The 115,343-nt window shown below is 38.5% G+C and carries 101 protein-coding genes, 2 tRNA genes and 1 riboswitch (2 of these 104 cut by a window edge); of the genes, 67 read left to right on the forward strand and 36 right to left on the reverse strand.

The window, feature by feature from the left end:
• The 9 genes from alr to HC176_RS00310 form a co-directional block, all read left to right on the forward strand.
• Positions 1-437, forward strand: the 3' end of a protein-coding gene (gene alr, locus HC176_RS00270) for an alanine racemase (protein WP_167916178.1). The gene continues 670 nt to the left of window position 1, outside the view; only the last 437 of its 1,107 coding nucleotides appear in the window; its start codon lies off the left edge, out of view; the stop codon is at positions 435-437.
• 63 nt (positions 438-500) lie between these two features.
• Entirely contained in the window at positions 501-902 is a 402-nt protein-coding gene (mscL, locus tag HC176_RS00275; RefSeq protein WP_167916179.1) for a large-conductance mechanosensitive channel protein MscL, read from the forward strand.
• 136 nt (positions 903-1,038) lie between these two features.
• On the forward strand, positions 1,039-2,028 hold the full coding sequence (locus HC176_RS00280) for an aspartate-semialdehyde dehydrogenase (RefSeq protein WP_167916180.1): 990 nt from the start codon (positions 1,039-1,041) through the stop codon (positions 2,026-2,028).
• Positions 2,029-2,105: 77 nt separating this feature from the next.
• A complete protein-coding gene (locus HC176_RS00285; protein ID WP_167916181.1) occupies positions 2,106-4,229 on the forward strand; it encodes a prolyl oligopeptidase family serine peptidase in 2,124 nt (707 codons plus the stop codon).
• Between the two features lie 52 nt (positions 4,230-4,281).
• Positions 4,282-4,677 (forward strand): hypothetical protein, encoded by a 396-nt coding sequence (locus tag HC176_RS00290; protein ID WP_167916182.1) that lies wholly within the window; start codon positions 4,282-4,284, stop codon positions 4,675-4,677.
• Between the two features lie 155 nt (positions 4,678-4,832).
• A complete protein-coding gene (locus tag HC176_RS00295; RefSeq protein ID WP_167916183.1) occupies positions 4,833-5,915 on the forward strand; it encodes an efflux RND transporter periplasmic adaptor subunit in 1,083 nt (360 codons plus the stop codon).
• A gap of 24 nt (positions 5,916-5,939) precedes the next feature.
• A complete protein-coding gene (locus HC176_RS00300; RefSeq protein WP_167916184.1) occupies positions 5,940-9,188 on the forward strand; it encodes an efflux RND transporter permease subunit in 3,249 nt (1,082 codons plus the stop codon).
• Complete coding sequence (locus HC176_RS00305) at positions 9,181-10,629, forward strand: TolC family protein (protein WP_167916185.1); 1,449 nt, start codon at positions 9,181-9,183, stop codon at positions 10,627-10,629. The genes HC176_RS00300 and HC176_RS00305 overlap by 8 nt, the downstream gene beginning before the upstream one ends.
• A gap of 71 nt (positions 10,630-10,700) precedes the next feature.
• The gene (locus tag HC176_RS00310; RefSeq protein WP_167916186.1) at positions 10,701-11,612 is read left to right on the forward strand and encodes an ABC transporter ATP-binding protein; all 912 of its coding nucleotides are present in this window, start codon (positions 10,701-10,703) and stop codon (positions 11,610-11,612) included.
• Between the two features lie 3 nt (positions 11,613-11,615).
• On the opposite strand, the gene HC176_RS00315 is transcribed toward HC176_RS00310, so the two are convergent.
• From HC176_RS00315 to pdxA, 8 genes are all read right to left on the reverse strand, one after another.
• Entirely contained in the window at positions 11,616-12,077 is a 462-nt protein-coding gene (locus HC176_RS00315; protein ID WP_167916187.1) for a GreA/GreB family elongation factor, read from the reverse strand.
• Positions 12,077-12,766, reverse strand: coding sequence for a monofunctional biosynthetic peptidoglycan transglycosylase (gene mtgA / locus HC176_RS00320; protein ID WP_167916188.1), 690 nt, complete (start codon positions 12,764-12,766; stop codon positions 12,077-12,079). The genes HC176_RS00315 and mtgA overlap by 1 nt, the downstream gene beginning before the upstream one ends.
• 210 nt (positions 12,767-12,976) lie before the next feature.
• Complete coding sequence (gene accC / locus HC176_RS00325; RefSeq protein WP_167916189.1) at positions 12,977-14,329, reverse strand: acetyl-CoA carboxylase biotin carboxylase subunit; 1,353 nt, start codon at positions 14,327-14,329, stop codon at positions 12,977-12,979.
• Between the two features lie 87 nt (positions 14,330-14,416).
• A complete protein-coding gene (gene accB, locus HC176_RS00330; protein WP_167916190.1) occupies positions 14,417-14,905 on the reverse strand; it encodes an acetyl-CoA carboxylase biotin carboxyl carrier protein in 489 nt (162 codons plus the stop codon).
• 38 nt (positions 14,906-14,943) lie between these two features.
• Positions 14,944-15,936: a beta-ketoacyl-ACP synthase III gene (locus HC176_RS00335; protein ID WP_167916191.1), complete on the reverse strand. Its 993-nt coding sequence runs from the start codon at positions 15,934-15,936 to the stop codon at positions 14,944-14,946.
• Positions 15,937-16,120: 184 nt separating this feature from the next.
• Positions 16,121-16,324 (reverse strand): 50S ribosomal protein L32, encoded by a 204-nt coding sequence (gene rpmF / locus HC176_RS00340; RefSeq protein ID WP_103050696.1) that lies wholly within the window; start codon positions 16,322-16,324, stop codon positions 16,121-16,123.
• Positions 16,325-16,332: 8 nt separating this feature from the next.
• Positions 16,333-16,872 (reverse strand): YceD family protein, encoded by a 540-nt coding sequence (locus tag HC176_RS00345; RefSeq protein WP_167916192.1) that lies wholly within the window; start codon positions 16,870-16,872, stop codon positions 16,333-16,335.
• Between the two features lie 127 nt (positions 16,873-16,999).
• Entirely contained in the window at positions 17,000-18,052 is a 1,053-nt protein-coding gene (gene pdxA, locus HC176_RS00350) for a 4-hydroxythreonine-4-phosphate dehydrogenase PdxA (RefSeq protein ID WP_167916193.1), read from the reverse strand.
• A 77-nt stretch (positions 18,053-18,129) separates the two neighbouring features.
• Between pdxA and HC176_RS00355 the strand changes: the two genes are divergently transcribed.
• Positions 18,130-18,726, forward strand: a complete 597-nt coding sequence (locus HC176_RS00355) for a riboflavin synthase (RefSeq protein WP_167916194.1) — start codon at positions 18,130-18,132, stop codon at positions 18,724-18,726.
• On the opposite strand, the gene HC176_RS00360 is transcribed toward HC176_RS00355, so the two are convergent.
• A complete protein-coding gene (locus HC176_RS00360; RefSeq protein ID WP_167916195.1) occupies positions 18,723-18,932 on the reverse strand; it encodes a PID-CTERM protein-sorting domain-containing protein in 210 nt (69 codons plus the stop codon). The genes HC176_RS00355 and HC176_RS00360 overlap by 4 nt on opposite strands.
• A gap of 282 nt (positions 18,933-19,214) precedes the next feature.
• On the opposite strand from HC176_RS00360, the gene dcm reads away from it, so the two are divergent.
• The 6 genes from dcm to HC176_RS00390 all read left to right on the forward strand — a co-directional run bounded on the left by dcm (position 19,215) and on the right by HC176_RS00390 (position 25,046).
• On the forward strand, positions 19,215-20,444 hold the full coding sequence (dcm, locus tag HC176_RS00365) for a DNA (cytosine-5-)-methyltransferase (protein ID WP_167916196.1): 1,230 nt from the start codon (positions 19,215-19,217) through the stop codon (positions 20,442-20,444).
• Positions 20,444-21,067, forward strand: a complete 624-nt coding sequence (locus HC176_RS00370; protein WP_167916197.1) for a hypothetical protein — start codon at positions 20,444-20,446, stop codon at positions 21,065-21,067. The genes dcm and HC176_RS00370 overlap by 1 nt, the downstream gene beginning before the upstream one ends.
• Before the next feature lie 96 nt (positions 21,068-21,163).
• Positions 21,164-22,054, forward strand: a complete 891-nt coding sequence (locus HC176_RS00375) for a carbohydrate kinase family protein (RefSeq protein WP_167916198.1) — start codon at positions 21,164-21,166, stop codon at positions 22,052-22,054.
• Between the two features lie 45 nt (positions 22,055-22,099).
• A complete protein-coding gene (locus HC176_RS00380; protein WP_167916199.1) occupies positions 22,100-23,740 on the forward strand; it encodes a tetratricopeptide repeat protein in 1,641 nt (546 codons plus the stop codon).
• Positions 23,741-23,742: 2 nt separating this feature from the next.
• Positions 23,743-24,408, forward strand: coding sequence for a response regulator (locus tag HC176_RS00385; RefSeq protein ID WP_167916200.1), 666 nt, complete (start codon positions 23,743-23,745; stop codon positions 24,406-24,408).
• A gap of 290 nt (positions 24,409-24,698) precedes the next feature.
• The gene (locus tag HC176_RS00390; protein ID WP_167916201.1) at positions 24,699-25,046 is read left to right on the forward strand and encodes a hypothetical protein; all 348 of its coding nucleotides are present in this window, start codon (positions 24,699-24,701) and stop codon (positions 25,044-25,046) included.
• Between the two features lie 44 nt (positions 25,047-25,090).
• On the opposite strand, the gene HC176_RS00395 is transcribed toward HC176_RS00390, so the two are convergent.
• From HC176_RS00395 to mce, 4 genes are all read right to left on the reverse strand, one after another.
• The gene (locus HC176_RS00395) at positions 25,091-25,819 is read right to left on the reverse strand and encodes a hypothetical protein (protein ID WP_167916202.1); all 729 of its coding nucleotides are present in this window, start codon (positions 25,817-25,819) and stop codon (positions 25,091-25,093) included.
• Positions 25,816-29,640 carry an Eco57I restriction-modification methylase domain-containing protein gene (locus HC176_RS00400; protein WP_167916203.1) on the reverse strand — a complete coding sequence of 1,275 codons (3,825 nt, stop codon included), beginning with the start codon at positions 29,638-29,640 and terminating at the stop codon, positions 25,816-25,818. Before HC176_RS00400 ends, HC176_RS00395 begins: the two co-directional genes overlap by 4 nt.
• 179 nt (positions 29,641-29,819) lie before the next feature.
• A tRNA-Ile gene (locus tag HC176_RS00405) sits at positions 29,820-29,893 on the reverse strand.
• A 150-nt stretch (positions 29,894-30,043) separates the two neighbouring features.
• Entirely contained in the window at positions 30,044-30,445 is a 402-nt protein-coding gene (gene mce / locus HC176_RS00410; RefSeq protein ID WP_167916204.1) for a methylmalonyl-CoA epimerase, read from the reverse strand.
• A gap of 153 nt (positions 30,446-30,598) precedes the next feature.
• On the opposite strand from mce, the gene rbfA reads away from it, so the two are divergent.
• Together rbfA and HC176_RS00420 are read left to right on the forward strand one after the other, a co-directional pair.
• Positions 30,599-30,994, forward strand: a complete 396-nt coding sequence (gene rbfA / locus HC176_RS00415) for a 30S ribosome-binding factor RbfA (RefSeq protein WP_167916205.1) — start codon at positions 30,599-30,601, stop codon at positions 30,992-30,994.
• Position 30,995: 1 nt separating this feature from the next.
• Positions 30,996-32,201 (forward strand): ABC transporter permease, encoded by a 1,206-nt coding sequence (locus HC176_RS00420; RefSeq protein WP_167916206.1) that lies wholly within the window; start codon positions 30,996-30,998, stop codon positions 32,199-32,201.
• A 34-nt stretch (positions 32,202-32,235) separates the two neighbouring features.
• On the opposite strand, the gene HC176_RS00425 is transcribed toward HC176_RS00420, so the two are convergent.
• Positions 32,236-32,520, reverse strand: a complete 285-nt coding sequence (locus HC176_RS00425) for an Rdx family protein (RefSeq protein WP_167916207.1) — start codon at positions 32,518-32,520, stop codon at positions 32,236-32,238.
• 48 nt (positions 32,521-32,568) lie between these two features.
• Positions 32,569-33,564: a tRNA dihydrouridine synthase DusB gene (gene dusB, locus HC176_RS00430; protein ID WP_167916208.1), complete on the reverse strand. Its 996-nt coding sequence runs from the start codon at positions 33,562-33,564 to the stop codon at positions 32,569-32,571.
• A gap of 94 nt (positions 33,565-33,658) precedes the next feature.
• On the opposite strand from dusB, the gene HC176_RS00435 reads away from it, so the two are divergent.
• Positions 33,659-34,210: a hypothetical protein gene (locus HC176_RS00435; protein ID WP_167916209.1), complete on the forward strand. Its 552-nt coding sequence runs from the start codon at positions 33,659-33,661 to the stop codon at positions 34,208-34,210.
• Between the two features lie 379 nt (positions 34,211-34,589).
• Here the strand turns inward: HC176_RS00435 and HC176_RS20260 are convergent, their stop codons facing one another.
• On the reverse strand, positions 34,590-34,724 hold the full coding sequence (locus HC176_RS20260) for a hypothetical protein (RefSeq protein WP_280818663.1): 135 nt from the start codon (positions 34,722-34,724) through the stop codon (positions 34,590-34,592).
• Between the two features lie 458 nt (positions 34,725-35,182).
• Here HC176_RS20260 and lepA point away from each other — a divergent pair, with 458 nt between their 5' ends.
• The 10 genes from lepA to HC176_RS00485 all read left to right on the forward strand — a co-directional run bounded on the left by lepA (position 35,183) and on the right by HC176_RS00485 (position 51,385).
• Positions 35,183-36,979, forward strand: coding sequence for a translation elongation factor 4 (lepA, locus tag HC176_RS00440; RefSeq protein WP_167916210.1), 1,797 nt, complete (start codon positions 35,183-35,185; stop codon positions 36,977-36,979).
• A gap of 155 nt (positions 36,980-37,134) precedes the next feature.
• Entirely contained in the window at positions 37,135-37,941 is an 807-nt protein-coding gene (locus HC176_RS00445; protein WP_167916211.1) for a hypothetical protein, read from the forward strand.
• Positions 37,942-38,523: 582 nt separating this feature from the next.
• On the forward strand, positions 38,524-39,726 hold the full coding sequence (glgA, locus tag HC176_RS00450) for a glycogen synthase (RefSeq protein WP_167916212.1): 1,203 nt from the start codon (positions 38,524-38,526) through the stop codon (positions 39,724-39,726).
• A 32-nt stretch (positions 39,727-39,758) separates the two neighbouring features.
• Positions 39,759-41,024, forward strand: coding sequence for a glucose-1-phosphate adenylyltransferase (locus HC176_RS00455; protein WP_167916213.1), 1,266 nt, complete (start codon positions 39,759-39,761; stop codon positions 41,022-41,024).
• 41 nt (positions 41,025-41,065) lie between these two features.
• Entirely contained in the window at positions 41,066-43,003 is a 1,938-nt protein-coding gene (locus tag HC176_RS00460; protein WP_167916214.1) for an alpha-1,4-glucan--maltose-1-phosphate maltosyltransferase, read from the forward strand.
• A 1-nt stretch (position 43,004) separates the two neighbouring features.
• Positions 43,005-44,633: a trehalose synthase gene (locus HC176_RS00465; RefSeq protein WP_167916215.1), complete on the forward strand. Its 1,629-nt coding sequence runs from the start codon at positions 43,005-43,007 to the stop codon at positions 44,631-44,633.
• Between the two features lie 5 nt (positions 44,634-44,638).
• Positions 44,639-46,549, forward strand: coding sequence for a 1,4-alpha-glucan branching protein GlgB (gene glgB, locus HC176_RS00470; protein WP_167916216.1), 1,911 nt, complete (start codon positions 44,639-44,641; stop codon positions 46,547-46,549).
• 284 nt (positions 46,550-46,833) lie between these two features.
• Positions 46,834-49,236 (forward strand): glycoside hydrolase family 31 protein, encoded by a 2,403-nt coding sequence (locus HC176_RS00475; protein WP_167916217.1) that lies wholly within the window; start codon positions 46,834-46,836, stop codon positions 49,234-49,236.
• A gap of 187 nt (positions 49,237-49,423) precedes the next feature.
• Positions 49,424-50,578, forward strand: a complete 1,155-nt coding sequence (locus HC176_RS00480) for a DUF3800 domain-containing protein (protein ID WP_167916218.1) — start codon at positions 49,424-49,426, stop codon at positions 50,576-50,578.
• Positions 50,579-50,707: 129 nt separating this feature from the next.
• Positions 50,708-51,385 (forward strand): hypothetical protein, encoded by a 678-nt coding sequence (locus HC176_RS00485; protein WP_167916219.1) that lies wholly within the window; start codon positions 50,708-50,710, stop codon positions 51,383-51,385.
• Between the two features lie 110 nt (positions 51,386-51,495).
• On the opposite strand, the gene HC176_RS00490 is transcribed toward HC176_RS00485, so the two are convergent.
• From HC176_RS00490 to HC176_RS00510, 5 genes are all read right to left on the reverse strand, one after another.
• On the reverse strand, positions 51,496-53,364 hold the full coding sequence (locus HC176_RS00490; RefSeq protein ID WP_167916220.1) for a cation:proton antiporter: 1,869 nt from the start codon (positions 53,362-53,364) through the stop codon (positions 51,496-51,498).
• A gap of 112 nt (positions 53,365-53,476) precedes the next feature.
• On the reverse strand, positions 53,477-54,724 hold the full coding sequence (locus HC176_RS00495; protein ID WP_167916221.1) for a PepSY-associated TM helix domain-containing protein: 1,248 nt from the start codon (positions 54,722-54,724) through the stop codon (positions 53,477-53,479).
• A gap of 72 nt (positions 54,725-54,796) precedes the next feature.
• Positions 54,797-57,136, reverse strand: coding sequence for a TonB-dependent receptor (locus HC176_RS00500; RefSeq protein ID WP_167916222.1), 2,340 nt, complete (start codon positions 57,134-57,136; stop codon positions 54,797-54,799).
• Positions 57,137-57,313: 177 nt separating this feature from the next.
• Positions 57,314-57,646, reverse strand: a complete 333-nt coding sequence (locus HC176_RS00505; RefSeq protein ID WP_167916133.1) for a hypothetical protein — start codon at positions 57,644-57,646, stop codon at positions 57,314-57,316.
• A 146-nt stretch (positions 57,647-57,792) separates the two neighbouring features.
• Complete coding sequence (locus tag HC176_RS00510) at positions 57,793-59,562, reverse strand: SLC13 family permease (RefSeq protein ID WP_167916223.1); 1,770 nt, start codon at positions 59,560-59,562, stop codon at positions 57,793-57,795.
• Positions 59,563-59,715: 153 nt separating this feature from the next.
• Here HC176_RS00510 and HC176_RS00515 point away from each other — a divergent pair, with 153 nt between their 5' ends.
• From HC176_RS00515 to HC176_RS00525, 3 genes are all read left to right on the forward strand, one after another.
• Positions 59,716-60,579 carry an MBL fold metallo-hydrolase gene (locus tag HC176_RS00515; RefSeq protein WP_167916224.1) on the forward strand — a complete coding sequence of 288 codons (864 nt, stop codon included), beginning with the start codon at positions 59,716-59,718 and terminating at the stop codon, positions 60,577-60,579.
• A gap of 27 nt (positions 60,580-60,606) precedes the next feature.
• On the forward strand, positions 60,607-62,214 hold the full coding sequence (locus HC176_RS00520) for a S8 family peptidase (protein ID WP_167916225.1): 1,608 nt from the start codon (positions 60,607-60,609) through the stop codon (positions 62,212-62,214).
• Between the two features lie 71 nt (positions 62,215-62,285).
• Complete coding sequence (locus tag HC176_RS00525) at positions 62,286-64,142, forward strand: M1 family metallopeptidase (protein WP_167916226.1); 1,857 nt, start codon at positions 62,286-62,288, stop codon at positions 64,140-64,142.
• Positions 64,143-64,497: 355 nt separating this feature from the next.
• Here HC176_RS00525 and HC176_RS00530 read toward each other — a convergent pair whose 3' ends face one another.
• Together HC176_RS00530 and HC176_RS00535 are read right to left on the reverse strand one after the other, a co-directional pair.
• On the reverse strand, positions 64,498-64,791 hold the full coding sequence (locus HC176_RS00530; RefSeq protein ID WP_167916227.1) for a GIY-YIG nuclease family protein: 294 nt from the start codon (positions 64,789-64,791) through the stop codon (positions 64,498-64,500).
• Positions 64,792-65,049: 258 nt separating this feature from the next.
• Positions 65,050-65,343 (reverse strand): GIY-YIG nuclease family protein, encoded by a 294-nt coding sequence (locus tag HC176_RS00535; protein WP_167916228.1) that lies wholly within the window; start codon positions 65,341-65,343, stop codon positions 65,050-65,052.
• A 246-nt stretch (positions 65,344-65,589) separates the two neighbouring features.
• A riboswitch (TPP riboswitch) is annotated at positions 65,590-65,684 on the forward strand.
• Positions 65,685-65,785: 101 nt separating this feature from the next.
• On the opposite strand from HC176_RS00535, the gene thiS reads away from it, so the two are divergent.
• The 19 genes from thiS to HC176_RS00630 all read left to right on the forward strand — a co-directional run bounded on the left by thiS (position 65,786) and on the right by HC176_RS00630 (position 83,508).
• The gene (gene thiS, locus HC176_RS00540; RefSeq protein WP_167916229.1) at positions 65,786-65,989 is read left to right on the forward strand and encodes a sulfur carrier protein ThiS; all 204 of its coding nucleotides are present in this window, start codon (positions 65,786-65,788) and stop codon (positions 65,987-65,989) included.
• A gap of 57 nt (positions 65,990-66,046) precedes the next feature.
• On the forward strand, positions 66,047-67,906 hold the full coding sequence (thiC, locus tag HC176_RS00545) for a phosphomethylpyrimidine synthase ThiC (RefSeq protein ID WP_167916230.1): 1,860 nt from the start codon (positions 66,047-66,049) through the stop codon (positions 67,904-67,906).
• A gap of 168 nt (positions 67,907-68,074) precedes the next feature.
• Positions 68,075-68,656 (forward strand): thiamine phosphate synthase, encoded by a 582-nt coding sequence (locus HC176_RS00550; protein WP_167916231.1) that lies wholly within the window; start codon positions 68,075-68,077, stop codon positions 68,654-68,656.
• Positions 68,657-68,755: 99 nt separating this feature from the next.
• Entirely contained in the window at positions 68,756-69,523 is a 768-nt protein-coding gene (locus tag HC176_RS00555) for a hydroxymethylpyrimidine/phosphomethylpyrimidine kinase (RefSeq protein ID WP_167916232.1), read from the forward strand.
• Between the two features lie 4 nt (positions 69,524-69,527).
• Positions 69,528-70,169: a thiamine phosphate synthase gene (gene thiE, locus HC176_RS00560; protein WP_167916233.1), complete on the forward strand. Its 642-nt coding sequence runs from the start codon at positions 69,528-69,530 to the stop codon at positions 70,167-70,169.
• A gap of 1 nt (position 70,170) precedes the next feature.
• Complete coding sequence (locus HC176_RS00565; protein ID WP_167916234.1) at positions 70,171-70,941, forward strand: thiazole synthase; 771 nt, start codon at positions 70,171-70,173, stop codon at positions 70,939-70,941.
• Between the two features lie 121 nt (positions 70,942-71,062).
• Positions 71,063-72,175: a 2-iminoacetate synthase ThiH gene (gene thiH / locus HC176_RS00570; RefSeq protein ID WP_167916235.1), complete on the forward strand. Its 1,113-nt coding sequence runs from the start codon at positions 71,063-71,065 to the stop codon at positions 72,173-72,175.
• A gap of 135 nt (positions 72,176-72,310) precedes the next feature.
• Entirely contained in the window at positions 72,311-72,811 is a 501-nt protein-coding gene (locus tag HC176_RS00575) for a hypothetical protein (RefSeq protein WP_167916236.1), read from the forward strand.
• Positions 72,808-73,590 carry a COG1470 family protein gene (locus HC176_RS00580; protein WP_167916237.1) on the forward strand — a complete coding sequence of 261 codons (783 nt, stop codon included), beginning with the start codon at positions 72,808-72,810 and terminating at the stop codon, positions 73,588-73,590. The genes HC176_RS00575 and HC176_RS00580 overlap by 4 nt, the downstream gene beginning before the upstream one ends.
• Positions 73,591-73,593: 3 nt before the next feature.
• Positions 73,594-74,256: a hypothetical protein gene (locus HC176_RS00585; RefSeq protein ID WP_167916238.1), complete on the forward strand. Its 663-nt coding sequence runs from the start codon at positions 73,594-73,596 to the stop codon at positions 74,254-74,256.
• Between the two features lie 3 nt (positions 74,257-74,259).
• Positions 74,260-74,898: a COG1470 family protein gene (locus HC176_RS00590; RefSeq protein ID WP_167916239.1), complete on the forward strand. Its 639-nt coding sequence runs from the start codon at positions 74,260-74,262 to the stop codon at positions 74,896-74,898.
• The gene (locus tag HC176_RS00595; protein ID WP_167916240.1) at positions 74,879-75,607 is read left to right on the forward strand and encodes a COG1470 family protein; all 729 of its coding nucleotides are present in this window, start codon (positions 74,879-74,881) and stop codon (positions 75,605-75,607) included. The genes HC176_RS00590 and HC176_RS00595 overlap by 20 nt, the downstream gene beginning before the upstream one ends.
• A gap of 29 nt (positions 75,608-75,636) precedes the next feature.
• On the forward strand, positions 75,637-76,665 hold the full coding sequence (locus HC176_RS00600) for a polyprenyl synthetase family protein (protein WP_209309621.1): 1,029 nt from the start codon (positions 75,637-75,639) through the stop codon (positions 76,663-76,665).
• Positions 76,666-76,667: 2 nt separating this feature from the next.
• Positions 76,668-78,119: a geranylgeranyl reductase family protein gene (locus HC176_RS00605; RefSeq protein ID WP_167916241.1), complete on the forward strand. Its 1,452-nt coding sequence runs from the start codon at positions 76,668-76,670 to the stop codon at positions 78,117-78,119.
• A 76-nt stretch (positions 78,120-78,195) separates the two neighbouring features.
• Complete coding sequence (gene rnpA / locus HC176_RS00610) at positions 78,196-78,579, forward strand: ribonuclease P protein component (protein WP_167916242.1); 384 nt, start codon at positions 78,196-78,198, stop codon at positions 78,577-78,579.
• A gap of 10 nt (positions 78,580-78,589) precedes the next feature.
• Entirely contained in the window at positions 78,590-79,405 is an 816-nt protein-coding gene (locus tag HC176_RS00615; protein WP_167916243.1) for a DUF4349 domain-containing protein, read from the forward strand.
• Positions 79,406-79,500: 95 nt separating this feature from the next.
• A complete protein-coding gene (locus tag HC176_RS00620) occupies positions 79,501-81,141 on the forward strand; it encodes a S41 family peptidase (protein WP_167916244.1) in 1,641 nt (546 codons plus the stop codon).
• 96 nt (positions 81,142-81,237) lie between these two features.
• Positions 81,238-82,098 (forward strand): OmpA family protein, encoded by an 861-nt coding sequence (locus tag HC176_RS00625; protein WP_167916245.1) that lies wholly within the window; start codon positions 81,238-81,240, stop codon positions 82,096-82,098.
• Positions 82,099-82,140: 42 nt separating this feature from the next.
• The gene (locus tag HC176_RS00630) at positions 82,141-83,508 is read left to right on the forward strand and encodes a T9SS type B sorting domain-containing protein (protein WP_167916246.1); all 1,368 of its coding nucleotides are present in this window, start codon (positions 82,141-82,143) and stop codon (positions 83,506-83,508) included.
• 11 nt (positions 83,509-83,519) lie between these two features.
• Here HC176_RS00630 and HC176_RS00635 read toward each other — a convergent pair whose 3' ends face one another.
• The 3 genes from HC176_RS00635 to rpiB all read right to left on the reverse strand — a co-directional run bounded on the left by HC176_RS00635 (position 83,520) and on the right by rpiB (position 85,468).
• On the reverse strand, positions 83,520-83,966 hold the full coding sequence (locus HC176_RS00635) for a GNAT family N-acetyltransferase (RefSeq protein WP_167916247.1): 447 nt from the start codon (positions 83,964-83,966) through the stop codon (positions 83,520-83,522).
• A 149-nt stretch (positions 83,967-84,115) separates the two neighbouring features.
• Positions 84,116-85,033 carry a cation diffusion facilitator family transporter gene (locus tag HC176_RS00640; RefSeq protein WP_167916248.1) on the reverse strand — a complete coding sequence of 306 codons (918 nt, stop codon included), beginning with the start codon at positions 85,031-85,033 and terminating at the stop codon, positions 84,116-84,118.
• A complete protein-coding gene (gene rpiB, locus HC176_RS00645) occupies positions 85,034-85,468 on the reverse strand; it encodes a ribose 5-phosphate isomerase B (protein ID WP_167916249.1) in 435 nt (144 codons plus the stop codon). It lies immediately after the preceding gene.
• Between the two features lie 810 nt (positions 85,469-86,278).
• Between rpiB and HC176_RS00650 the strand changes: the two genes are divergently transcribed.
• Positions 86,279-88,534, forward strand: a complete 2,256-nt coding sequence (locus HC176_RS00650; RefSeq protein WP_167916250.1) for a ribonuclease R family protein — start codon at positions 86,279-86,281, stop codon at positions 88,532-88,534.
• A 203-nt stretch (positions 88,535-88,737) separates the two neighbouring features.
• Here the strand turns inward: HC176_RS00650 and HC176_RS00655 are convergent, their stop codons facing one another.
• The 4 genes from HC176_RS00655 to folB all read right to left on the reverse strand — a co-directional run bounded on the left by HC176_RS00655 (position 88,738) and on the right by folB (position 91,325).
• Positions 88,738-89,640: a sugar phosphate isomerase/epimerase family protein gene (locus tag HC176_RS00655; protein ID WP_167916251.1), complete on the reverse strand. Its 903-nt coding sequence runs from the start codon at positions 89,638-89,640 to the stop codon at positions 88,738-88,740.
• A gap of 44 nt (positions 89,641-89,684) precedes the next feature.
• Complete coding sequence (yiaK, locus tag HC176_RS00660; protein ID WP_167916252.1) at positions 89,685-90,683, reverse strand: 3-dehydro-L-gulonate 2-dehydrogenase; 999 nt, start codon at positions 90,681-90,683, stop codon at positions 89,685-89,687.
• A gap of 155 nt (positions 90,684-90,838) precedes the next feature.
• Positions 90,839-90,909, reverse strand: a tRNA-Cys gene (locus HC176_RS00665).
• Between the two features lie 53 nt (positions 90,910-90,962).
• Positions 90,963-91,325: a dihydroneopterin aldolase gene (folB, locus tag HC176_RS00670; protein ID WP_167916253.1), complete on the reverse strand. Its 363-nt coding sequence runs from the start codon at positions 91,323-91,325 to the stop codon at positions 90,963-90,965.
• Positions 91,326-91,424: 99 nt separating this feature from the next.
• On the opposite strand from folB, the gene HC176_RS00675 reads away from it, so the two are divergent.
• A complete protein-coding gene (locus HC176_RS00675; protein ID WP_167916254.1) occupies positions 91,425-93,425 on the forward strand; it encodes a glutamine--tRNA ligase/YqeY domain fusion protein in 2,001 nt (666 codons plus the stop codon).
• Here HC176_RS00675 and HC176_RS00680 read toward each other — a convergent pair.
• Genes HC176_RS00680 through HC176_RS00690 form a run of 3 tightly spaced genes read right to left on the reverse strand, consistent with a single transcriptional unit; the run spans position 93,422 to position 95,171 of the window.
• Positions 93,422-93,979, reverse strand: coding sequence for a hypothetical protein (locus HC176_RS00680; RefSeq protein ID WP_167916255.1), 558 nt, complete (start codon positions 93,977-93,979; stop codon positions 93,422-93,424). The genes HC176_RS00675 and HC176_RS00680 overlap by 4 nt on opposite strands.
• A complete protein-coding gene (locus tag HC176_RS00685; protein ID WP_167916256.1) occupies positions 93,969-94,571 on the reverse strand; it encodes an RNA polymerase sigma factor in 603 nt (200 codons plus the stop codon). The genes HC176_RS00680 and HC176_RS00685 overlap by 11 nt, the downstream gene beginning before the upstream one ends.
• Positions 94,572-94,583: 12 nt before the next feature.
• Positions 94,584-95,171: a hypothetical protein gene (locus tag HC176_RS00690; protein ID WP_167916257.1), complete on the reverse strand. Its 588-nt coding sequence runs from the start codon at positions 95,169-95,171 to the stop codon at positions 94,584-94,586.
• Positions 95,172-95,355: 184 nt separating this feature from the next.
• Here HC176_RS00690 and HC176_RS00695 point away from each other — a divergent pair, with 184 nt between their 5' ends.
• From HC176_RS00695 to HC176_RS00720, 6 genes are all read left to right on the forward strand, one after another.
• Positions 95,356-95,838: a DUF1761 domain-containing protein gene (locus tag HC176_RS00695; RefSeq protein WP_167916258.1), complete on the forward strand. Its 483-nt coding sequence runs from the start codon at positions 95,356-95,358 to the stop codon at positions 95,836-95,838.
• Between the two features lie 64 nt (positions 95,839-95,902).
• Positions 95,903-97,060 carry a GNAT family N-acetyltransferase gene (locus tag HC176_RS00700; protein ID WP_342448654.1) on the forward strand — a complete coding sequence of 386 codons (1,158 nt, stop codon included), beginning with the start codon at positions 95,903-95,905 and terminating at the stop codon, positions 97,058-97,060.
• Between the two features lie 225 nt (positions 97,061-97,285).
• Positions 97,286-98,965 carry an ATP-binding protein gene (locus HC176_RS00705; protein ID WP_167916259.1) on the forward strand — a complete coding sequence of 560 codons (1,680 nt, stop codon included), beginning with the start codon at positions 97,286-97,288 and terminating at the stop codon, positions 98,963-98,965.
• The gene (locus HC176_RS00710; protein WP_167916260.1) at positions 98,937-99,569 is read left to right on the forward strand and encodes a response regulator; all 633 of its coding nucleotides are present in this window, start codon (positions 98,937-98,939) and stop codon (positions 99,567-99,569) included. Before HC176_RS00705 ends, HC176_RS00710 begins: the two co-directional genes overlap by 29 nt.
• Before the next feature lie 120 nt (positions 99,570-99,689).
• Positions 99,690-100,037: a hypothetical protein gene (locus HC176_RS00715; protein WP_167916261.1), complete on the forward strand. Its 348-nt coding sequence runs from the start codon at positions 99,690-99,692 to the stop codon at positions 100,035-100,037.
• Positions 100,038-100,125: 88 nt separating this feature from the next.
• On the forward strand, positions 100,126-100,329 hold the full coding sequence (locus HC176_RS00720; protein WP_167916262.1) for a hypothetical protein: 204 nt from the start codon (positions 100,126-100,128) through the stop codon (positions 100,327-100,329).
• Between the two features lie 61 nt (positions 100,330-100,390).
• Here the strand turns inward: HC176_RS00720 and HC176_RS00725 are convergent, their stop codons facing one another.
• Positions 100,391-101,317 (reverse strand): SPFH domain-containing protein, encoded by a 927-nt coding sequence (locus HC176_RS00725; protein ID WP_167916263.1) that lies wholly within the window; start codon positions 101,315-101,317, stop codon positions 100,391-100,393.
• Positions 101,318-101,390: 73 nt separating this feature from the next.
• Between HC176_RS00725 and HC176_RS00730 the strand changes: the two genes are divergently transcribed.
• Positions 101,391-102,074 (forward strand): outer membrane beta-barrel protein, encoded by a 684-nt coding sequence (locus tag HC176_RS00730; RefSeq protein ID WP_167916264.1) that lies wholly within the window; start codon positions 101,391-101,393, stop codon positions 102,072-102,074.
• A gap of 81 nt (positions 102,075-102,155) precedes the next feature.
• Here HC176_RS00730 and HC176_RS00735 read toward each other — a convergent pair whose 3' ends face one another.
• Positions 102,156-103,028 (reverse strand): AraC family transcriptional regulator, encoded by an 873-nt coding sequence (locus tag HC176_RS00735; protein WP_167916265.1) that lies wholly within the window; start codon positions 103,026-103,028, stop codon positions 102,156-102,158.
• 92 nt (positions 103,029-103,120) lie between these two features.
• On the opposite strand from HC176_RS00735, the gene HC176_RS00740 reads away from it, so the two are divergent.
• Entirely contained in the window at positions 103,121-103,465 is a 345-nt protein-coding gene (locus HC176_RS00740) for a DUF983 domain-containing protein (protein ID WP_167916266.1), read from the forward strand.
• A gap of 298 nt (positions 103,466-103,763) precedes the next feature.
• On the opposite strand, the gene gltX is transcribed toward HC176_RS00740, so the two are convergent.
• Entirely contained in the window at positions 103,764-105,332 is a 1,569-nt protein-coding gene (gene gltX / locus HC176_RS00745; protein WP_167916267.1) for a glutamate--tRNA ligase, read from the reverse strand.
• A 454-nt stretch (positions 105,333-105,786) separates the two neighbouring features.
• Between gltX and HC176_RS00750 the strand changes: the two genes are divergently transcribed.
• From HC176_RS00750 to HC176_RS00775, 6 genes are all read left to right on the forward strand, one after another.
• Positions 105,787-109,209: a coiled-coil domain-containing protein gene (locus HC176_RS00750; protein ID WP_167916268.1), complete on the forward strand. Its 3,423-nt coding sequence runs from the start codon at positions 105,787-105,789 to the stop codon at positions 109,207-109,209.
• On the forward strand, positions 109,202-109,618 hold the full coding sequence (gene ybeY / locus HC176_RS00755; protein WP_167916269.1) for an rRNA maturation RNase YbeY: 417 nt from the start codon (positions 109,202-109,204) through the stop codon (positions 109,616-109,618). Before HC176_RS00750 ends, ybeY begins: the two co-directional genes overlap by 8 nt.
• 73 nt (positions 109,619-109,691) lie before the next feature.
• Complete coding sequence (mnmG, locus tag HC176_RS00760; RefSeq protein WP_167916270.1) at positions 109,692-111,563, forward strand: tRNA uridine-5-carboxymethylaminomethyl(34) synthesis enzyme MnmG; 1,872 nt, start codon at positions 109,692-109,694, stop codon at positions 111,561-111,563.
• 310 nt (positions 111,564-111,873) lie between these two features.
• The gene (locus HC176_RS00765; protein ID WP_167916271.1) at positions 111,874-112,734 is read left to right on the forward strand and encodes a methyltransferase domain-containing protein; all 861 of its coding nucleotides are present in this window, start codon (positions 111,874-111,876) and stop codon (positions 112,732-112,734) included.
• Positions 112,735-112,985: 251 nt separating this feature from the next.
• Entirely contained in the window at positions 112,986-113,507 is a 522-nt protein-coding gene (locus HC176_RS00770) for an OmpH/Skp family outer membrane protein (RefSeq protein WP_167916272.1), read from the forward strand.
• Between the two features lie 156 nt (positions 113,508-113,663).
• Positions 113,664-115,343, forward strand: partial view of a TonB-dependent receptor gene (locus HC176_RS00775; RefSeq protein WP_167916273.1) — the 5' portion only. 693 nt of this gene lie beyond the right edge of the window; the window shows 1,680 of its 2,373 coding nt (coding positions 1-1,680); its start codon is at positions 113,664-113,666; its stop codon lies off the right edge, out of view.

The raw sequence follows: 115,343 nt of genomic DNA on the forward strand, positions 1-115,343 counted from the left end.
GTATTGGCTTGTACGGTTTTGGAAATTCCGAAAAGGAAAATCAATTCTTAAAACCCATTGGCACATTAAAAACTGTTATTTCGCAAATACACCAAATTGAAAAAGGCGAAAGTGTGGGTTACAACAGAGGTTTTATAAGCAATAAATTAACCAAAACAGCTACACTGCCTATTGGCCACGCCGATGGCATTGGCAGGCAATACGGAAAAGGCAAAGGCTACGTAACCATCAACAACCAAAAAGCGTACATAGTTGGTAACGTTTGTATGGATATGATTATGGTGGATGTTTCAAACATTGATTGCCAAGAGGGCGATGAGGTTGTTGTATTCAATGGAGAAACCACCGCCGAAAATTTGGCCGACACGGCAAACACGATTTCCTATGAGCTTATAACTTCTATTTCGCAACGTATCAAGCGCGTTTTCATTTCATAAAAAATTATTAAATGTTAATTTTTTTTAGTTAATTTGAGTAACACTAATTGAAAATTTTACATTATGCTTAAAGAGTTTAAGGAATTTGCAATGAAGGGCAACCTTGTAGACATTGCAGTAGGTTTTGTAATGGGTGCCGCTTTTAAAGAAGTGGTTTCTTCATTTACCGGAGGTATTGTTTCACCGCTTATTGGCTTGGTATTCCAGTCCGATTTCAAAGATTTAAAATATGTGCTAAAAGAAGGTACACTAAATGATGCCGGAGAAACCGTTGGTGAAGTTGCTGTGTTGTGGGGATCGTTCCTAACCAACGTTATCGATTTTATTATTGTAGCATTCGTGATGTTCATGCTTGTAAAAGGCGTTAACAAAATGAAGAAGAAAGAAGAGCCAGCTCCTGAAGCTCCAAAAGGCCCAACTCAAGAAGAGTTACTAGGTGAAATTAGAGATTTGTTAAAAAAATAACAATCTGTTAATAATACAACAACCTGTTATTTGTTGTTAAAAAGCCCTCGTTTTTTAAAAATGAGGGCTTTTTTTAGATTTTAAAATGGAATTAATACTTAGTTTTGTCTCCACAAATTTTTAAAAAAGTATAAAAATGAAAGTAGCTGTTGTTGGTGCCACTGGTATGGTTGGCGAAGTGATGCTAAAAGTTCTTGCAGAACGTAATTTTCCTGTTACCGAATTAATTCCCGTAGCGTCTGAGCGCTCTGTTGGAAAAACAATAACCTACAAAAACAATGATTATAAAGTAGTTGGATTGGAAACTGCCGTTTCCATGCGACCAGATATCGCTTTGTTTTCTGCGGGCGGAGGCACTTCGTTAGAGTGGGCTCCTAAATTTGCTGAAGCTGGCACAACTGTGGTTGACAATTCTTCAGCTTGGAGAATGGATCCGACAAAAAAATTGGTAGTTCCTGAAATCAATGCCAGCGAATTAACCAAAGACGATAAAATTATAGCCAACCCAAACTGTTCTACTATTCAGTTGGTTATGGCTTTAAATCCGTTACATAAAAAATATAAAATGAAGCGTGTGGTAGTTTCTACTTACCAATCGGTTTCTGGTACTGGTGTAAAAGCCGTTCGCCAATTAGAAAATGAAATTGCAGGAGTAGAAGGCGAAATGGCTTATCCTTATCCAATAGGACGAAATGCTTTGCCACACTGCGATGTGTTTGAAGAAAACGGATACACCAAAGAAGAAATGAAATTGGCCCGCGAGCCACAAAAAATTATGAACGACCGCTCGTTCTCTGTTTCGGCCACAGCCGTGCGCATCCCAACTTCTGGTGGGCACTCAGAATCGGTAAACGTAGAGTTTGAAAATGATTTTGATTTGGCCGATGTTCGTAAATTATTGAGCGAAACTCCTGGCGTTGTAGTACAGGATGATACTGCCAATAACTCATACCCTATGCCCATTTTCGCGCACGACAAAGATGAAGTTTTTGTTGGAAGAATTCGTCGCGACGAATCACAAGCTAACACATTAAACATGTGGATTGTTGCCGACAACCTTCGCAAAGGTGCCGCAACAAACACGGTTCAAATTGCTGAATATTTAATCGAAAACAAGTTAGTGTAAATCAATCTTTTAAAAGATTGTTAAAAGCCTCCTTTTGTAAAGGGGGCTTTTTTAATTTAGCAAAAACACTTACTTTAATGAGAAAACTACTTTTTTCGTGCCTATGCCTCGTTCTAATCGCTTCCTGCAAAAACCAATTAAAAACCCAAACTAGCATAACAGTGAACTACCCAGAAACCAAAACCGAAGACACCACCGACCATTATTTTGGCGTGCCCATAAAAGACCCTTACCGCTGGCTGGAAGATGACATGAGCACCGAAACCGCACAATGGGTTAAAGCGCAAAACAACACTACTTTTGGTTACCTTAACCAAATAACCTTTAAAGACGATATTAAAAAACGGCTGTCGTCCTTATGGAATTATGAAAAAATAGGCGCCCCCTTCAAAGAAGGTGCGTACACCTATTTTTATAAAAACAACGGACTACAAAACCAAAATGTACTTTACAGAAAAGACGAAAATAACACCGAAGAAGTTTTTATCGACCCCAATACCTTCTCTGATGATGGTACCATATCTTTAGACGATGTAAGCTTCTCTAAAGATGGTGAACTCATGGCCTACTCTATTTCTGAAGGCGGAAGCGACTGGCGAAAAATTATCGTACTAAATACCGAAACCAAAGCCATTATTGAAGACACATTAGTTGATATCAAGTTCAGCCAAATTTCATGGTATAAAAACGAAGGGTTTTACTATTCCAGTTACGACAAACCCAAAGGCAGCCAACTCTCTGCCAAAACCGACCAACACAAAGTTTATTTCCACAAAATAGGCACACCCCAGGCGCAAGACCAATTAATTTATGGGGGCTCTCCCGAACAAAAGCATCGATATATTTACGCCAACGTTACCATCGACGATAAATATCTGGTAATCACACCGCGGATTTCCACCTCTGGAAACAAACTGCTTATAAAAAACTTATCTAACGAAAACAATCCTTTAATCCCCGTTTTAACCGACACCAACAGCAGCACAACCGTTATAAGCAGCCAAAACGACGACATTTTCCTGCTTACTAATTTAAACGCACCCAATAAAAAGGTTGTAAAATTAAGCCTCGACAACCCAGCGCCAGAGCACTGGGAAGACGTTATTCCCGAAACCGAAAACGTCCTATCCATATCCACCTCCGGTAAATATCTCATCGCCGAATATATGGTTGATGCCATATCGCAGGTAAAACAGTATGATTACAACGGAAACCTAATCCGGTCTATAGACCTTCCAGGCATTGGAAATGCCAATAATTTCGGAAGCAAAAAAGAAGACACCTTCGATTATTTTTCATTTACAAACTACTATACACCATCCAGTATCTACAAATTAAACCTTGAAACTGGTGAAACAACGCTGTACTGGAAGCCTTCTATTGCATTTAACCCTGAAGATTACGAAAGTAAACAAGTGTTTTACACCTCAAAAGATGGCACTAAAGTTCCGATGATTATCACCCATAAAAAAGGCATAACTCTAAATGGAACCAACCCAACCATCCTTTACGGGTACGGTGGCTTCAACGTGAGCTTAAACCCAGCCTTTAGTGTGGGCATGGCCGTTTGGATGGAGCAGGGCGGCATATATGCAGTACCCAATTTACGGGGCGGTGGCGAATACGGCAGAAAATGGCACGATGCCGGCACTAAAATGCAAAAACAAAATGTGTTTGACGATTTTATCGCTGCCGCGGAATACCTGATTGAAAACAACTATACGTCCTCTAAATATTTGGCATTACGAGGTGGCTCTAATGGCGGACTGCTGGTTGGTGCCGTTATGACCCAACGTCCAGATTTAGCACAAGTGGCACTGCCTGCCGTGGGCGTATTAGATATGTTACGTTACCACACCTTTACCGCCGGAGCAGGATGGGCCTATGATTACGGCACAGCCGAAGACAGCAAAGCCATGTTTGAATACTTAAAAGGCTACTCACCGCTGCACAACGTTAAAAGCGGCACTGAGTATCCAGCAACCTTAATTACCACCGCAGACCATGACGACCGTGTCGTGCCCGCACACAGCTTTAAGTTTGCTGCCGAACTTCAGAGCAAACAATCTGGAGACAACCCTGTTTTGATACGGATTGAAACCGATGCTGGACATGGCGCCGGAACTCCCGTAAGCAAAATAATTGAACAATACGCCGATATGTTTGCTTTTACATGGTTTAATATGTCCTTAACCGTTTAAACTTCAATATTTTTTGTTTAAGTAAACGCATTGCTATAATTTTGCGCGCTGTATGGGCAAAATCTTAATTAAATACCTCTATTTATTAAACCTCCTTTTAATAGTAGGTGTCTCTGGTCTATACGCAGATTCAGTAAATGATTTATCCTTTGGTGAAGCCTATCATGCCGAAAACAGCCATGATGTAAAACACCCTTGTTTTCATACCAACCATCACGGCAGTAGCCATGGCATAGATTTAACATTTACCGAAGTAGAGGATACTGAAAACGAAGAATCTTCCACAAAAAACAAAGTCTTTATTGATAGGTTAGCACCTGCTCGTTACAATGCAGCGCTTTTTAGCAATCTATCTTTTCAACTACAAAAAGATTTACGGCGCCACGACATCTATTACGGTAAGTCGGCCACAAAGCTCCATGTTAGGATTCAGGTGTTTCGAATTTGATAACCACTTCCCTTTAAGCCTTTTACGGCTTTTGAAAAACCACAATAGTTTTTCATACTTATTTTAATCCATTGATTTAGCCCGACGTGCGTTTTTGGGGCGGCGTCCTGCTATAAATTCACTTCCCCAAGAATTTTTTTATAAAAAACGAACAGATGAAAAAATCATTCATTTTCATGAGCGTCATTGTGTTTATACTTTTCACAAGCTGTCATTCAGAAAAAGCAGAAAAAAAAGAACATATTGAATTTTTAGTTACCAACCCCATAAAAAAGGACACTTCAACCACCAAAGACTACGTGAGTCAAATACACTCCATCAGACATATAGAAATCAGAGCCTTGGAAAAAGGTTACTTAAACCACATATCGGTAGACGAAGGGCAGCAGGTAAAAAAAGGGCAGCCTATGTTCCAGATTATGCCCAATGTTTATGAAGCCGAACTGGAACGTGCCAAATCCGAAGCAATGGCAGCTGAAATAGAATTTAAAAACACACAATTATTGGCCGAAGGCAATGTGGTATCTGAAAACGAACTCGCACTAGCAAAAGCCAATTATGCCAAAGCAAAAGCCGAAGTAACCCTAGCCGAAACCCATTTGGGCTTTACCAGAATAAAAGCCCCATTCGATGGTATTATGGACCACCTTCACGTTAGGGAGGGCAGCCTTTTAGACGAAGGCGAATTGCTCACAACACTATCAGACAACAGCAAAATGTGGGTGTATTTTAACGTACCCGAAGCCGAATATTTAGACTACATAATCAGTGCAAACAAAGACACAAAAAAAGAAGTAGAACTATTGATGGCCAACAACAAACCGTTTAACCAAAAAGGCATCGTTGAAACCATTGAAGCCGAGTTCAACCACGAAACCGGCAACATTGCCTTTAGAGCCACTTTTCCTAACCCCAATGGTATTTTAAGGCATGGTGAAACTGGAAGTGTATTAATGAAAGTACCCTACAAAAACGCCATCATCATTCCGCAAAAGGCCACTTTCCAAATATTAGACAAAACCTATGTGTACGTCATCAGCAAAGCAGGAAAAGTAAGCCAACGCGAAATTACCGTGGGTGCCGAACTGCCCCATTTATTTATTGTAAATGATGGGCTTAGCGAAAACGACACCATTTTGCTGGAAGGCATTAGAGTGGTACGCAACAACGAAACTATTCACACCAAGTTTTTAGAACCCAACAAAGTATTGTCTGAGTTAGACCTCTATGCTGAATAATTAAGAATTTAATCTACAAAAGACATGTTTAAACAATTTATAAAACGCCCCGTATTGGCCATTGTCATTTCGGTCATCATCCTTTTTATAGGAGGGCTTTCCATAAAACAACTGCCCATTTCGCAGTTCCCCCAAATAGCACCTACCACTGTAAATATTTTTATCGCTTATCCCGGCTCCAGTTCCGAAGTATTGGTAAATTCTACCTTAATACCGTTGGAAACTGCCATAAATGGCGTACAGGGCATGCGTTACATCGCTTCTGATGCCACCAGTGCCGGCGAGGCCACCGTACGAGTTATTTTTGAACCGGGCACCGACCCCAACCAAGCGGTTGTAAGGGTAAAAACCCGTGTGGACCAAGTGATGCCCCTGTTACCCGAATTGGTGCAGCGTGAAGGGGTAATCATCACGCCCATACAGCCCAGTATGCTGATGTACGTTAATTTGTCGAGTACCGATAAGAATAACGACGAAAAGTTTCTTTACAACTACGCCTACACTAAAATAATTCCCGAAATTCAACGTATAGACGGTATTGCCAGTGCGAAAATATTAGGAAGCCGGAAGTACGCCATGCGGGTTTGGCTAAAACCAGACCGTATGCGTGCTTATAATATTTCGGCCGAAGAAGTTCTGGAAGCCATGGAAGAGCAAAGTATTTTGGCCCGCCCCGGACGTTTGGGGAGAAGTTCTGGAATAACATCGCAATCTTTGGAATATGTATTGACATACCAAAACCGATACAACGAACCCGACCAATATAAAGACATCATTATCCGCGCCAATAAAGAAGGCGAAATTATTAAGTTAGAGGATATTGCCGATGTAAAACTGGGTAGTGAATTTTTCGACATCTACTCGAATTTAGACGGAAAGCCTTCGGCATCCATCGTTTTAAAGCAAACTTTTGGCAGTAATGGTAGCGATGTGATTAAATCCGTTAAGGAAAAATTGGCCGAACTGGAACAGGAACTGCCGCCTAACGTCGATTTTCAAATAAGCTACGATGTATCCAACTTTCTCGATGCTTCGATAGAACAAGTAATACACACTTTAAGAGATGCCTTTATTCTTGTGGCCATTGTGGTATTTTTGTTTTTGGGCGACTGGCGCTCAACCTTAATACCTATTATCGCCGTGCCCGTATCATTAGTAGGTGCTTTTTTTGTGATGCAAATTTTTGGGCTATCCATAAATTTAATCACCCTTTTTGCTTTGGTATTGGCCATCGGTATTGTGGTAGATGATGCCATTGTAGTGGTTGAGGCCGTACATGTAAAAATGGAAGAAGAACACTTAACCCCCTACAAAGCCTCGTATGCTGTGGTGGGCGAAATTGGTGGTGCCATTATCGCCATTACATTGGTTATGGTTTCGGTATTTATACCCATTTCGTTCATGACAGGCCCCGTTGGCGTGTTTTACAGACAGTTTTCCATAACTATGGCTGGGGCTATTGTCATTTCGGCATTGGTCGCCTTGACCCTCACCCCAGTGCTTTGTGCCATGATTTTGAAGCACAACAACGGCAAAAAACGAAAAACCCCAATTGATAAATTCATTGACTGGTTTAACGGCGGATTTGAAAAATTAACCGGAAAGTATGTTAAGATTTTGAATAAAATTGTTGCCAGAAGAGTTTTAACCTTTGGACTGTTAATTGCATTTTGTGCCGGTATTTTTATTACCAACAAAGTACTGCCATCAGGGTTTATTCCCAATGAAGATCAAGGCATGATTTACGCCATCATACAAACACCTCCAGGAGCTACTTTAGAGCGCACCAATGAAGTTGCCAGAAAGCTGCAAGCCATCTGTGAGGAAACTGAAGGCGTGGAGTCTGTTTCTTCTTTGGCCGGTTACGAAATCATGACCGAAGGCCGGGGCTCAAACGCAGGGACCTGCCTCATTAACCTAAAACCATGGTCTGAACGCCATCATTCGGTTCACGAGATTATGGAAGAATTGGAAGAGGAAACCAAAGACCTCGGCGCTATAATTGAATACTTCGAGCCACCAGCCGTTCCTGGGTTTGGTTCTTCCGGCGGATTCGCATTGCGTTTATTGGACAAAACCAATTCAACGGACTACCACAAGTTTGAAAAAATCAATTCCGATTTTATGGATGCCTTGTCGCAGCGCAAGGAACTGTCTGGTTTGTTCACGTTTTTCTCAGCGCAATACCCACAATACGAGCTAAAAATCAATAACAAAATAGCCATGCAAAAAGGCGTTACCATTGCCAAGGCTATGGAAAACCTAAACATCTTAATAGGCAGCACCTACGAACAAGGGTTTATCCGCTTCGGAAGGTTTTTTAAGGTTTATACACAAGCGGCGCCTTCCTATAGACGAATCCCAACTGATTTGGAAAAATTGTTTGTAAAGAACGAAGAGGGCGAAATGGTGCCTTATTCGGCATTTATGTCCATCGAAAAGAAACTTGGCCCAAATGAAATTACACGATACAATTTATATAATTCTGCTGCCATTAGAGGGTTGCCCGCTGCGGGTTTCACCAGTGGCGATGCCATACAAGCCATTAAAGAAGTGGCAGCGCAAAAATTGCCCAGAGGTTACGATATAGCTTGGGAAGGCCTTTCTTTTGACGAAGCCAGAAGAGGCAACGAATCACTGTACATTTTTATTGTGGTACTCGTTTTTGTGTATTTTGTTTTGGCTGCCCAATACGAAAGTTTCATTTTGCCCCTTACCGTTATTTTATCTTTACCTGTGGGGGTTTTCGGCTCATTCCTCTTTTTAAAAATGATGGGGCTGGCCAACGATGTTTATGCCCAAATAGGGGTAATCATGTTGGTTGGGCTATTAGGTAAAAACGCCGTATTGATTGTTGAATATGCGGTACAGAAACACCAGCAAGGCGCTACAGTTTTAGAAGCAGCCATTGAAGGCGCCAAAGCCAGATTCAGGCCTGTTTTAATGACTTCATTTGCCTTTATCGCTGGGTTGATTCCCCTCGTTATAGCCACTGGTGCCGGTGCCATTGGAAACAGGACCATTGGCGGGTCTGCGATGGGCGGTATGCTTATCGGTACTCTATTCGGGGTGTTGTTAATCCCAGGGCTGTATTTTGTTTTTGCTAAACTTTCGGAAGGCAGAAGTTTGATTAAGGACGAATCTACCGAAACCCTTTCAGAAGAATTCATTAGAAATAGCGAAGCCGAAAACCAAACAAAAATCAATACAGCAAGCATTGGCAAGCTTACCAAACTATTGAAAAAACTCACTAAAAAAAGAAACAATGAATAGATCTAAAAAATCATTTAAACGCCTTACCTCTTTTTGGAGCGGCACACTCATCATACTTTTTATGTATGCCTGTGTGCCCACCAAAACCGTAAGAGAAGCGAACCTCGCTGTACCAGAGACGTTCCAAAATCTAATAACGGACACATCCAACACGGCCAACGTTAATTGGAAGGATTTTTTTTCGGATCCTAATTTGCAAACGTTAATAGATACGGCTTTGTCCAACAACCAAGAGTTGAATATTATGCTGCAAAGCATCGATATGGCCAAAAACGAAATACAGGCCAAAAAAGGTGAATACTTGCCTTTTGTTGGTATTTCAGCAGGTGCCGACACAGAAAAAGTAGGCGAGTACACTCGAAACGGTACAGTTGAAAAAAATCTGGATATCGAGGAAGGTAAAGCATTCCCAGAACCCCTATCTAATTTTTCAGCAGGTTTAACGGCTTCATGGGAACTCGATATTTGGAAAAAAATGCGCAATGAAAAAAAGGCCGTCGTTTTGGAATATTTAGCTTCCGTTGAAGGCAAAAATTTTATGGTTACCCAATTGGTTTCAGAAATTGCTAGTGCATATTATGAGCTTATGGCTTTGGACAACCAGTTGGACATCATCAAACAAAACCTATCCATTCAACAAAACGCCCTTAAAATGGTGAAACTTCAAAAAGAAGCAGCCAGAGCCACCCAATTGGCCGTAAGACGATTTGAGGCCGAAGTTTTAAAAAACCAAAGCAACAAATACAACATCGAACAACGTATTGTCGAAACCGAAAATGCCATCAATTTTTTGGCGGGTAGGTTTCCGCAGCACGTAAAACGAAGTTCACAGGGCTTTACGGCGCTTTCAATAAAATCTCTTGAAACGGGCATTCCGTCGCAATTGTTGCAAAACCGCCCCGATATTAAGAAAGCAGAATTAGAGCTCTCGGCTGCGAAACTTAGTGTAAAAGCTGCGAAAGCTAATTTTTTCCCGTCCATTGGCATTAAGGCAGGTGTTGGGCTAGAGGCATTTCAAACCAAATTTTTGACACATACGCCAGAGTCTTTGGCTTACTCGTTGGCAGGCGATTTGATGGCGCCTTTAATTAATAGAAACGCCATAAAAGCGGAATATAAAAATGCGACCGACAAGCAATTGCAGGCTGTTTTTGAATACGAAAAGGCTATTTTAAAGGCTTACATTGAAGTAGCCAACCAAATGTCGAATGTTGAAAAACTCAACCAAAGTTATAAATTGAAGGAAGACCAAGTTGAAGCTTTAACCGAGTCTATTGAGCTATCAATAAAGCTATTCAAATCGGCCCGCGCCGAATACACCGAAGTGTTATTGACACAACGTGAGGCGCTGGATTCCAAAATTGAAATTATCGAAACCAAAAGAGACCAACTGCTGGCCAACCTAAAACTATACCAAGCTTTAGGTGGCGGCTGGAACTAAAATATACCAGACATTCTTTTTAAAAACCGTTCAATTTAATTTGGGCGGTTTTTTATGCTATTTTTGCAACCATGCTCAACGTAAAAAACCTCACGTTTTCATACAATAAAAAGCCTGTTTTAAAAAACATTTCTTTTAAAGCAGAAGCTGGCGAAAACTTGGCTATTATTGGCGAAAGCGGTGCCGGAAAAAGCACGTTGTTAAAAGTTTTATACGGTGAATATGATTTGCACGAGGGTCAAATTTTTTGGAAAAACAAACAGATTCTTGGCCCGAAATTCAATTTAGTGGTGGGATACGATTTTATGAAATACGTTGCCCAAGAATTTGATTTGATGCCCGTTACATCGGTTGAGGAAAATATAGCCAAACATCTGTCTCGCTTTTTTCCGGAAGAAACTCAAAAACGCGTTGACGAATTAATACAAGTAGTAGAGCTTGAAGCATTTGCCAAAACCAAAGTGAAACAGCTAAGTGGCGGACAAAAACAACGGGTGGCATTGGCCAGGGCTCTTGCCAAGCAACCTGAAATTTTATTGCTCGACGAACCTTTTAGTCATATCGATAATTTTAAAAAGCAAAGTTTAAGACGCAGTGTTTTTAAATACTTAAAGGAAAAAAACATCACCTGCATCGTGGCCACGCATGACAAAGAAGACGTACTCGGTTTTGCCGATAATATGATGGTTTTGAATAACCATAATATTGAAGCCTATAACACACCACAATATTTGTACAGCAATCCACAAACCCCACTTGTAGCTTCTTTTTTCGGAGAATTCAATACAATTGACGGACAAATAGTCTATTCGCAGCAACTTAAAGTAGTTGAAAAATCCAATCTAAAAGCTACCGTTATCCGAAGTTATTTTAAAGGAGTTTATTATTTGGTTGAAGCCGAATTAAATGGTGACATTGTTCTTTTTGAGCATGCTGACCAACTCAAAAAGGGCCAATCCATTTTTCTTAAAGTTGAAACATAAGTTTTATAAAACTCTCTTGATTTTAAAACGATTGCCTCTAAAAACCACCTCATCGCCAACCGATTTCTGCATGAGCAACTGCCCTATGGGCGTATGGGCAGAAATGGCATAGAATTTTTCGTTTTCAAAAATTAACTCGCCGGCACTAATAGCAATAAAATAGTTAGCTTGCGAAGAATAAACCACACTGCCCAAACCAATTGTTTCATTCGTGTTTTCAATATTTATTTTTGAAAGGAGGCGTTGTGTTTTTTCAATTTCAGCAAGTTGATTCCCGGCCTTTTCGCGCTCCAATTGCAACATGGCACGCCCCGTTTCATGTTTGTCGCCCGCCGTGCTTTTGGTTTCGGACTGTAAGGCTTCCTGAAGCTCCTTAATGTTTTTCCTAACCGATTTTAGTTTATGGTCAACAAAACTTTCGCATTGCCTATAAAGTTCTTGTTTTATTGTTTTTAGGCTACTCATTATTCAACAGGGAAATTTAATGCTCCAAAATAGTTCATTTGCTGCAAAATCCAACGCTTTCTTTTCTCAATATAAGCGGAGGTTGGGTTGGCTTTATATCGTAGCGGACTGGGTAAAACAGCCGCAATAGCAGCTGCTTCATTTTTGGTTAAACTTTTGGCCGCCTTACCAAACCAATACTTTGAAGCTGCTTCTGCACCGTAAACTCCTGGCCCCATTTCAATGCTGTTTAAATACACTTCCAAAATGCGCTCTTTGGTCCAAATTAACTCTATTAAAAATGTAAAATAAGCTTCTAATGTTTTGCGCGTCCAACTACGTTGCGGCCATAAAAACACATTTTTGGCTGTTTGCTGGCTTATGGTACTCCCACCTTTTAGTCGCTTGCCTTTTAAATTATCCTGATACGCTTTTTCAATGGCTTTTACATCAAATCCGTGGTGCTTTAAAAAATTTTGGTCTTCGCTACAAATCACCGCCAATTGTAAATGCTTAGAAATATTGTCCAAAGGTTCCCAATCATGTTTCCAAGCAATCTCTTTGTTTTCTTGGTTTTGTTCCACAGCTCTAATGACCATTAATGGTGTTGCGTGCACGGGCAGCCATTTATAAGCCACTACCCAAAGTGAAGAAATAACAATGAACCAAAAGATGGCTTTTAATACGAAACGGAATAGTCTTTTAATCATTTTTAATCTGCAAGTCTCGCTCTTTTAAAACCAACAAACAGCCAAATCGTTTAGAAACATGATACTTATTTGCTCCCTGCATAATTCTGCTGAAACAATACAAGACATCGATATTACCAGTGCAACTGCTAATTTTAAATAAACATAAGCTAATTTGAGAAATCAATCCATAAAAAAACTCCGAAGTAAAATTCGGAGTTTTTTTAATATTTATTCTTCAACGGGTTTTTCCATTACAAAGTCTTCCATAAACTTAGTGGTATAGTTCCCCGCAATATAATCGGGGTGATCCATAAGTTGTCTGTGGAAAGGAATGGTTGTTTTAATCCCTTCAATAACAAACTCATCTAGAGCACGCTTCATTTTACTAATGGCTTCCTCGCGGGTTTGCGCCGTAGTAATCAGCTTGGCGATCATAGAATCGTAATTTGGCGGAATGGCATACCCGGCATACACGTGGGTATCCAATCGAACCCCATGCCCACCCGGCGCATGCAAAGTGGTAATTACACCTGGCGAAGGCCTAAATCCGTTATAAGGATCTTCGGCATTAATTCGACACTCTATAGAATGTAATTTTGGCAAATAGTTCTTTCCAGAAATTGGAACACCTGCAGCTACCAAAATTTGCTCACGGATTAAATCGAAATCGATAACCTGCTCGGTAATGGGGTGCTCTACCTGAATACGGGTATTCATTTCCATGAAATAGAAATTACGGTGCTTATCTACCAAAAACTCGATAGTTCCTGCACCTTCGTACCCAATATATTCTGCTGCTTTTACAGCCGCCTCACCCATTTTTTTACGGAGTGCATCAGTCATAAATGGTGATGGCACTTCTTCGGTTAATTTTTGGTGACGACGCTGAACAGAACAATCGCGTTCTGATAAATGGCATGCTTTTCCTTTAGAATCGCCCACCACTTGGATTTCAATATGTCTAGGCTCTTCGATGAGCTTTTCCATATACATATCGTCGTTACCAAAAGCCGCTTTACTTTCCTGTCTGGCCGAATCCCAAGCTGCTCTTAAATCTTCTGGCTTAAAAACACCTCTCATTCCTTTTCCTCCACCTCCGGCAGACGCTTTTAGCATTACGGGGTAACCTACTTCTTCAGCTAGTTTCTCGCATTCCTCAAAGCTTTCAATAACACCTTCACTTCCCGGAACACAAGGTACACCTGCAGCCTTCATAGTGGCTTTGGCATTAGCTTTATCGCCCATTCTATCAATCATCTCTGGGCTGGCACCGATAAACTTAATACCGTGTTCTTCACAGATTTTTGAGAATTTGGCGTTCTCTGATAGGAAACCGTACCCAGGGTGAATGGCATCGGCGTTAGTAATTTCGGCAGCCGAAATGATATTCGACATTTTTAAATACGACTCGCTACTGGGAGCCGGGCCAATACAAACGGCTTCATCGGCAAACTTTACGTGCAAACTCTCGGCATCTGCTTTAGAATACACTGCTACCGTTTTAATGCCCATTTCTTTACAGGTTCTAATAACACGAAGTGCTATTTCCCCTCTATTGGCAATCAATATTTTTTTAAACATAACTTTTGAATTAAAAATTTCAAATTCCAATCACTAAATTCCAAATATTGGGATTTTGAGATTAGCTTATTGGAATTTTTAAAGGGGTTATGATGGATCTACTAAAAATAAAGGTTGATCAAATTCTACCGGAGAAGAATCGTCAACCAAAATCTTAACTATTTTTCCTGAAACTTCAGATTCAATTTCGTTGAACAGTTTCATCGCCTCAATAATACATAGTACATCGCCTTCAGCAATGGTTTGTCCTACTTCCACAAACAAAGGTTTGTCTGGCGCTGGTTTTCTATAGAACGTACCTATTATTGGTGATTTTATAGTGATATATTTTGAATCGTCTGCTGCTTTTGGAGCTGCTGGCTCTGCTTTTGCAGGTGCCGCTGCTTCGGCTGCAGGTGCTGCCACTACCTGCTGTGGTATTTGGGCTGGCACCGGAGCGTACTGCACCGATGGATTTTTATCTGAATCCGACCCTGTTCTGATGGTGATTTTTACATCGTCCATCTCTAATTTAACCTCGCTTGCACCAGATTTGGCCACAAATTTGATCAGGTTTTGAATTTCTTTTATATCCATAGTTTACTAATTTTTAAGTTAGTGGTTAGTGTGTGTTTTTAATTATAGGCCCATTTTAGGTAAATGGCACCCCAGTTAAATCCGCCTCCAAACGCGGCAAATATAATATTATCTCCTTTTTTAAGCTGTGATTCGTAATCGTTTAAAAGAAGTGGCAACGTAGCCGAAGTCGTGTTACCGTACTTATGGATATTAACCATCACCTTTTCCTCCTCTAAATCAATGCGTTGTGCTGTAGCGTCGATAATGCGCTTGTTAGCTTGATGAGCCGCTAGCCAATCAACATCATTCTTAGTTAAATTATTACGCTCTAAAATTTTCACGGTAGCATCGGCCATGTTAAACACAGCATTTTTAAATACGGTACGCCCCTCTTGAAAAGCGTATTGTCCGCCTTTAGCCATAGCTTCTTCGGTAATTGGGAACGACGAGCCGCCATAGGTAGCCTGTAAAAATTCCCTTCCTGTACCATCGCTTCGTAAATACTCGTCTTGAAGTCCTAAGTTTTCCTCATTGGGCTCGAATAGAACAGCCCCAGCACCATCTCCAAAAATAATACAAGTGGCACGGTCTTTATAGTTGATGATTGACGACATTTTATCTGCACCAATCAACAATACATTTTTATAACGTCCCGACTCAATATAGCTTGCTGCTACCGACATGCCGTATAAAAAACTTGAGCATGCTGCATCCATATCGAACGAAAAAGCATTGGTTGCTCCAATTTCTGTTGCTGTAAACGACGCCGTTGAAGCTGCTTTCATATCGGGTGTGGCCGTGGCCACTATAACCAATTCGATGTCTTTTGGGTCGATGCCTTTTTTGTTAATAAGGTCTTGTGCTGCCTTTATGGCTAGGTAAGAAGTGCCTTTGCCGTCTTCTTTTAAAATTCTGCGCTCCTTGATTCCTGTTCTGGTAGTAATCCATTCGTCATTAGTTTCAACCATACCTTCCAGCATTTGGTTGGTTAAAACGTATTCTGGCACATACGCACCTACAGCTGTAATTGCTGCTGAGATTTTACTCATACCTTTTAAGTTATTTCGATTAAGAAATCGTTATAATTTGGGAAAAAACGTTCAAAATTTTATGAATACTGCTAAATTTAGACGTAATTTTATGCAAATTACGTGTTTTTGTGTTTTAGAAAAAGTATTTCATAAAAAAAAACGCCCAACATTGAGCGTTTTATTATATGCGTGCATAGCTGTTTTATGCCAAGTTCTCTACTTCTTCTGAGTTGTCAATTAAAACTTGACCTCTGTAGTATAATTTTCCTTCATGCCAGTGCGCTCTATGGTATAAGTGAGCCTCACCAGTTGTTGGGCATGTTGCAATCTGTGGCGCAGTTGCTTTGTAATGTGTTCTTCTTTTATCTCTTCTTGTTTTAGAGATTTTTCTTTTAGGATGTGCCATTTTATATATTATTTATCCGTTAATAAATCTTTTAATGTATTCCACCGAGGATCAATATCCTCATCGTTGTCTTTCTTTTCGTTAAGCTTTGGGCTTAATTCTTCCAATCTTTTAAGTATATCTGAATCTAGCGTGCCATCCTCAATGCCAGGATGTGTTCGTTTTAGGGGCACGGCCAAAACAATCATCTCGTAAATGTATTGCTGAATATTGATTTCGAAAGTACCGTGCGGAACAATCAAAATATCGGTATATTCATCATTATACTCATCGCCAAACTTCACCACTAGGGTAAATTCATTTTCGATGGGCTGATTGTAGGGTTCGTTGGTAAGGTCGCAATTAACGTTTACCCACCCCGAAATTTTAAAATGCAGTTCCAGCAAAGTGGTCTTTTTTTCCAAGACCAAATCGACGGTAACGTTTACATCGTTAAAATCATCATACTCAAAATGTTCAAAGAACGCTTGCTCAATTTTAAAATCAAAATGATGCTTTCCTAGTTTCAGTCCAACAAATGGAATGGTAAACTCTTTTAATGGCTTCATTATCAACATCTATTTTGAGCCTGCAAATATATAAATTTTTATTTACGCAACATGACTTATAAACATTTTTTTGTTTATATCTTTAATGCAGCGGTTTTTAAAGGCTATCTGGTAAAAAATGAACGGTTTAACGTCGTTCTTTTTTTGTGGATTTCTTTAATGGGTTGGCCGTAAGGGCTTCGTAACTGGTTCGGTTTCTAAAAATTTGTATGGCGCTAAAAACAGCTTCTTTAAACGAATTTTCATCAGCTTTGCCTTTTCCGGCTATTTCGAAGGCCGTACCATGATCTGGCGATGTTCTTACTCTGCTCAACCCAGCGGTAAAATTAACGCCTTGCCCAAACGAAAGGGTTTTAAAAGGCACCAAACCTTGGTCGTGGTAAGAAGCAATTATAGCGTCGAAGTTTTTATAATTGTTAGAACCGAAAAAACTATCGGCGGCATATGGGCCGAATACCAGTTTACCACTTTCTTTTATCTTTTGCAGGGTTGGCCTTAACACCTCGTCGTCCTCACTGCCAATCACACCATTATCGCCCGTATGTGGGTTAATGCCCAATACGGCAATTTTGGGTTTTTGAATTTTAAAATCTTTTTTTAGCGAACTGTAAACCGTCTCGATTTTCTGCTCGATTAAATCAGGTGTTATGTGGCTGGCAATATCTTTAACGGGGACATGGTCGGTTAACAAACCTACACGCAAATCTTCCGTAATCATAAACATAAGACTTTCGCCTCCCAACTGCTGCGCCAAATAATCGGTATGCCCAGGGAATTTGAACTTTTCCGATTGAATATTGTGTTTGTTAATTGGTGCCGTTACCAAAACATCAATTTCGTCATTCTTCAGCGCTTTGGTTGCGGCTTCCAACGATTTTATAGCGTATTCGCCAATTTTAACGTCTTCTTTTCCAAATTCAATGTTAACCGGTTCTTTCCAGCAATTGAACACATTAACCTTACCATGGACAATTTGATTGAGGTTATTAATGCTTTGGAAATTAATTTCTGAATTAAAATGTGATTTAAAAAATGACATCACTTTTATGGAAGCAAACACCACGGGTGTACAAAATTCCAACATCCGTGGGTCTTCAAAGGTTTTCAACACAATTTCACCCCCTATACCATTTAAATCACCTATTGATATCCCAACCGTTATATTTTCTGCCTGCTTCATTTAAAATGACAACTTTTGTTCGTAATTTTGAATTTCTTTTAGAATGGGCAAATTTAAATAAATAAAAAGACAATAATATGTTTACTGGAATTATTGAAGATATAGGTAGTGTTTCGAACTTAAAAACTGAATTGGACAACCTTCATATTTCCATAAAAAGCCACATTACTCCAGAATTAAAAATAGACCAAAGCGTGGCCCATAATGGAGTTTGCCTTACCGTAGTGGCCATTAACGACGACGAATATACCGTAACGGCCATAAAAGAGACTTTGGAAAAAACGAATCTAAGCACCCTACAAATTAACGATCAGGTGAATTTAGAGCGCGCCATGAAATTGGGCGACCGATTAGACGGACACATTGTTCAGGGCCACGTAGACCAAACTGCTGTTTGTACCGGCATTAAAGAAGAAAACGGCAGTTGGGTATTCACCTTTAACTACGATTCGGCATTAAACAACATCACTATTGAAAAGGGGTCCATTACTGTTAACGGCACCAGCCTTACCGTGGTAAATTCAAAAAAGGATAGCTTTAGTGTGGCTATAATACCTTACACCTACCAACATACCAATTTCAACACTTTTAAAGAAGGTACTGTAGTGAATTTAGAATTTGATGTATTAGGGAAATACGTAGCGCGACTTACAGAACTGAATAAATTGGGTTAATTGCCACTTTTGTTGAACAGCATTTTTTTTACGCCGTAGAAAAGCGCAAAGACAACACCATACAACACACCTCCATCAATCGGCAAACCCGGAGGTGGCGGTGCCCCTGGCGGTGGTGGCATAGAAGGACCACCTTGAGCCACACAAACAACACTTATTAATACAAATAAGATTGAGGCAAATATTCTTTTATTTTGTATTGTCATCTAGGTAACAAATGTATAAAAAAAAGGCTGTTGGAAAAATTTTTTTAATTTTCATTCGCAAAAAACATCTTTGAAATGCATATAAATTTCGATGAAATACATCTTTTGTTTTACAAACAACAAAATCTTTGCTTTAGCTTTTTAACAAATATATGCATAAAATATTGTAAACCTAATGCAAAAATACCGTTGATAAGAATTTAATAAAAGTTTAATTTACTGATGGACTGAAGCAGTCCCATTAACTAATTTTGTAAACCGATACGTTTTTCTTTCCAAAGCATGAAGCACAACAAATTAAAAGTAGCCGAACTATTTGCCGGTGTAGGCGGATTTAGACTGGGGCTTGAAGCCAACAATTATAAAGTAGTTTGGAGCAACCAATGGGAACCCAGCACAAAAACCCAACACGCCTCTATGGTTTACGAAGCCCGTTTTGGAAATGAAAACCACAGCAACGCAGATATTGCCACAGTACCCACAACTGAAATTCCCGACCACGATGTGTTGGTTGGCGGTTTCCCGTGCCAAGATTATTCGGTGGCCACCACACTACAAAATTCTAAAGGACTGAAAGGCAAAAAAGGGGTGCTTTGGTGGTCCATCCACCGCATTTTAGAAGAAAAGAATAACAAACCCAAATACCTTTTTCTGGAGAATGTTGATCGGCTTTTAAAATCACCTTCCACTCAGCGTGGACGTGATTTTGCCGTCATGCTACAAAGCCTCAATCAACTGGGATATGCTGTAGAATGGCGGGTAATCAACGCCGCCGATTACGGCATGCCACAACGCCGCCGCCGCATATTTTTTATTGGCTACCATAAGAGCTCGGCAGTTTATAAACGCATTGAAAATTCTGAAAAAGAAAACTGGCTAACTGAACAAGGCACCATTGCTCAAGCCTTTCCTGTTGAAAAAATTAGTGCTTTAGAAAATTTTGATTTGACTGGCAATTTGGTTGAAATCACCAACAACTTCAACAAAAAAGGAAAAATTTCACCATTTTTAAACACAGGATTGCTAATTAACGGCAAAGTTTACACTGCAAAAACCCAGGCCAACTATCAAGGCAACAAAACGGTTTTGGGCGATGTTTTACAAAATGGCGAAGTGACACCTGAGTTTTTTATTGACGAGGCCGACCAACCGAAATGGGAATACCTAAAAGGCTCAAAAAAAGAAAAACGGAAAACCAAAGCAGGTTTTGAATACAATTATAGCGAAGGCGCCATGATTTACCCCGATGCGCTCGATAATGCTTCGCGAACCATTATTACTGGCGAAGGCGGCAAATCGCCCTCACGTTTTAAACATGTGGTGAAAACCAAAAAAGGCTTGCGGCGATTAACCCCCGTAGAACTGGAACGCCTCAACATGTTTCCAGACAACCACACCAAATTGAAAGGCATCAGCGATATCAAACGTGCCTTTTTTATGGGCAATGCCCTTGTGGTAGGTGTCGTTGAAAAAATTGGCGCAGCCCTTTACAACCAAATACACCAAAAATAGTGTCGACTTTTAAACACGATTTAAAGCAAGAACGAATACTAAATGAATATTTAGACAGCATTTACCATTCCAAAAAACTCAATTTTAGTCGAGTTAATGAGTTAGAACAGCAGCACCGTGGCGTCGATGTTATTTTTAGCCACCACTCAACCGATTATTTTATTGACGAAAAAGCACAACTCCATTATTTGAACAAAGATTTACCCACCTTTACCTTCGAGCTTTCGTATTTAAACAAGTACCAAAAAATTAAGGAAGGCTGGCTATTCGATAAGTCTAAAAAAACCCATTTCTACTTTTTGGTCACTGCCATTCTTCTAAAGAAAAGCAAACCAAAACTAACAACGCCAAACGACGTTTTGTCTTTAAAAATCACATCGGTGAACCGAGAAAAGCTCATTGACCACCTAAACCAAATAGGCTTATCGCGACAGCAACTAGACGAATACGATTTCGATATAAGAAACACCCTTTCCTTTGGAAAAAACATTATTCCAGAATTGAACGAAAAACGCGCCGGGCTCATTTACTACACCCAACACCTTAAAGAACGCCCAATCAATCTGCAGCTGCGCCTTCAATATTTAATCGACAAGAATGTTGCGAAGGTTTTTCATCATTGAATTTACACCACTAAAAAGGCTTTTATTCAAACACATTTTCAAACTTTCATTTGCGAATTACCGATTTTTTTAGAACTTTAATGAAAAAGTAGAGCGATGCGTAAAATGGTATGTTTTGGAGAAATTTTGTGGGATGTATTCCCCAATCAAAAAAAAATAGGGGGCGCACCACTGAATGTAGCCAGCAGATTAGCTTCCTTTGGAAATGATGTATCGATGGTCAGTGCCATTGGCGCCGATGTTTGGGGCGAAAAACTACTGCAATATTTAAACGAAAACCATATAAATACCGACCACGTTCAGGTACTGTATAAATACAAAACTGGAAAGGTAAAAGTGAAATTGAACCAAAAAGAAGCAGCTTCGTACAGTATAAAACACCCCAGGGCTTGGGATAAAATCCTTTTAACCGACGAAGCCCAAAAAGCGGTAAAAGATGCCGATGCTTTTGTTTTTGGCAGTTTGGCCGCACGCGACGACACCTCGCGCAACACCCTATTCAACCTCATTGAGTCAGCACAGTACAAAATATGCGACCTCAATTTAAGGCCGCCGCATTACAATAAAGACGTACTCGTGTATTTAATGGACAAGGCTGATTTTATAAAATTTAACGACGACGAACTTTATGAAATAAGCGAAATGATGGGCTCTAAATACAAATCGTTGGAACAGAACCTGCATTTTATGGCCGAACAAACCGAAACCAAACACATTTGCGTTACAAAAGGCGAACATGGTGCCGTACTGCTTTACAACGACAAACTCTATTACAATAGTGGCTACTTAATTGACGTTGTGGATACCGTTGGCGCGGGCGATTCGTTTTTGGCCTCGTTAATCAGCCAGCTTTTAAATAATACCGAACCCCAAAAGGCTATTGATTTTGCCTGTGCGGTTGGCGCTTTAGTTGCGGGCAGCGAGGGGGCAAACCCTAAAATTTCGGACGAAACGATAAGCACGTTTATGCATCCAGGGCTTCATTAATTTTTCTAAAAACCTTTTTTTTATCATTGAATGAAAACGATTTACGTGTCATTCCTCTTTTTTATGGCTTCCAATTTGGTGGTTTGCGCTAAAACTTTTTCTCCGCAGAAAAAAACCGATAGCACAGCATATTACAGCCATTTAGCCAACAACCCCAAAAACAGCAGTAGCTTAGTGCAGTCTTATGTTTATTTTAATAAGCAGTACGAAAGCAACCTGACTGCGGGCGACACCATTCCGGCCGTAAACAACCTTAGGCAACTAGCTATTATTCAATTTGGGCTTGGCGATTATTTTGGAAGTGAAACCAATGCCGTAAAAGCTTTAAAGCTACTCGAAAACCTAAAAGAAAACAAGATTACATCAGAATGCAAAGTGGGCATTTACAATCAATTAGGACGCATTCATTATACGTTACTAAACTACAACGAAGCTTTAAAACATTTTCAAAAAGCACTAAAACATGCTTCCAACGAAAACCAAATCAACATTATTAGAAACAACATCGGGTTAATTTATATCGATGAATCTAACTTTGAAAAAGCCGAAAACGAATTTCAGGACATTTACACCAATAGCCTAACTCTTAACAATGCCAAACAAACAGCACGGGCATTAGATAATTTAGGGCTAACCAAACTTAAACTCGGTAAACAGGAAGCCTTAGATATTTTAAAGGATGCGCTACAAATCAGGCTTAAAATAGCCGACCAAAAAGGACTTTACTCCAGCTATAAAAACCTATCGATTTACTATAAGAAGCACCAAGACAAACCCACCACGCAACATTATGCGCAAAAAGCCTACAATACCGCAAAAAAACTAAACAGCGCCTCGTTTCTTGAAGACGCACTTTCCCACTGGATGTCGCTAAGCCCCAACCCCATGATTTTGCAATATCAAAAATTAAAAGACAGCATCGACACCTCAAGGCAAATGGCCGAAAATAAGTATGCCTTAATAAAATTCAACTACGCCAAGCAAGAGCAAATAGCCCAAGAAAACAAAATAAAACAGGAAAAGGAAAGAGCCGACAAAATCATGTACCAAGGCATTGGTGGCTTAATATTAATTTCATCCGTATTCGCTTTTTTAATCATTAAGGTGAGGCATAAAAAAGACAAAATTAAAACCGTTTACCATACCGAATCGCGCATTTCAAAAAAGGTACACGACGAGTTGGCCAACGATGTTTACCAAATAATGAGTAAGCTTCAAAATAACACTAATATTCAAGACGATATTTTAGACGATTTGGACTTGGTTTATTCCAAAACCAGAGATATTTCAAAAGAAAATAGCTCTATCGACCTTAATGACGATTACCAAACCCAACTGAAAGAACTCTTTGCTAGCTACAGTACCCATTCGGTAAATGTGATTACCCGAGGCATGAACACTATTAATTGGCACAGTTTCGACAATATTAAAAAAATTACACTATACCGGGTGCTGCAAGAACTTTTGGTCAACATGAAAAAGCACAGCCAATGCAACAACGCTATTATATCCTTTAAAAAAATTAACAACAAAACCCATATTAATTATGCCGACAATGGCAAAGTTTGCGTATTTAAAAAAGGATCTGGCATGCGAAATATGGAAAACCGTATAAAATCTATTAACGGAACCATTAGTTTTGAATCTGAACCCAATAAAGGATTCAAAGCCAAAATATCTGTTTAATTATGTTTAAAAGAGCACTGGTGGTTGACGACCACGATGTAGTTAACGAAGGCGTTCTAAAAGTCCTTCAATCCAATAACATCCATGATGTTGTGAAAGCGCAATACTGCGACGAAGCATACTTAAAAATAAAAAAAGCCACTCTTGATAACGCCCCATTCGACCTGTTGATTTCTGATTTGTCTTTTAAGGAAGATTATAAAGAAAGTAAAATTAAATCGGGTGAAGAACTGGTAGAAGCCCTAAAACCAGACTACCCCAACTTACCCATTATAATATATTCTATGGAAGAGCGGCTGCAAAAAGTGCGCAGCTTGGTAAACACATATGGTATTAGCGCATACGTTTGCAAAGGCCGAAAAGGCGCTGCGGAATTATCTGAAGCCATTCTACACATAAGCAAAAACCAAACCTACCTCTCGCCACAGGTTGAAAACGCCCTAAACAGCAACAACAATTTAGAAATTGACGATTACGACATCGAGCTTATTAAAAACCTCTCCTTGGGGCTTTCGCAAAGCGAAATCAGCTCACTTCTTAAATCACAAAATGTGTCGCCTTCCAGTTTAAGTTCCATAGAAAAACGCATCAACAAACTAAAAGACATTTTTAAAGCCAACAACGCCATTCATTTAGTAGCCATTACAAAAGACCTCGGACTCATTTAAAGATAATAATTTCTTTACGGTAATCCGTAAGTTAAATACCTCAAAAAATATTAATATTGCATTGCTATTAATAATTCTCAATCATAGAAAAATGATTGAATTTTCACGCCCCTTAATCGGGGCGTGTTTTTTTGCTACCTACCAAAAACACGCGCATAACCAACTTTTTATCAACCTAGTACGGGAAGCCGTAACAAAAAACAACAAACTGTTGTTACATTTGGATCAACCAGCACAAAACCAAAAGCACTTTGTGCATATAGCCCCGTATCTCCAAAAACTTTAAACATATGGTTTGCCTCCAAAACTTAAACCTAAAAAATCGTGTAACAAAAGGTTGCTCCAAATGGCTTAACTATTTCATACGACAAACCACCACCAAACAGCTTTCTAAACAAGAAAGCACCTTGACACCAAGAAAAAAACAGCCCTCCAAACTAAGTACCAAAAAGCTCTATAAACATTTGGTACACACCTACAACCCTAATCGATTTGTGGATTCTGAAAATTATGATATTGCGGTTGTTATTTTCCAAGACATTGTAAAGCATAAAAACAACCATAAAAAACTCGTTGAAATACAACAATTAGGAATAGCGAAACTGGGAGAAAACGTTTCTAAAACAAAAACTAGTTAAGCTAAAGGCTTTGCTTAAAGCCACTTTTAATAAAAACCCAAATACTACAAGCCATAACCCTCGGTTACTTCTTCAACAACAAAACGTTGAGCAAACGGTGTTTTGTTCTCATGTTTGTAAGAGGGCTCTAGCAAACTAAAAGTAGACACGAATTTATACTTGCCCCAAGACATGAATATTTCAACATCGGGGTCGCCCAATATACCTCTGCCACTGCTGATTGTAAATTTCTCAACCATTAAAAAAATATCATGCTTTATCGTTTTTTCTTCTAGGATATGCTCAAACTGCTGCCCAGTAACGATTTTGCCCTGCTCAATTAATTTTGAAACTTTATGTGTGGCACTTCTTATCATGCCAATTAAAACGTCTTTTTCTTTTTTGGTAAGGCCTAAATTGTTGGGTGCAATTTTTTTTAAGAGGGTTTCGCGATTTAAACCTAAAACCTCTGCCCATTTTTCTAAACTGAATTGTGGCGAGGCTTTGTGTTTTATGTGCTGTTTTAAATATGTGATTATAACGGCACTATATTCTGGATGACAAAATACAGGGTGAAAATCCCAAATGGCACTGTATTTTTTTTGTAAGGCGTCAAGGGTTTCTTCTAGTGTATTGGTAACTGTCTTTTGTTGTTCTTTTTTTAGCACATCGATATTGGGGTATTTCATTTCTTCAACACGATAAAAAAAGCCACCTTGCCCATTAAAGGATTCGCATACTTCAAATACGCCGCCTTCTGTACCAATTTCTAATATTACCCGGTGTTTTTTCATGTTGTGGCTTCTTCAACAATGGCAATTTCTTCGTCGGTTAAGCCGTATAGCTCGTAAACCATTTGGTCTATTTCGCTTTCGGTTTTGTTTATTTTATTCTGTAATTCTTGGGCTTCCTCTTTTTTCATTTTGAAATAGTCCATCCATTGGCTTTCCTCGCTTAGGGTCAATTCTATTTTTAGCTTTTTAAGTTCTTTTAGAAAGGGAGCAAACTCTAATTCATGCCAATTTTCAAGTTTACGGCTTAATTTATCGAAGCCATATTTTACAAAAAGAAATTCGGGGATGCTGTAAAGATGCTGTTCGAATTCTGATTTCAGCTCGATTATTTGGCTTACTTTTTCGGCAAGCGGATGATTGTGCCACACGTTGGGCACGGGAATTTGACCAAAATATTTCCAGATGAGTTGATAGCCGTTTTGAATTTGTGTACAATACTTCGTAATGAGCCACCAGCCCATTTTAGAGTTTAAAATACCCAACAAGCTTTTATTATCGGTTGGAATTATCCACATGGAATTGTTACAGTACAAGCCCTTTTCGTCATATACAAAACAAGGTTTTACCTGAAATGTTTGATACATGATTTTTGGTTTTTGGAAATCGGTGTAATAATCGCATGCTCTAAGTTCCCACCAAAAATCCCCCTTATCTGTCCTTTTCTTTCCTTTTTCTTCAAACGGAAGCAACCAATTTGCAATTGATTTATAGCTTTTTTGAAACCATTCCCATGCCTCAACCTCGGTTTTATCTCCAATTTGCTTTTTTGTTGTTCCCTTTTCAAATAAGATTAAATGGTTTTTTGCATAAGGTTTAGCGTACCTTGTGACATCTCTTCCTTGTAAAAAAGGATAAATTACTTCTTCAGCTTTAGGGTCTTCTTTTATCAGCCTGTCTTTGTCTTCCCTTGAAATTAAAAAAGCTTTGGTTAAACCTGTTTTAATGCCGTAATTGGCATTTCCACCTACAAACTCATTCAACGAAGTAAATTCTCCGTTTAAACGTTCTAAAAGAGCACTGTCGTTTTGTGATGAAATAACCCATGTAGAATCGTTGAATTTCTTTGTGCTGAAAGTTTCTGAACTTAGCTGCACATTGGTTTCGAAATTTGAAGCATTTGCCGATTTTAACACAGCGACATTAAACTGCTCTTTGGGCTTATTATTTATTGCTGTAAAAATAATAGGGTAAGTTGTAGCTCCTTGAAATATTTGAATATCGCCAAAATCAATTAATTCGTGCAATTGTTTGGTTAAAAAATAGGCTCTTAATTTTTTTCCATAGCCTGCTTGAAGCCATTTGTTTGGCATGATATAAGAAATAATGCCGTTTTGCTTTAAAATATTAAAGCCCTTTTCAACAAAAAGCACGTATAAATCACCTCTTTTGTCAAATGTTTGATAATTCAGTTTTTCTAATTGTTGCGAGGCTTCTTTTATGGTTTCTAATTTTACGTACGGCGGATTTCCAATAACCACATCAAAACCACCAGCATATTCTGGGGCAAATACAGCATCGTAGCTTTGGTTTAGTATAGGGTTATTGACCTGCAACTGAAGTTTTTTGCTAATAGGCAACCCGTGCTTTTCCCTATTGTTTTGTATGTAGGCTATGGTGTTTTGTAGTTGGGCATCATCTTTAATATTAACCGTGCCAAACTTCTGTGTCCATAATGAGTTTTGTTTTTTACCTCTAATGGGCAAGGGAGCATGCTCCCTTGTTACAACCTTGCTGGAAGGAACATGCTCCCTTGTTGCAACCTTGTTGGAAGGGGCATGCTCTTTTGTTGCATCCAGAGCCTCTGGCTTAGCTGTGGTAACGCCTCTAGCTATATTTACGGTTCTAGCCGTTTTACCTTTTATCTCTTGCATTATCTTAGGCACTTCTGCTTCTTCACAAACCAGTAATAAGTGTATGTGGTCGCCACAAACATTATACGCCATAATGTTTAGCTTTTTGGCCTCTGCTATGGCTATGATTTCATTGGTTATAGTTAGTTCTTCTTCTGGCGTTAACTTGGTATAGTTGGGCAAAGGGTTTGTACCACCATCTCTTTTTTCCCTAACCTTATAATCAATCATGCGTTGCGAGGTTCTGCTGTCGTGCAGCGCCGTGGTAATATGGTAAGCTTTTTTATCTTTTTCCTTGAAAATACCTGGAAATTCCTTTTGCCAACTAAAGGCTTTATCGCCCACCATTTCGGGATCGTCAATTAAACTGTTTCCGCATTTAATGTTGTGGTTAAGGCTTGTTAGTTTTCTGCCTTTTTGGGCTGTACGTAGCCACAAAGATAGTTTTGCTATTTCAACACTTTCTTCATTGATATCTACCCCAAATAAATTGTTTTCTAAAATGGCATTTTCAACCTCGCTTAATACCATAGCATCGCCAAACAGCTTGGCTTGCAGTTCGTCAATATATTGGTGTTCTGCAATTAAAAACTCTAATGCCTGGTTTAAAAACGCACCAGAACCGCAAGCTGGGTCGCAAATGGTAATTTTTAAAAGCCAATTACGGTAATCTTCCAGTTTTTTGTTTAGCTTTTTAATAGTGGCTTTTTGTCTGCCCTTGCGTTCTTTTTCGTATTCAGCTTCTTGAATATTAAGTTCGGCTTTCTTTTCCTCGCAAAGTTTGCCAACGGTGTTATCTACAATGTATTTGGTTATGTATTTGGGCGTGTAAAACACTCCGTCTTTTTTACGCTTGGTTTTGCTCTGCTCTGTGGTTGTGCCTTGTATTTCGGCTTGTATTTCGTCTATATCGTTTAACGAATGCTCAAAAATATGCCCTAGTATGTTAACGCTTACTTCGGTTTCAAAATCGTAATTGCTTAGGTTAAGGGTGTGCTTATAAAGTAAATCGTCGTCAACTGAAATATTATCTAAAATCTCGTCGGGTGCAAAAAGTCCGCCATTGTATGCGAAGATGTCGTGTTTTTGTCCCTTATGCCCCGTATTCATATAGCCGAAGTATTTTTGAAAACGGTTGTATAGAGGAAAGTATTCGTCGTATTTATCTTTTAAATCTGTCCATTGCTGTAAAATAGAGCGAATGGAATTAGGGGGCAGTAACAATCTATCTTCCGCAAAGAAGATAAACAAAAAGCGGTCTAAGAGTTTTTGTGTTTTCTTGAATAGGGTTAGTTTGTCGTATTCGGGGTTTTCTGCCTGTATGCTGTTGAAAATTTCGTTTCTGAACGAAGCGTAATCTTTATACAGCTTTTTGGTAACGTTTTCTTCTTGGGTTAATGATTCATTTTTTATCTGCTTTGGAATATCTTTTAAAACATATTCGGCGGACAAGCATAAATACAGAATATCGAAACGCTCTTTTGATAATTGGAACAAATTGAACTCTTCAAAATCTACGGCATTATCAATGTAAAAACGAAGCTTCTCGAAGTTTGATGTTATTACATAATTACAACCTGGTTGATTGTTTTTATATCCAAAGGCTTGTGTTTCTACCTTGCTTAAATCTGTGGTGTTCGTTCCTTTTAGTTCTATTACCGCGAGTGCTTTGGCCAAGGGAGCATGCTCCCTTGATAAAATTGCACCGTCTGTTTTCTTAGAGCCTTTTATGTTTTTTAGCTCGGTGGTTAAATTAAAATCGGGCGTCGGGTTCTTGGTGTAGCCTAAAACATTTACAAATAGGTCAATTAAAAACTCCCCTTGGTATTGCTCTTCTTTAGAATTGCGAATGTTTTCCTGTATGGTAGGGTTATGAAAATGTGCGATAAATTGTTGGTAAGCGTCGTTTACTTTTTCAGCATCTAAGCCTTTTAGATATTTGTTTAAAACAGAATTTTGGAATAACCCCATAGCGCAATTAAAAATGTATTTAAGATATATCTTACGCTAAAAATACTATTAAAAAAGAATCTAGCAATAGGAATTTAGGTTTTAAGCTAAAACCGCCAAAAATTTTAAATGTAGTCGTCCCTAGAACTAAAAAAGCCTCGTAAACACATGATTTACAAGGCTTTATGATTATAAAAAAGTGGTCCCACCTGGGCTCGAACCAGGGACTTTCTGATTATGAGTCAGATACTCTAACCAACTGAGTTATAGGACCCATTAGTCTTCACTAATATCACTCTTTTAAAAGAGAGTGCAATATTACTACATATTTTAATACTCTACAAGAAATTTTACGCGATAATCAATATTTAAAACCTATTGCCTTGATTTGAAGTTTCCCATGTTATTTTAAGTTTTATGGTTGCTACTTTATATCTTGGCACAATTCTATCAACACGCCATTTGTTGTTTTTGGGTGCAAGAACGCCACCAGTTTATTATCAGCTCCCCGTTTTGAGGTATCGTTTAGCACCACAAAACCTTCTTTTTTTAACCGGGCAATTTCAGCTTCAATATCATCAACACTAAAGGCTATATGGTGAATGCCTTCACCTTTTTTCTCAATAAATTTAGCAATAGGGCTATCTTTTGTCGTGGCTTCCAAAAGCTCAATTTTATTGTCGCCCACTTTAAAGAACGAGGTTTTTACACCCTCACTTTCAACAGCTTCAATTTTATAGTGCGCTTCACCAAACAGTTTTGAAAACAAACTATTGGACTCTTTTAAACTTTTTACCGCAATACCAATATGTTCAATTTTGTTCATTTAACTTGGCCTTTTGTCACTCTCCTAAAAGCGAATATTTTTCGGTTTACCTAAATCAGCATCAAAATACGAAAATAGCACGCTAAAAGTAACATAATCTTTAAATATCCGTTATTTTTGTACCTTAAACGAAAGGTTCTAAAATTTTTCACTGTGGAAGAAAGTCAAAGACAAAAAAAAATAGGTTCGGTTTTACAACAAGATTTGGTGGAAGTACTGCAAGGTGCAGCCACTCAAGGCGGCATGCGCGGGATTATTATATCGGTTTCGAAAGTAAAAGTTACCGCCGATCTTTCCATTGCCAAAGTGTATTTGAGCATTTTCCCCAATAATAAAGGCAAAGAACTTTTGGAAGGCATTCGCTCGAACACCCCTTTAATTAGGCACGAGCTGGCACAGCGCACCAAAAACCAACTGCGCCGCATGCCCCATTTGGAGTTTTTTATTGATGATTCTTTGGAATACATTGAAAACATAGAAAAGTCTTTAAAAAGGGAAGACGACCCTATAAAAAACCCCGATGCTTTAGACAAAAGAAAAAAGTCGTAATTTGAATTTCCCGCTCTATATAGCCAAACGTTACCTGCGTAGCAAAAGCAGCAACAATGCTATTAATTTTATAACCTACATCGCGCTTATTGGTGTTATTTTGGGGGCGGCCTCGTTATTTATTGTCCTTTCAGGTTTTGCTGGATTAAAGGATTTTACGCTTCAGTTTTCTACCATTGTCGATCCCGATTTAAAGGCAGAACCTTCGGTAGGGAAATCGTTTGCTTTAACCCCAGAGGAACTGAAGCAACTCAACCAATTGGATGATGTTGCGCAATTCTCTAAAATTATTGAAGAGCGTGTTTTTATTACTTCCGACAACAAGAACACATTAGCCGTTTTAAAAGGGGTAGACGAGCATTACCAAAATGTAGTACAAATAGATTCGGTGATCGATTACGGTAGTTGGCTGGAACAAAAAACTAACCAACTTGTGGTGGGCTGGGGTATTTCCAACAGCCTTTCGTTAGGGGTGTTAGATTTTACAAAACCCATAAACGTTTATGTGCCCAAGCCCGGAAAAGGCGCCATAACTTCAACCAAAAATGCATTTAATAGTGTTAGGGCCATTAATATTGGCGTGTTTTTTATTAACGAAACGCTGAACGACAGCTATATTTATGCACCGGTTGATTTGGCAAAAAACCTACTGAATTATAACGAGAACCAATTCACGGCTATTGAATTCAAACTAAAAAATGGTGTTGATGAAGCTGTTGCCAAAGCCAATATCCAATCCATTTTGGGCGACAAAGTGGTTTTAAAAAACCGCGCCCAGTTGAACGATGCCATTTACAAAATGCTGAATACCGAAAACTTGGCGGTCTATCTTATTTTTACCTTGGTGTTGATTATTGCGTTTTTTAACGTGGTAGGCTCTTTGATTATGATGATGCTAGACAAAAAACAAAGCCTTAACACCATTTTTAACATGGGCACTACGGTTAAAGACATTAGAAAAATATTTTTTTACCAAGGCAGTCTCATGAGTATTGTGGGCGGAGCTATCGGACTGGTTCTAGCGCTTATTGTAACGCTACTTCAAAAAACATTTGGCTGGGTAATGATAACCCCTACGCTACCTTATCCCGTTACCATAAAGCTTGAAAACTTCATTATTGTTTTTATAACCATTTCGGTATTGGGTGTGTTGGCCTCTAAAATTGCATCGGCACGTATTTCAAAGGCTTTGGTAAAGCGTGTTTAGATTTCTGTTATTCGGTCACGACTGACAAAAACCTTTATTTTTGTTTTTTTCTATCAATATGCCCCAAATCCTTAGTTGGATTTATTACATCCCTAACCTTTATTTTTAAAGTGGTAATTTCCGGAAAGCCGTTCATGGCTTTTCGCGACCAAATTTTTTCATCGTTGGCATAAATCTCAAAAACACCACCTGTACCCGGCACAAGCGTTAATTCATCTATATCTTCACTAAATGTTGTTAGCAGTTCTTGAGCCATCCAAGTTGACCGCAGTAACCACTTGCATTGCGTACAGTATATAATTTTAACTTGATTTTTCATCGTTATTGTATTCTGACGATATTGAAATTGGCAAAGTCAACGAGTAGTTTATTCCGCAAACTGATAGTCGGCAAACTTCTCCTCAACTTCATCGAAGGCAGCGAAAACATCTTCGGCATGGTCGCTGGTTACCATTTTCATTCGGTATTCCTTAAAATGCGGAATCCCTTTAAAGTAGTTGGTGTAATGGCGACGGGTTTCAAAAACGCCCAAAGTTTCGCCCTTCCAATCAATGGACATTTGCAAATGGCGACGGGCCGCCTCCACACGCTCTTTCAACGAAATAGGCTCTAAATGCTCACCCGTTTCAAAAAAGTGTTTTACTTGCTTAAAAAACCACGGATTGCCAATACTGGCACGACCTATCATACAACCGTCCAAGCCGTATTCATCGCGCATTTCCACAGCGCGTTCGGGCGTATCTACATCACCGTTTCCAAACACCGGAATGTGCATTCGCGGATTGTTCTTCACTTGGGCAATAGGTTTCCAATCTGCATTTCCTTTATACATTTGGGCTCTGGTACGACCATGTATGGCAATGGCTTTACAACCCACATCCTGTAAGCGCTCGGCCACCTCAACAATGCGAATGGAATCGTGGTCCCAACCCAAACGGGTTTTTACGGTAATGGGGATATTGGTACGTTTTACCATCTCGGCCGTAAGTTGCTCCATCAAGCAAACATCTTTTAAAATACCTGCTCCGGCACCTTTGCTCACCACCTTTTTTACTGGGCAACCAAAATTAATATCAATAATGTCGGGCTTCGATTCGGCAACAATATCGATGGTCTGCAACATGCTGTCTAAATTCGCACCGAAAATTTGGATGCCCACAGGGCGCTCCTTTTCATAAATATCCAACTTCATAATACTTTTGGCAGCATTACGAATCAACCCTTCGCTCGACACAAATTCGGTGTAAACCACATCGGCGCCCTGCTCTTTACAAAGGGCACGGAATGGCGGGTCGCTAACATCTTCCATGGGCGCTAATAGCAATGGAAAATCAGGAAGTTCTATATTGTCTATCTTTACCAAACCTTTCAATTTTGGCGCAAAAATACAGTTATTTATTGGTTCTTTAAAAAGCTTTTCATTTGAAAACCTTATATTTAAGCCCAAAACTTAACCTATGAAAGCCAAAATTTTACTTTTCTGCTCTGCTTTTTTATTCCTTTTTAACTGCGACGAGGTTGTCGACAAATTAGATGACCTAACCAAGTTTGAGATGGATTACCAAACCACTTATTCGATTCCACCTGTACCAGGCGCAGCAATAGGCCTGCCTCTAAACTTGCCTCAACAGGAAATTGAAACCAATAGCGAAAGTACGTTTAGCAATAATAAGACCAATAAAAATTCGGTGGAAAGCATCAAACTGAAAAGCATAACGCTTAACATTTCTTCGCCCGAAGATGCCAACTTTAATTTTTTGAAGGAAATTCATATTTACATAAATTCGGATAACATTGAAGAAACCGAAATAGCCAACCTTATCGATATTAAAAACCTAAACGCAAGCACGCTTGAACTTGATGTTTTAGACAAAGAATTGGAAGCCTATCTTAAAGAAGACCAGTTTACACTTCGTGTTAACGCTACTGCCGACGAAGCCACATCGCAACAAATTGATGTTTTGATTGATTCGGTATTTGATGTGGATGCGAAAATTTTGGGACTCTGACTATTTTCAGCCGTATAACAAGCTTCCTTAACCACAGGAATACCGCTTGCCGTAATGCCCTCTAAAGTTATTTTTGCTTTAGTGTCTATTTTGGTGTTTTTAAAGTTTACCTGTACCGTTCCGGTGGTGTCGGGGTGCACATACGGATTCCAATAAATGGTGTTTCTTACAGCGGCTTTGCTTTCTGCTTGGAAATCGTCATTATCGGCATTCAACTCGTAAAACACACGTTTGCTATAAAAAACCTTCTGAATTGTCCTTTATGCTGTGGTACACCTTTTTTCGGCGGTATTGATGGCGCCTTCCTTGGTATAAATAGCAATGACTCCGTTGGCACCTTCCGAACCGAAAATAGGAGCACTTGGCCCTTTAATGGCATCTATTTTGGGGATTTCAGAAATCGTATTTGCTCCTGTTTTTTTAAGCCTTTTCCATTTAAATCTTCTTGTTCATTGGTTTGCTGCTTAAAAATATCAATAATTTCAATGTCTTTTTTCAAAAATAAAATCACCATGGCCAAGCTCTTTCTGGATGTAAGTTTTATGCCTTGTCAAAATTTTTAATTCAAAAGAAATCAACTCCACATAAAGCACCTTGCTATGACTAAAAAGCCAATGTTTAAAGGTATTTACCGCATAAGCCTTGCACCATAAATCTTTACCCAAAATATAATAATCCCTATCGGTGCGCACGTATATTTTTTCTATATCGGGAATGTTTTTTTTCTGTTGGGCATTTAAAACAATGGTGATTGAAATAACGAAAAAAAAGCAAAAAAGGAGGCCCTTTTTAATTTTAGCAGTGCATTGGTCCATTTATTTTCTGAAATTGAAAAATTAAATATACATAAAAGTAAGTTTATTTTGTCAAGGAAAAATTTTATTCCCATATTGTCCGCAGATGAAATAATTTGCAGATATTCCACATTAAAACAGCTATATTTGCAAATTGAATCTTGGTACAGATTGCTTTATGAAGAACATCAGGAATTTTTGCATTATTGCACATATTGATCACGGGAAGAGTACGCTTGCAGACCGTTTGTTGGATCATACCGGTTCGGTAACCGCTAGGGAAAAACAGGACCAGTTGCTAGACAATATGGATTTAGAGCGCGAACGTGGCATCACCATAAAATCGCACGCCATTCAAATGGACTATATTTTTGAAGGCGAAACCTACGTACTTAACCTTATTGACACACCGGGTCACGTAGACTTTAGCTACGAAGTATCCCGTTCTATCGCCGCTTGCGAAGGCGCATTGCTTATTGTTGATGCCGCACAGAGCATACAGGCGCAAACCATTTCCAATTTATATTTGGCTTTGGAAAACGATTTGGAAATTATTCCTGTGTTGAACAAAGTGGATTTGCCAAGTGCCAACCCCGAAGAGGTAACCGACGATATTGTAGACCTTTTAGGCTGCGACCCAGAGGAAGTTATCCATGCCAGCGGAAAAACCGGTTTTGGTGTCGATAATATCCTAAAAGCCATCATCGAGCGCATACCGGCACCAAAAGGCAACCCCGACGCGCCATTGCGAGCTTTGATATTCGATTCGGTTTACAACACATTTAGGGGAATTGAAACCTATTTTAGGGTATTTGATGGTGAAATAAAAAAAGGGCAGCACATTAAATTTGTGGCTACCAAAAAAGATTATTACGCCGATGAGGTAGGCACCTTAAAACTTACCCAGGTTGCCAAACAAAGCATAAAATCTGGCGATGTGGGCTACCTAATTACTGGTATTAAAACCGCAAAGGAAGTAAAAGTAGGTGATACCATTACCGATTTTGCCAACCCTACAAAAGATGTCGTTTCTGGTTTCGAAGATGTTAAACCTATGGTATTTGCCGGTATTTACCCGGTTGACACCGAAGATTTTGAAGAGCTTCGTGCCTCGATGGAAAAATTGCAGCTTAACGATGCCTCCTTGGTATTCCAGCCCGAAAGCTCTGCCGCTTTAGGCTTTGGGTTTCGTTGTGGTTTTTTAGGCATGCTGCACATGGAAATTATCCAAGAACGCTTAGAGCGCGAGTTCGATATGACGGTGATTACCACCGTTCCCAACGTGTCGTACCACGCCTTTACCAATAAAGAACCCGATGAGGTTATTATTGTAAATAACCCATCAGACCTTCCAGACCCTTCCACCCTAAACCGTGTGGAAGAGCCTTACATTAAAGCCACCATTATCACCAAGGCCGATTTTATTGGTAACGTGATGTCGCTTTGTATTGAAAAACGTGGTATCATTACCAACCAAACTTATTTGACCACCGAAAGGGTTGAACTGACTTTTGAAATGCCTTTGGCCGAAATTGTTTTCGATTTTTACGACAGACTAAAAACAGTTTCAAAAGGATATGCCTCGTTCGATTACCACCCTATCGGCTTAAAACCTTCAAAATTGGTAAGATTGGACATTCTTTTGAACGCCCAACCCGTTGATGCACTTTCCGCATTGATACACGCCGATAACGCCCAAACCGTTGGCCGAAAGATGTGCGAAAAACTTAAGGAGCTTATTCCTAGGCAGCAGTTCGATATTCCTATCCAAGCAGCTGTTGGCGCCAAAATTATTTCGCGCGAAACGATAAAAGCCCTTCGTAAAGACGTTACCGCAAAATGTTATGGGGGTGATATTTCACGTAAGCGTAAACTACTCGAAAAACAGAAAAAAGGTAAAAAACGTATGCGCCAAGTAGGAAATGTAGAAATTCCGCAGCAAGCGTTTATGGCTGTTTTAAAATTAAACGACTAAGCCAAAAAAGCTTTTTAAAACACACAAGTCACTGAAAGCCAAACAAAAAATTTTGTTTGGCTTTTATTTTTATTGTACTTTAATACACCGTTAGGCTTCAAATTTTCATGATATCGATGCTACTTTTTAAAAAGTAACCAATCCATCTTTATATTATGAAAACAAAATTACTTCAACTCGCTTGCTCCACTTTTCTGCTTCTTTTAACCTCAAACATTTATGCCCAATTATTAGACCCAGATTACGCCAGCAACTACGTGCAAACCGCTTTAGAGAGCGATTATGCCCATCAGCAACCTGTAAGTCATAACAACGATTTAGGCGAAATCCCCGAAGCACTGGACCCCTTTAACTTCATCGAGGCCAACAATCCAAAAACCCTTGAAGAAATGGCCACTTTAGAAACGCACGACCCGGCAACGGCTATGGCATTTGTACAAACTATGCTGGCCTTTGGCGCGGGTTTTGGTTTCAATTCAGACCAAACGCTATGGTGCCTCCACGCCTCATATTTTATGCAACTAGCCATGTTTAGCAAATCGGCCCTCTATGGCTCTTTAGGCTTTGTTTATAGCGGAATTAGCACCGATTTTTACACAGCCAATTTTATCGATTTCCAGTTAAAGCTTCTCATGTTTACCGCCTTGGCCCAAAATAATTTAGTGCATTTTATGTACGGTGCCATGCTTGGCTATGGCCTGGGTGCAGACAAGTTTAAATCTGGTGGTGGCACAACCGATATTACCAGGTTAACAGCCGCCCTAGTTTTGGGACTAAACATATATTTAACCACCAGATGGATGCTCATGATCCAAACCAATGCATTGGCCTACCAAAGCCAAACCAACAAACCTGAATCTGGCGGTGAGTTTAAAGACGATTTCACTTGGGGGGCGTTTAATAAAAACAATGCCATAATCATTTCATTAATCTATAAATTTAATCGGGTAAACCGACAGTAAGCATCAATCAAATTCTTTTCAGTCTGGTAGAATAATGAGAAGCAAAAACAAGGTTCTTAATTCAATGTAAAATAAGAGCCTTGTTTTAAAATCATAAAATTCCACCTCAAATTTTATAAATAATACATTGAAAAAATAATCGAATTTTCAACTAGTTTTTAAAATCCGTGAATGATTAAAACCAAAACCGCTTTTTATTTCTATTTTTTTGTTGATAATCCTTCTTTAACGCGTTTTTTCTTTAATTTCTTTAAAAAAGAAAATCCTATTTAATTGTTAATAATTATTTTGTATGTTTATAACATAAGAACTAAAACTAACTACCAAACACACAAAAAGCCCCGAATTATCTAATGCTTGAGTGGTACTACTTTTTAGTGAAATATCATTTCAATACATTAATTGTTATTAACAATTTTATGATTTAATCGGTCTGTTTCAACCTTATACCAAAAAACGGATAAAGGCGATTATTTATCATTTTTTTTAACTTTTGATAACATTAAAAAAGTTTCTGGGTAGTTAATTTTCAGTTTTTTTGATAACCTATTAATCAAATACATACGATAATATTTATATTACATGAAAGCACTTTTTTACACAAGAGAATTCCCTCCGTACGTTTATGGAGGGGCTGGAGTACACGTTGAATATTTGGCGGGCGAGCTCGCTAAACTCATGGAAGTTGATGTGAGATGCTTTGGCGATCAGGATGAAAAATCAGATAATTTAAGTGTAAAAGGCTTTCCTTTTGAAGATGGTGTTTTTGAAAACTCAGACGATAAGCTAAAGTCCGTTTTTAAAACGCTAAGCACTGGGCTGCATATGAATGCCGACGCCGTAGATGCCGATGTGGTACACTGCCACACTTGGTACGCACATTTTGCCGGTATTGTTTCTAAACTGTGCTACGGCACACCCTTAGTAATTACTACACACTCCCTTGAGCCTTTACGCCCATGGAAACGCGAGCAGTTGGGCAGAGGTTACGATGCCTCGTCGTGGGTTGAAAAAACAGCTATTGAAATGGCCGATGCGCTAATCGCCGTTTCTGAGGAAACCAAAGAAGATGTGATTAAGCATTTTAATGTTGACGAAAGCAAAGTGCATGTTATTTATAACGGCATTAACCTTCAGCAGTACCAAACCACTTCTGAAACCGCAACACTTGATGAGTACGGCGTGGACAAAACCAAACCCTACGTGCTTTTTGTGGGCAGGATTACCCGCCAAAAAGGCATTATTCATTTGGTGAACGCCATAAAATATATTGACCCCGATACGCAAATCGTTTTATGTGCCGGTGCACCCGACACCAAGGAAATTGGCAAGGAAATGGAAGATGCCGTAAACGAAGTGAAAAAAACACGCCAAAATGTGATTTGGATAGACAAAATGGTTACCAAAGAGGAAATCATTCAGCTGTACTCGCACGCCGATGTATTTTGCTGTCCGTCCATTTACGAACCTTTTGGCATTATAAATATTGAAGCTATGGCCTGCGAAACCGCCGTAGTAGCCAGTGCCGTTGGAGGCATAAAAGAAGTGGTGGTTGATGGCGAAACCGGTTTTTTAATTCCTTTGGAACAACAAACAGAGGCCCCATTCGAACCTATTGATCCCGATAAATTTTCTAGAGATCTTGCCAATGGCATCAATAAAGTGATTAAAGACAAAGACCTACGAGAGAGCATGGCTAAAAAAGGCAGAAAACGAGTTGAAGAATATTTTGACTGGGTAGCCATAGCCAAACAAGTACAAAGCCTATACCAATCGTTGATATAATAAATTAAACTAGCACTAAAAACCAAAAAGATATGATTAACAATAAAGTTTTAGCCATTGTTTTAGGAGGTGGCCAAGGATCTAGACTTTACCCATTAACAGATAAACGATCAAAACCAGCAGTACCCATTGCTGGAAAGTATAGGTTAGTAGATATTCCTATCTCTAATTGCATCAATGCCGACATCAAGCGTATTTTCGTTTTAACCCAATTCAATTCTGCTTCATTAAACAAACACATTAAAAACACCTACCACTTTAGCTTTTTTAGCAGTGCTTTTGTAGATGTACTCGCAGCCGAACAAACGCCCAACAATAAAACATGGTTTCAAGGTACGGCCGATGCGGTTAGGCAGAGCATGCACCACTTTTTAAACCACGATTTTGAATACGCGCTAATTCTTTCTGGCGACCAACTCTATCAAATGGATTACGACAAAATGATTGAGACCCACGAAGAGAGCGGTGCCGAAATCTCCATTGCTACCATTCCCGTAAACGAAAAGGATGCACCAGGTTTTGGTATCCTAAAAGCCAACGAAGAAGACATAATCACCTCTTTCATTGAAAAACCAGATGCGAGCTTATTACCAGAATGGACATCAGACGTAAGCGACGAAATGAAGGCTCAAGGCCGAAATTATCTAGCCTCCATGGGTATTTATGTTTTCAACAGAGGTTTATTGGAGAAATTGATGGACAATCCAGACACTAACGATTTTGGCAAGGAAATTATTCCGCAGTCCATTGAAAAACATAAAACATTAAGCTACCAATACGAAGGCTATTGGACCGATATTGGAACCGTAGACTCCTTCTTTGAAGCCAACTTAGGCTTGACTGACGACATCCCAAAATTCGATTTATACGATAGGACCAAGCGTATTTACACGCACGCCCGTATGTTGCCCACCACCAAAGTGGCCGGCACCTCTTTAGACCGTGCAGTAATCGCAGAAGGCTGCATAATAAGCGCTGCCAAAATTGAAAAATCGGTTATCGGTATCCGTTCAAGAATAGGAAAAGAATCTACCGTAATCAACACCTACATGATGGGTAGCGATTATTACGAAACCTTAGAAGACATAGAAAGTGAAAAAATTGAAATCCTAATGGGCATTGGCGAACGCTGTTTTATTAAAAATTGCATTCTCGATAAAAATTGCCGCATTGGCGATGATGTGAGAATTAATGGTGGCCCCCATTTAAAAGATGCGGAAACAGACACCTACTGCATTAAAGATGGTATTGTAGTGGTTAAGAACGGCGCAACCATCCCCAAAGGATTCATTATTTAAAAATATAATTTACTAAACCCCTTTCAATAACTAACCAAAAAATGCAAAACCAAAAAAGAGTAATCATTGATTATGTATCGCCAAGCGTTAACTGTGGTGAATTTTACATAAAACGTGTCGTTAACGAAATTGTTAATGTAGAAGCTCATATTATGGCCGATGGCCACGATGTTTTGGGTGCTTCAGTCTTATACAAGCACGAAGATGATAAAACTTGGAAAGAAGAGCGCATGCTACTTCGTTCTAACAACGAATGGCAAGCTGCTTTTTCTGTTGAAAAACAAGGCTATTACACTTATAAATTACAAGCCTGGGTAGATTATGCCCTAAATTGGCGCTATGGCCTTATTAGAAAAATAAATGATGGGCAACATGTGGTTTCAGAGTTACTGGAAGGTGCCGAACTTATTGAACCGTTATTAAAAACTGTTAATGCCGAAGACAAAAGCTATCTTGAGCATTTACTACACCTCTTTAAAAATGAAAGCCATTACGGCGAAGCCATAACCGAAGCTGCAAAAGACCGGTTATACAACATATTTTTTGCCAACCCTTCAAAAATATTGGCCAACGCCTCAAAAGACTATCAAATTTTTGTTGACAGAAAGCGCGCAAGATTCAGTACATGGTACGAGTTTTTCCCGCGTTCGGCATCACAGCAAGAAGGCGTACATGGTACCTTTAACGATTGCATCCCGTTAATGCCAAGGGTAAAGAGCATGGGGTTCAATGTGGTTTACCTACCACCCATTCACCCAATTGGGGAAGTAAACCGCAAAGGAAAAAACAACACCACCGAGGCTAAACCAGATGATGTAGGCTCGTGCTGGGGCATTGGCTCGCAACATGGCGGCCATAAAGACATCCATCCGCAATTGGGCAGTTTAGACGATTTTAAAGCATTGATCCAAGCGGCAAAAGACAACGACTTAGAAATTGCCATGGATTACGCCCTACAAGCCGCGCCAGACCACCCTTGGGTAAAAGACCACCCCGATTGGTTTAAATGGCGACCCGACGGCACCGTGCAATACGCAGAAAATCCGCCGAAAAAATATCAGGACATCCTTCCTATTTACTGGGAAAGTAAAGATTATAAAAACCTTTGGAACGAGTGTTTGGATATTTTAATGTATTGGATTGATTGTGGTATTAAGATTTTTAGAGTGGACAATCCGCACACCAAACCATTTTATTTCTGGAATTGGATCATTTCAAAAGTAAAGGAAAAGCACCCCGATGTGATCTTTCTGGCCGAAGCCTTTACGGCTCCTAAAGTGATGCAGCAATTGGCAAAACAAGGCTTCACACAGTCGTACACGTATTTTACATGGCGCGAAAGCAAGTACGACCTCATCCAATACGTTGAAGAGTTGACCACAACCGAGCTAAAAGAATACATGCAGCCCAACTTTTGGCCCAATACGCCCGATATTAACCCTTACCATTTACAGGGCGCCAACGAATCCATGCACATTATACGTTATGCCTTGGCGGCAACGCTTAGCTCGTCCATAGGTATTTACGGACCTGTTTTCGAGTACATGATTTCAGAACCGTTACTTGGCAAGGAAGAGTATTTAAACTCTGAAAAATTCCAGTTCACGCATTACGATTGGAACATAAAAAACAAACTCACCACCTTAATTGCGAAAATAAATTATATCAGGAATCTTAACGAGGCATTGCAACAAACCAATAATATTAAGTTCTGCCATATCCAAAACGATAATTTAATCGCTTTTTACAAGTGGAACCACGATAAAACCAATGAAATATTTGTGGTAATCAGTCTCGATTCGCACCACTCCCAGCAAGGCACCGTACAAGTGCCCCTGCATGATATTGGTGTGAACCACGGACACAACATTGAAATGCATGACTTGATAACCGATAGTCGCTACAATTGGAACCACGAGTGGTGCTATGTAGAGTTGCACCCCACCATGCCGCTTCATATTTTTAAGATAAACAAATAGTATGTCTAACAGTGTTTCAAAATCTTCGGTACAACCTGTTTTCGTGAGCGCCAAGCCATGGGAAGCACTGTTGGACCATACCGATTTTGTAAAAACATTTTTGCTAGATGTATTGCAAAACTATATTGTAGAGCAACGCTGGTACGGCGGAAAGTCAAGCCAGATGAAATACATCGAACTGGCCGAATATTTCAAGATACAGCAAGATGGCGAAATCTATTTCGGACTTATTTTGGAAGTCAATTTCGTTGAGGCCTTTTATCAGCATTACTTTTTGCCCATTGCCTTTGTAACCGACGAAAATTTCGCCAAGGAAAATCGTATTCTACCTATTGAAATCAACAACCAAACGGGGTATATTATTGATGCCACGCACTTGGAAGCCTTTAGGAAATTGGTTTTTGAGCGCATTGCCACCGCCGAGCCTAAAGACACTACAAAAGTACAGTACCATAAAAGCCATTTGTTTAAAAATTTGACTTACGAATCGTCTCGATTCATGGGCTTGGAACAAAGCAATACCTCGTTGGTATATAATGAAAAATACGTTTTAAAATTTTTCAGGCGCATTTTCGCCGATAAAAATCCCGACTACGAAATGAGTCGGTTTTTATCGGAAAAAAAGGAATTTAAAAACACTCCGGCGTATTTGGGCAGCATCAATTTGGTCGATTCCAATTCGGCAAACATCACCATTGGGTTGATGCAAAAAATGATTCCGAATGAAGGCGATGCCTGGGAATATATGCTGAAAGAACTGCACAAAATCTTTTCAAACATCGAGTACAAAAACATCCATATTGATGCCCTACCAAACACCGAATTGTACCAACGTCTAAAAATCAAGGACATTCCGGCCGAGATTATCGATTGGGCAGGGCTAAACATTTTTACCCAAGTACGCACCTTGGCCAAACGCACCGCCGAAATGCACATCGCATTGGGCTCAGAGTTTGAAGAAACCGCTTTTACGCCAACCCATTACAACAACGATTACACGGTATGGCTCAAAAACAAAATGCTTTATCAATTTCAAAACCGTTTAAACACCATTGAAAACAACCTCCATAAATTGGAAGATATCGCTTTAGATTTGGCCAATGAGTTTTTAGACAAAAAAAACCTCATCAGGAAGCGTTTTCTCAATTTCGATTGGACCAAATTAAAAGGCGAGCGCATCCGCATACACGGTGATTATCACTTGGGGCAAATCTTGGTAAAAAACAACGATTTCTACATTCTCGATTTTGAAGGCGAGCCCGAAAGCACCATTCGCGACCGCACGGTAAAACAACCGCCTCTTAAGGATGTAGCAGGGTTGTTCCGTTCGTTCCATTATGCTATTTATGCCAACGTTTTCAATAATAAAGAGCAGTACAAGGCCTCTTTAGAGCAGCTCTTTAAAGCCTCCGAAATACTGTATCGTTACATAACGGGACTGTTTTTGGGCACTTACGTTACGGAAACACAAAACGCCAACCTCAATTTAGGCTACAACCAAGAGCGCATTTTCATCTTAAAATATTGTCTGCTTGAAAAGGCAATTTACGAGTTGGGTTACGAGCTCAACTCGCGCCCACAGTGGGCAGCAATCCCTTTAAAGGGTATTTCTAATATTATAAATCATTAAAATATATGGCACAAGTAAAAGTTCACAGTTTATTTACAGAATTCGACATCAATCTTTTTAAGGCCGGCAAACACTACAGGCTTTACGAAAAATTTGGTTCGCACCTCGTTACCGTTGATGGCATTGAAGGCGTTTATTTTGCCGTATGGGCACCCAGCGCCAAGCAGGTTTCTGTAGTTGGTGACTTTAATTTTTGGATGGAAGGCGAACACCAACTTAACGTAAGGTGGGACTCCAGTGGTATTTGGGAAGGTTTTATTCCGTTAATAGGAAAAGGAACCAAATACAAATACAAAATACAAAGCCATAACAACGATATAAAAACCGAAAAGGCGGATCCTTATGCGAGAAGGTGCGAGCATCCACCCAGTACCGCATCCATTGTTTGGGACGACGGCTACAAGTGGAAAGACAGCACTTGGATGAAAAAACGAAAAAAACACAATGCTTTAGATGCCCCATACTCGGTTTACGAAGTGCACTTGGGCTCGTGGAAAAAGCATGTTGAAGAAGATCGTTTTTTATCGTACTACGAACTGGCCGATGAGTTGGTAGATTACGTAAAGGAAATGAACTTTACCCACGTAGAGCTCATGCCCATTATGGAATATCCTTACGACCCGTCTTGGGGCTATCAAATTACGGGGTATTTTGCCCCCACATCGCGCTTTGGCTATCCTGAAGAATTTAAATATTTAATCGATAAATTACACCAAAACGATATTGGGATTATTTTAGACTGGGTGCCATCGCATTTCCCGGAAGATGCGCATGGATTGGGCTTCTTTGACGGCTCGCACCTTTACGAACACCCCGACAGGCGCAAAGGTTACCACCAAGATTGGAAAAGTTTGATTTTTAATTACGAACGCAACGAAGTACGCTCGTTCTTAATCAGTAACGCCATTTTTTGGATGGACCAGTTTCATGCCGATGGCCTGCGTGTTGATGCCGTAGCCTCGATGTTGTTTTTAGACTATTCTCGCGAAGATGGCGAATGGGAACCCAACATTTACGGAGGTCGCGAAAACTTGGCCGTTATCAGTTTCCTAAAAGAATTGAATGAAGAAATTTACGCCTCCTTCCCCGATGTACAAACCATCGCAGAAGAATCGACGGCATTCCCTATGGTATCGCGACCCACTTTTGTTGGCGGCCTCGGTTTCGGAATGAAATGGATGATGGGCTGGATGCACGACACTTTGGAGTATTTTGCCAAAGACCCCGTGTACCGAAAATACCATCACAACGAAATTACGTTTAGCTTAGCCTATGCTTTTACCGAAAACTTTATGCTACCCCTTTCGCATGACGAAGTAGTATATGGAAAAAACTCTATTTTAGGACGTATGCCTGGCGATGAGTGGCAGCGTTTCGCTAACCTCCGTTTGCTGTATGGCTATATGTTTACCCATCCCGGAACGAAACTTTTATTCATGGGTGGCGAATTTGGACAGTACAACGAATGGGATTTCCAGGAGAGTTTAGACTGGAATCTATTGGATTTTAAACCCCACCAAGACACCAAAAATTATTACAAGGCACTCAACAAATTCTATAAAACGACACCCGCATTGTTCGAAAAGCCCTTTACAGGCGAGGGCTTTGAATGGATAAGCTATGACGACCACGAAAACTGTGTTATCTCATACATCCGTAAAGGCTACAAAGCCGAAAACAATGTAATAGTAGTGTGCAACTTAACGCCAACGGTAAGGGAAAAATACCGCATTGGTGTTCCTGTGAAAGGAAAACTGAAAGAAGTGTTTAACAGTGACTTAGAGGAATTTGGCGGTAGTGGCATTTCTAATGGGAAAGCAATCTGCATTAAAAAAACAGCCTGGAACGGCAAAGACTATTCTGCCGAGATAACATTGCCCCCACTGGCAATTACCGTTTTTGAGTTCAAATCCTAAAAAACTAAAGCTTTTGTCCTTGATCATTAAAACTTCTAAGGGCAAAAGCTTCTTCACCGGGCTTCGTATCAAATATTTATACAGTAAAACGCTCTTTTTTGTAATAAATGATTGGTCGCGACAATACGTAAATTCACTCAACCCAACACCCATTGTACATTCGACAAGTATATGACTGAATATTTGAGCATTACACAAATTTCTTATCAATTTTTTAATAAAATTAACTGCTGAATAATTTTTAAAATTAGTACTTTCGAACATTATTATACACGCATAATATTATGATTTTAAACACCGAATTAGAATATAAAGGAAACCTGTTTCCTTCCAAAATAATAAAATACGAAAAGAACCTTAACGTACTGTCTTTCACCACAGAAAACGGCGTAAAACTTGAAGTTACCGTGCGCCGCGACAGTATTCTTCGTTTTAGGTTTACCACTACTGGTATTTTTGACAATGATTTTTCGTATGCTATTACAAAATATGCCAGCCGTGGTTACAACCACTTGGAAGTTACTGAAGATGACGATAATTACATCATTACCACTTCAAAACTCATCTGCCATATTTCTAAATTAGACTTGCGTACAGCCATCTACGATGCCAAAGACAAAAGTTTAATTTGCGAAGACGAGCTGGGCTTCCACTGGGAAGAAAGCTACGAGTTTGGTGGCGATGTGGTAAAAATGTCGAAAACCGCACAGCCCGGAGAAAGCTATTACGGATTGGGCGACAAACCTGTAGACAATAACTTAAAGGGCAAGCGTTTTGAGAATTGGGTAACCGACTCGTATGCTTATGGCCGCGATACCGACCCCATTTATAAAACCATACCGTTTTACACGGCATTGCACAATAAAAAATCGTACGGTATCTTTTTCGATAATACCTTCCGTTCGTATTTCGATTTTTGCAGCGAACGTCGAAACATCACCAGTTTCTGGGCCCACGGTGGCGAAATGAACTATTATTTCATCTACGGCCCCGACATGTCGGAAGTCGTGGCCAATTACACCGATTTAACCGGAAAACCTCACGAAATGCCGGCGCTTTGGGCTTTGGGCTACCACCAATGTAAATGGAGTTATTATCCAGAATCGAACGTAAAGGAAATCACCGCCAAATTCAGGGAGCTTAAAATTCCTTGCGATGCCATTTATTTGGATATCGATTATATGGAAGGCTTTAGGTGTTTTACGTGGAGCAAAGAATATTTCCCAGACCCGAAACGTATGGTCAAGGAATTGGCCGATGATGGCTTTAAAACCATCGTGATTATCGACCCAGGCATTAAAATCGATATGGATTATTCGGTATTCAAGGAAGGACTTGAAAACGACTATTTCTGTAAACGTGCCGATGGCCCATATATGAAAGGAAAAGTATGGCCGGGCGAATGTTATTTCCCCGATTTCACAAAACCTGAAGTACGCGAATGGTGGTCTGATCTTTTCAAGGAATTGGTTGAAGATATAGGCGTTAAAGGCGTTTGGAACGATATGAACGAACCCGCCGTTATGGATGTACCGGGAAAAACCTTCCCTGACGATGTACGCCACGATTACGATGGCAACCCGTGTAGCCACCGTAAAGCACACAACATTTACGGTATGCAAATGGCACGCGCTACTTACCAAGGTTTAAAAAAATTCTCTTATCCAAAACGACCTTTTGTAATCACTAGGGCAGCCTATTCGGGTACACAACGCTATACCTCGAGTTGGACCGGCGATAACGTGGCCACTTGGGACCACTTAAACATTGCCAATTTACAGGCACAGCGTATGGCCATGTCTGGATTTTCGTTTGTAGGATCGGATATTGGCGGATTTGCCGAGCAACCCAATGGCGAACTGTACGCGCGATGGATTCAATTGGGTATTTTCCACCCGTTCTGCAGAACGCACTCCTCGGGCGACCATGGCGACCAAGAACCTTGGGCTTTCGGAAAAACCATAACCGATGTGGTGCGTAAGTTTATCGAGCTGCGTTACCAACTGCTACCGTACTTGTACACGGCGTTTTGGCGCTATGCCGATGAGGGTATTCCAATTTTAAAATCGTTGGTACTTTACGACCAAGAAGATTCGCAAACCCACTACCGAAACGATGAGTTTATTTTCGGTGAAAAGATATTAGCATGTCCCGTTAACGGACCCAACCAAAAAGGAAGACGCATGTACATTCCGCGAGGCCAATGGTACAATTTCTGGACCGATGAAGTGGTGAAAGGCGGACAAGAAATTTGGGTAGATGCCGATTTAGACAGCATGCCTATTTTTGTAAGCGAAGGTGCCATTATCCCTAAATACCCCATACAGCAGTATGTGGGCGAAAAAACCATCGACGAGCTTATTTTAGATGTGTATTACAAAGAAGGCAAGGAAGAATCGATGGTGTACGAAGATGCCGGTGATGGTTACGACTACATAAAAGGGCGTTACAGCTTAAGAAACTTTAAGCTGCACGGTAAAAAGGACGAACTGATTATTCAGCAACACAAGTCTGGAAAATATGTAACCACTTATAAAACCTTTAAATTGAACTTGCACGGCCTGCCGTTCAAAATATCTAAAATAGAGGTTGACAATGTGGAGATTCCGTTTGATCAACTTAAAATAGATGGCGAGAATTCGCTAACCTTAATTAAGGAATTTACAGAATTGCATATTATGGCTTAAACCCCGTTGCAAACACATAGTAAAAAAACCTGCTTTTTAGCAGGTTTTTTTATGCCTAAAAGTAAAAGCGTCACTCTGTTTGTAAGAAATATTTTTAATATTGGTTTGTTGTGTCTATATTTATCTCTTTAATTTGAGTTGGACAAACGTTATTGGGTTTTTCCAGATCGTTGGAATTAATTAAAAATTGAAGACAAAAGCATTTATATATTTTGATGAGTTTGGAAACTCACACCTCGATACAGAATCGAAAAAGGGAACTTTTTCACATTTTATATATACAGCTTTTGTAATAGACGGCAAGGATTTAGGAAAAGCGAAGGAAATTAGAGAAGAACTCTCCAAAAAACATAAACAAGGTTCTCCACTAAAATCAAGTAAACTGAATATTGACAGTCGACTCTCAATTATATCAAAACTTAAAGAAGTTCCCTATGGCATTTTTAGCCTTGTAATTGACAAACGTAAAATCGAGAACAAAAATTTAGAGGATAAAACCGTGTTTTATAAGTTTTTTCAGCGTCTGTTTTTAACTCAGTTCGTTGAAAAATACGAAAGTTTCGAAATTTATTTTGACAAACTTGGCAGCCAAAAATTCCAAAATAGCCTTAAAAATTACATTTCGAATAGAGTTTTTTCACCTACTCTCTTTAATCCAGATAGAAAGTATGTAATTGCTGATGACAAATTTGAAGAACCGTTAATTCAACTTGCTGACTTATTCTCGGGTTCGGTTGGAAAAATTTATTGCACAAGCCATAAGGATAAAAATGCTGATAAAATTTTTGAAGCCATAAATGAACGTTTATTTGTCGATTTTTTTCCAAATTCTACGTCTCAATATTTAGGTAAGTACAACAAAGAGCTGGATATCTCAGATAAAAAGGTAGCAAAATTATGTCTCGATATAGTACAAAAACAATTAAATCAAAATAACATCTCCATTGAGGAATCAGAACTTCTCAGACATCTCCTATTGGTATTTAAAACAGACCCCTATAGACTTGCGGAAACACATGATTTGGTCGACATAATTAAACGAGTACATCCAAAAGCAACCGTGGAATACATAAGAGAAATAATTTCTTCACTTAGGTACAAAGGAGTGATAATAGTTAGTATTGAAGGCAAATATGGTTACAAAATACCAAATAAAAAAAATGATTTAATTGGTTATTACAATAGATACCTAAAAAGTATTATTCCTATGCTTAAAAAAATGAAAATCGCTAATGATACTATTAGAAAAGAGCATTTTGATATTGATATTTTCAATGAACATGAAAATCTTCACCTGATTCAAAAATTTATCAATATTCTAGAATACGAAAAAATAGAATAGACAAATGCCAACATAACCTATAAGCAATAGCGCCCTACCGGACGCTTCTGCTCATAGCCCAACCGCTAGGCAAAACTCACTACAAATATAACGCTCAAAATCAACCCTAAAATATACCATAGTTTGACAATGAAAAAACTTACCGAAACAATTACTGATTACGCTAAAGAATTTATTAATTCTGAAAATGATTGGTACAGCTGGAGAGAAATTAACGAAAAAAAACTGCCCACAGGAATTGAATTACCTATTGGTAACCAATACTTTAAAAATTTAATTTTAAAACAAGAACTAAATAACAAATGGCAAAATTCTGATAGCGACGAAGAAAAAAACGAATTAATTAAATATTATATCACTACTTGGGGAGGAATTCACACTAATAGCCAAGATTCTATGAATGAATATTATAACTTATCGGCAAATGAATTAATCCAAAAAGGGAAAAAAGGAATTGCATCTTGGTCTAAAGCCATTGTAATTCATAACCCAAATAAATACGCCATATTTGACGCTAGAGTTGCAATTTCATTAAACTGCATTCAAAAATTATACAATATTGATGATAAAATTTTATTTCCTGTTTTGTCGAGCAGAAATAAAGTAGTTGCCAAGGGAAACAAACTCATCAAAGAAACTGCAAAAAACGAAAAATGGGAAAAAGCAAACGAAGATATTTTCTATAACCAATATTTAAGTATTCTTGAGAAGGTTGCGCAAGAATATAATACTAATATTTCTACTGTTGAAATGTTATTATTTGCTAAAGCTGAGGAATTAGTAGAATTAACATTTAGTTTAAACTAAAAAACTTTGCCCAAAAACAATAACCGTCGCAAAACCCCAAAATCTATCAAAACAGAATAAAAAAAACGCCCTCAAAAAGGGCGTTCATTATTTTTAAAAGTTTATCAAAATCAATCTTCCTTCGCTACCGGTGTTTCGGCTGTGGGTACTTTTTCAACATCAAAAGGTTTTCCTAAATACACCAATTGGTAGCCTTCTTCAATAGTTTTTACATCCAGATTAAAGGAAGAGATAATGTGCAATTCGCCCTTTTTGTCTTTGATAAATAGCGGGATGATATCTTCATCGTTATTAGAAATCTTTATCAGTTCCTCGTAATGTGCCTTGTCTTCCAAATCAATTTCTTGGATAGACGGATGCTTCCGCGCCAGTTGAATCAATCGGCTAAAATCGTCTTTATGCGAAAATAGGCCACCTTCGGGGTTGTTGGTATCGTCCTGCATTTCTTCGGTGGTTACCAGCCTAAACGAGCCGTTTTCACCAAACTGTTCGCTGAACTTGTTTATGGCATACTTGTTAATATCGGGGTTGGCAGTAAGTGCCATTAAATAGCCCATATCGTTCAGTTCGATGTTATCCATTAACGTATCGGAATAAATATCGGTGGTAATGGCTTCCAAACTGAGCTCTTTGGCTTTTTCAATATTCTTTTCGTTACTATCGATAAGCACCACGTGCCTGCCGTTCATTTCTAAATAGTGCCCTAATAATCGTGACACTTTTGATGCCCCAACAATTAAAATACCTTCGGACTTTTTAAGGAACACACCCACCAATTTGGCAAACAATCGGGCCGTGGTGGCGTTTAACAATACCGTGCCCAGCACCACCATAAATACCATGGGCGTAATGTACTCGGCACCTTCAACACCTTGCCTAATCAGTTTACTACCAAACAGCGAGGCAATACCTGCAGCCACAATACCTCTTGGCCCTACCCAGCTTATAAATAGCTTTTCTTTAATTTTTAGTTTAGAACCTTGGGAACACACAAACACGGCCAACGGACGAAGTATAAAAACGATGGCCGCAAACAATGCAGCGGTTTTCCAGGTGTAAAGCAAGGTTAAATCTTCATAGTTGATGTTGGCCGCCAATAAAATAAACAATATTGAAATGAGCAGAACGCTCAACGATTCCTTGAAATACAATAATTCTTTGATGTTGTCCAGTTTACTATTACCCAAAACCATACCCATCACCACAACGGCTAAAAGCCCCGATTCGTGAGCAAAAATTTCAGATTCTACAAACACTAAAAGCACTGTGGATAGTGACACCACGTTGAGCAAATAATGTGGAATAAGTTTTTTGTTTATGGCAAACGCTAAGGCATGAGCAAAGGTAAACCCGAAGGTGGTACCAAAAAGAATGATCTTCCCGAACTCGATAAGGGCGGTTTTGGTGAAACCGCTATCGCCTTCCACGCTAATAAACTCGAATACCAATACGGCTACCAAAGCACCAATGGGGTCGATTAAAATACCTTCCCATTTTAATACGGCCGAAATATCTTTTTTAAGCGGAATGTTTCTTAAAATAGGCGTAATTACCGTGGGGCCGGTTACTATTATCAATCCTGCAAAAAGAAAGGCCAAATCCCAACTGAGTCCGAAAATTTGATTGGCCAAAATACCGCCACCAAAAAAGGTAATGGCCGCACCAATGGTAATCAATTTGGTAATTACGGGGCCTACGGTTTTTATTTCGGAACGCTTTAAAGTAAGGCCGCCCTCAAAAAGAATCACACTAATGGCCAACGACACAAAATAGTAGAGTCCGTCGCCCGGAAACAATCCATTTTTTCCATTCCAAACCGGTTCAATCCATTTATTGCCGTCTTCACTTAAAAACTCGGCTGCAATGGGCCCTACCAACAAGCCGATTAATATTAGAGGTAAAATAGCGGGAATTTTAAATTTCCAGGCCACCCACTGTGCCAATATTCCCAATATAATGATTCCAGCTAATTCTAACATACACGAAAATACATCTATTAAAAGTGACTAATTTAAGTAAAAACAGATGATTTTAAAGGTTTCTAGTCATTTTTCAAAATGTTTGTTTTTAGAAACACTGGATTTAAGTCATCTATGCCATTTGTTGCTTCACTTTAAATTTCTTTTTGAGCTGTTCCACAATAAAAATCAGTAAAGCACTGGCCCCAAATAACGGAAATAAAATGCCCAATAAACAAACAAGAGCCACCAAACCATAACCAACCTTGAATTTTGAGGGCACTTTTGGCGTACCCCAATTTCCTTCTGGTTTTCGTTTTAAATAAGACACTAACGCCGCTATGCAAACAAACGCTAACAGTACCGCTACGGTTAGCATAAGCACAAAGTTCCAAGTGCCAAATTGCCCTTGATGAAAGGCCATAAACCACATGCGGCCACGCATAAGTATCCCCACGTCTTCCCATTTGTGATGCATAATTTGTTTTCCTGAATATTGGTCTATGTACAAGCGCTGCTGTTGGTCTAAATCAAAAGTTTCGTTATAAATAATATATACACCTTGTGGCCCCTGTGGCAGCCCAATATGCAACTCGCCTTTTAAGTCTTTTGTTTTGGCTAAAGCAACGGCTTCATCTAAAGAAAAAATACTATTTGAAACGGTTGAATTAACCCCACGACCATTCCATGTTCTAGGAAAACCGGTATTGGTCAGGTCTTGAATGGCTTTAAAGTTACCACCAAAAACATCGGTCCAAGGTAATCCGCCAGCAAGCGTCATTAACAACAGTACCGAAATCCAAAAGCCTAAAACGGTGTGCAAATCTCTGAAAAGGGTTCGTTTTCCCTGTTTAAACCGAATGCTAAAAAAGCCTTTTAGTCCCGCTTTTTTGCTTGGCCAAAACACGTAAATACCGGTGATGATTAAAACGACCATCCAACAGGCAATAAGTTCGACAATTTTAGTGCCGAATTTCCCTAAAAGGAGTTCGCCATGCAGCTTTCTCACTGTATGCATATCGGAGTCTTTCGGACTGATTTTACCTGTTACTCCCCCTTTGTACGGATTAACGTAAACGCTCTGTTTATGGCTAAACCTCCCCGAAACAAACTCGGTAGCTTGGTTGGGTGATGAAGGCACAACCATAGCGGTGGGCTGCTTTTTAAATTCGGCTTTGGCCAACCCCAACTGTTCTTGAAAAGAAACCGCTTCGCCTTCAACCTTTACTTCTTTTATGTGCTTTTGCTTGGGGGCATCATAATTATCCTTAAACAAATAAACCCCTCCGGTAATGGCCAACAAAATCACAAAAGGCAAGGACACCAATCCGGCAATAAAATGCCATTTCCAGAACCATTGGTTTAATTTTCTGTTTTTCATATTCAAAATCATTTAAAAAAAGGACTGTCTAAAAATCAATAAACAGTATTAATAGGCAGCCCTTTAATAACATTAAAAATTGTACTTAACCCCTAAGTGGAACGCTCTCGGGTTCCCAATAGAGTAGCTATTCTGTCTAGAATAAATATTGTAACTCGCTCTTGGGGAATACAGCTCATCAAAAAGGTTTAAAGCGTGCAGCCAAACTTCAAACTGCTTAAATTGGTACGACACCAATGCGTTGAATATGTTATGGCCTTTGTAAGTTCCAGTGCTGAAAGTACCGTCGTTATTATCAATTTGATTTTCAAAACTGGTATTGTACTTCCCTACCAGCTCGTGGGTAAGGCTCAAGGCCAAATTATTTAGTGATCTGGGTTTGTACATTATTTTTGAAGTCCCCATAATATTGGGGGCGGTTTCCCTATCGGTATCTGAATAATCCTCTCCGCCTTCAAAAAACTCAACATATCGGTGTTTTGAAAAACTGCCGTTATGGCTGATGGTTAACGTTTCAAAAGGAAAATACTTCACACCGTATTCAATACCGTAAGATCTGGTTTTTCCGGCATTGGCACTGAAAAATTCATCGTTTGCATCCCTCAGGGTTACCAAAGTATTTTTGCCTTCCAGTAGATACAAGGCCATATCGACCGTTAAGATTTGTGGTACACTAAAATAGGTGCCTATTTCAAAATTGTTGTAGTTGCTGGGTTTTAAATCGAAAACCTCATCGCCCACGCCCACAAAACTGTTTCTGTACAAGGTAGAAGTTTGTGGCGGTGTAAACCCGTTGGAATAGTTGGCATAAAGCCCAACTTGTTTTGAAAAATTATAATTGGCTCCCAATTTTGGTGAAATGTTGTTATAGTGATTTTTTGAATCTTTTGGGCCTGCCACACCATCCAGTAAATTGTTGTACGCATAGTTGAAACCATCATACCTCAAGGCTGCGGTAAGTTTTAAATCTGCTGTGGGATTGATTTCATATTGAAAATATCCGGCGTAGTTAAAAATATCGCCATCATAATTTAAAATATAATCTCCCGCATTTAACGTAAAGTCGGTGTTTTGTCCGGTTTCGGTGTTTACAATAACATCGATGGATTCGGCTTGGTAGCGCTGCGGAGAATAATCGGCAGAAGCTCCAAAAATCAACGAAGAATTAGCAAAATTAAAATCCGTTTTATGCTGAATTAAGCCTACATAACTGTAAAACGTATTGCTGTTTAACTCGCCGCTTCCAAAACCCGTTAACTGACCTTGGTTTCTAAATTGCCTAACACGGTACGAAGGGTTTTGATCCATACCATTCTTTCTAAAAATAGCATTGAAAACCGTTTTGTTGTTATCGTTCCATCGTTTATCGAGGGTACTTCTTAAACGAAACGCAAAGGCTTCGCGCTCGGTAAAAGTTTGGTCGCTTTCGTAATTTCCGTTGGAATAATCGGCCTCGCTTAAAGAGCCCGTCATGTCCGAACGGTAATCAATAATATCAAAAACATTAACCCAATCAACCGATGGCGACAAATGGTTAACGTTTTTAAATGTCAGTGCGAATTTTTCGTAATCGCTATGCTCAATGGGGCCGTTTTTACGCTGTACATAGTGCGTGCCGATATAAAAGCCCACCTTATCGTTGGGGTAAGTTGATGCTTCGGCTTCATAACGGGTTAACCCCATATCGTTGGTTTGAAAACCCAAATGTCCCGAAAAGTCACGCGTTGGATTTTTGGTGATAAAGTTAAAACTGCCGCCAATGGCCTCACTTCCGTAAATACTAGATGCCGGCCCTTTTAAAATTTCAACCCTACTGAAAGATACGTCGTTCATTTCCAAAAGGGCATTGTGGTTAAATACTGCCGTGGGACGTATGGGCAAACCGTCTTCAACAAATAAAAACAGTGCTTTTGTAGAAATGGGCGAGCGTACTGCCATCATGTGTTGCTCATTGCTAACCGCTCTGGAAGTGGACATAAAAACCCCAGGTACATTGTTTACCAATTGATCAATACCAAAGGCTTTGGTTTCGGCAATGGCTTTAGCATTAACTACCGAAATTGAGGCCGGTACTTCCTTTCTTTGCTGGACTTCCCTACTTGCCGATATTACGATTTCGGACAACACCTCATCACTTTCCTTTAATTTGATGATGTTGTTTTGGGCAGAAAGCAATATTTCTGAATTGGCAAAGCCCATAAACTTTACAATAACGGCACTCGTGTTTTTTAATGTTATTGAAAAATGCCCTTCAACATTTGAAATTACTGCGTTATTGGGGTTTAATTTAGATTGAATGGTGGCTCCCGCCAATGGTTGATTATTTTGGTCAACAACTTTTCCTGAAAATTGTTGTTGCGCAAAACCACATATACTTGCCATGCACATAACAAGCATTACTATTTTGTTCATTTTTTCTTTTTTTATGTGTAGTGTAACAAGCTAAAGCATAAGGTGAATTTAAGGTTGAAATAACAACCCAAGCAACCTTAAAAAAACGTTTAGCTTTATTCCTTTTAGGTATACCAAATCCTACCTCATTTTGCTTGATTCAAAAAATAAGATTTGTAATACAAATTGAAAAATGGGTTACACGCGGGGAGGTGGGTCGATATGATCTCGAAACAAAGAGAAAAACGTATTGGAATAGTTCCAGTTTTCCGTAACTAAATCTAAAGCTGGATTAAAAATATTAGCAGTACCATAATCCTGAAAATATACAGGTACAAAAGCCTCAAAAATGGAATTTACGTATGGCGTTTCATCATTATCAGAAACATTGCCCATTAGTTGTGTTGCTAAATGGCACTTACCATTACATTTCAGTTCTGGTTCTTCTTTATTGATACAGTAAGTTTCTATGATATAGTCTAAGTTCAACTCAAAATACGCGACATAGCCAATGTTATACAAAGGCCGCATAACTAAAGAAAAGAGTAAAATGTATGAAAAAAGCGTTTTCAATTACTGAACTAAAAAATAATCGCGCAAAGTTATGCAAAACACTCTTAATTTCAAGGTTCTCTTTAGAATTAATTCCTCAGATGGGACAACTTACTTTACTCTAATCAAAACGGAAAAAAATAAGGAATTACAAAAGATGCCGCCAACCAAATGAGTAAGTTTAATGGCGTTCCCATTTTTAAAAAATCGACAAATTTATAGTTTCCGGGCGCATACACCATAGTATTTGTAGGGTAGCTCATAGGTGTCATAAACGTTAGCGAACAAGCAAACATAACGGCAACCAAAAACGGCCGTTCACTAACCTGCATGCTTTGGGATAAATTAATAACAATAGGCACCAACAAAGCCGCTGTAGCCTTACTGGAAATTAAATTGGTTAAAACCAATGCCGATAAATAAATAATAGCCAGAGTAATATGGGCACTGTACTGGCCCAAAGTGGTCATGATATAATGGGCAATTAAAGTCGCCCCTCCTGTTTTTTCTAAAGCTGTACCCATGGATAGGACTCCGGCCATCATAAAAATAACCTTCCACTCCACAACTTTATAGGCTTCAATGGGCTTTAAAATACCTAAAAGTACCATAAGTAAAGCGCCAACCATGGCACTAATTAAAATGGAGGTGATATTTAGCGAGGCCGCCAAAACCACACCAACACCAATTACAACCGCCGGAATGGCCTTTTTGTAATTGGTTTTCTTCTTTTCGTATTCCGAAAGTTTAACGATTAGGTTTTGAGACACCAAACTGTTTATTTCTTCGTTTTCGCTTAGCATTAATAGCATATCGCCTTCATTTAAGGTAACGCGCGTGAGTTTATCGTACTTAACCTCGCCACGTTGCCTGATGGCCACAACAGAAGAATTGTATTGCCTCCTAAAATTAATTTCTTTTAGTGAACTGCCCGCCAAACTCGAGCCGAATGGGATTATGACCTCGTACAAATTAAACGATTTGTATTGGTCTTCGGCCTTTTTCATGCGTTTGTTACCCTTTACGCTATAGCCTTCCATACTCAGCAGTCGCGACATCGTTTCAGGCGGAACAAGAATTTTTAAAATATCGCCTTCCAAAATTTTGGCATTCTTTCCGAAGTTATGCTTCAAAACACCATTGCGCAAAATGGACAGTATATTAACATTGTAATCATTAACCAAAATCGACTTGTCGATAAGTTCGCCAATATCTTTGCAATTTTCCTCTACATACAGTTCGGTAATGTAAGTTTCTGCCTTTTTGGTAAACTCTTCGTTATCACCCCTATTTTTAGGTAACAAAAGAGGGCCAACAATAAACATATAAGTAAAGCCCACAGCCAAAAGGCACAATGCCGCACCACTAAACTCGAACATCCCAAACTCGTCAACGCCATATTTTTTTGCGTAACTGCTCACCAAAATATTGGTGGAAGTCCCAATTAACGTACAGGTGCCCCCAAAAAGAGCGGCAAACGAAATGGGCATAAGTAAACGGCTTGGCGTAATATTGGTTTCCCTGCATACTGTAAGGGCAATTGGCAGCAACAAAGCCACCACGGCCGTATCGTTTATAAAGGCGGAAAACACCCCAGAAATACTACAAAAAACGACCAATGCCACACTGTAGTGTATCTTCGCCAGTTTAATAATGCGATGGCTTAACCCATCTAAAACACCCGAACTAAAAATACCACCACTAACCACAAAAATGCAACCTAAAGTAATGGTAGCCGGATGGTTAAAACCCGAAAAACCTTCTTCTGGGCTCAATACACCAACCACAATAAACATGGCCATAATTAAAATGGAAGTGGTATCTATAGAAAAGTAATCTTTCACAAATAGAAACGCACCAACCAGAATAATGGCAAAAGTGATTAAAATATCCATTTTTTCAACTTTTTAGAAGACTGTTTTTCACTTTTAAATGTAATTCATTTTTTATGCGTTTCAAAAATAATCTTACGCACAAGTGTTAAAATAAAGCTATAATTCTGTTATTCTTTAATCCTTTTAGTAATTTGCATGACTTAAAAAATTTCAATGCAGTTATACCCCATTAACGCAGGAAACTTGAAACTTGACGGCGGTGCCATGTTTGGTGTGGTACCCAAATCGTTGTGGAACCGAACCAATCCGGCCGACGCCAACAACATGATTGATATTGCTACACGATGCTTGCTCATTGAAGACGGCAACCGGTTGATACTCATCGACACGGGAATGGGCAACAAACAATCGGATAAATTTTTTGGCTACTACTACCTGTGGGGCGATTTTGATTTAGACTCGTCGCTAAAACAATACGGTTTCCATCGTGATGATATTACCGATGTGTTTATGACCCACTTGCATTTTGACCACTGCGGCGGAAGTATTCAGTGGAACAAAGACAAAACGGGCTACGAACCGGCATTTAAAAATGCCCGTTTCTGGACCAATAAAGACCACTGGCAATGGGCCACACAACCCAATGCCCGCGAAAAGGCTTCCTTTTTAAAGGAAAACATTTTGCCCATGGAAGAGAGCGGCCAATTGCATTTTACTTCTCTTCCAAACGGAAATACACTTGAAAATTCGGCCTTAGGCTTCGATATTTTTTTTGCCGATGGGCACACCGATAAACAAATGATTCCGCTTATTACTTATAAAGGCAAGACCATTGCTTTTATGGCCGATCTATTGCCAACCGTTGGGCACCTGCCCCTACCTTATGTTATGGGTTACGATACGCGGCCGCTATTAACCCTCGACGAAAAACAGAAGTTTTTAAGCCTTGCTGCCGATAATAATTTTTACCTGTTTTTAGAGCACGATGCCCATAACGAAATCATTACCGTAAAAAACACCGAAAAAGGCGTAAGACTCAATGAAATCTATACCGCCCAAGAGATATTCAATTTATAACATAATAGACTAATTCAAATAACAACAATGAAAACAATAAAAACACTTGTTGCGCCACTTTTTATATCAGCCCTAATCTTTGGCTGTGGAAGTACTGCAGACATCATTTCTACACCTGTTGAAAACATCGACTCCTCACCCTTAAAAGTTTCTGAGCTTACTGAAGCCGAGGCCCAAAATTGGGGGCATTTGGATTTGGTAAAAGATACCATTCCCGGAATGAGCGTTGATAAAGCTTACGCCGAATTAATCAAAAACAGAAAAGGCAAAAAAGTAATTGTTGCCGTGCTCGATTCGGGTATCGATATTGACCATGAAGATTTGGATGACGTGATTTGGACCAACAAAGACGAAATTCCGAATAACGGCAAGGATGACGACAACAACGGATATATTGACGACATTCACGGTTGGAATTTTTTAGGTGAAGGCTACAACGAACAATTGGAATATGTTAGAATTCTAGCCAGTGGTGATACTAGCCATCCTGATTATGCCCGTGCAAAAGCAGAATACGAAGAAGAGTACCAAAAATGGTTGGGCAGAAAACAGCAGTACGACCAAATTCATCAGCAAATAAAGCGTGCCGATGAGGTACTTTCCGGACATTTGGGGAAAGACAACTACACAAAAGAAGACGTAAAAGCCATTGAAAGCAATGATGAAACCGTAAACCAAGCCAAGCAAATGGCCGAATATATGTTTAGCAACGGTATGGACTCCATGGCCGATGCGATTGAAGAAATAGAAAGCGGCTTAAAATCCATTAACGATAGGCTAAACTATAACTTGAATAAAGATTTTAAAGGTCGTGTAACTGGAGACGACCCAGACAATTTTTCAACAAAATATTACGGCAACAACAATGTTAAGCATTCAACTAAAGACGAGAGCCACGGTACACACGTTGCCGGCATTATAGCTGCCGAACGCAACAACGGCTTAGGCGCCAACGGGGTAGCCAACAACGTGGAAATCATGGCCGTAAGAACAGTACCTAACGGCGATGAGTACGATAAAGACGTGGCCTTGGCCATTAGATATGCCGTAGATAACGGCGCCAAAGTTATAAACGGAAGTTTTGGGAAAAGCTTTTCGCCTCATAGCGATTGGGTTCGTGAGGCTATTGCCTATGCCGCCAAAAACGACGTGGTGTTTGTTCACGCTGCGGGCAACGACAGCAAAGATGTTGATGTTGAACCCAATTATCCAGACGATAACGTTAACGGCGAAGAAATATCAGATACTTATATTAGAGTAGGTGCCTTGGCCCCAAAATACGGATCACAAATGGTAGCTTCCTTTTCTAATTATGGTAAAAACAACGTCGATATTTTTGCCCCTGGAGCAAAAGTATATTCAACCACCCCCGAAAACGAATACGCCACAAAAGGCGGCACCTCAATGGCTGCTCCAGCAGTTGCCGGAATTGCAGCCTTAATCCGTTCGTATTTTCCGGATTTAACAGCGGCTCAAGTCAAGCAAGTTATTTTGGATTCTGGATTGGCTATTAACACTAAAGTTATAGTTGGAGGAAACACCAGCGATATTCGTCCGTTTGCCGATTTAAGCAAATCTTCAAAAATGGCAAATGCCTACAATGCCTTGATTATGGCAGCGAAAATGTCGAAATAATTACTAATTTTTTAAGGCTGTTCAAAATCATTATTTTAATTTGAACAGCCTTAATTTTAATTTCAATATTTATGAATCGAATTTATATTTATATACTTTCTTTTACCCTTATTTTTTCCTGTGGAAGTGCTTCTGAAATAGTAGAAACACCAACTACAGCAGCGGCACCCGAGGCTCCAGCTATATCTCCACAGGCCAATCCTTGTTACTGGCAACAGCATGTCGATTATAAAATGGAAATTGATGTGGATGTTGATAACTACACCTATCAAGGCAAGCAAACCTTGGTATACACCAACAATTCTCCAGATGCTTTAAACAAGGTGTTTTATCACCTTTATTTTAACGCCTTTCAACCCGGTAGCGAAATGGATGTACGCTCGCGAACCATTGCCGACCCGGACGGGCGCGTAAAAGACCGCATCAGCAAATTGAAACCCAACGAAATTGGTTTTATAAAAGTGAATTCGTTAAAGCAAAATGGGGTAGAATTGAATCACGAAACCGTGGGTACTGTTTTAGAGGTTGATTTAAACGAGCCTATTTTACCCGGCGAAAGCGTTACCTTCGATATGCTTTTTGATGCTCAAGTACCTGTACAGATTCGCCGTTCGGGAAGAAACAATAAAGAAGGCGTAGCTTTATCGATGGCACAATGGTACCCCAAAATGGCCGAGTACGATTATGAAGGTTGGCACGCCCACCCTTATATTGGTCGTGAATTTCATGGTGTTTGGGGCGATTTTGATGTTAAAATCACCATCGATAAAAATTACACCGTTGGCGGTACGGGCTATTTACAAAACCCTAACGAAATCGGACACGGTTACCAAACCGATACTTTAAGACAACCCAACACCAAAAAACTCACATGGCATTTTGTTGCGCCCAATGTGCATGATTTTACTTGGGCTGCCGACCCCAACTATATCCACGATACGGTACAAGTTCCCAATGGGCCAATGCTGCACTTTTTGTACAAAAGCACCATGCCTCAAGAAAAACTTAACAATTGGAAAAAACTACAGCCCAAAGCTGTGGCATTGATGCAATTCTTAAGTGAAAATATCGGGCAGTACCCTTACGAGCAATATTCCATCATTCAAGGTGGCGATGGCGGTATGGAATACGGTATGTGCACGTTAATTGTAGGTGAAGGCAATTTTGACGGACTATTTGGTGTAACGGCTCATGAAATGGCGCACTCGTGGTTTCAATTTTTGTTGGCCACCAACGAATCGACCAACTATTGGATGGATGAAGGCTTTACCGAATATTTTGGAGAAAAAGCTGAAAGCCATATTTTCAACAAACCGTTTGAAAAATCAGTTCAAAAAGTATACGATGTTTACAACTATTACGTAAACTCGGGTGCCGAACAATCACTTACTACACATGCCGATCGTTTTAATTATAACCGTTCGTATTCCATATCGGCATACTACAAGGGTTATGTGTTTTTAAACCAACTGGCTTATGTTATTGGCGAAGAAAACCATAAGCAAACCATAAAACAGTATTTTAAAGAATGGGCATTTAAGCATCCTACACGTACCGATTTTATTCGCGTGGCCGAAAAAGTATCGGGGCTGGAACTCGATTGGTATTTAAACGATTTTACGCGAACCACGAACACCATCGATTACGGAGTGAAATCTGTTGAAGACAAAACCGTTACTTTAGAGCGCATCGGACTCATGCCCATGCCAATCGATTTAACGGTAACTTACACCGATGGTACTTCTGAAGATTTTTACATCCCGTTGCAAATGATGCGTGGTGAAAAACCAACCGAAGCTACAATTATAAACGACTGGGCTTGGGCCTACCCAACCTACAGTTTCGAAACATCAAAAACTGTAAAGTCGGTTGAAATCGACCCCAAAAACATGATGGCCGATATCAATTCAGAGAATAATAAAAAGTAAGTTTTTACTATTATGTCAGGTTGAGCGCAGTCGAAACCTAATTGAAATCATTTTTTTCTAAGACCTTTCGTCTTTTGTTTATCTTGAGCGAAGCAGAAAGGCTCAAGGTGACAACAGAATTTTTAAATAGAATTCACATTATCAAAAGGCTTCCCTTTTAATCGGGGAAGCCTTTTTTAATGCATAAATTTTAACACCCAAAGCATCTCTCCCGATAACTATCGGGAACAACTGCTCATGCTTCACAGCACTCGATGTGACGTAACGACCATAAACGTAACCATTGATCAAAAGTAAGTTTCTTCGTCAGTTCGAGTGATTTTTGAGAAACGAAAAAATCGTATCGAGAACCTTTTTAAGACATAAACTTCTTTTTAGCTAAATTTGGAAGTTTGTCAAATTCATTATTGATTAAAGCTTCCTTTTTAGCTCTTGACCATTTCTTTATTTGCTTTTCAGTTTGAATAGCTACATTAATATTTGTAAACTCAGCATAATACACTAATTCAACGGGCCTGCGGTTGTATGTGTAACTCTTCTTATATTTTCCTGAGTTATGTTTAAATATTCTTTCGGTTAAATTGGATGTTATTCCTGTATAATAGGAGTCATCAGAACATTTTAAAATGTAAACAAAAGACAATTTCATAGTTAAATATAATAACTTCTCGATACAATTCCTCATGCTTCGGAATCACTCGAAGTGACGTAAGGGTCTTCGGTTTATCACGTGCGTATCGTTGGATCCTGTACTGAAGGTCTTTAAAAAGACATCTCGATACACTGCTCATACTTCGCAGCACTCGATATGACGCAACGATCATAAACTTAACGATTGGCCCAAATGGAGTTTTCCCGTCAGTTCGAGTGATTTTTGAGGAACGAAAAAATCGTATCGAGAACCTTTTTAAGACATAAACTTCTTTTTAGCTAAATTTGGAAGTTTGTCAAATTCATTACTTATTAAAGCTTCCTTTTTAGCTCTTGACCATTTCTTTATTTGCTTTTCAGTTTGAATAGCAATATTAATATTTGTAAATTCAGCATAGTACACCAATTCAACGGGCCTGCGGTTGTATGTGTAACTCTTCTTATATTTTCCTGAGTTATGTTTAAATATTCTTTCCGTTAAATTGGATGTTATTCCTGTATAGTAAGAGTCATCGGAGCATTTTAAAATGTATACAAAAGACAATTTCATAGTTTAAATATAGTAACTTCTCGATACAATTCCTCATGCTTCGGAATCACTCGAAGTGACGTAAGGTTCATAAACGCAACCATTGGACAAAAAGAAGTTTTCCGTCAGTTCGAGTGATTTTTGAGATTGTCAAAATCAAAATATATTTTGATTGAAGATACCTAAGCAAAGCTTAAAAAAATCGTATCGAGAACCTTCTCCATACTAAATCTATGGTCAATCGTTTAATTTTTATTAATTTAGCCACGTAAACTTTAGGGGTGTTCTAAAAATAGAACTGAGACATACCCTTTGAACCTGATGCGGTTAGTACCGCCGAAGGGAAAAGTTGAATAGGGCACTGCAATGCGCTCTAGCACATCTTTTCGTAAGCGCCACTTTCTGGGTGTTTTTTCAAAGTACATGCTATTCCCTTGGTTTGCAATATTTAAACATATTGTAAATGATAACTATTCATCTTAACGAACGCGAGGTTAATATTGACGAAACGATTAATGTTTCGCAACTATTGACTCAGGAAAACTATCCACAAATAGGCATTGCCGTTGCCGTAAACCAAAACATTATTTCAAAAACCCAATGGGACACACAACGGTTTCAGAACGGCGATTCTATTCTAATTATTCAAGCTACGCAAGGCGGATAAATACAAAAATTAACAACTCAGCCATAAGCGAAAAGAACATAAAAAGCCCAATAAAAAATGAAAAATAAAGACACTGCACCAAAGCAGGAACAAATTACCAGACAACCCTTTCCCAATTCAAAAAAGATTTACGTTCAAGGAAAAATCCATCCACAAATTAAAGTGGCCATGCGCGAGATTTCTTTGAGTGACACCAAAGATACTTTTACAGGAAAATTAACGCCAAACGAACCCGTTACCGTGTACGATACTTCGGGACCTTACACCGACCCAAACAAAGAAATAAACGTACACAACGGAATTGAACGCATCCGTGAGCCATGGATTTTAGACCGCGGCGATGTGGAGCAATTGGATTCATTTTCATCAAAATATTGTAACGAGCGTTTAAACGATAAAAGTTTAGACCACATGCGTTTTGCGCACCTTAAAAAACCGTTACGCGCTAAAAAAGGTAAAAATGTTACGCAATTGCACTACGCGAAAAAAGGCATTATTACTCCAGAAATGGAATACATCGCCATTCGTGAAAACCAGCGTATTGATGAAATGACCGAAATTGCCAAACAGCATCCAGGGCAAGATTTTGGAGCGGCCATTCCGAAAAAAATAACTCCAGAGTTTGTCCGTGAAGAAGTGGCCCGTGGCCGTGCTGTTATTCCATCAAACATCAACCACCCCGAAGCCGAACCTATGATTTTAGGTCGGAATTTCTTGGTAAAAATCAATGCCAATATTGGTAACTCGGCCACCACCTCATCGATTGAAGAAGAGGTTGAAAAAGCCGTTTGGGCCTGCCGCTGGGGTGCCGATAATATCATGGATTTATCCACTGGGCAAAACATTCATGAAACCCGCGAGTGGATTATCCGTAACTCACCGGTTCCAGTGGGAACTGTGCCTATTTATCAAGCTTTGGAAAAAGTAAATGGTGTTGCCGAAGATTTAACTTGGGAAATTTTCCGTGACACCCTTATAGAACAAGCCGAGCAAGGGGTGGATTACTTCACCATTCACGCCGGTGTATTGTTGCGTTATGTTCCTATGACGGCAAAGCGTGTTACCGGTATTGTTTCTCGCGGAGGCTCTATCATGGCAAAATGGTGCTTGGCGCACCACAAAGAGAGTTTCTTGTACACGCATTTTGAAGAGATTTGCAAAATATTGAAACAATACGATGTGGCCTTTTCTTTAGGTGATGGTCTGCGTCCTGGTTCGGTGGCCGATGCCAACGACGAAGCCCAGTTTGCCGAATTGGAAACCTTAGGCGAGTTAACCCAAATAGCCCGTAAACACGAAGTACAGTGTTTTATTGAAGGTCCCGGACACGTGCCTATGCACATGATTAAGGAAAATATGGAAAAGCAAATTGAGGTTTGCGACGAAGCGCCATTTTACACTTTAGGCCCCTTAACCACCGATATTGCCCCAGGTTACGACCACATTACATCAGGTATTGGCGCTGCCATGATTGGTTGGTACGGTTGTGCCATGTTATGCTACGTCACCCCTAAAGAACACTTAGGTTTACCTAATAAAGATGATGTTCGTGCCGGCGTAGTTACCTATAAATTAGCCGCCCATGCAGCCGATTTAGCCAAAGGTCACCCAGGGGCACAACACCGCGATAATGCTTTGAGTAAAGCCCGTTTTGAGTTCCGTTGGGAAGACCAGTTTAATATAGGTTTAGATCCCGAATTGGCTCGTGAATACCACGATGAAACGCTTCCTGCCGATGGCGCTAAAGTAGCTCATTTCTGCTCGATGTGCGGACCAAAATTCTGTTCAATGAAAATTTCTCAGGAAGTGCGCGATTTTGCCAAGGAAAACGACATTGTGGAAAATGAAGTCATCAAAAAAGGTATGGAAGAGAAATCGCAAGAATTTAAAGAAAAAGGTTCGGAGGTTTATTTGTAGAATTTCAAAAACGTTACGTCACTTCGAGTGATTCCGAACTATGAGGAATTGATCCCTATAGCTATCGGGAGAGAAGTGCTCAACCAAGAAACATAAAAAAGAATACTTCTCGATAAAAATTTTAGTCATTCAATCCTAAAATTCACTCGAAGTGACGTCATTAAAAATATGGTAGTTTTAATCGCTCCCGAGCAAGACATAAAAAATGAAATATTTATTCTAAATCAGCTTTTCGAAGTTGGTTTAGAGTATTTTCATTTGCGAAAACCTCGTAAGGACTATCATTTTTATCGCAATTATTTAAATCAAATTGATAAAAAATATCATAGCAAAATTGTGGTACATCAACATCATGAATTGATAAACGATTACAACTTAAAAGGGATTCACTTTCAGGAGGCCCAACGGCGCGAGCTTTCTTTGGACACCCTTCAAACCATCAGGAATGAACAAAACATTAGTATGAGCAGTTCGTTTCATTCTACCGAAGAATTGATAGCCTGTGAGTTCCATTTCGATTATCATTTACTGAGCCCGGTGTTTTCATCCATTTCAAAACAAGGGTATAAAGGCCGCGGTTTTGAGGTCAACTCAGTAAAAAAAACAGTAATCGGTATGGGTGGCGTAACCACCAAAAACCTTTCGGAATTCACCAAACTAGGTTATCAAGGGGTTGGTGTTTTGGGGGGTATTTGGCAGAGTGAAACGCCTGTGCAGGATTTTAAAACTATGAAACGTCACTTCGAGTGATTCCGAAGCATGAGGAATTGTATCGAGAAGTTTTTGATAAGTTTTCTAAAGAGATTATAAAAATTATGAGGTGCTGAAACGAGTTCAGCATGACGACAAATGCAAAACGATAAAACATACATACTAACCATAGCTGGCCACGACCCTTCGGGCGGTGCGGGACTCACTTCAGATTTTAAAACATTTGAAGCACACGGCTTGTACGGCTTATCGGTTTGTACAGCCATTACGGTTCAAAACGATGTGGATTTTAAAGACTGCCATTGGGTAAAACCTGAAGTTATTTCAGCCCAAATTAATACCCTTTTTGAGCGTTTTGAAATTTCGGTCGTGAAAATTGGCATTGTTGAATCTTGGGAAGTTTTGCTCAGTATCTTAAAACAATTAAACCTCCTCAACCCTGATATAAAAATTGTTCTGGACCCTATTTTTAAGGCCAGTGCGGGGTTCGATTTCCACACTTCAGAAAATCAACAGGTGTTAGATTTTATTTGGGAAAGGTGTTATATCATTACGCCCAATTACGATGAAATTCAATTACTATATCCGGAAAAAAACATTGAAGAAACCATCGAACACATCAGCAAAAAAAACCATGTTTATTTAAAAGGCGGCCACAGAACTGATAAAACAGGTTGGGACGAATTGTACCACAGTAAAATTGTAAAGGTGAATATCCCGCCAAGTGTCGAAGAAGTTTCAGAAAAGCACGGCAGCGGTTGTGTATTGTCGTCTGCTTTGGCCTCCCATTTAGCTTTAGAAATGCCTTTGGAAGACGCGGCCCAACAGGCTAAATATTACACCGAACAGTTTTTAAATTCTAATTCGAGTTTACTCGGTTATCACAATTATCAATTAAAACATTAGCAACATGCAAATCGCAAAGCTTCATTATATATCACAAGGAGACTCTCCGGAAGCCCATCTTGAAAACATCCAAAAAGCCTGTACTTACGGTGCAGAATTGGTTCAACTCCGACTGAAGAATTATCCAGAAGAAATTGTGTTAAAAACCGCAGAACAAGCTCGGGAAATTACGGCACATTTTCAAACACGGTTAATCATTAATGACCATTATAAAATTGCCAAAGCCGTAAAGGCAGACGGTGTGCATTTGGGAAAAACCGATACCTGCCCCACCGAAGCCCGCGAATATTTAGGCAAATGGTACCTGATTGGCACAACAGCAAATACACTGGAAGACTGTGAAAACCTAATCACCAAAAACGTCGATTATATTGGCTTGGGTCCGTTTCGATTTACCAAAACAAAAGCTAATTTGAGTCCTATTTTAGGCATGGAAGGCTATCAAGCTATTCTCGATACCTTAAAAAGCAGTACGCCTATTATTGCCATTGGAGGAATAAACGAAAACGACATTCCCGATCTTTTAAACACTGGTGTTCACGGTATTGCTATGTCTGGCGCAATAACTCAGGATTTCAACAACATTTCAAATATTAACAAACTTTTGGGCGCATCGGCCACCCAAGAGCAACGCCATACTTTTTAATATGAACGATTTACTAAAAATAGCAGATAAAACATTTACATCGCGCTTATTTACGGGCACTGGAAAATTCAGTTCCAACCAACTCATGTCTGAGGCTATTCTCGCTTCGGAAAGTGAACTGGTTACCGTGGCACTAAAACGCGTTGATGCCAACAACAGTCAGGATAAAATGTTGAAAAGCATCATGCAGCCCCACGTTAATTTATTGCCCAATACCTCGGGCGTTCGAAATGCCAAAGAAGCGGTCTTTGCGGCGCAATTGGCCCGAGAAGCTTTGGAAACCAACTGGGTGAAATTGGAAATCCATCCCGACCCCAAATATTTATTGCCCGACCCCATTGAAACCTTAAAAGCTGCTGAAGAATTAGTAAAATTAGGCTTTGTGGTGATGCCCTACATTCATGCAGACCCCGTGTTGTGCAAGCGTTTGGAAGATGTGGGAGCACAATGCGTTATGCCATTAGGCGCACCAATTGGCACTAACAAAGGGTTAAAAACCCTCGATTTTTTAGAAATTATTATCGAACAAAGCAACGTGCCGGTTATTGTCGATGCCGGAATTGGGAGTCCGTCGCACGCCGCTTTTGCCATGGAATTGGGTGCCGAGGCCGTTTTGGTCAATACCGCCATTGCCGTATCGCAACATCCAGTAACCATGGCCAAAGCATTTAAAATGGCTGTTGAATCGGGGCGCATGGCCTACAATGCCAAATTGGCTTCGGTAAAACCACATGCCGAGGCGAGTAGCCCATTAACTTCATTTTTAAATTAAGAACACGTTATTACGACAGACTGAGCTTGCCTTTACTGAGCATAGCAGAAGTACCGAAGACAAAGGAAACAGATTGCTTCATTTTATTCGCAATGACAAAACGAAAAATATTCAAAATCCGATGACACATAGTTTCAAAGATATTCTTGACACCTACAATTGGGACGACACCTTAAACAGCATCCAAGCCAAAACGGCACAAGATGTAGAATATGCTTTAGCTAAAACCAAGCGCGATTTAGAAGATTTTAAGGCCCTCGTTTCCCCTGCCGCCAAACCCTATTTGGAGCAAATGGCCCAACTCAGCCAAAATATTACAAAAAAGCGTTTTGGCAATACCATACAAATGTTTGCGCCAATGTATTTAAGCAACGAATGCCAAAACATTTGTACCTATTGTGGGTTTAGCATGACCAATAAAATTCCGCGTCGCACCTTAACCGATGCCGAAATTTTAAAAGAAGTGTCCTTTTTAAAACATAAAGGCTACGACCATATTTTGCTGGTTACCGGCGAAGCCAATAAAACAGTTGGTGTGCCATACATTAAAAATGCAATTAAACTCATCAATGAACAATTTTCAAACATCACCATTGAAGTGCAGCCTTTGGACGAAGATGAATACGAAGAGCTGATTGAAGCCAACTTATATGCCGTTTTGGTGTATCAAGAAACCTATAACCGGGCCGAGTACAAAAAACATCACCCAAAAGGAAAAAAATCGAATTTTAATTACCGATTGGAAACGCCCGACAGATTAGGCAGGGCAGGTATTCATAAAATTGGAATCGGCGCTTTGTTTGGTTTGGAAGACTGGCGCGCCGATAGCTTTTTTACCGCTTTACATTTAAAATATCTTCAAAAAAACTATTGGAAAACCAAGTATTCTATTTCGTTTCCGAGATTGCGTCCTCATTCCGGCGGATTGGAGCCTAAAGTAGAAATGACCGATAGCGATTTGGTACAAACCATTTGTGCGTTCCGGTTATTGGATGAAGACGTGGAACTCTCAATGAGTACCCGCGAGAGTGAAACCTTCAGAAACCATATCGTCCATTTAGGCATTACCTCCATGAGTGCCGAATCGAAAACCAACCCCGGTGGTTATGTGGTAGAACCACAATCGTTGGAGCAGTTTGAAATTTCAGACGAACGCCCCACGGAAACCATTGCAGAAATGCTTCAAAATAATGGTTTGGAACCCGTTTGGAAAGACTGGGAAAACACTTGGTAAGCGATAAAACATATTCAATTATTACGTATCAACGTCCATTCAAAAAACACAACTATCTAAAATTTAAATATTTACATTCAATTATCGTGAAATTTTTACTACCTTTAAGGGGCTAACTGTAAATTTCTTCACGCTATGAGTACGCCAAGAATTCCTACCAATTACCACCATACCATTCACCCCGACGCGCCTTTTGATGTGGACACCGAATTATCAGGCGGAATGGATGCCCGGCACTCCGGACAAATTGCAACGGCACTTTCCGGAAGTGTGCAAAACATTATCAGCGGCAACCTGAATACCACCAACACACTGAAACTTACCGGAGACGCAAAAGAACCCGTGGCAACCGACAATAAAATGGAAATTTTAAACCTGCCTCGGTTCACCTTGCAAGACATCAAAGACCTGATGAAACATCGGGTGCGCATACCCAATTACACCAACATTTGTTTTAAAATGATGGGCGTTGAGTTTTTCAGTATCTGCACCAGCGGCGAAGGGCAAATTATTACCGAACCTTACGTGCCAACATCGGCTGAACTTTGCGAAGACGATTGTTGCCAACCCGACACCCGACCCTTCCCAAAAAGAAGTGATATTCGAGTAACCGACACCAAAAAACAAACATCATGATTACCAAAGTACCCAATGCTCCAATTGAAAATATCGATTTTGGAGATGAAACCATCATTTTAAACGGTGCACCAACAAAATTGAGTGGTACGGTACAGCTGCGCAACACCGATAAAACCAACACCCGAGTTCGGTACATCGGCCTAAAACCTACTACCAGCAAAAGTTTAAACAAACTAAGTGATATTTCACTCTATATGAACACCAAACTCCGTGCTGGCGAAACCAAATTGCAATCACTCACGGTAAGTCTTCCTCTAGAAACTCCTCCTGGTACTTATCATCAATTCATAGAAATTAAGGGCAAAAAAAAACAAGTTCAGTTGGTGGTGCAACCCAGCATTAACGTGGCGGTGCAACCCAATGAATTTACGCTTCAAGGCACCGCTCCGGGCACAAAACACAGCGTTAGTTTTACCGTTTTAAACAGGGGCAATCTCGATTTTCAAATCCCTAATCCCAAACACGTGGCAGCCCTCGACATGGATATGCTGTGCCGCGCCTTTGGTTTTGGAGTAAGGGACAGAAAAGCCAATGGTTTTAACGCGACCATGGACCAAATTACGCAACACATCAAAGAACAATTGCCCAATTGGGCCAGTGCCAAAATTGCAGAGGCCGGACAAATAATAAAACCCGGCAAGCAGATGCTCGTTACCTTTTCTTTTGTGATGCCAAAGGAAGCCCAAGCCGATAACGACTACGATTTGAACGTTCGGTTTTGGGACCAAGAATTGTCGTTTGTTATAAAATCGCATCAAGAACCTAAAATCACTTAAGCCATGGAAAACAGAAAACTAAAATCGAACGTATTTAGCGATGCCGTTATGGAAAATATCCAATCCATTTCGGATATGTCGATGCAATTTTACGGCACTATGCTGGAAAATATGATTGGCAACAACGCGCCTGTTAGTGAACAAATGGGGCAGTTGGGTAAAAGTGTTTTGAACCCTCTTAAAGCCATAATGAATACCGAAAATTGCTGTGCGCCGAAAGAAAAATGTGCGCCACATTGCATTGCTTCCATCGATAGAAATGCTATGGCTGGAGAGCGCATTATGGTTCCGTTTACGGTAAAAAACAACTGTAATACGGCCAAAACCTATCAAGTAGGCATTCGGGAATTGACCGACCAGGATGGCGCTTTAGCCCCTTCGCAACCCAAGCTGAATAAAAACAGTGTATCACTTCAACCGCATGCTTCCGAGCGCGTATTATTAGTACTCGATTTAGCCAATTTTAGTAATGGCACCTATTCTGCAGAAATTGTGCTCCGCGAAAAAGAATACAACCAAAATATTTGTTTGACCGTTTATGTGGCCGACCACCATGCTACCACTGCGTCGCCTTACGAAGAGAAAAAATTCAAACTGAAATGGCAAAGTTGGCAATCGCACTTTTACTGCGAACCCCAACAAACCCGCGACCGAGAAAACACTTAATATATGGCCAAAACAACCGACAATCAGCCTTTGGAAAACTTGTTTAAGCAAACTTTGGAACTCAATAAAAAATACATGAACCAAAGTTTAAATCTGCTGAACCAATGGAGCAAACAGCCCAACAAATCGGGCAACCTGTTTGTTTTTAAGCCCGAACAGTACAGCAAGGCGTTTAAGGCGTTTGCCCAATTGAATTTGGAATATTATAACCACGCCATGCAATTGGGTTTGGGTATGGTGGATTCGTTTTTAAATGGTGAAAACAATGAAAATCAAACGGTAACTGAACCAGCTTTTGAACTGTCGGCCAATGCTGAAGCGGGTTCAAGCATGACTTTAGAATTTGTTTTGGAAAACACTAAAACCGAAACCGCCGAATGCCAACTTACCAATTCTATTTTCATAAACAGCGAGTCTGTGGAGTTTCCAAGTATCAAAACTACTTTCAGTCCGCAAAAATTCACGCAAAAGCCCGGTGAATCCAGCACGGTAAAAATCACCTTACGAATTCCAAAAAACACGCCGCCCAATATGTATTTCAGTAATGCGTCGGTGGTAGGCTACGAGCCTTCTTTTTTCAGAATCCACCTCAATGTGCAACCCCCACAAACCAAAACCGCCAATGTCAAATCAAAAAAATAGCAAAAAAAACACATCGGGTGCTGGCCAATCGAAAAAGAATAAAAACGAATCGTGGATAGACCCCGACCGCGTGGTGAACAAAGCGCAGAACATCGTCAATTCTGCAGTTAATATTTTAGAAGAAGAAATCGCCGCGGGTATTTTAGCGGCCAAAAACATTGAAAAAAAACTGGTTGATGTTGATGAATTGAGAAGCAACCCCGATGCCCTGATGAACCGTATTAGGCGCGATTCGCACGAAGTACTCGATTTGGTAATTGATGGCTTTGCTTCCATTACCAGCCAAATGAACGAGGTTCTTGAAGCTTTGAAAAACGAAACGAAATCAGCTTCTAAAAAAAATAAGCCCGCTTCAAAAAGTCCCCCAAAACCATCAAATGGCGATATTATTTTTCTGGAACCCGAACATTCTTTAAAAGCCGGGGAAACCACAACGCTTAATTTGAGCTTGTTCAACGATTCAGAAAACGAAACCACTACCATAGAACTCAGAAAATCGGATTTTTTAGGCAGTGGTTCGCAAAAAATAGGACTTAGAGCCATTAAAATAGAGCCCAAAACGGTACAACTGAAACCCCAGGAAGAAAAGGATATTAATATCACCATAAACCTTCCAAAAAACAGTACCGTTGGGCATTATAACGCCTTTATAACTGATATAAATAATCCAAAAATTAGAATACTATTGGCTTTGGAAGTTGTGGATTGAAGTAATAAAATTTCAAAAAACACACTGCGATGGATGTTTTGGAAATGAAATCGAAATTGAAATACTACGGGGCTGAAACCCTCCGTGGCATCCATGCCTTTGTACCCGAAAAAGAGCCCAAAAAATATTTGTACGATTTAGTTTTGGATTATCCCAACCGCGGTGGTAAAGGCTTCCGGCCAGGGTTGTGCATGGCCAGTTGTGGCGCTCATGGCGGACGATTAAGTGAGGCTAAATTTAGCGCGGTTACCCTCGAAATGCTTCACAATGCCTTCCTCATTCATGACGATGTGGAAGACGAAAGCCTCTCACGCCGTAACAAACCCACGATGCACACCACCCACAGCCGGGCCATAGCCATTAACGTGGGCGATATGATGAATGCCTTGAGCCTCTTTCCGCTTTGGCACAACAAAACCCTTATGGGCGAAAAATTGGCGCAGCGCATTTTTTTGGAAGTCTACCATCTTATTACCGAATCGGCCGAAGGACAAGCCCTCGAATTGGGTTGGCGGCAAGATAACCGCTGCGACCTTTCGGAAAGCGATTATCTGCGCATGATTCTAAAAAAAACCTGTTGGTACACCTGCATTCAACCCATACGCATCGGTGCGCTTATTGGGAGTAAAGGCAGCGTAAACCCCGATAATTTTAATCGATTGGGCTATTTTATGGGTGCCGCTTTTCAGATTCAGGACGATGTTCTCAATTTAGTGGGAGAAGAGAGTGCCTATGGAAAAGAAATAGCTGGCGATATTATTGAAGGCAAGCGCACATTGATGCTCATTCATCTGCTTTCAGAATGTTCAAAAAACGAAAAATATTTGATAGAAAATTATTTGGGCACTCCGGTTTTGGAAAGAACCATGACCGATGCAAAACACATTCTGGAACTGATGCATAAATACGAATCTATCATCCATGCCAAAAAAACAAGTCAATATTTGGCCGGGGCTGCCTTAAAAGAGTTTTACACCCATTTTTCACATTTAAAGGATTCCGAAGATAAAGCTTTTCTAGAAACCATCATTTTGTACATGATAAATAGAGATTATTGAAGATGATTCATATTAAGCAAAACATAACAGTAGATTGCGACGTGCTTATTGTTGGCGGTGGCCCTGCGGGCAGTTCGTTGGCTTATCATCTTTCAAAAGCCAATATTAAAACGGTGGTTATTGAAGCCGAACATTTCCCCAGGGACAAGGTTTGCGGCGATGGCGTAAGCCCCATTGCACTAAAGGAGCTCCACAATATGGGCATTACCCAAACCGATACTTTTAAAAAGGCCAATGCCATTGAAAAAGTGGGACTGTTTATGGAAAACGACCAAACCTTTATCGAACTGGAAAAGCCCGATGAATTGCCTTTTCATGCGCGCATTATCCCGAGAATCGAGCTGGATTTCATGATTTACAATATAGCAAAATCGGCCGGTGCAACTTTTATTGAAAGGGCTCGGGTTACGGATTTTAAGGTTAGCAATCTAAAAGTAACCACTAATTACAAAGTTGGTGCTTTGGATCAGCAAATTACCTCGAAACTGATTATTGGTGCTGACGGGAGCAGGTCGATTGTAGCCAGGCAATTACGTGGCAACTCCCCCGACCCGGCCTATCAACTGCTGGGGCTGCGTTCGTATTATAAAAATGTAAATGGCCCAAGAAACCGCGTGGATGTGTATTTCAATAAAGAGAATTTTCCTGGGATTTATTGGCTTTTTCCGAAAGGTGAACACGATGCCAATGTGGGTATGGCTATGGTGTTTAAAACGTGCCCGCAGCAAGTTTCTGAAGTTCGAAAATGCTTTTCAAATTTTATTGACACCAACGCCGATTTAAAAAAACGGCTGGGTAACGGTACAGCAACCGAAAAAGTTAAAGGCTGGCCCATTACATTTTACGACCCGAAAAATCCGGTAGTTTCAAACCGAACGATGTTGGTGGGCGAAGCTGCGGGGTTGATTAATCCGCTTAGTGGCGACGGCATCCAATATGCGGTTTTGAGTGCGCGGTGGGCTTCCGAAACCATAAAAGAATGTTCAAAAATCAACGATTTTAGTGTTGATGCTTTAATGCCCTATCAAAAAACCATTGAAGACGAATTGGAATACGATTTTTCACTTTCCAATTTGCTCGTTCAATTTGGAAAAAATAAAAGTTTGGAACCCATTTGGATGTCATTCTTAAAAATATTGATTGGCCGTTGCAAGGAAGACCCAAAGTTTGCGGGCACCGTTGCTGGGATTTTTGAGGGCACCTACCCTTCCTACAAAGCTTTGGATACCGAATTTATATTGAAAATACTTATGCAAGCGGGCTATGATACCAATTCATACGTGTTAAAAAATATGGAGAAGCCCTCTCAATTTTTAAAGGATAGTACGCAATTGGCCAAAACTACTACTGATATTTTAAAAGCCCTCGCTAAAGATCCCAAGGCCCATTTGGGTTGGTTGGCGAACGTAGCCGGAAAAGCGTTTACTGTGGCTAAGTATACCGTGAAAAGATAATTCCTTTCACCGAGTCGAAATTCTTATTAAAAAACGCTTTTTATATTTTGCTACCTTTGGCAATAAAATCAGCGCATTGAAATTCACCTACGGCAAAAAAGAGAAGCTAAAAAGCAAAAAACTGATTGACCAACTGTTTACCGAGGGTAAATCGGTATCGGCCTTTCCGTTGCGATTGGTGTATTTGAGCACTACTTTTGATGATGATGTTATGGCCAAAACTGGTGTTTCAGTGAGCAAACGAAATTTTAAAACTGCTGTGGCACGAAATCGCATAAAACGTTTGCTTCGAGAAGCTTACCGATTAAATAAAGGGCAGTATTTTAACAATTTAACAACGCCTCACGCGTTTATGATTTTGTACATTGGCAAAGAAAAACCCTCTTTTGATCAAGTTGAAAAACGAATGAACCAGTTGTTCACTAAATTTTTAAACAAAATTTCGGAGGAAAGCCAGTAAAAAATCCATTATGAAACTACTATCTTATGTTTTAGTGCTTTTGTTTCCTTTGATGTGCTCTAAAGGCCCATCGAATGAAAGCTCAACTGCTGATTATGCCGAAACTGAAGTAATGCACAGTGTTGAAAAAATGTCCACTGTTGATGATATGGTGGTTCCTTCTGAAACAACCCCTCAAAAAATCATTAAAACCTCATTTCTGCGGTTTGAAACACGAGATTTAGATAAAACCTACCTCGACATTAAACATGTGGTTCAGGCGAACAAAGGTTTTATTCAAGATGATAATTCCAATAATTCATTCAACCGAATTACCCGTCGGTTAGTTATACGGATCCCCACTATAAACTTTCAGGATGCTTTAGATGCCGTTAGCCAAAACGTATCGTATTTTGATGAAAAACGTGTTTCTGCAAAAGATGTCACCGAAGAATTCATTGATTTGGAAGCCCGGTTAAAGTCCAAAAAACAATTGGAAAATCGCTATTTGGAATTATTGGACAAAGCCAAAAACGTCAAGGAAATTTTAGAAATAGAACGCGAACTATCAACCATAAGAGAAGAAATTGAAGCCAAACAAGGCCGCTTGAATTACCTTCAAAACCAAGTATCATTAAGCACTTTGGAAATTGAATTTTATAAACTCACTTCCGAAGCGCCAGTAGCCAAATCGTACGGTACCAAAATGTGGAATGCCATAAAATCCGGGTTCAACGGAATTTCCCTATTTTTCTTGGGAATTTTACATATTTGGCCGTTTATTATCATTCTCATCATCGGAATTTTCTTTTTAAGAAAATGGATAAATAAGAGTAAAAAATCATAATGGGCTTTTGGCAGGGAATAATCAAAACATTTCAATAACTACCAGAGTAACACCAACAAACATATAAAAAATAAGTTGTTAAAAAATTCAAATAGATGAAACGTATATTAAAGAAAAGAATCATAATCCCTATTCTGGCCGGAGTTGTTTTTTTTAGCACCACCGCTTTTAAAAATGATTTTTTTGAAATCGCCAAACAGATCGAAATTTTCACCACGCTGTTTAAAGAACTCAACATGAATTATGTTGATGATACCAATCCGGCCGATTTAATGGACACGGCCATAAAAAGTATGTTGGAAGATTTGGATCCGTACACCAATTTTATGAACGAGCAGGATGTTGAAGCGGCAAGAATTAATAACACGGGCGATTATACGGGTATTGGGGCTAAAATTCAGACTTTAAAAGATAAATTAATAGTGGTTGAGCCTTATAAAGATTATCCTGCTGATAAAGCAGGATTAAAGGCCGGAGACGAAATTATAAAAGTGGGCAACACCATTGTGGCCAATTATAAAGAAAGTGCTGGCGATTTGCTAAAAGGCACGCCGGGCTCTTCGGTTGAAGTGACTTTTAAACGCCAAGGCAAAACCCAAACGGCTACCATAAACCGTGCGGAAGTAGAGATTAAGGCCGTACCGTATTTTTCAATGATAAACGACAAAACGGGTTATATTGTATTGAGTCGTTTTAGCCGAAAAGCCTTCGAGGAAACCAATTATGCGCTTCGCGATTTAAAGGCCCAAGGCGCCAAAAAAATGATTTTGGATTTACGCGGAAACCCTGGCGGATTGGTAAACGAAGCCATTAACATTGTTAATTTGTTTGTTCCTAAAGGGCAATTGGTGGTAACCACAAAATCGAAGGTTAAAAAGTACAACCGTACTTACCTCACCCAACGTGATCCCATTGATACCGAAATGCCTTTGGTTATTTTAATTGACGAAAAAAGCGCCTCGGCCAGCGAAATCGTCTCGGGCGCTTTACAAGATTTAGACCGTGCCGTAATCGTGGGCTCCCGAAGCTTTGGTAAAGGTTTGGTGCAACGCCCAAAAGAGCTGACTTATGGCACCCAAATAAAAATTACCATTTCCAGATATTATACGCCTTCGGGACGCTGTATTCAGGCTTTGGATTATTGGAACAGGAATGAAAAAGGTGAAGCCGTTAAAATCGACCAAAAAAATTATCACGAGTTTAAAACCAAAAACGGACGAAAGGTTTTTGATGGTGGCGGCGTGTATCCCGACGTGCCTATGGGTACTTACAAAACCTCCCCTATTACCACCGCTATTGTCAATAATAACTTGATTTTCGATTTTGCCACAAACTATTATTACAACCACAAGATTGAAAATATAGATGGGTTCAACCTTAATAATCAGGATTTTTCTGAGTTTAAAAGTTTCCTAAAATCCAATAATTTTTCATTTGAAACCGATACCGAAAAAGCACTTAAAAAAGCATTTGAAACGGCTAAAAAAGAAGAATTGAACGACAATATTGAAAACGACTACAACGCTTTGATTTCAAATTTAGAACAATCGAAAAAAAGTGTGATCGACGAAAACAAAGATTTTTTACTGAAACTGCTTACCGAGGAAATCGTAAAACGCTACGTGTACCGCGAAGGGCTTTACGAATATTATAAAACCCATAACACCGAAATTAAAAAAGCCACAGATATTTTAGGTAACCTATCCACTTACAACGGGTATTTGCAACAACTTTAAATTTGTTCAATCGTCCTAAAAAAATCCCTGTTTATAGGCTTTTACGATGGTTTCCGATTAAAATAGTATATTTATCCATCTATTCTAAATCCTACTATGCATAAATTATTGGTATTTATATTATTGACTTTTAACGGTGTAATGGCCTTTTCGCAAAAGGATTTAACACACGAAGTTTATTTTGATACCGATAAATTTGTGGTGCCTCCAACTGAAGAAAACCGACTATTATTGTTTATTTCGAACATCTCGGATGTGGATATTGAGTCTATTTCCATTTTTGGCTTTTGTGATGATCGTGGTGCCGATACTTACAACTTAAAACTTTCGCAACAACGCGCCGATGCCATAAAAGCCATTTTTGCCAATAATGAAATTAGTGAAGACCTGATTTCGAACGTTGATGGTAAGGGTAAAATTCTTTTAAAAGTAGTTGAAGAAAAAGACCTTTTGAAAATTAGGGGCTTGAACCGAAAAGTTGAAATTATAGTGAAACCCAAACCTCCAAAACCCGAAAAAGTAGAGGTGGCCGAAGTAACGCCTGAAAAACCCAAGGAAAAAACCGAAATAGATTTAATAAATGAAAGCGCTGTTGGCGATAAAATCGTTTTTAAAAATATTTTGTTTAAAACAGGATATGCCACAGTAACACCAGTTTCTAAAAAGACTTTAGAAAATATTGCCAAAGCTTTGGTAGAGCGTGACGATATTTATTTTACCATTCAAGGCCATGTGTGCTGTACCCAATTTACGCGTGATGCCGTTGATAGAAAAACAAAAAAACGTAACCTATCAGAAGCACGGGCCAAGTACGTTTACGATTATTTTGCAAAAAAAGGGGTTGATAAAAAACGTATGCGCCATTTAGGTATGCGCCGTAAATTTCCGTTGGGCGGCGATCCCAAGTTCGATAGACGTGTAGAAATTGTAATTACTTACGTTGGCAATGCTAATTAAAAGCTTATGCCCCATAAAACCTTTTTTATAGTTTGTTTTTGTTTGATAAGCTTTAAAAGTTTTTGTCAAAATACCGCTATTCCAGATCCTAATTTTGAGCAGGCATTGATTGACTTGGGTTACGACTCCCCTCCTATTGATGGCCAAATTCCAACAGCAAATATCAACACTATAACCGATTTGGACCTTGTTTCAAAAAACATTTTAGACCTCACCGGAATTGAAGATTTTATTGCTTTAACCAACCTCGATTGCTCCGATAATGCATTGACGTTATTGGATGTTGGCCAAAACTCAAGTATCACCGAAATATACTGTAGCGATAACTTGTTAACAGCTCTTAATATTGAAAATACGCCAAATTTACAAAGGTTATGGTGTTTCAATAATCAGTTGACCAACCTTGATATTGGTCAAAATAATGAGCTGATTTCATTGCGTTGTGAAAACAACCTTTTGACTGATTTGGATGTTACATACAATATAAAATTAAACGTTTTAGTCTGTGAAGGAAATCAAATTTCTTCCTTAAATGTTTCAAATAATACGGGATTAAGCCGATTGCAATGCGGCAACAATAACATTGCAAATTTGAATGTTGAAAACAATACCAACCTCGCTTATTTAAGTTGCGACCAAAACCAAATTTCAAACTTAAACCTTCAAAATAATACCCAATTGGGCGTTTTAATCTGTTATGAAAATAGTATTTCGGAAATAGACCTTTCAAACAACCCCAACCTCACCGATTTGAATTGCAGCAACAACCAGCTTTGCTATTTAAACCTAAAAAATGGAAATAACAGTAGGATGACTTCGGTTTATTTCAATGGAAATCTAGATTTAAACTGCGTGATTGTTGATAACCTAAATGACGACCGTACAGATTGGATGCCCGATTCGTATAACAATTATGCACAAAATATTAACGACTGTAACGGTTTTGTTCCTGTTGATGAGTTGGATGATGTTATAGGCACCAGTTACACCCTTCCAAATTTGGTAAATGGAAGCTATTTTACAGATACTAATGGATCCGGAAATACTTTGAATGCTGGCGATCTAATTACCACAACACAAACCATTTATATTTACGACGAAACGGCTTGCTTCAGCAATGAATCGAGTTTTTTTGTTTTAATTACTGAAAACGAATACTACATACCAAAATATTTTACCCCGAACGGCGATGGTTTTCACGACGTTTGGAAAGTGATTGACAACACCAATCTTATCAACAATATTACTATTTACGACCGCTACGGAAAATTACTTAAATTTTTATCATCAAATACCAGTGGTTGGGACGGTACTTACAACGGGAAATTACTCCCCACTGATAGCTATTGGTATGTTATTGTTTTAAATAATCGAAATGTTTTAAAAGGGCATTTTGCATTGAAGCGGTGATTTAATGTAACTCAAAAAGACCCTATCATGCCTATATGTGGAATATCATCTTCCAGATACTCCTCACCGAACTCCGAAAAACCTAAATCGCCATAAAATTTTCTTAAATAGCACTGCGCAGAAATTTGAATGACTTGAGTTTCAAAATATTCTTTTATAGCCATTATGGAAGCTTCCATAATTTGATTGCCATAATGGTGCTTTCTTTCATTTTTTACCACCAATACCCTACCAATACTGGCTTCTTCTAGATAATCACCAGGCTTAAAAATGCGCGTATATGCAATTAATTCTTTGTTTTTATAACCCAAAACATGCAGTGCCTTTTGGTCCTTTCCGTCTAAATCGAGGTAAATACAATGCTGTTCCAACACAAAAACCTGATTGCGGAGTTGCAGTAATTTATACAGTTCTTGTTTTGTGAGTTCTTCGAATGATTTTACTATGGTTGTTAACATGATATGTAAAATAGTTGGGGTTGGGTTATTTTTTAAAATCCCGATAACTATCGGAACGTTTCTCTTTTCTAAATGACTACAATCTAAAGATTTTAATTTAACTATTACATTTATGAGATTCCTACGTCGTACCTAATCGGAATGACGCTTCAATCTTGAACGATTACGCCTTTATCATCTTTTTTATTAAACTCTGGCTGGATAGTGACATGGTTGATGTTAAATTGTTTATGCAAAACAGATTCAATTTCCTCTAAAAGCGCATCGAATTCGGTAATGGCTAAATCTTCCATTAAATCTAAATGTGCTTCCAAGTGCAGCTCGTTATCACTTAAATTCCAAATGTGCACGTGGTGCAGCTTTTTTACCTTTGGAAGTTTATTAACCGTTTTCACCACATCTTCAATATTGATATGGGCCGGTGTAAAGAGCATAATCATTTTAGTGGAGGTTTTTAACAAATCGTAACCCACAAAAATTAAGTAAACGGCAATTAAAAACGTAAGTACACTATCTACCAAAAATAGTTGATAGTATTTCATTAAAAGTCCGCCAATAAGCACGGCAATACTGGCCAACATATCGGTTAACAAGTGCAAATACGCACTACGCATATTAATGTTGTTATGGGCATCTTTTTTTAACAACAGTACGCTTAAACCGTTGGCAACAATGCCAAATAATGATAGCCAAATCACAAAACTCGACTTTATAGGCTCGGGATCCTGAAAACGTTTTACCGCTTCAATAATCAATAAAATAGCAATAATTATTAACGTGGAAGCATTTACAAAAGCAGCTAGAATTTCCGCTCGTTTATAACCAAAGGTTCTATCGAACGAGGCTTCTTTTTTAGATAATTTATTAGCCACGTAGCTCACCACTAACGACAAAACATCGCTAAAATTATGCAAGGCATCACTTAAAAGAGCCAAACTTCCAGAAACCAAACCGCCAACCACTTGTGCGGTGGTTATTAAAATGTTTAAAAAAATGGAAATTAAAAGATTCCGACCTTTTAAATCGTTGTGCCCATGCACGTGGTTATGCGAGTGGCTGTGCCCCATTTAGCAAGAAACAGGAATTTTATCGATTCGGTTTTGGTGGCGGCCACCTTCAAAATCGGTGTTTAAAAATACGTCAACCATTTCAATAGCTTGCTGAACCGCCGTAAATCGTGCCGGAATACACAAAATATTGGCATTGTTATGACTACGGATAAGATGAACAATTTCTTTGTTCCAAGCCAATCCCGCTCTAATTTTTTGGTGTTTATTCGCCGTCATGGCAACACCGTTGGCACTGCCACAAATAAGGATGCCCAACTCCGCTTCTTGGTTTTCAACATCGTTGGCTACCGGATGTACAAAATCGGCATAATCAACACTATCATTAGCATCAGTACCGTGGTTAATAATGGTATGTCCTTTAGCTTCAAGGTGTTTTACTACAGCTTGTTTATACTCAGTTCCGGCGTGGTCGTTTCCTATTGAAATTTTCATTTTATATATATTATAGTATCGGTTTACAAAGGTAACAATTAATAAAGAATTTATGTGAACCAACTCTACTTGAAGGCATTGTAATATTATAGTTATACTACAAATAACTTTCTTTTAAAAAAGAAGACATTCTGTTATTTAGATTTCCGTCCCGATAGTTATCGGGAGCACGGGAATGACAATTTTAGCGGAAACCACTACCCTTAGCCATGTGTAATTCGTGTTTATTAACATTGTGGATGGAAGTATTCATTACTTGTTAATAAGTGTTGATAGTTTTGTAAAATTAAAATTGGGATTATTCAATTATTTTTTCAAACAAAAACAGAAAACTAAAATCCTAATTTTTAATCCGTTTTTTCTGGAGATCTTTTTAAACCAAAATTAGATCGATATGAACACCATTTTTAAAAAAGTTATGAGTTATAAACGGTGTATTTACGTTGTTAACAACTGTGAATTAAATTTTGAAATCATTTAAAAATTAACCTTTTAAAATAATTCACAATGTTAATTACCTTTTAACAGAACGTAAATTTATTGTAATCAAAATAAAACTTAAAAAAGTTATACCAGATATTAACAGCCTATAATAACCATTATTTTATTTTTTAAATTTTTAAAAGAAATAGATATTATAATATATAATGTGGATAAGTTAAATTCACCTTAAGATAACATTGAAAAAAACGTATTAAATTTTAAAACCGTAGCTTTGCAAAAGCAAATAGCTTAATCTTCGCTTCAATAAAGCTATTTTATAACATTTTTTCCTAGTATCTTAGGAAAATAAATAGATTATAACAATTAATGAGTAAAAAGAGAAAAAGGAAATCCAGCAAAAAAGGCATTTCCAACCTAACAAATACCATTCTAAGTATTTTAAAAAAAGATAGAAACCAATCTTACAACTATAAACAAATAGCGGCCAAATTAGGTGTTAACGATGCCAGCAGCCGTAATCAGATAATAAAAACCTTGGCCAAATTGGCTGCCAAACAGGAAATTGAGCAGGTAGATCGTGGTAAGTTTAAAGCCATTGTTACGGCCGAGTACCATGTTGGGATTTTAGATTTATCGGCTCGTGGTGCTGGTTACGTCATTTGTGATGATTTTGACGAAGACGTGTTTATAGCCTCCAATAATGTTAATAAAGCGCTCCAGGGAGACGAAGTGGAGTTTTACGTTTATAAACGACGAAAACGAGGAAGAATTGAAGGTGAAATCACCAACATTATAAAAAGAGCCAAATCGGAATACGTGGGCGTTATTCAAATGCAGAAAAACAATAATTATGCTTTTGTAGTGCCCGATAGTTCTAAAATGTACAAAGATATTTTTGTGCCCATCAATAAAACCTTGAAAGCTGAAGATGGCGACAAAGTTTTGGTCGAGTTGGAAGACTGGCCAGATAACGCCGATTCGCCAAACGGAAAAGTGCTTAAAGTACTTGGAAAACCAGGTGAACATGGCACGGAGATACATGCTATTTTGGCCGAATACGGCTTACCTCACGAGTTTCCGTACGATGTTGAGGAATACGCCAATAATTTAGATACTTCGATTACCAAGGAAGAAATATCCAAACGCCGCGATATGCGTCAGGATTTAACCTTTACCATCGACCCCAAGGATGCCAAGGATTTTGATGATGCCCTGTCGTTTAAAATATTGGATAACGGATTGTATGAAATAGGAATCCACATTGCTGATGTATCGCATTACGTAAAAGAAGGCACTGTATTGGACGATGAAGCTTACGAGCGTGCCACATCCATTTATTTGGTAGATCGGGTAGTGCCCATGCTTCCTGAAGTATTGTCGAACAACGCATGCTCACTTCGTCCTAATGAAGAAAAATATACCTTTTCGGCCGTATTCCAAATAAACGATAAAGCCGAAATTAAAAATCAATGGTTTGGAAGAACAGTAACCTATAGCGATGCGCGATTTGCTTACGAAGAAGCCCAGGCGATTATTGAAAACAACCCAGAATTTAAACTGGGCACTGAGCGTAGTCTAAGTGCAGTCGAAGCGTCTCAAATCAAAACCGAAATTCCCAAGGAAGTTTCACTCACCGAAAAAGCATACCAAACCCAACCCGAAATAGCCCAAGCTGTTTTGGTACTAGACCGATTAGCGAAAATCATGCGTAAAAAACGTATGAGCACGGGCGCTATTTCGTTTGATAAAGTCGAAGTAAAATTCAACCTCGATGAGAACAACAATCCGCAAGGGGTTTTCTTTAAAACCAGTAAAGATGCCAATAAGTTGATTGAGGAATTTATGCTGTTGGCCAATAAAAAAGTGGCCGAATTTATAGGAAAACAAAGTCCGAAAAAGACTTTCGTGTACCGAGTGCACGACGAGCCAGACGATAGTAAACTGGCGGCATTACAAAATGTGGTGGGCCGTTTTGGTTATAAACTCAATTTTAAGGATCGAAAAACCACATCGGCATCGCTCAATAATTTATTGAAGGAAGTCGTGGGCAAAAAGGAGCAAAATTTAGTGGATACTTTGGCCATTCGCAGTATGAGCAAAGCCGAATATACCACGAACAATATTGGGCATTACGGTTTGGCATTCGATTATTACAGCCACTTTACCTCACCCATTCGTCGTTACCCAGATGTGATGGTGCACCGATTATTACAGCATTATTTAGACGGCGGAAAAAGTGCCAACGAAGCCACTTATGAAGAAAAATGCCAACACTCCAGCAATATGGAAATGCTCGCTACTAAAGCCGAGCGCGATTCTATTAAATACATGCAAATTCGTTTTATGGAAGACCATAAAGACCAAGAGTTTGTGGGCGTAATTTCGGGGGTGACCGATTGGGGCATTTACGTAGAAATTATTGAAAACAAATGCGAGGGCATGGTAAGTGTTCGCGATATGAAAGACGACCATTACGGCTTCGACCAAGATCAATATGCCATGGTGGGGCGAAATACCAAAACCATGTACCAATTGGGCGACGAAGTGATTGTAAAAGTTAAAAACACCGATTTAGTTAAAAAACACCTCGATTTTAATTTAGTTGGAAAATCTGAGGATTAGGAAGTTAACGTATTAATATATGAAAAGTAGGTAATTAGTAAACATCTACGCTTTCAAAATGTGATAAAGTTTGTAATGAGCTACAACCCTTGATTTACTAATATACAAGTAAACCTTAGTTTATACTACTTTATTTAAGGCTGAAAATGAAAAGATTTGAGTAACATAATTAATACCATAGCAAGCAATTTCTAGATGCCATTTCAGTTAAGCCCTGATTTAAATTCGCTAACCATATTTTTTATAATGGCTTTTGTATTTCCTTCTTTAAGGCTTTCAAACGATACATATCCACGGTAATTACTAGATTGTATTATTTTAGCTATGCGTTGTAAATCTGCTGGGACTTTAGTGCTATCTTTTTGTTTTACGTGTTCTTTTACAAAAAAGTAATTGGCATAAGGAGCAAGGTTTTCAATTTCTTTATATGGGTCGTTAGAAGGTAAACTTCCGCAATCTAAAATTAATCCAAACCAGTCTGAATTTACTCTTTTCAACATGTCAATAACTTCTTCACTGGTAAATAAAAATTCATCATGATTCTGCAGACCAACAATGACGCCATGAAGTTCGCCATATTTAGCACAGATTTTAAAGTCCTCCACCATCCATTCCTTTACATCGTCTTTTGAATAGGTTTCGCTTTTATGTTTTCCCGTAAAAATTCTCATTATAGGTGACCCGATTTTAGAAGAAACCTGTAACCAGTTTTTGATAAGTTCAATGTCATCATTTCTTTTTATATGATTAGGACTGGTAAAGTCATTTCTAACACCAGTCCATGCAATATCAAGTCCTAACTCAAGTGCTTTTCTTTTTAAATCAAAAAGTACTTTGTTTGAAGGTGTTTCTGGATAAGAATTGAAATAATAACCCGTTAAATCTACCGCATCCAAACCAATATCTGCTGCGTATTCCATCATATCATAAAAAGTCATTTTGCCACTTCTTAGCTCCGAATTAAACGAATACGCATTGATGCTGTATTGCAGTCTTGATGTCATATTTTTTTTTAATGGGTTGGTATGAGCCATTAGTTTGTTAGCTCCTAAAATTAAAGGTGCTAGCATTAAATTTTTCAAAATGTTTCTTCTAGTTATACTCATAGTATTCACTTTTATAGATAAGTGGAATTTTTGCTTTTATTTTATTAGAGTGCCATAATCTTTTCCCAAATACTTCTGTTTACAAAAATGCCTTCCTTTAAATTTTTTGCTCTGGTTTGTGCGCTTCTTTCACCTGGATAGTATATTGTATCTTCAGGGTTTATGGGTTCTACTGAATGAGTAAAATCAATAATTTCTTCCAAGAGTTTTTCGGGTAATCCATTGTCTTTAAAAACTTCTGGATAAATGCAGATGTAAACTTGTGAGATGGCGGTCTCAATTTCTTTTGAGTTTATTTTGTAGGTAGAGTTTCCTGAAGAAAGTATGGTAGCCAGCATATCCAACACCATAGAAAGGGCAGAACCTTTCCAATAACCAATGGGTAAACCACGCTCTTTTGATAAAATTTTATCGGGATCATTTGACAACTCATCCTTGTCATCCCAACCACCATGATAAGGTAATTTTTCTCCTTTAAGTCTATAGTCGTTAATCTTACCGAATGAAAACTGCGAAAGCGCCATATCCAATATAACATGTCCTTTTTTTCTTGGAATAGATACCACAAAGGGGTTATTACCGATTCTGCTGTCTTTTCCTCCCCAAGGTGGCATGTTTGGTTTAGTATTCGTAAAAAGTATTGAAATGCAATTGGCATTAGCAGCTTGTTTTCCATAAGTTCCGCCCCTCATCCAGTGATTCGTGTTGCGTAATGCTACCATGCCCATTCCATGTTGTTTTGCCAATTCAACGGCTCTGTTGGTACACTTAGTTGCATTTACAATTCCAGGGCCCAAATTTCCATCCCAACGTTCTATATTGCCAAAAGAAGCTGTTTTCTCTGCTTCAGCATCAATTTTAATTACTCCTTTTTTTACATATTCTATAAAAAGAGGCACTCTATTGACGCCATGAGAGCTTACACCGTCTAAAGTGCTTTCTGTAAATACATTAGCAAGTAATTTAGCATTCGTGTTGTTGAATTTGTACTTAAGAAAGAGTTCGTAAAGAACCTTTTGAATGTTTTCGGGTGAAATTTGCATGGACCTCTCTGTCTAATTTTAATTCTTTACAACTTTAAAGATGTGCGTCGTCTTAATAATTTAAATAAATAGATAAGTGAAAGTTAGTTGAAATTTTTAACAAAGGCAAGTGCACAAAATAAAAAAAGCCCCCAGAATACTGGAAGCTTTTGTTGAGGCGTCGAGCGGATTCGAACCGCTGTAGAAGGTTTTGCAGACCTCTGCCTAGCCACTCGGCCACGACGCCATTAAAACGGTGGTGCAAATGTAAAAAAAAATAACACTTCTTAAGTGTTAAAATTAATTTTTACGATTTTCTGTCATTTTTATCGTTACACGTTCCACGTCTCCGCCAATGGGCGGGTTCAGTTTGCTTACCCAAACCGTAGCTTTATTTACCAGCCTATCTTCATTAAAAATACGGGTTAAAATACGTTTGGCCACAGTTTCCAAAAGATGTGAGGCCATGCTCATTTCTTCCTTAATCACACGGTTTAAAAACACATAATCAACTGTATCGCTGAGTTTATCGGTGTTTGCCGAAGTTTGTAAATTGGCTTCCACCTCTAAATCTACGCGGTAATCGCTACCAATTTTGGTTTCTTCCTTTAGGCAGCCGTGGTAGGCAAAAATGCGAATATTTTCAACTTTTATAATTCCCATGTTGGCGTATTAAAATCTCAATTATCGGGCAAAATTACCTAATTTTACACAGAATTTTTTGAACTAACCCGTTTAGTTTCTGTAATAGGATTAAAATTTATGTCTGAAGAAAGAAAATCGCTCAATTTTATCGAGCAAATTATCGAGGAAGATTTGGCCAATGGTATGTCTAAAAACGATTTGCGTTTCCGTTTTCCGCCAGAACCCAACGGATATTTGCATATAGGTCATACCAAGGCCATCGGTATCAGTTTTGGTTTGGGTGAGCATTACAATGCACCTGTGAACTTGCGCTTTGACGATACTAACCCTGCCAAAGAGGAACAGGAATATGTGGATGCCATTAAAAAAGATGTAGCTTGGTTGGGCTATAAATGGGACAAAGAATTATTTTCTTCCGATTATTTTCAGCAGTTATACGATTGGGCCGTTCAGCTTATAAAAGACGGTAAAGCTTATGTCGATTCGCAAAGTAGCGAGGCTATGGCCGAGCAAAAAGGTACACCAACACAACCTGGAGTTGATGGTCCTTACAGAAACCGAACAATTGAAGAAAACCTCGATTTGTTCGAACGGATGAAAAACGGCGAGTTTGATGAAGGCGAACATATTTTGCGTGCTAAAATTGATATGCAGCACCCCAATATGCTTATGCGCGACCCGATTATTTACCGTATCATGAAAAAATCGCACCACCGTACCGGAAACGATTGGTGCATTTACCCGATGTACGATTGGACGCATGGCGAGAGCGATTATATCGAGCAGATTTCGCATAGCTTATGTTCGTTGGAATTTAAACCCCACAGAGAGCTTTACGATTGGTTTTTAGACCAAGTGGTGGATCCTGATAAATTAAGGCCGAAACAACGCGAATTTGCCCGTTTAAACCTAAGTTACACCATTATGAGTAAACGAAAGTTGCTCAAATTGGTGGAGCAAAATATCGTTTCAGGTTGGGACGATCCGCGTATGCCTACCATTTCAGGTTTGCGTCGCCGTGGTTACACGCCAGAAGCCTTGCGCAAGTTTGTAGAAACTGTTGGTGTAGCGAAGCGCGATAACGTGATTGACGTATCGTTATTGGAATTTTGTATCCGTGAGGATTTAAACAAACGGGCCCCGCGCGTTATGGCGGTTTTAGACCCAGTAAAATTGGTGATTACCAATTATCCTGAAGATAAAGTGGAGTGGCTCGATGCCGAAAATAACCAGGAAGACGAGAGTGCCGGATTTAGAAAAGTGCCGTTTTCGCGCGAGCTTTATATTGAAAAAGACGATTTTAAGGAAGAAGCTAGCAATAAGTTTTTCAGATTGAAATTGGGTGGCGAGGTGCGACTTAAAAATGCGTACATCATCAAAGCAGAAAGTGTGGTAAAAGATGCCGATGGCAATATTGTTGAAATACACTGTACCTATTCCGAAGATACTTCCAAAAAAGTAAAGGGTACTTTGCATTGGGTGTCTATTCAGCATGCTGTAAAAGCAGAAGTTCGTGAATACGATAGGTTGTTCATGGACGAAGCGCCCGATGCGCACCAAGACAAAGATTTCATGGAGTTTTTAAATCCGAATTCCCTAAAAATTATTGAAGCTTTTGTCGAACCAAGTTTAAAAGAAGCCAAAGTAGGCGATAGGTTCCAGTTTCAACGATTGGGCTATTTTAATGTGGATGACGATGCTTCTGAGGAAAAATTGGTATTCAACAAAACCGTTGGTTTGCGCGATTCGTGGGCCAAAGCAAAACCGAAGCCACAACAGCCACAACAAAACAATAAACCCAATAATCAGCAACCAAAACGAAAGGCCATAAATGTTATTCAACAATTGGGAAAAAAATACACCAATTACCCTGAAGATAAACAAGCTAAAGTAAAGGCTGAGATTTTAGAGTTAGCCAAAGAGGTGAGCTACGACGAATTGGAGCCTTTGTTCAATACAGCGGTAAAAAAAGTGGGTACCCGTATTGCGGCGACTTTGGTGCTAGGCGTTTTGTTGGAAAACGGACAAGAAAGAAATGAGGAAATCAATGCCTTTTTAGAAAAGGCTTTGGAGGATAAAAATGAGTTGTTGGTGGCAGAGGCTAAACAAATAAATTAAAAATTATGGTCTGACGGAGAAAAAGAAGCGTCTAAACCTTGATTTTTAATTCTTAAAAACTTATTCATTTCGTTGTGTTTCATATTTATTGAATCGGCTATTTTATGATGGTTTTCAAGAGAATCAATCAAATAAAAATGATTAATATTCTCTTTATTGATATTCTCATAAAGTAAATAATTGGTTACCGATTCTATATTGTTTTTCAATGTAATTTCTTTATAAAAATTATAAAATAGAACTATTAAAACAAAGGAACAAACCACAGAAACTGTTGGTGCTAACACCTTTCTTGTTGTTATAAAGTTTTTTAAAAAGTTTGATTTATCTTTTGTTTTTTGCTTTTTAAAAGCATCACTTAAGTTTTTTTTTATGTTTTTGTTTAGTGATATATTTTTATACTCGTCATTGAAAGACTCAATGGAATTGATAAGTAAAGTACGTTTTATAATGTAATCTTCTTTGGATATTTTTGTTAAAACGAAAGCTTTTTCTTTAGGATATAAATTAGAATATTCTTTTGCTAATAATAATTCTTCAAGCCTATTTTCCATCGTTGCAGTTTTTTAAAGCATTAAATTTATTTAGTTGTTTTGATAGTTTTTTAATTGTATAAAACAGTCGAGATTTTACGGTACCCTCAGAGCATCCCATAATTTCACTTATCATTTTAATTGATAAATTATCTTGATATCTCATTAAGAATGCAAGCCTATGGTTTTCGTCAATTTTAGCTAACTCATTTTGTAAATAGCGGTTAAAAATAGCAGTATCATATTTGTTTTCTACGTTCGAGTAGACGACAACATCTGGTTTTACTAAAATACCGTTTTTTACTAAATTTTGTTTTTCGTTTAATCGGTATTCGTTTTTACACATGTTATATGCGATAGTATAAAACCAAGTAGAAAACAACTTGGTTTTATCGAAATAATTAGCCTTTTCTATTAATTTAAGAAATAAATCTTGTAAAAAATCTTCGGCTTTATTGTGGTCCTGGTATAGTTTTTTAAAGAAAAAATAATAAAGTCTTTTGGAATATCTTCTATATATTTCGTTAAAAGCTTTTTCATTTCCTTTATTGATAAGTTCTATTAGATCTTCATCAGATTTATTCTTATAGAAATTTTTACTTATAAAATCCAATCTCAATTCGCTTTAATTAGATTCTTCAAAATTTGTGTTTGTTGGTTTTTCCAATTTTACTCTTCCGGTAGAGGTTTCATCATCACTTATAATTTCAAAATTAAAATTGTCTATTAAAGCATCGCCTGTACCATCGGTTAGTACGCCGTAGGAAATATTAGTTGCAGATTTTGGAACGTCGAGAATGATTTCATATTTTTTCCAAGGTGTAGAGCCTTTTATAGGCCTGTCTCCCATATTGTCAAAACTTAAGGATTGTCCTTTAATTGGGCCATCAACACGCATCCACATTCCTGTCCAACGTTTAACATCAATAGTTTTTATGTAGCCTGTTAATTTTACTTTTTTTCCTAAAAAATCAGTTGGTTGAAAACTTTGCATTATGGTGCCAAAACCATCTATTTTAGATTCTTTGGATTTTAAATATGCTACGTTACTATTTCTTTCCTTATCGTGGCTTATACCTATTTTATAACTTTCAGGTTTACTTCCTGCAATGTGCCAGTTTTTAACAGTTTGAGCTTTAATAGTATTTGGATAAAATACGCATGTTGCAAGAATAATTGTGCTTAAAATAAGGTTGAGTGTTGTTTTTTCCATCGGTGTAAATTTAATAGTTAATAAATATCTTTATTTTTAAATACACCTAAATGCGTAAAAGGTTCATATTATAATAAAGTTTTTTTACTTCGACTAGGTTTAACACAAGTAAGATTTGCCAAGTCTAGCTAAACAGAAAAGTTTTTTAGCTATCTTTAAGCATACTAACCAATTTTCTTAAACTATGGAATTCAATTTTTTAGCCATGATTGTGGCTGCGGTTTCGGCCTTGGTGGTCGGTTTTATTTGGTACAACCCAAAAACTTTCGGAACGGCTTGGATGAAAGTGGCCGACATGACCGAAGAAAAAATGAAAGGGGCCAACATGGCCAAAATCTTTGGTTTGGCACTGCTTTTTGCGTTTTTACTTTCTACGGCACTTCCCGGAATTGTAATCCACCAAATGGGAGCTTTTAGTTTGGTAGGGGGCGACCCAGCCAATGCTTTACCATCGTACGAGGCCTTTATGGCCGATTATTCCGATGCGTTTAGAACCTTTAAACATGGCGTATTCCACGGCGTGTTAACTGGTATTTTTATTGCTTTGCCTATTTTGGGCACCAATGCGCTTTTCGAACGAAAAAGTGCTAAGTACATTTTTATAAATGTAGGATATTGGATTGTTACTCTAGGTTTAATGGGAGGCATAATCTGTGCATGGAAATAATAATTTTGTAAACTTTTAACATATTTAAAGACTGAGAATTGTAATTTTCAGTCTTTTCTTTTTTGTGTTGACACGGTATAAAATTTACGCATCATTTAACGAACTTCCGCTGGGATGGGACGCTTTAGCAAAACACGATGTGTTGTTGCAATCGCATTATTTACAAGCCATGGAAGAAGCTACTCCAACAAACATCCAATGGTTTTACATTGGTGTTTTTAAAAATGAGGCTTTGGAAGGCATTGCCATTGCGCAGCGGGTGCAGTTGTATTTAAAGGATATGTTTCGCAACACGCAGGTATCGTGCATCAAAACGTTTTTTAAGGATGTGGTGTCGCGGGTTTTAAAAGGCAATATTTTGGTGGTGGGCAACTTAACGCATACGGGGCAGCACGGACTTTTTTATAATCCGAAAGCCCTCTTGAAAACTGAATTTTTTGAGGCTATTTTTTCAGCTTTGGATGATATTACCGACCGAATTAAAAACAATCAAAATAAAAAAATAAGAGCGGTTGCGTTAAAGGATTTTTTTAAGGACGACGCCATTCACGAAGCTAAAGCTATTTTCGATTCCGAAAATTTGCACCAAGTGTATGTGCAGCCCAATATGATACTTTCCGTAAGGCCAGAGTGGAAAACGTTTCAAGACTATTTGCAAAGCCTCAATAAAAAATACCGCGACCGCTATAAACGGGCCCGTAAAAAACGAAATTCCATAAAAACCGTTGAAATGGATTTGGATGCTATTGAAAAGCACACACCCGAACTGCATCGCTTTTACATGAACGTCTCCAACAATGCCAAGTTTAATACGTTTGTACTTCCCGAAAATCATTTTTATAGTTTAAAACTTCAGCTAAAGGAAAATTTCAAGGTTTTTGGTTATTATTTAAAAGGTGAATTGGTTGGTTTTTTTACGCTCATTTTGAACAATGAAGATTTGGAAACCTATTTTTTGGGTTATGATAAAGCGCATCAATATCCCAACCAGCTGTATTTAAACATGCTTTACGACATGTTGGAATTCGCTATAAGCAACCAATTAAAAAAAGTGGTTTATGCCCGTACAGCCATGGAAATAAAAAGTTCGGTGGGCGCAAAATCCAAACCGATGGTGGTGTATTTAAAGCACACCAACAGCTTCTTAAACGGTATTTTTAGATTAATATTTAAGTTGATGAATCCTTCCGAAGATTGGCAGGTGCGCCACCCGTTTAAATAGATTTGTTTTAGTAACTTTCAAAAATGGATAGGTAATGGCATTAACATCTAATTTTTGTCAGGTCGAGCGGAGTCGAGACCTAATTTTATAAATGTTTTTTTAAAGGCTTCTTGAATTAAGTTTATCTTGAGCGAAGCCGAAAGACTCTAAGTGACATTGAGCTTTAAAATTGAACAGAAATAGAATACTTTTTACCTTTACCATTGTTAATTACAAAGTTTGTCAATGAGCCTAAGAAACCTCATACTCATCATCATAAACAGCTTGATTTTTATGGTGATACTCATGTTGTCCATCACCTTTTACAATCAGTTTTCAAAGGTATTGGACGATAGAATTCTGCTTCAGCTCAATTCCATAAAAACCTTAAAACAAATTCAGTTTGAGAATTTAATCCAAACGGAATGGAACACGTTTTTGGCGGAACAAAGCAATGAATTTTCAATTGATAGCCTCGATATGGAGGTGCCTCAAAGCGTGCTGCGTACTTCTGGAATTTATGACTTTACGAGCTACAACAAAAAAGGAAAGACTTCAATAGGGCTGGTTTCGGTAAACGATAGCATGGTAAAGGCAAAAATTATCCCATACACCAAAATCACAGAAATCCTACTGGAACGTGCTGGAATGGGGGAGAGCGGGGAGTCTTATTTGGTCGGCGAAGATTTTACCATGCGTTCGCCATCACGTTTTATGCCCGAAAAAACGCCTTCATCCATCAAAGCCAAAACCAAAGGGGTAATTGATGCGCTTTCGGGAACTACCGGCAGAGGGGTGTTTCATGATTATCGCGGCATTGATGTGTACAGCGTTTACAGCCCCATATCCGTTTCTAACCTCAAGTGGGTTATCCTTTCGGAGATTGATACCAGCGAGGTAAAAGCGCCTTTGGAACAGCTCAAATTAAGGCTGTTGGGACTCATTTTAATCATCATGATAGCGGCTATCGTGCTTTCGTTGTTCCTAACCAAAATTATTACCAACCCCATTTCGAACATGCGTAAAAGTTTGAAGGTAATGGCCGATGGCGACTACAACCAAACCGACGATTTTGTGATCAATTCCAACGAAATAAAGGATATGTTCGATGCTTTGGCTAACCTTAAAAAATCGTTACAGGGTGCGGTAAGTTTTTCCAATGAATTGGGAAAGATGAACTTAAATTCCAATTACGTTCCCAAAAGTCAGAATGATTTATTGGGAAAAAGCTTGATAAAAATGCGTGACAAACTGTTGGAGTTCCGAAATAAGGAAAACAAAAATAGAGTTAATACCAAACGCCTGATGGTAGATGGTTTGGAAAACGAACGTCGCCGCCTTTCGCGCGAACTGCACGATGGTATTGGCCCGTTGCTCACGTCGTTGAAATTTTATATTGAAAACCGCATTGAAAGCCCCACCCAAAAGGACGAAATGAAAAAGATTCTCGATGGTACGATTTCAGAAATCCGACTGATGTCGAATGCCCTGATGCCTTCCACCATCGACGATTTTGGTGTTGGCGTGGCGCTCACCAATTTTGTTGATAATATCAAAAAAACATCGGGCATTTCCATAGAGTTTGAAGATTTAACCAAGGAAAACGAGAGTAAAATTGCGAAAAACCAAGCCATCAATATTTTTAGGATCGGACAAGAATTGATTAATAATACCTTAAAACATTCCAAAGCAAAAAATATCCGGATTACCCTTTCGGAATTTGACGATTTCATTTCCCTTTTTTATTTTGACGATGGGGAAGGCTTTAACATCAATACTGTAAAACTGGGTTCGGGCATTATTAACATGAAAGAACGGGTTGAAATCTGTAACGGCGAAATTAAAATAAAATCGAAACAGGGCAATACTACTTTCGAAATTGAATTACCCATAGAACATGAAGAAAATAAAACTAATCATAGCTGACGACCACGAACTTTTTAGAAATGGCTTAAAAGAACTGTTGAAAAAGCACAATGATATCGACATTGTAAAATCCGTTGGCGACGGAAAACAATTTATGGAAGCGTTGGAAACAAATGGTGATATCGACATTGTTTTGCTCGACATTACCATGCCAAACATGGACGGTTTTGAGGTTTTAAGCCAAATAAAGGAACAAAACGCAAGAGTAAAACCCATTGTGATTTCGATGCATGACGATGGAAACTATATCGCCAAATGTGCCAAAGCGGGCGCCTATGGCTATATGCTTAAAAATACCGATGAAGATGAATTGATCAAGGTAATACGCATCGTGCACCAGGGGAAAAAATATTTTAGCCCAATGATAGCCGAAAAAATGATTAATTTCATGTCTGAACAAAAGGTTAGCGAAAACATTTTATCCAACAAAGAAAAGGAGGTTTTAGAGCTTATTTCTCAAGGACTAACCACAAAGGATATCGCCTCAAAATTGTTTGTAAGCACCCGAACCATAGAAACACACCGCGCCAATATTTTAAGAAAATTAGAAGTTAAAAATACCGCGGAGTTAATAAAAAAGGCTACACAGATTAACTTGATTTAGAAGCAGTTTTAACTTAAATATCCGTATAAATACGGATACAGATTACGTGGTTTCAATTACCAGTAAAGGCCCTGTTTTACACTTATTTTTGTAGTATAATAAAAAAACTATAAAAAGATTATGAAAAATATAGCCATTATTTTAGCACTGGTATTTGCAGCTTCAATTTCGGCTTATGCCCAAAAAAGAAGTGATCTGAAAGGACCAGCGTATAAAAATTTTAAGCACGGACAGCAAAAAACTGAAGCTACTCCTATCTATGCTGTAGCAAAAGAAGAAAAATTAACAGGACCAGCTTATAAAAACAAAAAACACACTAACGATACTGCTGATAAAACTTATACTACTGTGGTATTTGGTTCTGATAAATCTGATTTAAAAGGCCCTGAATACAAAAACCATAAGCCTTGGAGAGAAAACGAAGGCAACGATAATTCTAATGCACTAGTAGCCAAAAACGAAGACTAATTCGTTTCTAATGATAAATTAGTAGTTCTTTAAGATTTTTTTCGTTTTCATTTTTGTATTTTGTTGATAACACTAAAAAGCATTAAAAATGGAAGCACAAAAAAAGGATATTTTAACTGAAATTTCAACGCTTACTAGAACTATTGAAGACGATTACCCCGAACTTCAAAAATACTTAGATGAAAGTCGAGGTACGTTACCAAAAGGTGATATGAATCCCTCGCTTGGACTAGAAGAGTTAGAAGATTACCGAAACACTTTAAAAAATCTGATAGAAGGATATAAAAAATAGTATTAAAAAAAGCCCATTAGAAATTTTCTAATGGGCTTTTTAATTTTTAAAGAGGAACGATTTATTCGTCCTCTTTTTTCTTTTGGGCATTTTTCATAGCCTCACCAATTTGGTTGCTAGCGGTAAAACTGGCTACCATATCGTTAAGCATGTTGCTACCGGCCTGTGGTGCATTGGGCAACAAAATAAGGTTGCTATTGGTTTCTTCACCTAACGATTGCAAGGTGTCGTAATGTTGGGTTACTACAATTAACGCTGAAGCCTCTTGGCTGTTAATACCCACACGGTTTAATACTTCAACCGATTCTTCCAAACCTCGGGCAATCTCACGACGTTGGTCGGCAATACCTTGCCCTTGTAAACGCTTGCTTTCGGCCTCTGCTTTAGCTTTTTCAACGATTACTATACGTGCGGCGTCACCTTCGTATTGAGCGGCTATTTTTTCACGCTCTGAGGCATTAATGCGGTTCATAGCTGCTTTTACTTGTGGATCGGGATCAATATCGGTTACTAAAGTTTTTATTATATCAAATCCATAATCCAGCATGGCATCGTTTAATTCGGCTTTTACGGCTAGGGCAATATCATCTTTTTTAACAAATACGTCATCCAATTTCATTTTAGGAACTTCAGCTCGAACTACATCAAATACATAACTTGTAATCTGCTCGTGCGGATAATCCAATTTATAAAAAGCATCGTACACTTTTTGGCTCAGTACACGGTATTGAACTGATACTTTCAACCTTACAAATACATCGTCGAGCGTTTTCGTTTCTACAATAACATCCAATTGCTGAATTTTTAAACTTAGCCGACCCGCAACTTTATCAATTAATGGAATTTTAAGTTGAAGTCCGGATTGGCGAATGCTATGGAATTTTCCAAAACGTTCAATAACGGCAGCGGTTTGCTGTTTTACAATAAAAAAGGAGGCAAATAAAATAACCAGGCCAAGGATAATAAACGGAAGATAAAAGAAGCTCATAATGTTTAGTTAAAAGGTTTAAGAAAATTAAGATACAAAAATATACTATATTTGGTCGCTTAGAGGCTTACAAATGAAACAAATCAAACTTTTCCTATTAGTAGCTGTTACACTATGTTTTGTTACAAATAATTTTGCCCAACGTGGCAATTACCCCATAACCAATGGTTTTAACATTACCGGCGGAATTGCCAAATTCGATATTCTTACCGATAATTTTGAAACTAAAGCTTCCAATGGTTTTGCTGGTGGTTTTATGGCGAATGTTGATATCCCTTTGCGGTGGTATAATGTGAGTTTCGGTATGCAATTTTCTGAAAATCATGTTGAGGTATTGGGACGTCCTACCATGTTAAGCACAGAAAATGAATTTATCGATTATAAGTTGTTTGCCGTTCAGGCCGCTATGCTCATGCATGTTAAAGTGATTCCCAACCATTTTACCATTGATGTTGGCCCTATGATACAATACAACAGTAAATTGGAGTTTGACGATAAAAGCCAAGAAGGGTATTACATAAATAACTACGCCAACTTAACAGCCGAGGATATCACCAATATTTCGCAGTTTCATTTTAATGGCGCTGTTGGGGCTTCCGCCGGAATTAAAAATTTTAAGCTTAAAGCCCAATACATTTACGGCTTTACCAATATGCTTAAAAAATTGGAAAAACAGGATTTGGATACGAGTGGGGGAGATGCCCGTTTTAAAGGTAACCAAAGTATGTTGGTTTTAGGGGCTATGGTGTCGTTTTAATTTCGTTTAGAGTGTTTGTATATGGTTTGTTGCGTGGTTAAACGTCTAAGTTAGCAATTCTTTAAATTAATTAAAAATTAATCAGAAATACTTTTTCCGAAAATCTAAAGGCGTTATACCTGTTTTTAATTTGAAAAACCTTGAAAAATAGGCATAGTCCGAGAATTCTAGTGTATATGCGATATTGGCCAAATGGTCTTGAGAATGTACAATCAATCTTTTTGCTTCTAGTATTATCCTTTCAGAAATTAATTGACTTGTCGTTTTATTTAGTGTTTTGTTTACTACTCTATTCAGATGTTTGGTGGTTATATTTAATTTATCAGCATAAAATTTAGGGAATTTTTGACTATAAAAATGGGTGTTTATTAAATTCTCTAAAGCTTCAAGTATTTTAGAATAGTTTGGAGAATTAAGCTTTTCTAAATTGATATCAACCGTATATGCCCTTGTTAATTCTATATAAATGTTATTTAGTGAATTTACTATTTTAAACTCTCTTAAAAGATTGGTTTGTAAATATTCAGTATAAGCTTCCTGAAACTTAAGATTTATTTCCTGAAGCTTTTTTGGTGCTAATTCTAAAACAGGAGGATTCTGATTGGAATAAAAAAAAGGAAATGAATGGAGTTTATGTTCTAAAAATTTTAATTCATAGAATTCTTGAGAATGAAAAAAGATAAATCCTTGAGGCTGTGTTTCAAATTTCCAAAAATGTGTTTGTCCTGGTTTTAAAAAAAATATCTTTCCAGGATTTATACTATAAGAATTAAAATCAATTTCATGAGTACCTGTACCTTCAGTAAATAGTACACATAGATAGAAATTATGACTATGTGGTTTGTAAATTATATCCTTGTTACGCTGTATATGATTCGAAAAAGAATTTATATACACATCGTTGAGTGGTGCGGATTCTTTAAATTGATTAATGTTTAGAACTGGTGTTTTCATATTGTATGTCCTAAAAGTACAAAAAATGGAGAATATTTTATAACACTAAAAATTATTTACAGTCTTAATTTTGTAGTATAAAATATATTGTAATGAGTAAAGTTGTTGATGCATTGAATTGTAAGTGTCCGAATTGTAAAAAAGGAAAGATTTTTATGAATGGAGGGAACATATTATTATTGAATATTCCGAAAATGAACGATAGATGTCCAGAGTGCAATTATAAATTTGAAAGAGAAACTGGTTTCTTTTTCGGGGCTATGTTTGTGAGTTATGCGCTAGCTTCGGCTCAAATGATAGGAAGTCTAGTGATGTTTTGGTATTTTATTGATTTGTCACCTTTGAGAGTTTTTGCCATTATTTGTATGACAGCATTTTTATTAAGTACTATCAATTTTAAATTGTCAAGGTCTATTTGGATATATTTGTTTTATTAAATATAACTTTGAAGGTAGCTGAAATTATTTACAAATTCAATTTTTATGAAAACTAAAGAGCCCTTAAAATAGACCAGTAAATCCATTTTAAGGGCAATTTATTGGACGTCAGTTCGAGTGATTTTGAGTGGTTGCTGAGCGTAGCCGAAGCAGAACGAAAAATTGTTCCCGATAGCTATCGGGAGAGAACTATTTTTGTATTGAAAATTCTTTTCTCGATAGTTCTGCTGAGCGAAGACTAAGTGCAAATTTCATTCATTCTGTCATGAAATTTACTCGAAATGACGAATTTTTTGGGCTACAACACCTTTATAACATTATCAATACGCTTAACCGTTTCGTTCTTTCCGATCATAAACATAATATCGAACACATCAGGGCCTTGTAAGGCACCCACTAAAGCCAAACGTAGTGGCATCATTACTTTACCAAAACCAATGTCGTTGCTGGTAATCCAGCCTTTTATGTCTTTTTGTAGGGCGGTAACGGTAAAATCGTCAATATGTAAAACGAGGTCTTTTACTTTTTTGAGAATATCGGCTGTATCATCTTTAAAAGCTTTTTTGGATGCTTTTTCATCGTAGGCTGTTGGTGCGGTGAAAAAGAAGTGGCTCAAGTCCCAAAAATCATGAACAAAGGTGGCGCGTTCTTTTATTAAACCAATGACTAGGGCAATGTATTGCACATCGATATCATTATTAGCAGATTGCTCCGCTTCACTCGCAATGACGTTTAAATTCTCATCCACTATAGGCTTAAACTGTTCTGCCAAAATAGCGTCACTTTGCTCTTGCATGTAATGGTGGTTAAACCATTTGGTTTTGTCGGGGTCGAAACGGGCGCCCGATTTGTTTACTTTCTTTAAATCGAAAGCTTCAATCAATTGGTCCATCGAGAAAATTTCCTGTTCTGTGCCTGGATTCCAGCCTAAAAAGGCCAAAAAGTTAACCATGGCTTCCGGGAAATAACCGTCTTCTTTGTAGCCTCTGGAAACTTCGTTGGTTTTGGGGTCGGTCCATTCCAATGGAAATACCGGAAAGCCCATTTTATCGCCATCGCGCTTGCTCAATTTTCCTTTTCCTGTGGGTTTTAAAATAAGTGGTAAATGTGCAAATTCAGGAGCTTCCCAACCAAAAGCTTGGTACAATTGGTAATGCAACGCTAAAGAGGGCAACCACTCTTCACCACGAATAACGTGGGTAATTTCCATTAAATGGTCGTCTACAATATTTGCCAAATGGTACGTTGGCATCCCATCACTTTTAAACAACACTTTATCATCCAGAATATTGGTGTCGATTTTTATATCGCCACGGATGATGTCTTTTAAATAAAGCGTTTCATCCTGTGGACTCTTAAAGCGAATCACGTAATCTTCACCGGATTCAATTTTAGCTTGAGTTTCTTCCGCGCTAAGCGATAATGAATTTTTTAGTTTTAAGCGGTTATGCCAATTGTAAATAAAGGTTTTACCTTTAGCTTCGTGGTCTTTTCTGTGGAAATCCAATTCGTCCGCAGTATCAAAAGCGTAATAAGCATTGCCCGATGTAATAAGCATATCGGCATATTTTTTATAAAGCGTTTTGCGTTCGCTTTGTCGGTAAGGGCCATAGTTGCCGGTACTGGTGCTATGGGTAGCTTCGGTCGGCCCTTCGTCAAAAGGCATACCGCACCAATTTAGGGCATCGATAATGTACTGCTCGGCACCTTCAACATAGCGGGTTTGGTCGGTATCTTCAATACGAAGCACGAAGGTGCCGTTGTGTTTTTTAGCAAATAAATAATTGAAAAGCGCGGTACGAACACCGCCAATATGTAGTGGTCCGGTTGGGCTGGGTGCAAAACGCACACGAACGTTTTTGGTCATGTTTTTTAAGTTTTTGCAAAGATACAATCAAAATTCTTTAAGACACGAATTTCTACTGATATGGATACCGTTTTATCCTTTTTTCAATAGATGACAAAAATTGGAAAGCCTTTCGTTTTTGTAAAATGGAACACGTGTGATATTATCCCCTTGAGGGGATTATAGAGGTGTTTTAGGTAAATATTTTTTCGGGCATCAAACTTTTCAATAAATAATTCGTGAAAATTAGTGCCATTCGTGTCCAAAAAAAGACAACATGTAAAGACATCAATTTCACCAATTAACACGAATCTTTTCATTTTAAAAACCTATGATAATTGCGTAATACATTTGTGAATATTCGTCCAATTTGTGTCTAAATATGTTGAGCACCTACATTAAATTAACATGATGTTAGGCGAACAATAGCACATAAAGTTGTAGTTTAGTAAATTAGCGTGAATTTTTATAATTTATGAGCCATTTTAAAACCATACAAAGCAAACTTGAAGCTTTTATTAGGCGATTTTATACCAACGAATTGCTTAAAGGAGCTATTCTGTTTTTTACCATTGGGTTGCTGTATTTTTTGTTTACGCTGTTTATCGAGCACGTGTTATGGCTTAATACAACGGCGAGAACCGTACTGTTTTGGCTGTTTGTAGCGGTAGAGTTGGGGTTGCTTATCAAGTTTGTTTTTATTCCATTGGCGAAACTGTTCAAACTTCAAAAAGGGATTGATTACGAAGCCGCTTCAAAAATTATTGGTAAGCATTTTCCGGAGGTGAATGATAAATTGTTGAACGTCCTTCAGCTTCATCAAAGCAAAACGCAATCGGAATTACTGTTGGCCAGTATAGAACAAAAATCGATGGAGTTGACACCGGTACCTTTCAAATTGGCCGTAAATTTTAAACGCAATTTGGGGTATTTAAAGTACGCCGCCATTCCCGTGGTTATTTTATTGCTCACGTTTGTTTCAGGGAATTTTAATTGGTTTAGCGATAGCTACCAACGCGTGGTGCATTATAAAACAGCTTACGAACCACCCGCACCGTTCCAGTTTTTTGTGGTTAATGACAACCTAAATGCCATTGAGCACAAAGATTTTAAATTGATTGTAAAAACGGCGGGCGACGTAGTTCCTGAAACCGCACAAATTAATTATAACAACGAAACTTATTTTTTGCAGCATAAAGCGCCAGGTGAGTTTGAGTATGTGTTTTCGCAATTGGGCGAACCCGTTACGTTTCAGCTTTCGGCTAATGCAGTCACATCAAAACCCTACACGGTAAATTTGGTGGAAACGCCGTCGTTATTGGATTTTAAAATGGTGCTTGACTATCCGAATTATACCAAAAAACAAGATGAAACGCTAAACAGTACCGGTAATGCCGTTGTTCCAGAAGGCACTAATATCACGTGGAAGTTACAGACCAAATCGACCGATGAGGTGTTTCTGTTTTCAAAAGACACAGTGCTTTTTAATGCTGAAAAATCAAACCAGTTTGAGGCTTCAAAACAGGTGTTCAGTAATTTTGATTATTCCTTAAGTACGAGCAACAAACATTTAAAACATTACGAGAATTTAGGCTTTAATATTGATGTGGTTAAGGATCAATATCCTGAAATCAATGTGGAAATGAAACAGGATAGCTTGGATATGCAAACCCTTTATTTTAAAGGGCAGGTGAGTGACGATTATGGTTTCAGTAAACTGCAATTGGTGTATTATCCCATCAGTGACGAAAACAACAAACAGGAAGTTGTAATTCCGGTTTCCAACTCCAATATTTCCGAATTCATTTCAGCTTTTCCGAATGAACTTAATGTTGAAGCTGGGGTAGCTTATGAGATGTATTTTCAGGTGTTCGATAATGATGCCGTTAACCGATTTAAGAGTGCTAAAAGTGAATCGTTCAGCTATAGGAAACAGACACAGGATGAGGAAGAGCAGCGACGGTTAAAGGAGCAGGTGGAAACCATTCAGGATTTGTATAAGTCTTTGGAAAAGTTTGATGAGCAGGAAAAGGAATTGAATGAGTTAACGCAAACGCAGAAGGAGAAATCAGATTTAAATTTTAACGATAAGAAAAAGTTAGAGTCGTTCTTTAAACGACAAAAGCAGCAGGACGAAATGATGAAACATTTCAACCAAAAATTAAAGGATAATTTGGAAGAGTTCCAAAAAGAAAACCCCAATGAGGATGAATTTAAGGAAGCACTCAAAGAACGTTTAAAAGAGAATGAAGAAAAGTTAAAAAAGGACGAAAGGTTACTAAAGGAAATTGAGAAGCTTCAGGATAAAATCAGTCAAGAGGAGATTATCAATAAACTGGACGATTTGGCGAAACAAAATAAAAACAAAAAAAGAAGTTTAGAGCAGCTTTTGGAATTAACCAAGCGTTTTTATGTAGAAAAGAAGTTGGAAAAATTGCGTGATGATTTGGATAAATTGGCTGATGAACAAGAGGAGCAATCCAATAAACCAAAGGAAGAAAACACCAAGGAAAAGCAAGATGAATTAAATGAAAAGTTTGAGAAATACAAAGAAGAAATGGATGCTTTGGAAAAGGAAAGCGATCAATTAAAAAAGCCAATTGATATTCCTCGTGACAAATTAGATGAGAACGAAGTAGATGCTGAGCAACAAAAGTCGGCTGATGAATTAGAGCAAATAGAAGAACAATTGCCTTCCGAAAACGAAGAAAATTCTGAACAAAATAAATCTAAACAATCGTTACAAAAAGCAAAGCAAAGTCAAAAAAAGGCAGCCCAAAAGATGAAGCAAATGAGTGAACAGATGCAGGGTGCCATGCAAGCTGGTGGGGGTGAGCAGATGCAGGAAGATATGGAAACGCTTCGCCAGATTTTAGATAACTTGGTATTGTTTTCGTTTGATCAGGAAGCCCTCATGAATCAATTTAAAACTATTGAAAGCAGTCATAATAAATATGCATCGTATTTAGTCAAACAGAACAATTTAAAAGAACATTTTGAGCATGTTGATGATAGTTTGTTTGCGCTTTCTTTGCGTCAGCCTAAAATTTCCGAACAGGTTAACAAAGAGATTACCGATGTGTATTACAACATTGATAAGGCTATGACTTTGCTTGCTGAAAATCAAATGTACCAAGGTATTTCTAATCAGCAATTCGCTGTGACTTCGGCTAATAATTTGGCAGATATTTTAAGTGATATTTTGGACAGTATGCAGGAAAGCTTGAGTATGTCGGCTGGTAAGGGAGGCCAAGGCGATATGCAGTTGCCCGATATTATTATGAGCCAAGAACAGCTGAATAAAATGATGCAGCAGGGCATGAAAAAGGGAGAACAGGGTAAACAAAAGGAAGGTGAAGGTAAGCAACAAGGTCAGGGAGAAAAAGAAGGAGAAAAGGAAGGCGAAGAAGGTAATAAAGGAAAGCGTGGCGAGCAACAAGGTGAGGATGGCAAGCCAAGCGGCCAAGGAGAAGGAAGCAACGAAGACATGAATGGATTGCTTTATGAAATCTACCAACAGCAGCAACAGTTACGTCAGCAACTAGAAGAAAAAATTAAGAAAGAAGGATTTGGTGGAAATGGTGATGCTTTGGTTAGAAAAATGGAAAATATAGAATTGGAATTATTGAACAAAGGTTTTACGAATCAAACGCTTCAAAAAATGATGGATTTAAAACATCAGCTTTTAAAGATGCAGAATGCGACCCATCAACAAGGTGAGGAAGAAAAGCGAGAATCGGAATCAAACAAAACACAATTTTCTGGTACTGTAAACAATCAAATTCCAACGGCAAAAGAATATTTCCAGACCACCGAAATATTAAACAAACAAGCTCTACCTTTGCAACCGGTTTATAAAGAAAAGGTTCAGAAATATTTCAAGAAGCAAAATGATTAATTTCAATTACGAAGCGGAGTTTAAATTGGATTCAGAACAAGCGATTTCAGATTGGGTTGTCAGTGCTGTTTTAAACGAAAAACACAAACTTGAAGAAATCAATTATGTGTTTTGTGATGATGCCTATTTGCATAAATTGAATGTGGAATATCTTAACCATGATACCTTGACTGATATTATTAGTTTTGATTATTCGGTTGGGAAGACCATTGCAGGAGATATATTCATTTCTGTAGAACGCGTTAAGGATAATGCTAACGAGTTTAATGTTTCCTTTGAAGAGGAGTTAAAACGTGTCATTATCCACGGGGTGCTCCATTATTGTGGTTATAAAGATAAGACGGTTGATGAGGCCAGATTGATGCGGGATAAGGAGAATTACTATCTATCGAGGTTTAAAAAGAATTAATTTATAGGCCGTATATTTGCAAACTTAAATTTGATTGTTCCACGTGGAACATCTCAAAATAAATTCAAGATTTATGTTTAACGAAGAGTATGATGTTGTTGTGGTTGGTGCGGGGCACGCGGGTAGTGAAGCTGCCGCTGCTGCCGCCAATATGGGAAGCAAAACCTTGTTAGTAACAATGAATTTACAGAATATTGCCCAGATGTCCTGTAACCCGGCTATGGGAGGAATTGCTAAAGGGCAAATTGTTCGTGAAATTGATGCTTTGGGTGGTTATAGCGGTATTGTTTCAGATACCTCTGCTATACAGTTTAAAATGCTTAATAAATCCAAAGGGCCGGCTATGTGGAGTCCGAGGGTGCAGAGTGATAGAATGCGTTTTGCTGAAGATTGGAGAATGCTTTTGGAGCAAACGCCGAATCTTGATTTTTATCAGGAAATGGTGTCTGGACTTCTAATTGAAAACGGAAAAGTGGTTGGTGTTAAAACCTCTTTGGGAATTGAAATTAAAGCCAAATCCGTGGTGTTGACGAATGGCACTTTTTTAAATGGATTGATTCATATTGGTGATAAAAACTTCGGCGGAGGTAGAGCAGGTGAAAAGGCCGCAACCGGAATAACGGAGCAATTGGTGGATTTAGGTTTTGATTCTGGAAGAATGAAGACGGGAACACCTCCAAGAGTTGATGGAAGAAGTTTGGATTATTCAATAATGACCGAGCAACCGGGTGACGATAATCCTGAAAAGTTCTCTTATTTGGACGCAACAAAACCACTGAAAAAACAACGTTCTTGTTATATGACTTATACCAGCGAATTGGTTCATGATTTGCTTCGTGAAGGTTTTGATAGGTCCCCTATGTTTAATGGACGTATTAAAAGTTTAGGGCCGCGTTATTGCCCTTCTATTGAAGATAAAATTAATCGATTTGCTGATAAGGACAGACACCAATTGTTTATTGAGCCAGAAGGTTGGAATACGGTTGAGGTTTATGTAAATGGGTTTTCAACGTCACTGCCCGAGGATGTTCAGTTTAAAGCATTGCGTTCCGTAAAAGGTTTTGAAAATGTTAAGTTTTTTAGACCTGGGTATGCAATAGAATACGATTACTTTCCACCAACACAATTAAAGCACACTTTAGAAACTAAGCTGATTGATGGCTTGTATTTTGCTGGGCAGATTAACGGCACAACGGGGTATGAAGAAGCGGCTTCGCAAGGATTAATGGCGGGAATTAATGCTAGCTTAAAAGTTCAAGAAAAGGATGCGTTTACGTTAAAAAGAGACGAAGCTTACATTGGGGTGTTGATTGATGATTTGATTACAAAAGGCACCGAAGAGCCTTATAGAATGTTTACTTCTCGAGCGGAATATAGAACACTTTTAAGGCAAGATAATGCCGATTTGAGATTAACACCGAAAGGTTATGAAATCGGTTTGGCTTCTGAAATGCGATTAAAACGTATGGAAGAGAAGCATGAATCGGCTGAAAAGTTTGTTGATTTTTTCCAGAATTTAAGTGTTAAGCCTGAGGAGATAAATCCGATTCTCGAGAGTAAAGATTCTGCTCTTGTGAAACAATCTGGAAAGCTTTTTAAAATATTCGCACGTCCCAATATTGAGATGGATGACGTTAGAAAAGTGGAGGCAGTTGAAGCTTATATTCAGGAAAATGATTTGGATCGGGAGATCATTGAGCAGACCGAAATTCAAGTGAAATATTCTGGATATATCGCCAAGGAAAAAAATAATGCTGATAAATTAAGTCGTTTGGAATATGTAAAAATCCCGGAGAATTTTGACTATTCAAAAATCAAATCGATGAGCTTTGAAGCACGCGAAAAATTGAAAAAAATTCAACCCACAACGGTTTCCCAAGCCTCAAGAATTAGTGGGGTGTCACCAAATGATATTTCTGTTTTGTTGGTTTATATGGGGCGATAAAACTTAAAACTCAAACACGTTCCACGTGGAACATTAAAAAAGTACGCAGTATTCAGTTGGCAGTAATGAGTAATTTATCGTTCTTGTGAAGGCAGAATTTTAATTATTTGTATAATATATTTATGAATTCGTGGCAATAAAAAGCAACCAGAAACCTTTTTTTAAATGTAAAAGACTATTCTATTTCTGGAGAAGATTTTCTATTGTTGGAAAATAAAAATTACGAGTTGCTTACTAATCGAAATCGAAACTAATAGAGTACACTATTCGAATCAAAATTAATTATTTCTGAATAAACATTCGTGAATTCGTGGCTAATAAAAATAAACAAACCCTTTACTTAAACGTAAAAGACCATTCTGTTTCTGGGGAAGAATTTAAGTTAGTAGAGAACCCGCTATTCGGGTTTTTGGAAACCCATCCAAAACCATCCCCAGAAAAATTACCAGAATATTACGAAAGCGAGGATTATATTTCTCACACCGATTCCAAGCGAAATCTTTTTGAAAAGGCGTATCATTTAGTCCGTTCCTTTTCGTTAAAAAGCAAATTGAATTTAATCAATTGGTTTTCCGAAAATGAAAAAACGCTTTTAGATTTTGGTTGCGGTACGGGCGATTTTTTACAAACCGCCCAAAAAAATAATTGGAACGTTTTTGGAATAGAGCCTAACGAACAGGCTAGGGGTATAGCCAATAAAAAAACAAATGATGCTGTTTTTGATATCGGCCAACTTATAAAGTTTAAAGAGCACAGTTTTGATGTGATTACCCTTTGGCATGTTTTGGAGCATTTACCAAATTTGGAAGAAGACATATCGGTTTTTAAAAAGCTATTAAAGCCCAAAGGAGTTTTAATCATTGCTGTTCCGAATTATAAAAGTTACGACGCCAAACATTATAAAAACTTTTGGGCCGCTTACGATGTGCCGAGACATTTATGGCATTTTGATCGGAACTCTATTTCAAAATTAATGCAAAGTATTTCCTTTGAAGTTGTAAAAACAAAACCCATGTGGTTTGATGCATTTTATGTGAGCCTGCTTTCTGAAAAATATAAAACGGGAAAAATGAATCCTATTAAAGGATTTTACATTGGGTGGCTTTCAAATATTAAAGCACTATTCACAAAAGAGGCTTCTTCTTTAATTTATTTGATAAAAAACAGTTAAACTATTTTATCTAACAGTAAATAGACGATTGCTGTTCCAGATAGGCGATTGCCTTGACTTTTTTCAAAACAGCCTTAAAACGCTTTATTTTAAGTTATTTTTCATAGTTTTTGTTTATTGGTTTTGATTTTAAAAATAAGTATTGTTTATGTGTTAAATTCGGGACAATTCAACCTAACTTTATGGTTTACTTTGTTACATTTGTTCAAATCAAAAACAACAATCTAAATTAGAATTAACAATACGAGACAATGAGAAATGTTTTTTATGTATTATTGGCCATGCTAGTTTTAGCATCTTGCCAAAAGCCAAACAAAATTGGTTTTATTGATAACGGAACCGTAATTAACGATTATCAAGAAAAAAAAGATATCGAAGCTAAATATCAAGCTAAAGAAGAGAAATTTAGAAAAAGAGCAGATAGCATAGGGCAATCTTTTCAGGCAGAAGTTCAAGAAACGCAAAAAGAAGCGCAACGTTCTTCTCAAAAAAAACAACAAGAGCTTATGTCCGGTTTGCAACAAAAGCAACAACAGTTGCAACAGCAAATGCAAATAGAGAACCAGCAATTAACTCAAGAGTTTCAAACGGAAATTGATTCTGCTATTGTAAAGGTAAAAGATTTTGTTAAGGATTATGGAAAGAAAAACGGATATACTTATATTTTAGGTACCAGTGATGCTGCCGCCACCGTATTGTATGGGGAAGAGCAACACGATTTAACACAAACTATTTTGGATGCCTTAAATGCTGGCTATAAAAAGGAGGAGTAATTAACACTTATTTTAATAACAAAAAACCCTGTTAAACTAATTTAGCAGGGTTTTTTTGTTGAAATAATTATGCTAAGAAAACTTATTTTTTAGGCCCAATGCAACCCTTCGTTTTTTTGTTTGTCAATAAAAGTGATAATCAAAAAAACGAACAGTATGAAACATACTTTATTAGGTTTAGGCCTATTATTCTCATCTTTAATATGTGCTCAAAATTACACAATAAGAGGCAAGGTTAAAGACGCCAAAAACGGCGAAACCCTCATGGGTGCCACAGTATTTTTAAAAGGAACAAGTAGTGGTGCTGTTACTAATAATTACGGGTTTTATTCACTTACGGCAAGCCAAGGAAATTATACCTTAATTGTGTCCTACATGGGCTATCAGGACATTACTAAAGAGGTTAACCTTAGCGAAAATCTAGAACTTAATTTTGAATTACAAGAACTTTCTCAAACACTAGGGGAAGTTGTAATAACAGCAGAAGAACCTGAGCAAATTAGCATTAAAAAACCACAGATGAGTGTGTCTAAGCTAAATGCTTCTACTATCAAGCAAATGCCAGCTGTACTTGGTGAGGTAGATGTTATTAAATCCATTCAAATGCTACCGGGTGTTACCAATAATGGAGAAGGTGCTCCAGGATTTAATGTTAGAGGAGGAGCAGTGGACCAAAACTTAGTTTTATTAGACGAGGCTATTATTTATAATACGTCACACTTTTTTGGGTTCTTTTCGGTGTTTAATAACGATGCCGTTAAAGATGTTAAGCTCTACAAGGGTGACATTCCTGCTAATTTTGGAGGTAGGGTGTCTTCTGTTTTGGATGTGCACCAAAAAGATGGTAATAGTAAGGAATTTGAATTGAATGGAGGTATAGGATTGATTTCTAGTAGGTTAACAGCAGAGGCCCCATTATTTAAAGATAAAGGCTCCTTTTTAATTGCTGGTCGATCGTCTTACGCACATCTTTTAATGAAAAGTATAGAAGAGGTAAAAGATGATAAAATTTCTTTTTACGACCTTAACCTTAAAACAAATTACAACATAAATAAAAATAACAAAATTTATTTATCGGGTTACTTTGGACGAGACGTTTTCAACATTAATAACTTTTTAAAGAACAATTACGGAAATGTTTCAGGAAACTTACGCTGGAATCACATTTTTAATGATAAGTTGTTTTCTAATTTATCACTGATTTATAGCAAATATGATTACCAAATTATAATAGATTTTGTGAAATTAGATTGGGACGCCGATATCACAAATTACAATCTTAAATATGACTTTAAATACTACTTGAACAATAATTTAAAACTGGATTTTGGCTTTAGTAGTATCCTGTATAACCTTAATCCGGGTGAAGTAAAACCTACCTCTGATTCTTCACCAATAAATTTTTTAAAGCTAGATGAAAAAAGAGCACTGGAAAGCGGCATTTATGTGAGTGCTGAACACAAAATCACCGATAAATTTACGGCGCAATACGGGCTTAGATTAAGTAGATTTAATCGTTTGGGCGGTGTAAATATCACGAATTATCAAGATAATAAACCTGTAGTTTACAATAGCGCTTTTGGTATTTATGAAACAGGTACAGCGATTGGGGAAACTGCTTTTAAAAAGAATGAAAGCATTAAAACCTTCAATAATTTAGAGCCTAGATTGGGGCTATCATATCAGTTAAACGAATCGTCATCGTTAAAGGCGAGTTATACAAGGTCGGCGCAATATTTACACTTGCTTTCAAATACCACTTCGGTGACTCCTCTTGATGTTTGGACTCCTAGTGGAGCGTTTATAGAGCCGCAGTTATCTAACCAATATGCCATA

The sequence above is a fragment of the Tamlana crocina genome (assembly GCF_012037625.1).

Coding starts and splice junctions, on each gene's coding strand:
- mscL (WP_167916179.1), top strand. CDS start 501: ATGCTTAAAGAGTTTAAGGAATTTGCAATGAAGGGCAACCTTGTAGAC.
- HC176_RS00280 (WP_167916180.1), top strand. CDS start 1,039: ATGAAAGTAGCTGTTGTTGGTGCCACTGGTATGGTTGGCGAAGTGATG.
- HC176_RS00285 (WP_167916181.1), top strand. CDS start 2,106: ATGAGAAAACTACTTTTTTCGTGCCTATGCCTCGTTCTAATCGCTTCC.
- HC176_RS00290 (WP_167916182.1), top strand. CDS start 4,282: ATGGGCAAAATCTTAATTAAATACCTCTATTTATTAAACCTCCTTTTA.
- HC176_RS00295 (WP_167916183.1), top strand. CDS start 4,833: ATGAAAAAATCATTCATTTTCATGAGCGTCATTGTGTTTATACTTTTC.
- HC176_RS00300 (WP_167916184.1), top strand. CDS start 5,940: ATGTTTAAACAATTTATAAAACGCCCCGTATTGGCCATTGTCATTTCG.
- HC176_RS00305 (WP_167916185.1), top strand. CDS start 9,181: ATGAATAGATCTAAAAAATCATTTAAACGCCTTACCTCTTTTTGGAGC.
- HC176_RS00310 (WP_167916186.1), top strand. CDS start 10,701: ATGCTCAACGTAAAAAACCTCACGTTTTCATACAATAAAAAGCCTGTT.
- HC176_RS00315 (WP_167916187.1), bottom strand. CDS start 12,077: ATGAGTAGCCTAAAAACAATAAAACAAGAACTTTATAGGCAATGCGAA.
- mtgA (WP_167916188.1), bottom strand. CDS start 12,766: ATGATTAAAAGACTATTCCGTTTCGTATTAAAAGCCATCTTTTGGTTC.
- accC (WP_167916189.1), bottom strand. CDS start 14,329: ATGTTTAAAAAAATATTGATTGCCAATAGAGGGGAAATAGCACTTCGT.
- accB (WP_167916190.1), bottom strand. CDS start 14,905: ATGGATATAAAAGAAATTCAAAACCTGATCAAATTTGTGGCCAAATCT.
- HC176_RS00335 (WP_167916191.1), bottom strand. CDS start 15,936: ATGAGTAAAATCTCAGCAGCAATTACAGCTGTAGGTGCGTATGTGCCA.
- rpmF (WP_103050696.1), bottom strand. CDS start 16,324: ATGGCACATCCTAAAAGAAAAATCTCTAAAACAAGAAGAGATAAAAGA.
- HC176_RS00345 (WP_167916192.1), bottom strand. CDS start 16,872: ATGAAGCCATTAAAAGAGTTTACCATTCCATTTGTTGGACTGAAACTA.
- pdxA (WP_167916193.1), bottom strand. CDS start 18,052: ATGAAGCAGGCAGAAAATATAACGGTTGGGATATCAATAGGTGATTTA.
- HC176_RS00355 (WP_167916194.1), top strand. CDS start 18,130: ATGTTTACTGGAATTATTGAAGATATAGGTAGTGTTTCGAACTTAAAA.
- HC176_RS00360 (WP_167916195.1), bottom strand. CDS start 18,932: ATGACAATACAAAATAAAAGAATATTTGCCTCAATCTTATTTGTATTA.
- dcm (WP_167916196.1), top strand. CDS start 19,215: ATGAAGCACAACAAATTAAAAGTAGCCGAACTATTTGCCGGTGTAGGC.
- HC176_RS00375 (WP_167916198.1), top strand. CDS start 21,164: ATGCGTAAAATGGTATGTTTTGGAGAAATTTTGTGGGATGTATTCCCC.
- HC176_RS00385 (WP_167916200.1), top strand. CDS start 23,743: ATGTTTAAAAGAGCACTGGTGGTTGACGACCACGATGTAGTTAACGAA.
- HC176_RS00390 (WP_167916201.1), top strand. CDS start 24,699: ATGGTTTGCCTCCAAAACTTAAACCTAAAAAATCGTGTAACAAAAGGT.
- HC176_RS00395 (WP_167916202.1), bottom strand. CDS start 25,819: ATGAAAAAACACCGGGTAATATTAGAAATTGGTACAGAAGGCGGCGTA.
- HC176_RS00400 (WP_167916203.1), bottom strand. CDS start 29,640: ATGGGGTTATTCCAAAATTCTGTTTTAAACAAATATCTAAAAGGCTTA.
- mce (WP_167916204.1), bottom strand. CDS start 30,445: ATGAACAAAATTGAACATATTGGTATTGCGGTAAAAAGTTTAAAAGAG.
- HC176_RS00425 (WP_167916207.1), bottom strand. CDS start 32,520: ATGAAAAATCAAGTTAAAATTATATACTGTACGCAATGCAAGTGGTTA.
- HC176_RS00435 (WP_167916209.1), top strand. CDS start 33,659: ATGAAAGCCAAAATTTTACTTTTCTGCTCTGCTTTTTTATTCCTTTTT.
- HC176_RS20260 (WP_280818663.1), bottom strand. CDS start 34,724: ATGGTGATTTTATTTTTGAAAAAAGACATTGAAATTATTGATATTTTT.
- lepA (WP_167916210.1), top strand. CDS start 35,183: ATGAAGAACATCAGGAATTTTTGCATTATTGCACATATTGATCACGGG.
- HC176_RS00445 (WP_167916211.1), top strand. CDS start 37,135: ATGAAAACAAAATTACTTCAACTCGCTTGCTCCACTTTTCTGCTTCTT.
- glgA (WP_167916212.1), top strand. CDS start 38,524: ATGAAAGCACTTTTTTACACAAGAGAATTCCCTCCGTACGTTTATGGA.
- HC176_RS00455 (WP_167916213.1), top strand. CDS start 39,759: ATGATTAACAATAAAGTTTTAGCCATTGTTTTAGGAGGTGGCCAAGGA.
- HC176_RS00460 (WP_167916214.1), top strand. CDS start 41,066: ATGCAAAACCAAAAAAGAGTAATCATTGATTATGTATCGCCAAGCGTT.
- HC176_RS00465 (WP_167916215.1), top strand. CDS start 43,005: ATGTCTAACAGTGTTTCAAAATCTTCGGTACAACCTGTTTTCGTGAGC.
- glgB (WP_167916216.1), top strand. CDS start 44,639: ATGGCACAAGTAAAAGTTCACAGTTTATTTACAGAATTCGACATCAAT.
- HC176_RS00475 (WP_167916217.1), top strand. CDS start 46,834: ATGATTTTAAACACCGAATTAGAATATAAAGGAAACCTGTTTCCTTCC.
- HC176_RS00485 (WP_167916219.1), top strand. CDS start 50,708: ATGAAAAAACTTACCGAAACAATTACTGATTACGCTAAAGAATTTATT.
- HC176_RS00490 (WP_167916220.1), bottom strand. CDS start 53,364: ATGTTAGAATTAGCTGGAATCATTATATTGGGAATATTGGCACAGTGG.
- HC176_RS00495 (WP_167916221.1), bottom strand. CDS start 54,724: ATGAAAAACAGAAAATTAAACCAATGGTTCTGGAAATGGCATTTTATT.
- HC176_RS00500 (WP_167916222.1), bottom strand. CDS start 57,136: ATGAACAAAATAGTAATGCTTGTTATGTGCATGGCAAGTATATGTGGT.
- HC176_RS00505 (WP_167916133.1), bottom strand. CDS start 57,646: ATGCGGCCTTTGTATAACATTGGCTATGTCGCGTATTTTGAGTTGAAC.
- HC176_RS00510 (WP_167916223.1), bottom strand. CDS start 59,562: ATGGATATTTTAATCACTTTTGCCATTATTCTGGTTGGTGCGTTTCTA.
- HC176_RS00515 (WP_167916224.1), top strand. CDS start 59,716: ATGCAGTTATACCCCATTAACGCAGGAAACTTGAAACTTGACGGCGGT.
- HC176_RS00520 (WP_167916225.1), top strand. CDS start 60,607: ATGAAAACAATAAAAACACTTGTTGCGCCACTTTTTATATCAGCCCTA.
- HC176_RS00525 (WP_167916226.1), top strand. CDS start 62,286: ATGAATCGAATTTATATTTATATACTTTCTTTTACCCTTATTTTTTCC.
- HC176_RS00530 (WP_167916227.1), bottom strand. CDS start 64,791: ATGAAATTGTCTTTTGTTTACATTTTAAAATGTTCTGATGACTCCTAT.
- HC176_RS00535 (WP_167916228.1), bottom strand. CDS start 65,343: ATGAAATTGTCTTTTGTATACATTTTAAAATGCTCCGATGACTCTTAC.
- thiS (WP_167916229.1), top strand. CDS start 65,786: ATGATAACTATTCATCTTAACGAACGCGAGGTTAATATTGACGAAACG.
- thiC (WP_167916230.1), top strand. CDS start 66,047: ATGAAAAATAAAGACACTGCACCAAAGCAGGAACAAATTACCAGACAA.
- HC176_RS00550 (WP_167916231.1), top strand. CDS start 68,075: ATGGTAGTTTTAATCGCTCCCGAGCAAGACATAAAAAATGAAATATTT.
- HC176_RS00555 (WP_167916232.1), top strand. CDS start 68,756: ATGCAAAACGATAAAACATACATACTAACCATAGCTGGCCACGACCCT.
- thiE (WP_167916233.1), top strand. CDS start 69,528: ATGCAAATCGCAAAGCTTCATTATATATCACAAGGAGACTCTCCGGAA.
- HC176_RS00565 (WP_167916234.1), top strand. CDS start 70,171: ATGAACGATTTACTAAAAATAGCAGATAAAACATTTACATCGCGCTTA.
- thiH (WP_167916235.1), top strand. CDS start 71,063: ATGACACATAGTTTCAAAGATATTCTTGACACCTACAATTGGGACGAC.
- HC176_RS00575 (WP_167916236.1), top strand. CDS start 72,311: ATGAGTACGCCAAGAATTCCTACCAATTACCACCATACCATTCACCCC.
- HC176_RS00580 (WP_167916237.1), top strand. CDS start 72,808: ATGATTACCAAAGTACCCAATGCTCCAATTGAAAATATCGATTTTGGA.
- HC176_RS00585 (WP_167916238.1), top strand. CDS start 73,594: ATGGAAAACAGAAAACTAAAATCGAACGTATTTAGCGATGCCGTTATG.
- HC176_RS00590 (WP_167916239.1), top strand. CDS start 74,260: ATGGCCAAAACAACCGACAATCAGCCTTTGGAAAACTTGTTTAAGCAA.
- HC176_RS00595 (WP_167916240.1), top strand. CDS start 74,879: ATGTCAAATCAAAAAAATAGCAAAAAAAACACATCGGGTGCTGGCCAA.
- HC176_RS00600 (WP_209309621.1), top strand. CDS start 75,637: ATGGATGTTTTGGAAATGAAATCGAAATTGAAATACTACGGGGCTGAA.
- HC176_RS00605 (WP_167916241.1), top strand. CDS start 76,668: ATGATTCATATTAAGCAAAACATAACAGTAGATTGCGACGTGCTTATT.
- HC176_RS00615 (WP_167916243.1), top strand. CDS start 78,590: ATGAAACTACTATCTTATGTTTTAGTGCTTTTGTTTCCTTTGATGTGC.
- HC176_RS00620 (WP_167916244.1), top strand. CDS start 79,501: ATGAAACGTATATTAAAGAAAAGAATCATAATCCCTATTCTGGCCGGA.
- HC176_RS00625 (WP_167916245.1), top strand. CDS start 81,238: ATGCATAAATTATTGGTATTTATATTATTGACTTTTAACGGTGTAATG.
- HC176_RS00635 (WP_167916247.1), bottom strand. CDS start 83,966: ATGTTAACAACCATAGTAAAATCATTCGAAGAACTCACAAAACAAGAA.
- HC176_RS00640 (WP_167916248.1), bottom strand. CDS start 85,033: ATGGGGCACAGCCACTCGCATAACCACGTGCATGGGCACAACGATTTA.
- rpiB (WP_167916249.1), bottom strand. CDS start 85,468: ATGAAAATTTCAATAGGAAACGACCACGCCGGAACTGAGTATAAACAA.
- HC176_RS00650 (WP_167916250.1), top strand. CDS start 86,279: ATGAGTAAAAAGAGAAAAAGGAAATCCAGCAAAAAAGGCATTTCCAAC.
- HC176_RS00655 (WP_167916251.1), bottom strand. CDS start 89,640: ATGAGTATAACTAGAAGAAACATTTTGAAAAATTTAATGCTAGCACCT.
- yiaK (WP_167916252.1), bottom strand. CDS start 90,683: ATGCAAATTTCACCCGAAAACATTCAAAAGGTTCTTTACGAACTCTTT.
- folB (WP_167916253.1), bottom strand. CDS start 91,325: ATGGGAATTATAAAAGTTGAAAATATTCGCATTTTTGCCTACCACGGC.
- HC176_RS00675 (WP_167916254.1), top strand. CDS start 91,425: ATGTCTGAAGAAAGAAAATCGCTCAATTTTATCGAGCAAATTATCGAG.
- HC176_RS00680 (WP_167916255.1), bottom strand. CDS start 93,979: ATGGAAAATAGGCTTGAAGAATTATTATTAGCAAAAGAATATTCTAAT.
- HC176_RS00690 (WP_167916257.1), bottom strand. CDS start 95,171: ATGGAAAAAACAACACTCAACCTTATTTTAAGCACAATTATTCTTGCA.
- HC176_RS00695 (WP_167916258.1), top strand. CDS start 95,356: ATGGAATTCAATTTTTTAGCCATGATTGTGGCTGCGGTTTCGGCCTTG.
- HC176_RS00705 (WP_167916259.1), top strand. CDS start 97,286: ATGAGCCTAAGAAACCTCATACTCATCATCATAAACAGCTTGATTTTT.
- HC176_RS00710 (WP_167916260.1), top strand. CDS start 98,937: ATGAAGAAAATAAAACTAATCATAGCTGACGACCACGAACTTTTTAGA.
- HC176_RS00715 (WP_167916261.1), top strand. CDS start 99,690: ATGAAAAATATAGCCATTATTTTAGCACTGGTATTTGCAGCTTCAATT.
- HC176_RS00720 (WP_167916262.1), top strand. CDS start 100,126: ATGGAAGCACAAAAAAAGGATATTTTAACTGAAATTTCAACGCTTACT.
- HC176_RS00725 (WP_167916263.1), bottom strand. CDS start 101,317: ATGAGCTTCTTTTATCTTCCGTTTATTATCCTTGGCCTGGTTATTTTA.
- HC176_RS00730 (WP_167916264.1), top strand. CDS start 101,391: ATGAAACAAATCAAACTTTTCCTATTAGTAGCTGTTACACTATGTTTT.
- HC176_RS00735 (WP_167916265.1), bottom strand. CDS start 103,028: ATGAAAACACCAGTTCTAAACATTAATCAATTTAAAGAATCCGCACCA.
- HC176_RS00740 (WP_167916266.1), top strand. CDS start 103,121: ATGAGTAAAGTTGTTGATGCATTGAATTGTAAGTGTCCGAATTGTAAA.
- gltX (WP_167916267.1), bottom strand. CDS start 105,332: ATGACCAAAAACGTTCGTGTGCGTTTTGCACCCAGCCCAACCGGACCA.
- HC176_RS00750 (WP_167916268.1), top strand. CDS start 105,787: ATGAGCCATTTTAAAACCATACAAAGCAAACTTGAAGCTTTTATTAGG.
- ybeY (WP_167916269.1), top strand. CDS start 109,202: ATGATTAATTTCAATTACGAAGCGGAGTTTAAATTGGATTCAGAACAA.
- mnmG (WP_167916270.1), top strand. CDS start 109,692: ATGTTTAACGAAGAGTATGATGTTGTTGTGGTTGGTGCGGGGCACGCG.
- HC176_RS00770 (WP_167916272.1), top strand. CDS start 112,986: ATGAGAAATGTTTTTTATGTATTATTGGCCATGCTAGTTTTAGCATCT.